This window comes from Alicyclobacillus shizuokensis NBRC 103103, from assembly GCF_001552255.1.
Lineage (GTDB): Bacteria > Bacillota > Bacilli > Alicyclobacillales > Alicyclobacillaceae > Alicyclobacillus_G > Alicyclobacillus_G shizuokensis.
Window position 1 is genome coordinate 1 of the sequence record NZ_BCQV01000019.1, and the last position, 80,873, is coordinate 80,873.

Annotated in this window: 85 protein-coding genes and 1 other annotated feature; of the genes, 80 read left to right on the forward strand and 5 right to left on the reverse strand. The window is 59.6% G+C overall.

The window, feature by feature from the left end:
* The 17 genes from ASH01S_RS18955 to ASH01S_RS08600 form a co-directional block, all read left to right on the forward strand.
* Positions 1-166: transposase (locus tag ASH01S_RS18955; protein WP_174520725.1), on the forward strand; the 166-nt coding region annotated here is incomplete at its 5' end.
* A gap of 414 nt (positions 167-580) precedes the next feature.
* Complete coding sequence (locus ASH01S_RS08525) at positions 581-1,975, forward strand: molybdopterin dinucleotide binding domain-containing protein (RefSeq protein WP_067926503.1); 1,395 nt, start codon at positions 581-583, stop codon at positions 1,973-1,975.
* A gap of 1,271 nt (positions 1,976-3,246) precedes the next feature.
* Positions 3,247-4,539, forward strand: coding sequence for a trigger factor (gene tig, locus ASH01S_RS08530; RefSeq protein WP_067926506.1), 1,293 nt, complete (start codon positions 3,247-3,249; stop codon positions 4,537-4,539).
* A 114-nt stretch (positions 4,540-4,653) separates the two neighbouring features.
* Positions 4,654-5,247 (forward strand): ATP-dependent Clp endopeptidase proteolytic subunit ClpP, encoded by a 594-nt coding sequence (gene clpP, locus ASH01S_RS08535; RefSeq protein WP_067926509.1) that lies wholly within the window; start codon positions 4,654-4,656, stop codon positions 5,245-5,247.
* Between the two features lie 95 nt (positions 5,248-5,342).
* Positions 5,343-6,620, forward strand: a complete 1,278-nt coding sequence (gene clpX / locus ASH01S_RS08540; RefSeq protein WP_067926512.1) for an ATP-dependent protease ATP-binding subunit ClpX — start codon at positions 5,343-5,345, stop codon at positions 6,618-6,620.
* A 180-nt stretch (positions 6,621-6,800) separates the two neighbouring features.
* Positions 6,801-8,489: an ATP-dependent protease LonB gene (gene lonB, locus ASH01S_RS08545; protein ID WP_083516965.1), complete on the forward strand. Its 1,689-nt coding sequence runs from the start codon at positions 6,801-6,803 to the stop codon at positions 8,487-8,489.
* 130 nt (positions 8,490-8,619) lie between these two features.
* The gene (lon, locus tag ASH01S_RS08550) at positions 8,620-11,040 is read left to right on the forward strand and encodes an endopeptidase La (RefSeq protein ID WP_067926515.1); all 2,421 of its coding nucleotides are present in this window, start codon (positions 8,620-8,622) and stop codon (positions 11,038-11,040) included.
* Positions 11,037-11,651, forward strand: a complete 615-nt coding sequence (gene yihA, locus ASH01S_RS08555; RefSeq protein WP_067926518.1) for a ribosome biogenesis GTP-binding protein YihA/YsxC — start codon at positions 11,037-11,039, stop codon at positions 11,649-11,651. The genes lon and yihA overlap by 4 nt, the downstream gene beginning before the upstream one ends.
* Before the next feature lie 79 nt (positions 11,652-11,730).
* Positions 11,731-13,149, forward strand: a complete 1,419-nt coding sequence (gene hemA / locus ASH01S_RS08560; protein ID WP_067926521.1) for a glutamyl-tRNA reductase — start codon at positions 11,731-11,733, stop codon at positions 13,147-13,149.
* Between the two features lie 11 nt (positions 13,150-13,160).
* A complete protein-coding gene (ccsA, locus tag ASH01S_RS08565; RefSeq protein WP_067926524.1) occupies positions 13,161-13,976 on the forward strand; it encodes a cytochrome c biogenesis protein CcsA in 816 nt (271 codons plus the stop codon).
* Between the two features lie 64 nt (positions 13,977-14,040).
* Positions 14,041-14,967 carry a hydroxymethylbilane synthase gene (gene hemC, locus ASH01S_RS08570; protein WP_067926527.1) on the forward strand — a complete coding sequence of 309 codons (927 nt, stop codon included), beginning with the start codon at positions 14,041-14,043 and terminating at the stop codon, positions 14,965-14,967.
* Complete coding sequence (locus ASH01S_RS08575; RefSeq protein WP_067926530.1) at positions 14,960-15,763, forward strand: uroporphyrinogen-III synthase; 804 nt, start codon at positions 14,960-14,962, stop codon at positions 15,761-15,763. Before hemC ends, ASH01S_RS08575 begins: the two co-directional genes overlap by 8 nt.
* Before the next feature lie 69 nt (positions 15,764-15,832).
* Positions 15,833-16,813 carry a porphobilinogen synthase gene (gene hemB / locus ASH01S_RS08580; RefSeq protein WP_067926533.1) on the forward strand — a complete coding sequence of 327 codons (981 nt, stop codon included), beginning with the start codon at positions 15,833-15,835 and terminating at the stop codon, positions 16,811-16,813.
* A gap of 24 nt (positions 16,814-16,837) precedes the next feature.
* A complete protein-coding gene (gene hemL / locus ASH01S_RS08585; RefSeq protein WP_083516968.1) occupies positions 16,838-18,130 on the forward strand; it encodes a glutamate-1-semialdehyde 2,1-aminomutase in 1,293 nt (430 codons plus the stop codon).
* A 171-nt stretch (positions 18,131-18,301) separates the two neighbouring features.
* Entirely contained in the window at positions 18,302-19,765 is a 1,464-nt protein-coding gene (locus tag ASH01S_RS08590) for a LysM peptidoglycan-binding domain-containing protein (protein ID WP_067926536.1), read from the forward strand.
* Between the two features lie 17 nt (positions 19,766-19,782).
* Positions 19,783-20,787, forward strand: coding sequence for a protein kinase family protein (locus tag ASH01S_RS08595; RefSeq protein ID WP_067926539.1), 1,005 nt, complete (start codon positions 19,783-19,785; stop codon positions 20,785-20,787).
* A 32-nt stretch (positions 20,788-20,819) separates the two neighbouring features.
* On the forward strand, positions 20,820-22,211 hold the full coding sequence (locus ASH01S_RS08600) for a protein kinase family protein (RefSeq protein ID WP_067926543.1): 1,392 nt from the start codon (positions 20,820-20,822) through the stop codon (positions 22,209-22,211).
* A gap of 61 nt (positions 22,212-22,272) precedes the next feature.
* On the opposite strand, the gene ASH01S_RS18860 is transcribed toward ASH01S_RS08600, so the two are convergent.
* Positions 22,273-22,437: a hypothetical protein gene (locus tag ASH01S_RS18860; protein WP_169794209.1), complete on the reverse strand. Its 165-nt coding sequence runs from the start codon at positions 22,435-22,437 to the stop codon at positions 22,273-22,275.
* 194 nt (positions 22,438-22,631) lie between these two features.
* On the opposite strand from ASH01S_RS18860, the gene ASH01S_RS08605 reads away from it, so the two are divergent.
* From ASH01S_RS08605 to murC, 4 genes are all read left to right on the forward strand, one after another.
* A complete protein-coding gene (locus tag ASH01S_RS08605) occupies positions 22,632-23,150 on the forward strand; it encodes an MFS transporter (protein WP_067926546.1) in 519 nt (172 codons plus the stop codon).
* A 372-nt stretch (positions 23,151-23,522) separates the two neighbouring features.
* Positions 23,523-26,183: a valine--tRNA ligase gene (locus ASH01S_RS08610; RefSeq protein ID WP_067926549.1), complete on the forward strand. Its 2,661-nt coding sequence runs from the start codon at positions 23,523-23,525 to the stop codon at positions 26,181-26,183.
* Between the two features lie 36 nt (positions 26,184-26,219).
* The gene (locus ASH01S_RS08615) at positions 26,220-27,533 is read left to right on the forward strand and encodes a bifunctional folylpolyglutamate synthase/dihydrofolate synthase (RefSeq protein ID WP_067926552.1); all 1,314 of its coding nucleotides are present in this window, start codon (positions 26,220-26,222) and stop codon (positions 27,531-27,533) included.
* 28 nt (positions 27,534-27,561) lie between these two features.
* Positions 27,562-28,971: a UDP-N-acetylmuramate--L-alanine ligase gene (gene murC, locus ASH01S_RS08620; protein ID WP_157067061.1), complete on the forward strand. Its 1,410-nt coding sequence runs from the start codon at positions 27,562-27,564 to the stop codon at positions 28,969-28,971.
* A 113-nt stretch (positions 28,972-29,084) separates the two neighbouring features.
* Here the strand turns inward: murC and ASH01S_RS08625 are convergent, their stop codons facing one another.
* Positions 29,085-29,267: a hypothetical protein gene (locus tag ASH01S_RS08625; RefSeq protein ID WP_067926558.1), complete on the reverse strand. Its 183-nt coding sequence runs from the start codon at positions 29,265-29,267 to the stop codon at positions 29,085-29,087.
* A 186-nt stretch (positions 29,268-29,453) separates the two neighbouring features.
* On the opposite strand from ASH01S_RS08625, the gene ASH01S_RS08630 reads away from it, so the two are divergent.
* The 27 genes from ASH01S_RS08630 to zapE all read left to right on the forward strand — a co-directional run bounded on the left by ASH01S_RS08630 (position 29,454) and on the right by zapE (position 50,009).
* The gene (locus ASH01S_RS08630) at positions 29,454-30,032 is read left to right on the forward strand and encodes a prepilin peptidase (RefSeq protein ID WP_067926561.1); all 579 of its coding nucleotides are present in this window, start codon (positions 29,454-29,456) and stop codon (positions 30,030-30,032) included.
* On the forward strand, positions 30,023-31,024 hold the full coding sequence (locus ASH01S_RS08635; RefSeq protein ID WP_067926564.1) for a type IV pilus twitching motility protein PilT: 1,002 nt from the start codon (positions 30,023-30,025) through the stop codon (positions 31,022-31,024). Before ASH01S_RS08630 ends, ASH01S_RS08635 begins: the two co-directional genes overlap by 10 nt.
* Positions 31,025-31,235: 211 nt before the next feature.
* Entirely contained in the window at positions 31,236-32,225 is a 990-nt protein-coding gene (locus ASH01S_RS08640) for a resuscitation-promoting factor (protein ID WP_067926566.1), read from the forward strand.
* 218 nt (positions 32,226-32,443) lie between these two features.
* Positions 32,444-33,550 (forward strand): hypothetical protein, encoded by a 1,107-nt coding sequence (locus ASH01S_RS08645; RefSeq protein ID WP_067926569.1) that lies wholly within the window; start codon positions 32,444-32,446, stop codon positions 33,548-33,550.
* Between the two features lie 117 nt (positions 33,551-33,667).
* The gene (locus ASH01S_RS08650; RefSeq protein ID WP_067926572.1) at positions 33,668-33,904 is read left to right on the forward strand and encodes a DUF4321 domain-containing protein; all 237 of its coding nucleotides are present in this window, start codon (positions 33,668-33,670) and stop codon (positions 33,902-33,904) included.
* 184 nt (positions 33,905-34,088) lie between these two features.
* Positions 34,089-34,775 carry a RadC family protein gene (radC, locus tag ASH01S_RS08655; RefSeq protein ID WP_067926574.1) on the forward strand — a complete coding sequence of 229 codons (687 nt, stop codon included), beginning with the start codon at positions 34,089-34,091 and terminating at the stop codon, positions 34,773-34,775.
* A 50-nt stretch (positions 34,776-34,825) separates the two neighbouring features.
* Positions 34,826-35,860 (forward strand): rod shape-determining protein, encoded by a 1,035-nt coding sequence (locus ASH01S_RS08660; RefSeq protein WP_067926577.1) that lies wholly within the window; start codon positions 34,826-34,828, stop codon positions 35,858-35,860.
* Between the two features lie 123 nt (positions 35,861-35,983).
* Positions 35,984-36,826, forward strand: coding sequence for a rod shape-determining protein MreC (gene mreC / locus ASH01S_RS08665; protein WP_245628997.1), 843 nt, complete (start codon positions 35,984-35,986; stop codon positions 36,824-36,826).
* Positions 36,823-37,347, forward strand: a complete 525-nt coding sequence (gene mreD, locus ASH01S_RS08670) for a rod shape-determining protein MreD (protein WP_067926583.1) — start codon at positions 36,823-36,825, stop codon at positions 37,345-37,347. The genes mreC and mreD overlap by 4 nt, the downstream gene beginning before the upstream one ends.
* A gap of 74 nt (positions 37,348-37,421) precedes the next feature.
* Entirely contained in the window at positions 37,422-38,105 is a 684-nt protein-coding gene (locus ASH01S_RS08675) for a septum site-determining protein MinC (protein ID WP_067926585.1), read from the forward strand.
* A gap of 105 nt (positions 38,106-38,210) precedes the next feature.
* Complete coding sequence (gene minD / locus ASH01S_RS08680) at positions 38,211-39,008, forward strand: septum site-determining protein MinD (RefSeq protein ID WP_067926589.1); 798 nt, start codon at positions 38,211-38,213, stop codon at positions 39,006-39,008.
* A gap of 227 nt (positions 39,009-39,235) precedes the next feature.
* Positions 39,236-40,069 (forward strand): murein hydrolase activator EnvC family protein, encoded by an 834-nt coding sequence (locus tag ASH01S_RS08685; RefSeq protein ID WP_067926592.1) that lies wholly within the window; start codon positions 39,236-39,238, stop codon positions 40,067-40,069.
* 11 nt (positions 40,070-40,080) lie between these two features.
* Positions 40,081-40,980: a M50 family metallopeptidase gene (locus tag ASH01S_RS08690; RefSeq protein ID WP_245628998.1), complete on the forward strand. Its 900-nt coding sequence runs from the start codon at positions 40,081-40,083 to the stop codon at positions 40,978-40,980.
* A 163-nt stretch (positions 40,981-41,143) separates the two neighbouring features.
* Positions 41,144-41,216 (forward strand) — a sequence feature (ribosomal protein L21 leader region).
* 10 nt (positions 41,217-41,226) lie between these two features.
* Positions 41,227-41,538 carry a 50S ribosomal protein L21 gene (rplU, locus tag ASH01S_RS08695; protein ID WP_067926599.1) on the forward strand — a complete coding sequence of 104 codons (312 nt, stop codon included), beginning with the start codon at positions 41,227-41,229 and terminating at the stop codon, positions 41,536-41,538.
* Positions 41,539-41,546: 8 nt separating this feature from the next.
* Entirely contained in the window at positions 41,547-41,873 is a 327-nt protein-coding gene (locus ASH01S_RS08700; protein WP_067926602.1) for a ribosomal-processing cysteine protease Prp, read from the forward strand.
* Between the two features lie 5 nt (positions 41,874-41,878).
* On the forward strand, positions 41,879-42,187 hold the full coding sequence (gene rpmA, locus ASH01S_RS08705) for a 50S ribosomal protein L27 (RefSeq protein WP_067926605.1): 309 nt from the start codon (positions 41,879-41,881) through the stop codon (positions 42,185-42,187).
* Positions 42,188-42,279: 92 nt separating this feature from the next.
* Positions 42,280-42,783, forward strand: a complete 504-nt coding sequence (locus ASH01S_RS08710) for a Spo0B domain-containing protein (protein WP_169794210.1) — start codon at positions 42,280-42,282, stop codon at positions 42,781-42,783.
* 54 nt (positions 42,784-42,837) lie between these two features.
* Positions 42,838-44,127 carry a GTPase ObgE gene (gene obgE, locus ASH01S_RS08715; protein WP_067926612.1) on the forward strand — a complete coding sequence of 430 codons (1,290 nt, stop codon included), beginning with the start codon at positions 42,838-42,840 and terminating at the stop codon, positions 44,125-44,127.
* Complete coding sequence (locus tag ASH01S_RS08720) at positions 44,096-44,491, forward strand: Mov34/MPN/PAD-1 family protein (RefSeq protein ID WP_083516973.1); 396 nt, start codon at positions 44,096-44,098, stop codon at positions 44,489-44,491. Before obgE ends, ASH01S_RS08720 begins: the two co-directional genes overlap by 32 nt.
* A 120-nt stretch (positions 44,492-44,611) precedes the next feature.
* The gene (locus ASH01S_RS08725) at positions 44,612-45,637 is read left to right on the forward strand and encodes a GspE/PulE family protein (RefSeq protein WP_067926617.1); all 1,026 of its coding nucleotides are present in this window, start codon (positions 44,612-44,614) and stop codon (positions 45,635-45,637) included.
* Positions 45,624-46,733 carry a type II secretion system F family protein gene (locus ASH01S_RS08730; RefSeq protein ID WP_067926620.1) on the forward strand — a complete coding sequence of 370 codons (1,110 nt, stop codon included), beginning with the start codon at positions 45,624-45,626 and terminating at the stop codon, positions 46,731-46,733. The genes ASH01S_RS08725 and ASH01S_RS08730 overlap by 14 nt, the downstream gene beginning before the upstream one ends.
* Positions 46,734-46,768: 35 nt before the next feature.
* Positions 46,769-47,203 carry a competence type IV pilus major pilin ComGC gene (locus ASH01S_RS08735; protein WP_245629005.1) on the forward strand — a complete coding sequence of 145 codons (435 nt, stop codon included), beginning with the start codon at positions 46,769-46,771 and terminating at the stop codon, positions 47,201-47,203.
* A complete protein-coding gene (locus tag ASH01S_RS08740; protein WP_067926626.1) occupies positions 47,187-47,702 on the forward strand; it encodes a pilus assembly FimT family protein in 516 nt (171 codons plus the stop codon). The genes ASH01S_RS08735 and ASH01S_RS08740 overlap by 17 nt, the downstream gene beginning before the upstream one ends.
* The gene (locus ASH01S_RS08745) at positions 47,699-48,016 is read left to right on the forward strand and encodes a hypothetical protein (RefSeq protein ID WP_067926629.1); all 318 of its coding nucleotides are present in this window, start codon (positions 47,699-47,701) and stop codon (positions 48,014-48,016) included. Before ASH01S_RS08740 ends, ASH01S_RS08745 begins: the two co-directional genes overlap by 4 nt.
* A 13-nt stretch (positions 48,017-48,029) precedes the next feature.
* Positions 48,030-48,446: a hypothetical protein gene (locus ASH01S_RS08750; protein ID WP_157067064.1), complete on the forward strand. Its 417-nt coding sequence runs from the start codon at positions 48,030-48,032 to the stop codon at positions 48,444-48,446.
* Complete coding sequence (locus ASH01S_RS08755) at positions 48,443-48,907, forward strand: hypothetical protein (RefSeq protein WP_157067065.1); 465 nt, start codon at positions 48,443-48,445, stop codon at positions 48,905-48,907. Before ASH01S_RS08750 ends, ASH01S_RS08755 begins: the two co-directional genes overlap by 4 nt.
* 181 nt (positions 48,908-49,088) lie before the next feature.
* Complete coding sequence (gene zapE / locus ASH01S_RS08760; protein WP_067926639.1) at positions 49,089-50,009, forward strand: AFG1/ZapE family ATPase; 921 nt, start codon at positions 49,089-49,091, stop codon at positions 50,007-50,009.
* A gap of 4 nt (positions 50,010-50,013) precedes the next feature.
* Here zapE and ASH01S_RS08765 read toward each other — a convergent pair whose 3' ends face one another.
* The 3 genes from ASH01S_RS08765 to ASH01S_RS08775 form a co-directional block, all read right to left on the reverse strand.
* Complete coding sequence (locus tag ASH01S_RS08765; RefSeq protein ID WP_067926642.1) at positions 50,014-50,994, reverse strand: YqhG family protein; 981 nt, start codon at positions 50,992-50,994, stop codon at positions 50,014-50,016.
* The gene (locus ASH01S_RS08770; RefSeq protein WP_083516974.1) at positions 50,982-52,712 is read right to left on the reverse strand and encodes a DEAD/DEAH box helicase; all 1,731 of its coding nucleotides are present in this window, start codon (positions 52,710-52,712) and stop codon (positions 50,982-50,984) included. The genes ASH01S_RS08765 and ASH01S_RS08770 overlap by 13 nt, the downstream gene beginning before the upstream one ends.
* 116 nt (positions 52,713-52,828) lie before the next feature.
* Entirely contained in the window at positions 52,829-53,422 is a 594-nt protein-coding gene (locus ASH01S_RS08775) for a histidine phosphatase family protein (RefSeq protein ID WP_067926645.1), read from the reverse strand.
* Positions 53,423-53,549: 127 nt separating this feature from the next.
* On the opposite strand from ASH01S_RS08775, the gene ASH01S_RS08780 reads away from it, so the two are divergent.
* From ASH01S_RS08780 to ASH01S_RS19665, 32 genes are all read left to right on the forward strand, one after another.
* Positions 53,550-53,993 carry a type II 3-dehydroquinate dehydratase gene (locus ASH01S_RS08780; RefSeq protein ID WP_067926648.1) on the forward strand — a complete coding sequence of 148 codons (444 nt, stop codon included), beginning with the start codon at positions 53,550-53,552 and terminating at the stop codon, positions 53,991-53,993.
* Positions 53,994-54,017: 24 nt separating this feature from the next.
* Positions 54,018-55,100: a M24 family metallopeptidase gene (locus ASH01S_RS08785; protein ID WP_067926651.1), complete on the forward strand. Its 1,083-nt coding sequence runs from the start codon at positions 54,018-54,020 to the stop codon at positions 55,098-55,100.
* 48 nt (positions 55,101-55,148) lie between these two features.
* A complete protein-coding gene (gene efp, locus ASH01S_RS08790) occupies positions 55,149-55,706 on the forward strand; it encodes an elongation factor P (RefSeq protein ID WP_067926654.1) in 558 nt (185 codons plus the stop codon).
* A 122-nt stretch (positions 55,707-55,828) separates the two neighbouring features.
* Positions 55,829-56,104 (forward strand): YqhV family protein, encoded by a 276-nt coding sequence (locus tag ASH01S_RS08795; RefSeq protein WP_067926657.1) that lies wholly within the window; start codon positions 55,829-55,831, stop codon positions 56,102-56,104.
* Positions 56,105-56,427: 323 nt separating this feature from the next.
* Positions 56,428-57,456, forward strand: a complete 1,029-nt coding sequence (gene spoIIIAA, locus ASH01S_RS08800; RefSeq protein WP_245628999.1) for a stage III sporulation protein AA — start codon at positions 56,428-56,430, stop codon at positions 57,454-57,456.
* Positions 57,453-57,968: a stage III sporulation protein SpoIIIAB gene (gene spoIIIAB / locus ASH01S_RS08805; protein WP_067926660.1), complete on the forward strand. Its 516-nt coding sequence runs from the start codon at positions 57,453-57,455 to the stop codon at positions 57,966-57,968. The genes spoIIIAA and spoIIIAB overlap by 4 nt, the downstream gene beginning before the upstream one ends.
* A 30-nt stretch (positions 57,969-57,998) precedes the next feature.
* Positions 57,999-58,202 carry a stage III sporulation protein AC gene (gene spoIIIAC / locus ASH01S_RS08810; protein WP_026961103.1) on the forward strand — a complete coding sequence of 68 codons (204 nt, stop codon included), beginning with the start codon at positions 57,999-58,001 and terminating at the stop codon, positions 58,200-58,202.
* Positions 58,203-58,598 carry a stage III sporulation protein AD gene (gene spoIIIAD / locus ASH01S_RS08815; RefSeq protein WP_306302859.1) on the forward strand — a complete coding sequence of 132 codons (396 nt, stop codon included), beginning with the start codon at positions 58,203-58,205 and terminating at the stop codon, positions 58,596-58,598. It abuts the gene before it with no gap.
* A gap of 21 nt (positions 58,599-58,619) precedes the next feature.
* Positions 58,620-59,879, forward strand: coding sequence for a stage III sporulation protein AE (spoIIIAE, locus tag ASH01S_RS08820; protein ID WP_245629000.1), 1,260 nt, complete (start codon positions 58,620-58,622; stop codon positions 59,877-59,879).
* A complete protein-coding gene (gene spoIIIAF / locus ASH01S_RS08825) occupies positions 59,876-60,409 on the forward strand; it encodes a stage III sporulation protein AF (protein ID WP_067926663.1) in 534 nt (177 codons plus the stop codon). The genes spoIIIAE and spoIIIAF overlap by 4 nt, the downstream gene beginning before the upstream one ends.
* Positions 60,409-60,975, forward strand: a complete 567-nt coding sequence (locus tag ASH01S_RS08830; protein WP_067926666.1) for a SpoIIIAG-related protein — start codon at positions 60,409-60,411, stop codon at positions 60,973-60,975. The genes spoIIIAF and ASH01S_RS08830 overlap by 1 nt, the downstream gene beginning before the upstream one ends.
* A 19-nt stretch (positions 60,976-60,994) precedes the next feature.
* The gene (locus tag ASH01S_RS08835) at positions 60,995-61,600 is read left to right on the forward strand and encodes a SpoIIIAH-like family protein (RefSeq protein WP_067926668.1); all 606 of its coding nucleotides are present in this window, start codon (positions 60,995-60,997) and stop codon (positions 61,598-61,600) included.
* A 179-nt stretch (positions 61,601-61,779) separates the two neighbouring features.
* Positions 61,780-62,313 (forward strand): acetyl-CoA carboxylase biotin carboxyl carrier protein, encoded by a 534-nt coding sequence (gene accB / locus ASH01S_RS08840; protein WP_067926671.1) that lies wholly within the window; start codon positions 61,780-61,782, stop codon positions 62,311-62,313.
* 12 nt (positions 62,314-62,325) lie between these two features.
* The gene (gene accC, locus ASH01S_RS08845) at positions 62,326-63,669 is read left to right on the forward strand and encodes an acetyl-CoA carboxylase biotin carboxylase subunit (protein WP_067926674.1); all 1,344 of its coding nucleotides are present in this window, start codon (positions 62,326-62,328) and stop codon (positions 63,667-63,669) included.
* An 85-nt stretch (positions 63,670-63,754) separates the two neighbouring features.
* Complete coding sequence (locus ASH01S_RS08850) at positions 63,755-64,174, forward strand: Asp23/Gls24 family envelope stress response protein (RefSeq protein WP_067926675.1); 420 nt, start codon at positions 63,755-63,757, stop codon at positions 64,172-64,174.
* Between the two features lie 51 nt (positions 64,175-64,225).
* Entirely contained in the window at positions 64,226-64,765 is a 540-nt protein-coding gene (gene amaP, locus ASH01S_RS08855) for an alkaline shock response membrane anchor protein AmaP (protein ID WP_083516977.1), read from the forward strand.
* An 11-nt stretch (positions 64,766-64,776) separates the two neighbouring features.
* The gene (locus ASH01S_RS08860) at positions 64,777-65,007 is read left to right on the forward strand and encodes a DUF2273 domain-containing protein (protein ID WP_067926678.1); all 231 of its coding nucleotides are present in this window, start codon (positions 64,777-64,779) and stop codon (positions 65,005-65,007) included.
* A gap of 51 nt (positions 65,008-65,058) precedes the next feature.
* Positions 65,059-65,472 (forward strand): transcription antitermination factor NusB, encoded by a 414-nt coding sequence (nusB, locus tag ASH01S_RS08865; RefSeq protein WP_067926681.1) that lies wholly within the window; start codon positions 65,059-65,061, stop codon positions 65,470-65,472.
* Positions 65,473-65,483: 11 nt separating this feature from the next.
* Complete coding sequence (locus ASH01S_RS08870; protein WP_083516978.1) at positions 65,484-66,506, forward strand: tRNA (adenosine(37)-N6)-threonylcarbamoyltransferase complex transferase subunit TsaD; 1,023 nt, start codon at positions 65,484-65,486, stop codon at positions 66,504-66,506.
* 82 nt (positions 66,507-66,588) lie between these two features.
* Entirely contained in the window at positions 66,589-67,599 is a 1,011-nt protein-coding gene (locus ASH01S_RS08875) for an NAD(P)/FAD-dependent oxidoreductase (protein ID WP_067926684.1), read from the forward strand.
* A gap of 21 nt (positions 67,600-67,620) precedes the next feature.
* A complete protein-coding gene (gene xseA, locus ASH01S_RS08880) occupies positions 67,621-69,060 on the forward strand; it encodes an exodeoxyribonuclease VII large subunit (protein ID WP_067926734.1) in 1,440 nt (479 codons plus the stop codon).
* A complete protein-coding gene (gene xseB / locus ASH01S_RS08885; RefSeq protein WP_067926686.1) occupies positions 68,996-69,268 on the forward strand; it encodes an exodeoxyribonuclease VII small subunit in 273 nt (90 codons plus the stop codon). Before xseA ends, xseB begins: the two co-directional genes overlap by 65 nt.
* A complete protein-coding gene (locus ASH01S_RS08890) occupies positions 69,265-70,179 on the forward strand; it encodes a polyprenyl synthetase family protein (protein ID WP_245629001.1) in 915 nt (304 codons plus the stop codon). Before xseB ends, ASH01S_RS08890 begins: the two co-directional genes overlap by 4 nt.
* Before the next feature lie 796 nt (positions 70,180-70,975).
* The gene (locus ASH01S_RS08895) at positions 70,976-71,545 is read left to right on the forward strand and encodes a CNNM metal transporter family protein (RefSeq protein ID WP_067926689.1); all 570 of its coding nucleotides are present in this window, start codon (positions 70,976-70,978) and stop codon (positions 71,543-71,545) included.
* A gap of 69 nt (positions 71,546-71,614) precedes the next feature.
* On the forward strand, positions 71,615-73,507 hold the full coding sequence (dxs, locus tag ASH01S_RS08900) for a 1-deoxy-D-xylulose-5-phosphate synthase (protein WP_067926692.1): 1,893 nt from the start codon (positions 71,615-71,617) through the stop codon (positions 73,505-73,507).
* A gap of 1 nt (position 73,508) precedes the next feature.
* Positions 73,509-74,384, forward strand: coding sequence for a TlyA family RNA methyltransferase (locus ASH01S_RS08905; protein WP_067926694.1), 876 nt, complete (start codon positions 73,509-73,511; stop codon positions 74,382-74,384).
* 23 nt (positions 74,385-74,407) lie between these two features.
* Entirely contained in the window at positions 74,408-74,923 is a 516-nt protein-coding gene (locus tag ASH01S_RS08910; RefSeq protein WP_067926697.1) for a hypothetical protein, read from the forward strand.
* A gap of 39 nt (positions 74,924-74,962) precedes the next feature.
* Positions 74,963-75,823, forward strand: a complete 861-nt coding sequence (locus ASH01S_RS08915) for an NAD(+)/NADH kinase (RefSeq protein ID WP_067926700.1) — start codon at positions 74,963-74,965, stop codon at positions 75,821-75,823.
* A gap of 36 nt (positions 75,824-75,859) precedes the next feature.
* Entirely contained in the window at positions 75,860-77,560 is a 1,701-nt protein-coding gene (recN, locus tag ASH01S_RS08920; protein ID WP_067926703.1) for a DNA repair protein RecN, read from the forward strand.
* A 97-nt stretch (positions 77,561-77,657) separates the two neighbouring features.
* Complete coding sequence (gene spoIVB, locus ASH01S_RS08925) at positions 77,658-78,995, forward strand: SpoIVB peptidase (protein WP_083516979.1); 1,338 nt, start codon at positions 77,658-77,660, stop codon at positions 78,993-78,995.
* Between the two features lie 89 nt (positions 78,996-79,084).
* Positions 79,085-79,906 carry a sporulation transcription factor Spo0A gene (gene spo0A, locus ASH01S_RS08930; protein ID WP_067926708.1) on the forward strand — a complete coding sequence of 274 codons (822 nt, stop codon included), beginning with the start codon at positions 79,085-79,087 and terminating at the stop codon, positions 79,904-79,906.
* Positions 79,907-80,307: 401 nt separating this feature from the next.
* Complete coding sequence (locus ASH01S_RS19665; RefSeq protein ID WP_373278555.1) at positions 80,308-80,772, forward strand: DinB family protein; 465 nt, start codon at positions 80,308-80,310, stop codon at positions 80,770-80,772.
* Positions 80,773-80,873 lie beyond the last annotated feature (101 nt).

Below are 80,873 nucleotides of genomic sequence, written 5' to 3' on the forward strand. Positions count from 1 at the left end.
GACAGGACCCACTGTAGCCAAGGTGATCCTTTCTGAGATTGGAACGGACATGTCCGTATTTCCTTCGGCATCCCACCTTTCATCGTGGGCTGGACTCAGCCCCGGCAATAACGAGAGTGCTGGTAAAAAAAACGGACGAAAACGACGCAGGGCAACCAAGCGCTAAAATCTGCGCTACTCGAGGCAGCTTGGGCAGCAAGTAAAACTCGAACCTTTCTGGGTTCAAAGTTCTGGTCAGTGGCCGGGCGTAAAGGGAAGAAACGAGCCACTGTCGTGGTTGCGCACAAGATCTTGGTAATTGCGTACCATTTGCTCAGGACGGGTACTCCTTATAACGAACTTGGCCACGACTACCTCGAAAAGCGTAAGCCTGTATCCACCGAGGAGCTAATGATCCGCCGTCTTCAAAAACAGGGATACACGGTAATCAAACTAGAACCAGATTTGGTGTAACATACCAAGCGCAAAAGGTCATTTATGCGTCCTGGGCATCCTATTGCCCAATAACAGGGTCACCCCTGAATTCACTGCCTCAATGGAACCCTATTTTCTCATCAAACACATTAAAGAGATGGCGAGATTGTGGAACGTAGAACCGTCGCATTTGGAGATTGGGCCGGAAAAGGATATCGAACATATGGTGTACCTGATGGAGATAGGCAAACTGGAACTGTTCTGGAACATCCACACCAACCCGCTGGTTTCTCTGCCGAACCGACGGCGCGCTCGCAGAGCCATGGAGCGAGCTTTCGTCGTGGTTCAGGACGCCTTCCTAACGGAGACCACAGAGGTGGCCAACATCGTCTTGCCCACCGCCATGTGGGGAGAGAAGGAAGGCCTAATGGAGAATGCCGACCGAACCATCAACCTGTGTGAAATCGCTGTTCCTTCACCGCCTGGGACCCGAGCTGATTTCTACATCCTGCTCGACTACGCGCGGCGCATGGATTTTCGCGACAAGGACGGCCAGCCGCTCATCCGGTACACGACACCGAGGGGATGCTTTGAGGAATGGAAAGAGGTTTCCTGCGGTCGACCATGCGACATGACCGGCATGACCTACGATTCTATCAAGGCCCGTCGTGGGATCCGCTGGCCCGCCGACGCACAGCGCCCCAACGGCACGGTACGACTGTACGAAGATTGGGTATTTCATACCCGCCCCGACGAAGTGCAGAGTTACGGTAAAGACCCCAACACGGGTCGCTATCGCACCCGCCGAGAGTTCGAACTCCTCGGCGCCAACGGGCGAGCCATCCTGTACGGTTTGGTCTACTACCCGCCGGCGGAATGTCCGACCCCCGAATACCCGTTGTGGCTCACGACCGGCCGCGTAGTCTGGCATTGGCACACGCGAACCAAGACGGCTCGATCACCCTACCTGCATGTCGTTGCACCGCAGGGATACGTCGAGATTCATCCGATGGATGCGGAAGCCCTGTCGATCCTCCCGGGCGAATTCTTGAGAGTCGTATCACCGCGCGGCAGTATTGAGGTACCAGCTCGGATTGTAGACACGATTCGACCGGGTGTGGTATTCGTGCCGTTTCACTTTGGCAGTTGGCAGGAGAATCAGGCAGCCAATGACCTCACAGTTGATTTTGTCGACCGAGTATCGAAACAGCCAACCTTTAAGCAATCCGCCTGCCGGATCGAAAAGATCCGCCGTACCCATGTTTGGAAGCAGGGAGAAAGCCTGGACAGCATCGCACAGAGGTACCGACTCACGGCGGAGCAATTGGCTCAGGCCAATCGCCTGCTGCCGCCGTACAAGTCAGACATCGGTCGAACCCTTGAGATCCTTTCAGTTTCGAATGTCGTCATTCCACCGTATTTACCGTACCGCCGAGTGGACATCTGGCCGCGGTTTCGACAGGCAGATCTTTCCCTCATGGAGACGGATTTCGGACAATGGCCCGCAATTTATCAATCAGATTTTGAGCAAGGATGTGAACAGCTGGAATCGATCCCCTGAGGGAGCAGACAGACAAGCATAGGCAAGCGTCGCTGCGAATGAGGGCCTGATTTCGTATGGTAAACTGCACGTCAATCTGAAAGGGGGATGACGCATGGACGGTTGTTTTGGCGCATTTACACGCTGGGCGGTTGTGTTTCTTATCATCTTTGTACTGTTCATCTTGCTCATTCCGGTAACCGGCGGAGCAGCATGTTAATCAGACAGCCTGCATTTCTCCTGGGGGTGACTTGAAGTGAATTGCCCGCCCATCATATGTCCTCCTCATTACTGTGTCCGTGACCACTACATCCCTCGGATGGTTCCTTACGTCCATCCGATTGTGAACATCAATCGGCATGTCATTGTGAACGTGCCGCAGCACTTTTATCAACCTGTCACAAGGAATGTAGTTGTCGATCCGGGATGTCCGGGAGCACGTTGTTACCGACCTGGATATTCTGGATATTACGGGTAAGGAGTCGCATACCAACACAGGCTCTGCCGCTTGGGCGGAGCCTTCTCGTTAGGCTCTGCACGTGACCGAGCGGGCGCTCCACCACCGACGCAATCCGCTTTTGGTAGTGGCTGCAGCGTGTCTCATGCAGTGATCCTGCATGATTTTTCTCCAACGGCCAGTCCCACCAGCAGATGGGCTCCAGAGCGCGGATGGTGTCCGGATCGAATCGAAAGCGAATATGGCGGGCTGGATTCTCTACCACAATGGAATCAGGCGCCACGTCCTTGGCGACGATGCTCCGCGCCCCGATGACCGCTCCGTTTCCAATCGTGACTCCAAAAGCAATACTTTCCGATGTTTAACCTGGCCTGTTCCTTCCATAAAATTAGCGGATAGCCATAGGTCCCGTCCCCGATGTCAAACTCCGATACTGGAGCAACTGATTCATGAATTGGATTGCCATGGATTGTGGATACCCCTTCAGTTGATGGTGTTGAATCCTGCGGGTGCGGCAGCAAGGCTCAGAGCGTCGGCCCTTGGGCGTATGCTGCCGCTCCGGTATGCTAGAGAGTATGCGCCAGCCGTTGCATGCGTGAGTTGAGAAGGCACGACCATAAGTGGTACGATAAGGCACGACAATGTGTGCGGCTTGTATGTGTATGCGGAACAAGTCATCCGGACCCGGGGTGCTTTGTCGGTTGTCGCTTGTCTAGAACATGGTATAATGAAACGGCTTGTGATTGCCTTCAGGCGTGCGTGCAGCCTGTGGGAGGCAGGGCTGGTAGAATGACCGCGGCTGCTGGTGGCCGAAGGATTTGGGGAGGAACCGTGCATGACAGCGAAATGGGAAAAAACTGAAGCCAATGTCGGCGTGCTGGAGGTCGAAGTCCCCAGCGACCGATTTGCAGAAGCATTGGACTATGCATTCAAACGCGTAGTTAAACGTGTTAACGTTCCAGGTTTTCGCAAGGGCAGGGTCCCACGCAAAGTTTTTGAGATGCGCTTCGGCGTCGAATCCCTTTACCAGGATGCAGTGGAGTATCTCTTGCCGCGCGCCTACGATGAAGCGGTGCAGGAGGCGGGGATTGAGCCGGTAGCACAGCCTGACGTCGATGTCGTACAGGTGGAGTCGGGGAAACCGTTCATCTTCAAGGCGACGGTCACTGTGAAGCCTGAGGTGGTCCTCGGTCCCTATAAGGGAGTCGAGGTGGAGGATAAAACGTTTGAAGTAACGGATGAATTGGTGGAAGAAGAACTCACCAACATCCGCAAGGCCCATGCCGAACTCCAGGTTGTGGAGGACGGGGAGGTCGAGCAGGGGGATCTAGTCAACATTGACTTTCGCGGCACCGTCGATGGGGAACCGTTCGAGGGCGGTGAGGCGGAAAACTATCAGCTCGAGATTGGTTCGGGTGTGTTCATCAAAGGCTTTGAGGAACAGTTGGTCGGTATGAAGCCGACTGAAGAGCGGGACATTACTGTTGCGTTTCCGGAGGATTACCATGTCAAGGCGTTGGCTGGCAAGGAAGCTGTGTTCCACGTCGTGCTCCATGACGTGAAGCGCAAGATCCTGCGAGACTTGGACGAAGAATTCGTTCAAGAAATCAGCGATTTTGAGACGGTAGACGAATTTGTCGCCGATGTTCGCAAGCGTCTGGAGGAGCGCATGCAACAGGATCACCAGCGGTATTTGGAAGATCAAGTGGTCGAGAAGGTAGCTGCCAATGCAACGATTGATATTCCGAGCGTGATGATTGACCACGAGATTGACCATCAATTGGGGCACTTTGCAGAACAGTTGTCCATGCAGCAGATCCCGTTGGACGGCTACCTGGAATTCACAGGACAGACCCGGGATGAACTGCGTGAGCAGTTCCGGGACGCGGCGGAGCAGCGGGTGCGCACGAGCCTTGTCCTGGAGGCGATTGCAGAGCGGGAAGGTCTCGCCGCCACGGATGAAGAAGTGAAGGCAGAGGTCGCGAAGATTGCGGAATCAGCCGGCCTCGAACAGGAGCGTGTGGAGCAGATTTTGTCCCTGCGCGACCCGGGTTTGTCAGGGCTGCGCAGTGATCTCACGACCCGCAAGACGGTTTCTTTCCTGGTTGAGAATAGCGTTCGCAAGTGAATTGATGTACAATGTCGATGACAGCAGGGGAAACAAGGCACGTGTTCGTGCCTTGTTTTCTCAAAGTCGCAGGCCCGGTCACATGGGCAGGGAACGGCGAAGGAGGGCTTGGCGATGAGCTTGACGCCCATTGTCATCGAGCAGACTAGCCGCGGCGAGCGGTCCTATGACATTTACTCGAGGCTGCTTCGGGATCGGATTATCATTCTTGGGACGCCAATTGACGATTATGTGGCCAATTCGATTGTCGCGCAGCTCTTGTTCCTGGCTGCGGACGATCCGGACCGAGACATCCAACTGTACATCAACAGCCCGGGTGGTTCTGTGACAGCCGGATTGGCGATTTACGATACAATGCAGCACATCAAACCGGATGTATCCACCATGTGTGTTGGCTTGGCGGCCAGCATGGGTGCGTTCCTGCTGGCGGCTGGCGCCAAGGGTAAGCGCTACGCGTTGCCCAACAGTGAGGTCATGATTCACCAGCCGCTGGGTGGCGTTCAAGGGCAGGCGTCGGATATCAAGATCCATGCCGATTGGATTTTGAAGACCAAGGAAAAGCTCAACCGGATTTTGGCGCATCACACGGGGCAACCTTTTGAGCAGGTGGAGCAGGATACCGACCGTGATAACTTCCTGTCCGCAGCTGAAGCCAAGGCCTACGGCATCATCGACGAGGTGCTTCCAGGCGCGGGTCTGCAGGTGTGACGGGGCCGGGAAGTTGCCGTTCTTGCATTCGGAAGCGGTCGATCGCGTGACTTGACCCTCCGTTGTCGAACATCTAGCCAGAGGGAGGGATTGTGATGTTCAAGTTCAACGAGGAAAAGGGCCAACTGAAATGCTCTTTCTGCGGTAAGACCCAGGAGCAAGTGCGCAAATTGGTGGCTGGTCCTGGTGTGTATATCTGTGACGAATGCATCGAGCTGTGCAACGAAATCGTCGAGGAGCAGCTTGGCGAAGACGAGGAGTTCGAGCTCAAGGATATCCCGAAGCCGACGGAGATTAAGGAAATCCTGGACCAGTACGTGATTGGTCAGGAGAATGCCAAAAAGTCGCTGTCGGTGGCGGTTTATAATCACTACAAACGGATCAATTCGGGGGCCGCGAAGAGCGACGATGTGGAATTAGCCAAGAGCAACATTCTGCTCATTGGTCCCACTGGCAGCGGGAAGACGCTGCTTGCACAGACACTGGCTCGCATCTTGAACGTACCGTTTGCGATTGCAGACGCAACCACTTTGACCGAAGCGGGCTACGTGGGTGAAGATGTCGAGAACATTCTGCTCAAGCTCATCCAGGCGGCCGACTATGATGTCGAGAAGGCGGAGCGCGGGATCATCTATATCGACGAGATCGATAAGATTGCCCGCAAATCGGAAAATCCGTCTATCACCCGTGATGTGTCGGGCGAAGGCGTTCAGCAGGCCTTGCTGAAAATTCTGGAGGGTACCGTGGCGAGCGTTCCCCCTCAGGGAGGTCGCAAGCACCCACATCAGGAGTTTATTCAAATTGACACGACCAATATTTTGTTCGTCTGCGGCGGCGCCTTTGACGGCATTGAGCCGATTATCAAGCGTCGTTTGGGCCGCAAGGTGATTGGTTTCGGGAACCGTACAGAATCGGTCAACCTGCGATCCGATGAGGATGTGCTATCCAAGGTGCTGCCGGAGGATTTGATGAAGTTTGGGCTTATTCCCGAGTTCACAGGTCGTTTGCCGGTGGTGACCACCTTGACCGCGCTGGATGAACAGGCTCTGAAGCAGATCTTGGTGGAGCCGAAGAACGCTCTGGTCAAGCAGTACCAGAAGCTGCTGGAAATGGACGGCGTGAAGCTCGAATTCGAAGACGAGGCCTTGTCGAGCATTGCCAGGGAAGCCATCAAGCGCGGGACGGGGGCGCGTGGTCTGCGCTCCATCATTGAAGGGATCATGTTGGACGTGATGTACGAGTTGCCGGCGCGGGACGATGTGCAGAGATGTCTCATCACCAAGGAGGCGGCTACTCGGGAGCAAGGCCCTGTGCTCATTGGGAAGGATGGGAAAATTTCCCAAATTGTTCGCACATCCGAGGAAACCGCGTAATGTGATGAACCCCCCTGGGACGCCTTGCGTTCTGGAGGGGCTGTGCGAAACCGCGGCGGTGAAATATAGGATTGGTGCGGTGGCGCCCGACGATGAGTCGGGCGCCATTGCCTTGTTTACGGCAGGATAGGGCCGGGAATACTGGTTGCATCGGTGTTTTTTATAAGGGAGGGGTCATCGATGAGCGCCACCATCCTGGCCGTAATCCAACTCTTCTTTGCTGTGGTGATTGGGTTGTATTTTTGGAACCTGTTGAAGACCCAAAACCACAGCCGGCACGCGATCGAGCGGGAGTCTCGCAAGGAGCTTGACAAGCTCAAGAAGTTGCGGGCTATCTCGTTAACGGAGCCGCTGGCAGAAAAAACCCGTCCTAGTTCACTGGACGACATCGTGGGCCAGGAAGACGGATTGCGAGCTTTGCGGGCAGCCCTATGCGGTCCGAACCCTCAACATGTCTTGATCTACGGCCCGCCTGGGGTGGGCAAGACGGCTGCTGCCCGGGTCATCCTGGAGGAGGCCAAGAAGAATCCTGCGTCGCCGTTTCAAGATGACGCTAAATTTATTGAGCTGGATGCCACGACGGCCCGTTTTGACGAACGGGGGATTGCGGACCCGCTCATCGGATCCGTCCACGATCCTATCTATCAGGGAGCGGGAGCCATGGGGATGGCTGGCATTCCCCAGCCCAAACCGGGTGCTGTCACCAAGGCGCATGGCGGATTGCTGTTCATCGACGAGATCGGAGAACTGCATCCCATTCAAATGAACAAACTGCTCAAGGTACTGGAAGACCGCAAGGTCTTTCTGGAAAGCGCCTACTACAGTTCTCAGGACAGCAACATTCCGCCGCATGTTCACGACATCTTTCAAAATGGTCTGCCGGCGGATTTTCGCTTGGTCGGAGCGACCACCCGGTTGCCGGAGGACATCCCCCCCGCCATTCGCTCTCGCTGCCTTGAGATTTTCTTTCGGCCGCTATCCCGTCCCGAGATCCGCCGCATCGTACGCAGGGCTTGTGACAAGATTAGCTTACCGATGCCCGACGAGGCGGTGGAGGAGGTGGCCAAGTATGCGACCAACGGCCGCGACGCGGTGAATATCGTGCAGACAGCCGGCGGTATCGCGCTGACCGAGGGTCGCCAATCCATTACCTTGGGTGATGTGCAGTGGGTGGTCCAGTTCAGCCAGCTCAATCCACGGCCAGACATCCAGGTTGCGCATCAGCCCCAGATTGGTGTGGTCAACGGACTGGCCGTCGGGGGCCCCGGCGTGGGCGCGCTGCTCGAATTGGAGGCCACGGCGGTGCCCACGGCGCCGGGGGAGGGACGGCTGACCATCACCGGATTGGTGGAAGAAGAAACGTTGGGCGGCCGGGATCGGACAGTCCGGCGGCGCTCGATGGCCCGGGCCTCGGTAGACAACGTGCTGACGGCGCTGCGGCGCCTGACGGGCTTGGATGCGGCCAACTACCACATTCACCTCAACTTCCCCGGTGGCTTGCCGGTGGATGGGCCGAGTGCAGGAGTGGCTATGGCGACGGCCATTTATTCGGCAGTGCGCGGGATTCCGGTATTGAGCAAGCTGGCGATGACGGGTGAGATCTCCATCCGCGGTCTGGTTCGGCCAGTGGGCGGTGTTCCGGTGAAGATTGAAGCGGCGAGGGACGCGGGCGCCGAGATTGTGCTGATACCCAAGGACAACTGGCAGGAATCGTTTCAGCGTCTGGATGGCCTGAAGGTGATTCCGGTAGAGCGATTTGAAGACGTACTGCGGTTGGCACTCGTTGGCGGGGTCGACCTGAGCCTGTCGGCCAAACCGGCGTCGCTGTCTGTCAATCCTGCCGTTCCGTCCGTACAGACTGCTCCCTGAGGGCACGTGGTTAGACTTCTCCCTGTGGATTCAGTAAAATAAATTCCTATCGAATGGGATGGGCACGCCGCGCGCTTGTTGCGCGACTCGCCCACCCTCAAGAAGGCGGTGCAATCGCGGAGGTGGGACGTTGAGCGCATACGGGGATGCACAAGAGCTGCTTCCGTTGTTGCCCCTGCGGGGATTGCTGGTCTATCCGGGAATGGTGCTCCATTTCGATGTCGGAAGGGACAGATCCGTAAAGGCGCTAGAGCGTTCCGCCGCGTCGGACCACCGGATGGTATTGGCTTCTCAGAAGGATGGCCAAATAGACGATCCGTCCGCGGATGATCTCTATCGTACGGGTACCCTGGTGGAAATCAAGCAGTTAATGAAGCTGCCCAACGGGACCATTCGGGTGTTTGTTGCCGGGGTGCAGCGGGTGCGCATCGTCCAGTTTACGCGCGAGGACCCCTGGTTTGAAGTGCGGGTGGATACGCTAGTGGAACCTCCGGTGGATGCGACCACATCGGAGATGCAGGCGTTGATTCGGTCTGTGACCCAGCAGTTTGAACAATACGTCAAGCTGTCGAAAAAGATTGATGAGGATACATTCTCCACGGTCCTCGAGATCGAGGAACCCGGTCGGCTGGCTGACACGGTGGCTTCTCATTTGCCGCTCAAGATCAGGGACAAGCAGGCGCTGTTGGAGACCATTGATGTCAAGCTCCGGCTGGAGAAACTGCTCGGCATCCTGTCTGACGAGCGCGAGGTTCTGGAGCTGGAGCGCGCCATACACCAGCGCGTGCGCAAGCAAATGGAACGCACGCAGAAGGAATATTATCTGCGCGAGCAGATGAAGGCGATTCAAAAGGAACTGGGAGACCAGAACGGACGGACAGCCGAGATTGAAGAACTGCGCGAGAAGCTTCAGCAACGGGCGCTGCCCGAAACCGTGAGACAGCGCGTGGAAAAGGAGATCGACAGGCTGGAGCGCATCCCTGCGGCGGCCGCCGAGGGGACGGTGGCGCGGACCTACATCGATTGGCTGCTGGCGTTGCCGTGGCTGGACACGGCCGAATCGGTCGTCGACTTGCGCAGGGCGGAACGGGTGCTGAACGAACAACACTACGGATTGGAGAAGGTGAAAGACCGGATCCTGGAGTTCCTGGCTGTCCAGAAGCTGACTGATCAACAGCGGGGACCTATCATCTGCCTGTATGGCCCGCCTGGAGTGGGTAAGACGTCCCTCGCTCGGTCCATTGCACAATCGTTGCAGCGCCCGTTTGTGCGTGTATCACTGGGCGGAGTGCGGGACGAGGCGGAGATTCGCGGACACCGCAGGACGTACATCGGCGCCCTGCCGGGGCGCATTCTCCAGGGCATGAAACAGGCTGGTGTACGGAACCCTGTGTTTTTGCTGGACGAGATCGACAAAATGGCGAGCGATTTTCGCGGTGATCCGGCTTCGGCCATGCTGGAGGTGCTGGATCCCGAACAGAACCATTCGTTTTCTGACCATTACATAGAGATTCCGTTTGACCTGTCGGACGTCCTATTCATCACCACCGCCAACGACATTTATCAGGTGCCCGGTCCCTTGCGGGATCGCATGGAGGTCATTCAACTCTCAGGGTACACCGAGTGGGAGAAGCTGCAAATTGCCAGACATCATCTGCTGCCGAAACAGAAACGGAATCACGCCCTGGCCGGGGACCGGCTGCGAGTAGGTGATGCGGTGCTTCAATCGCTGATTCGAGGCTACACACGGGAGGCCGGCGTGCGTCAATTGGACCGGCTGCTTGCCGCCGTTTGCCGCAAGGCTGCACGGGAAATCGCCGGTGGCGGGAAGAAACGAGTGGTGGTGAGCGAGTCCCTGCTACAGACTTATCTGGGACCGCCTGCGTACCGGTTTGGGCGAATTGAGGAGCGGGATGAAATCGGAGTGGTGACCGGTCTGGCCTGGACTGCTGCGGGCGGCGATACCTTGACCGTGGAGGTCTCGGTCGTTCCGGGGCGTGGTCAGCTGGTCTTGACTGGACATTTGGGCGACGTAATGAAGGAGAGCGCTCAAACCGCGCTCACCTATGTTCGCTCTCGCGCCCGAGTTCTGGATATATCCAGTGACTTTCTTGAGCGCGTCGACATTCACATTCACGTTCCGGAGGGCGCCATTCCCAAGGATGGACCTTCGGCCGGCATCACCATGGCCACAGCCATCGCGTCGGCATTGACCAATCGTCCCGTCTCCCGGCTTGTCGCCATGACGGGCGAGGTGACTCTGCGGGGACGCGTGCTGCCGATTGGCGGTCTGAAGGAGAAAGTGCTGGCCGCGCACCGGGCGGGCATTCAGACCGTTCTGTTTCCCAAGGAGAACGAGCGAGACCTGCGCGACATTCCGGATTCAGTGCGCAAGGACCTGACACTGCACATGGTCCGACACATGGACGAGGTTCTGGACGCTGCGCTCATCCCGCCACCCTCGCGAGGCGAGGCTGCGTTTGACCCAGAGCACGCGTTCATTGCGTCCTTGGTTCAGGAATCTTCGGAGGGGGAGCAGACGCACCAATGAAGATCCGCTCGCTCGCTTTCGAATTGAGCGCCGTGCGGCCGGCGCAGTGGCCGGCCGACGGATTGCCCGAGTTTGCGTTTGTCGGCCGCAGCAATGTGGGGAAATCCTCCCTGCTCAATCGGCTGCTGGGCCGGCGCCACTTGGCGCGCGTCTCCAGCAAGCCGGGGAAGACCCAGCAGATCAATTTCTATCGCGTCAATGAAAGATTTCGCTTTGCAGACTTGCCTGGATATGGCTATGCGGCGGTCGGAAAGGGTGAGCGGGCTGCGTTTCAGCGTATGATTCACACGTATCTGCAACAGCGCGATCCGCTCGTCCGCGTGCTGCACTTGGTGGACATCCGCCACCATCCGTCCCGCGATGACCTGGCCATGCACCGCTGGTTGCTGGATCTTGGGGTGCCGGTGCTCATCGTGGCTACCAAGGCGGACAAGGTCAAGCGGTCTGAATGGGTGCAGGCCCCGACGCGAATTCGTCGCGAGCTGGATTCCCCCTGGGACGTGTTGTCTGTTTCCGCTGAGAAGAATATGGGCATCGATGCCCTGTGGGCGATACTGGAAGATGACTTGGGTGTCACGGATCGTCCATCCACGAATTCTTCGGACGAGTGATGCGAGTGATATAATGGAAGGCGAGCAAAGGCAGGCCGTTAGGTCTGTGCCATATTCAAGAGAGATCTGGTGATTGGGAATGCACATCCTCGGCCTTGGTTTGAATCACCGCACAGCCCCGGTCGCACTGCGCGAGCGGGTGAGCATCGGGGACGCCGAGTTGCCTGAGGCGTTGGCTGAGCTGTTGGAGCGAAGTACGCTGCTGGAGAGTGCCATTGTCTCCACTTGCAACCGCACCGAGGTCTACGCGGTGGTCAGCTCGTACAAAGCGGGCGAGGATTTCTTAATAACCTGGTTGGCCCGGCGGGCCGGGCTGGATAAGCCCGACATGTTGCAGCATGTCTATGTGTATCATGGGGCGGAGGCGGTTATCCACCTGATGGAGGTGGCCGCTGGGTTGGATTCGATGGTGCTGGGAGAAACTCAGATTCTCGGGCAGGTGCGGTTCGCCTTTCTTGCGGCGAAAGAGGCTGGCAATACCGGCATGATGCTCAACCGCATGTTTGAAATGGCTCTGCAGCTGGGCAAGCGGGCACAGACAGAGACAAGTGTTGGGCAATTGCCGGTGTCGGTAAGCTACGCGGCGGTGCAGTTGGCCCGCAAGGTGTTTGGCTCCCTGCATGACAAACGCGTATTGGTCATCGGCGCCGGCCAAACGGGAGAACTTACGCTGCAGCACCTGACGGCCCATAGTGCGAAGCGTCTGGTGGTGCTCAATCGCACGATGGAGAAAGCGGAGGAACTGGCGGCGCGTGTCGGCGCGACGGCGGTCCCGTGGAACGACCTCGAGCAAGAGCTGACCCGGGCTGACGTGGTCATCTCCTCCACGGGGGCATCGGAGCCGGTGGTCTCGTTGGATATGGTGCAGCGTGCGAGCGGACACCGACCACGGCCGCTGTTGCTGTTGGATATCGCGGTGCCCCGCGACATCGATGAGCGGGTGCGCGAACTGGATAACGTGTACCTCTATGACATCGACGACCTGCAGGGTGTGGTGACTGCGAATCGGCGGGAACGGGAACGTCAGGCCGACATTGTACGCGGAATGATTGCTGACAGCCTACAGGCGTATTCGCGCTGGCTGTCCGAGCAAGAGGTGGTCCCCGTCATCGCGGCCCTTCGAGCCAAAGGTGAGTCCATTCAGACGAGCGTGATGGAGAGCCTGCGCAACAAGCTTCCCGAGTTGGACGAGCGGGAATGGAAGTTGATTCACAAGCACACGATGAGCATCGTCAATCAGCTCTTGCGCGATCCGATTCGCAACATGAAGGAGTTGTCCGCCTATCCTGGGGGCACGAGGCATATGGAAGTCTTTGCCCGGCTGTTCGGGATTACGGACGAGGACCTGGCGGAGTTTGGGAAGCAGGTCATGCTGGAGACTGATGCGAACAGATCCGCCCGTTTGACCTTCGCTGATTTCGTCCAGCGATGGAGCGAATCGATGGCCAAACCTGGCCGCGCCACGGCCGATTCCCCACTGCACCCCGTGCTCCGCTAGGATGGTCGGCCGTGTCTAGCCTACGGCTTCTGTTCGACGCCTTGACGGTGATCTACGCCCTGAGCCTCATGCTCTTCTTTGTGGACGCGATGCGGCCGCGCCGGCTCGTCAATCGAACGGCGCTGGTTTTGTTGTTTGGGGTGTTTGTGCTTGAGACGGTGTTGCTCTGGCAGCGCCTGTCGCCGTTGAAAAGGGTGCCTGTATACAGTGCCTTTGACTCGTTGCTCCTGCTGTCCTGGCTGATCCTCGTGGTGGCTCTGGTGGTTGACAGTGTCTTTCGTTTCGACTTGATCTTGTTTTTTGCCAATGCTGTCGGCTTCGTGCTGGTAGTCGTGGACCTGTTCGTGTATCCGCGGCCGCTGCCACACCCAACGGGGACGGGGGACGTATTGGTCTTACACATCGTTTTGGCGGTGGCGAGCTATGCCGCCTTTTCCTTTGCGTTCGTGTTTGCCGTCATGTATCTTGTGCAGGAGTGGTGTCTGCGGCAGCGCAAGTGGAATGGTTGGTATTTCCGGCTGGGTTCCCTGGAACACCTGGACCAGTTGACCTTTATCGGCGTTCTTGTGGGGTTTCCGCTGCTGCTGTCGGCGATGGTCCTGGGTGTCGTGTGGGGGGAACTGCGCTTGGGCCGCGTCCCCGTGCAGGACCCCAAAATCATCGCCACCATTGTGCTCTGGTTCATGTACGGGGTGTACCTCCTGCTGCGTGTGCGGCGCGGCTGGGGGGGACGCCGGCTGGCGTGGTATACGGTGGTGTGTTTTTGGGGTGTGCTGGCCAATCTGGTCATTGTGGGCAGTTTCTCCTGGTGGCACAGGTCCCTCTGACAGGCGCCTGGGACGCGGGATCGCCGCGCACCCCATGCCAATTGCTGAGAAAGTGGGTGGGAAGATGCCAACCATTCGTGTCGCATCGCGACGCAGCCAGCTCGCGATGACCCAGACCCGGTGGGTGATGGAACAGCTGCGGGCGGCACACCCGGACATCAACTTTGAGATTGTGCCCGTGGTCACCAAGGGGGATCGGGTGCAGGGAGTCAGCCTCTCACAAATCGGCGGCAAGGGCCTGTTTGTGTCCGAAATTGAGCAGACCCTGTTGGATGGGCGCGCGGATTTCGCGGTGCACAGCCTGAAGGACGTACCGGCCGAGTTGGCTCCTGGTCTGACACTAGCCGCCATGCCTCGGCGTGAAGACCCGTCCGACGCCTGGATATCGCGCACCGGCGTGGGTCTCCATGAGCTGCCCGCAGGCTCGCGCGTCGGCACCTCCAGCCTGCGGCGTGCGGCGCAACTGCAAGAACTGCGGCCAGACCTGTTGATTGAACCTTTGCGTGGCAACATCGATACCCGTCTGCGCCGGTTGCGCGAGGGGGATGTGGATGCCATTGTGCTGGCGGCGGCGGGACTGGTGCGCATGCGGTGGGAGGCGGAGATCACGCTGCGCTTGCCGCCGAACACGTTTATTCCGGCGGTGGGACAAGGGGTGTTGGCTGTGGAGTGCCGTGAAGATGACAGCCCACTCCTCTCACTTCTGCGGTTGATTGCGGATGCGCAGACGGAAGCCGCCGCCACCGCCGAGCGCGCCTTTTTGGCCCGGCTTGGCGGGAGTTGCCAGGTTCCCATCGGCGCCTTTGCTTGTCCCAACGGCGACGGGCGGTGGCGGATGGTGGGGATGGTGGCCGCCGCAAGCGGCACCCCAATCATGCGCGGCACAGCCGTGGACGCCGATCCCCGCCGTCTGGGCATCCGGCTGGCGGAAGAATTGCTGGCGCGCGGTGCTGGCCCCTGGCTCGAAAGCGGGGCGGCCGTGCATGGCTGAGCACCTCCAGCCGCCCGCGTCGCCAGATCCCCATCCGCTCACCGGGGTCTTTGTTTTGGTTACCCGCCCGCGCAACCAGGCCCAACCCGTCATGGAGCTGTTGCAGCGGCTGGGTGCGCGCGCTTGCTCCCAGCCGCTCATCGACATCGAACCGGTGGCCATCGCCGATGTGCAGATGATTGGGGCGGCTGTGGACACGTTTGATGCGGTGGTCTTCACGTCGCAAAACGCTGTTGCGGCCGTCCAGACGGCCGTCGCATCAGGCGGGGTGGAGCCTGCACGGTGGCCCACCGTCTACGCGGTCGGGAGTGCGACGGCCCGTGCGGCTGGCCAGTTGGCAGCGCGCGTGGAGGTGCCGAGCGGGGCGCGCGGCGCTCGCGAAGTGTTTTCTCAGCTTGCCCGCCGCCTGTCGCCGGGCAGCCGAGTCTGGTTTCCGCACGGCAATCTCACTCCTGCGGACGTGTACGATCCGTTGGTGCGGGCGGGGCATACGGTGGTCGACACGGTGTGCTATCGGACCACGACCATCCAAGTGCCGCCGGAAGAATGGCGGGTCTTTACAAATTTGAACGCCTGTCTCGCCGTGTTTTTATACAGCCCCTCTGCGGCGCGCGCCTTTCTGGAGCAGGCTCGCCCACTGCTGCTGGGGCAACGCCTGCTGTTGCTCGCTGTGGGGGAGACGACGGCCCGTGCCTGCGCGGAGTGCGGTCGGCCGGTCGATGCGGTGGCACCACACCCGTCCGATACGGGTATGGTGGAGGCGTTGGTGCAGCTTCGAGCCAAGAGCAGCGGGTAGGGAGGCACGCATGCGAATCCAGTGCTGCGCCCGCGGGTATCGTGGAAATTCGTGAGGAGGGAATCGACAATGGAGACGTTTATTCGTCATCGCCGACTGCGGACGAGTGCAGCCATGCGCCGGTTGGTGCGGGAGTACGAGTGGTCCCCAACGGACTTCATTTATCCTGTCTTTGTCCAGGAAGGATTATCGGGCCGCCATCCGATACCAGCCATGCCCGGCGTGGACCACTTGGGCCTGGAAGAGTTGCGCCGCGAGGCTGTGGAACTCTCGGAGCTGGGCATCCCGGGCCTCATCCTCTTCGGCATTCCGCTCGAAAAGGATGAACTAAGCTCAAGCGCCTACGCGGAGCGCGGAATCGTCCAGGAGGCCATCCGGGTGGTGAAAGCTGAGAACCCGGACCTGTTGGTGATGACCGACGTGTGCCTCTGCCAATACAATCCGGCCGGGCACTGCGGCATCGTGCGGGACGGTGAGATTGTCAACGACGAGAGCCTGCACTACATCGCTCGCACGGCCGTGTCCCATGCCGAGGCAGGGGCGGATGTGGTCGCGCCGTCCGACATGATGGACGGACGCGTGGCGGCCATCCGGCGGGCGCTGGATGACGCGGGGCTGACCCAGGTGGCCATCCTGTCCTACGCGGTCAAGTATGCCTCCGCGTTCTACGGCCCCTTTCGGGAAGCGGCCCACTCGGCGCCTGCCTTCGGGGACCGGCGGACCTACCAAATGGACGCGGCCAATGCGCGGGAAGCGCTGCGCGAGGCGGCGGCGGACATTGACGAAGGGGCCGACATGCTGATGGTGAAGCCGGCACTGTCGTATCTCGATGTCGTGGCCAGGCTGCGGCAGCGGTTTGATTATCCAGTCGCGACCTACAACGTCAGCGGCGAATACAGCATGGTCAAGGCTGCCGCGCACAACGGCTGGATTGACGAGCGCGCCGTCGTGTCCGAGATGTTGACCTCGTTCAAGCGGGCGGGCGCCGATTTCGTGTTGACCTATCATGCGAAGGATGCTGCCCGCTGGTGGCGCGAAGAGCGTGGCTGAGCGCTCGGGAAAGGGGAGAGCAACGTGGCGGGAGTGAAATCACAAGCCGCTTTTGCCGAGGCGAAACGATGGATGCCTGGCGGAGTCAACAGTCCCGTACGGGCGTTCGCTGCCGTCGGCGGAGAGCCGTTCTTTGCGGAGCGCGGCGAGGGCGCGTACCTGTATGATATCGACGGACATCGCTACATCGATTACGTTCTGTCCTGGGGGCCACTGATTCTCGGCCATACGCACCCGGAGGTGGTGCAGGCGGTGGTGGAGGCGGCGGCCAGGGGAACCAGCTTCGGCATTCCCACCGAGCTGGAAACGGAAATGGCCCGGATGGTCCACGAATTGGTGCCGGCCATTGAGGTCGTCCGCATGGTCAACAGCGGCACGGAGGCTACCATGAGCGCCTTGCGCTTGGCGCGCGCGTACACGGGGCGCACCCACATCGTGAAGTTCGAAGGCTGCTATCACGGGCACGCCGACAGCCTCCTGGTCAAGGCCGGATCGGGCGTGGCGACCCTGGGGTTGCCGGATAGCCCCGGTGTCCCCAGGGCGACCGCGGAGGCCACACTCACCCTGCCGTATAATGACTTGGATGCGGCTCGGGATTTGTTCGCCCGTGAAGGCGAGCGGATCGCGGCGATTATCGTGGAAGGCGTGGCCGGAAATATGGGCGGAGTCCCACCCAAGCCGGGCTACCTGGAGGGCCTGCAGAACCTGGTGCATGAGCATGGCGGTCTGTTCATTCTGGATGAGGTTATGACCGGGTTCCGGGTGGCGTTGGGCGGCGCCGCCGCCCGCTTTGACCTGCACCCGGACCTCATTACGTTGGGCAAGGTGATTGGCGGGGGACTGCCGGTCGGTGCCTACGGCGGCAAGCGGGAGATCATGGGGCTTGTGGCTCCGAGCGGTCCGGTGTATCAAGCGGGGACCCTGTCCGGCAATCCGCTGGCGATGGCGGCTGGACTGACCACCTTGCGCTGGCTGCGGCGGGCGGCTGCCGAGGGGCTGTACCAACGATTGGAGGACTACGGCCGGCAGCTGGTCGACGCGTTCCTCGAGGCGGGCCGGGAGCACGGAATTCCGGTATGGGGGCATGCCATTGGGGCGATGTTCGGGCTATTCTTCCACCCCGGTCCTGTCACCAATTTCCAGTCCGCGAAAGCGTCGGATGATGGGCTGTACGCCCGCTTCTTCCACGCCCTGTTGCGAGCGGGAGTGTTGCTGCCTCCCTCTCAACTGGAATCCGGGTTTTTATCGGCCGTGCATGGGAAATCGGAGCTGTCTGCTACTCAAGAGGCTATCCATCAGGCCATGCGCGCTCTATAGTGGAGTGCCATCACGTTCCTGTCTGCCTGCGGTCCAAGGCCAGCGCCTTGACCGTGGGCTTTTTTGGGTTACGCGCGGGCCGAAGCCGAGCCTGGCCACGGCACATAATGGTTTGGGCCCGGGCATACGGTGGTAGAGAACGTATGCCAGTCGCAAGGAGGGAACCGGACCGTGAACGAATCGGACCGTACTCCGGGGATTCACCTCGACATCAATCAAGAGGTGTTTCTCGACGTGGTCCGCGACGGAGACGTGATTGAGGACGCAACCGTCGCCACCGAGGTCACGTCGTTTGAACGCATTGGGGACGCGTACGTGCTGGAAGGAGCCATCGTATTTGCCGGTTACATTCAGCGCGGGGAAGCGGGAGCGGATGAACAGGGACAGGAGATGGACGATATCCTCGGGTTCGGGATGACGGACGGCAGCGTGGAACACGTGCACCACCGGATGCCGTTCACTTTCCGCGTGCCGGTCGACGGCCAGCCGCGCAGCGTGATGAACGTGACCAGTCGCATTGCCAGATGGAAGCTGGAGGTCGTGGGCACCGGCTGGGTACGTGTGGTGGCCGATTTGGCGATCTTCGGCTTGAATGCGGAAGAAGGCTACCACTTTCAGTGCGGAGCGCAAGAAGAAGGAGACGTGTGGTTTGGCCAGGCGCCTCAGTTGGATGCCAGCGAGGATACGGACTGGGTGGATTCGCCCCAGAACCGGCTGCTGGCAGACGAGCCCAGTGAGGTTTCGGACAGTGCTTCGATGAAGTCAGGTCAGAGCGAGGGGGCCCAGCAAGAATTTGAATTGTTACGCGGATCCGCGCAAGGTGACGATTCGGCGGACGCCATCAGCTGGGCCCGCGGCGGCGCGGATGCACAAGCGCCGCAGCCAGAGGGCCAAGGGGAACCTGATTCTCTCCCCGGAGAGTTGAAGCGCTATGATCGGGCCCTTGCCGGCAGCGGTCGGGAGTCACAGTCACCGGTTCATTCCGAAGCGGAACCGGAGCAGGAACATGTGCGCCAACCGTCGCCCGAGCCCGGGGACGCGCGGACACGGCGGGAGGAGGAAGTGAGCGGGGCTGCGGGTTTGCAGGAACCGCCGGTGCGAGAATCAGCCAGCGAAGAGGACACGGCGATTGCCGAGTTTGAATTTGAACACCAGCTTTCGGCCGATGAGATCCGGCGACCCCCCGCCACACTGGCGGAAGCGGGATCGCTGGATACGGTGCGTGATGGCACAGTCGCAGGCTCGCCGGCGGCCGCAGGCTTCGGACCGCAGATTCGCTACGGGGGATGGCCGGACGAGCGGGACCTGCTCGGCGACAGGGATGGGCGCCCAGCCGCTGCGGCGGACTCGGTTTCCTTGGAGTCGGCCCCAGGCGACGGGGCGGCGACGGCGGCCGACGCTGATTGGGAGCGGGCCGAAGACAAACCTGGAGTCGGCCACATGTGGTCGTTCGTCGACTTCAGTGCGCCCGAACGGACGTACACCATGCGCTTTGCGATTGTGCTCGAGGAAGAATCGGTGGATGACCTGGCTGAACGGCTGGGCTGTAGCAAGCAGGAGTTGCTGCGGATCAATCGCCTGTCGTCCGGAACCACCCTGTATGCTGGTCAGACGCTGCTCATCCCCAGCCGCTAAAGGTGGCGAGAGACAGGATGCCAACGGCACGCACACTGGATCCAGAGCTTGCGGCGTGGTGTCTGCACAGTTTCGCCTTCCCCAAGGCGCGCCTGGTGGCGAACACGGTCGAAACAAGCGGACCTTGCTCGGTGGCGGCGGCCGACGGGCGATACCAGTTGTGGACGGCGGCCAAGGAGGTGGCCGGCCTGCGCATGGCGGTGGCCGACTATGCTGCCCGGCATGGGTTTCGCCGCGTACCCCGCCCCCTGTCCAACCTGTACCATGAACGCCTGATTCCGGTGGACGAGCGGACGGTCGCCTACATCACGCTGGACTGGGACGCTCCGGCTCTAGAAGTCACCCCCACCGATGTCCGTGATGCCGCTCAAAATCTCGCCCACCTGCATGCGGCTTTGTCGGGCCTGGGCGAGACGCTGGGACAGCCCGCAGTACTGCGGCAGCGCTACGGCACCTGGGCGTCCCGGTTCCGCCGCGGGGTGGACGCGCTGGCGCGTGTCCGCGTGCAGCTGCTGGCGAGCGATACCGTGACCCGCAAGCGGCTGCGCTCCGATTGGTTGACGCGCTGGACGGACCTGGCTGAACAGGCCCTCGAGCGGCTGCCGCGGATGGGGTACGACGACGTGGCCGAACGGGCCAGGAGGGAGCGGAGCGTGGCCTGGAACGGCTACCGCTTGGCGACCCTGGGGCGGCTTGCGGACGGGCGGATCTTCACGCGGGTCGTGGCTGATCCGGTGGGAGACGACGCGCTGTACGACCTGGCGTGTCTGTGTCGGGACATCGCCGAATCCGGACACGCCGATGGCGTCGAAGACGCCTTGGCTGGCTACCATGCCATACGCCCCCTGTCCCCGGAACAGGCGGGGCTGGTAAGGGCGTTTGCCGTCTATCCGCACCGGGGGATTGCGACCGCTTTGGGGTGGCTGTCCCAGCCGGGCCATGCGGACGATGAGGATCTCTCCTGGCGGCGCACAGCTGAGGCTCACCACAATTGTGCCCTGCGGCTTTTGGCGAACGACTAGGTGATGGGGCATGGCGATGGAGGTGAAATTGGGTGTCTGCTTGGGCGCATCAAGGGCAGGCGGTGTTGAAGGACTTTGGGGCGCCGGCGGACCTGTTGGCCGAGTACCCCTGGCGCGGGCCATTACGGTTACGGGCGGCTCGCGGGGGCGTGAAAATCCGCACGGATTCGGGTTCTTTTTGGCTGCGCCGGGCGCGCGTCGGGCGGGACCAGCTGCAGGCTGCGAGTCTGTGCGCGGAAGCCGTGCACGCGCATGGATGGCGCCCCGTCCCGCGCTTTGTCCGTACGCTGTATGGCGATCCGTACGTTGTCGATGCTTCGGGAGTGTACTATGTGACACCGTGGTTTTCCGGAAGCGTCTGTCATTTCCGGGAGAGCGGCCAGATGCAGCAGGCGGTGCAAACGCTGGCCGGGTGGCAGCGGGCGGCTCTGGGCAGTCTACCGGTCGCCGACGGGCTACCAGGCTCCACCCCGAGCGCCTGGACGGCTCGCCTGCGAGAGGGAATGGACGAGGTGCGGCGGATGGAATCGGCCGCAAACGGTGCGGATCCGACCCCTTTTCAGCGTCTGGTTGCCGGTGTGGCCGATCAACTGAAACGGCGGATTGACGAGGCGGCCGCGCAGTTGCAGCGGATCGAGTTCAGCCGCCTTGAGCAGGCCGCCAAAGCGGCTGGTCACGTGTGCCATGGCCGTTTTCACGGGGACGCGTTGTTAAACGGCGGCACAGTGACCGTTGTCGACTATGAGCGGGTGCACCCAGGGTTGCCGGAAACCGATCTTGCCAGTTGGATGCAGCGCTACCTGCCGCAGCACGATTGGGACGTGGAATGTACCTGCCAGTTGGTTGACAAGTATCTGGGAGCGCGCAATGTGGAGGATGGCGAGCGGTCTGACGCTGTTCGGGTGCTGGCGGCACTGCTCGCGATTCCCATGCAGAGCCTGCAGCTGGTCCGCTGGTACGTCCATGGGGCCCTGGCTTGGGAGGAAGAAGACTACGTGGACGCCCTAGAGGCCAGTCTCGAGCGGGAAGAGGGACGGATGCGCGCCATCAAGGAACTTCTGAGACGGCACGCTCTTGTTCCGACCTCCAGGGAAACAGGGGCAGAGATCGCGATGGCCGCCGCCGCGCCCATGTCGCCCCCGCTGGATCCGGGGGCGACGGTGCACGCCGTGGCATCGGTTGTCGTTCCGGAGAAGGAGGGAACGGCGCCGCCCGCCGGAAGCACCGAAAGTGCGGGCCTCGCCTCCACCGTGGAGTCGGAGCAGGAAGCCACCCTGCAGATTCGCCTCAGCCCGAGTCAGCGTGAGCGGCTCCAACAGATCCAGGAGGAGCGCCGGCGGATGCGCGAATATCCCGACCGGGACCGGGGCATCCGCTTGTGGGGGGACGCGCGGTCGCTGGAAGAGTCGACCAAGCCCAACTGATGCGGGCGATGGGGGACGAGAATGCGCGCACCTACGCGGGTGCGCGTTTATTGTGGATGCGTTAAGGCGGCGAGCTGATGAACATGGCGGCGAAAACGATGAACAGCAACAGGAGGACGAACAAGTCCAACGCACTCGGCCAGAGAATGGCGCGCAGGAACAAGAGAAAGATGGCGATGGCCAGAAGCAGTTTGACGAATCGAGCCAGGGCGTAGAAGAAACCCATGCGGCGCCTCCTCCCGGTGCGGCTTCCCGCCGCATGACTGTCTTTATGTATATGCCGGGAGGGGGTAAAAAGGACCTGTCCAGCCCCGCGGTGGTCAGGCGAACGCAGCTTTGATAAGATAATCAAAGTACACTTGGCCGTCTGTCCATATCCTAAGGGAGCGGCCGCACATCAACGGAGTGGGGGATGTCCGCTTGCCGCAGTTTTGGAATGGCAATGGTGTCTGGCGCGGTTGGCACCTGAAAACGCTGGCCGTCACCGTTCTCAGTCTGGTGGTTCTGCAGCTGATCGCCAAATACGCTGTGCATTATTCATTGCTGTACACCGTAGCGTTGGCCGAAATTATCGCTTGTTATTTCGTCGTCCCGCGGGTCAAGGACCGCCCCGTGGCCAATGCCCTCGCCGCCGTCATGGCTCTGTTCGTCATCAACCTGGTGCTGCAGTTCGAATTGGAATGGTCTGTCCTCGCTCAGGTTGGTTGGCGCGCGACCGCGCTGGAGGACGGATTCGCCTTGTTGATTGGTCTGGTATGGTCCGTTCTCTATTATCGATTGAACGCTTGGTCGGAGAGAAAACGGGCGGAGGCTGAGGAAAAGCGCCGGCGTGAAGTGCCTTCGACCGAGAAGGAGCCTGCACCGCCGCAGCGCGGCCATTCGCCTTACACCCGGCGGCGCCAGATGGAGAAGCGGAAACGAAAACAGCGCCGTCAGTAGCCCTTGACACGGGGCATGAGGGTGTATACAATACGGGGCAAATCCGCCATTGTCGAGCTGTGACGGGAAGGAGTAGGCGTGCCTCCTTCGTACAGAGAGGACGGTCGCAGGCTGGAAGCCGTCTCGAAGCGCATGCTGAAGTCGTCCCTGAGCTGTCTTCGGACCGGCTACACCCCGGTATCGGTGTATGAGGGCTCGCATCTCTCCACGCCTCGCCCGTTGCTGTCGGCATGGAATGAGGTGCGGGAAGTCAGGTGGTACCGCGAAAGCAACCTTTCGTCCTGATGGGCGAAAGGTTTTTCTTATTTCTATTCGATTGTCGATAGGGAAGGTCGCGCTCCAACGCGGCCGTCCCCACTCAGGAGGAGAATCATGACAGAGACGACGCATGAACCTTTGTCGAAAGTGTACAATCCGGCCGATGTCGAGCTGAACATGTATCGGTTTTGGGAGGGCCATGGGTACTTTCAGCCTGTGGGAGATGTCTCGCGCAGCGCTTTTTCCATCGTCATGCCGCCTCCCAATGTGACGGGGCAGTTGCACCTGGGGCACGCTTGGGACCTCACACTGCAGGACGTCATCGTCCGCTTCCGACGGATGCAGGGGTACGACACCGTGTGGGTGCCGGGGACGGATCATGCCGGCATTGCCACCCAGGCCCGTGTGGAGAAGGCGTTGCAAGAGGAAGAGGGGGTTTCCCGGCACGACCTGGGGAGAGACCCATTTGTGCAGCGCGTGTGGGCATGGAAGGAACAGTACGGCAACCGCATCACGAACCAGGTGCGGCGGCTGGGCGCCTCCTGTGACTGGTCCCGCGAGCGCTTCACGATGGACGAGGGCCTATCGACGGCGGTGCGGGAGGTGTTCGTGCGGCTGTATGAGCGGGGGCTGATCTATCGCGGGCAGCGCATCATCAACTGGTGTCCGCGCTGCGCCACCGCCTTGTCGGACATCGAAGTGGAGCACACCGACGTGCCGGGGCACCTGTACTACGTGCGTTATCCGCTCGTCGACGGGGACGGCGGGGTCACCATCGCGACCACGCGACCGGAGACCATGTTTGCCGATGTGGCGGTCGCCGTGCATCCCGACGATGATCGCTACGCGGCCATGGTGGGCAAGCGGCTGGCGCTGCCGTTGGTGGGCCGCGAGATCCCGGTTCTGGCCGACGCCTACGTAGACCCCGAGTATGGAACTGGATGCCTGAAGATCACGCCCGCGCACGATCCGAACGACTTTGAAGTCGGCCAGCGCCACGGCCTGGACGTGCTGCAGTGCATCGGGGCCGACGGCCGCCTGACGGAGCTTGCGGGTCCGTATCAGGGGCTGGATAGGGAGGAGGCGCGGCGTCGGGTGGTGGAGGAGCTCAGGCAGCAGGGGTACCTGGTGCGGGTGGAAGAGATCACGCACGCTGTCGGCCACTGCAGCCGTTGCGATACGGTCGTCGAGCCGTTGCTCTCGATGCAATGGTTTGTCCGCATGCAGCCGTTGGCGGCCCCGGTACTTGCGGCCGTGGCCGACGGTCGCTTGCAGTTTGTCCCGGAGCGGTTTGCAAAGGTGTTTGTTCACTGGCTGGAGAACGTGCGCGACTGGTGCATATCCCGGCAGCTGTGGTGGGGGCACCGCATCCCCGCTTGGTACTGCGACGGCTGCGGGCAGATCAGCGTGGCCCGGGAGACGGTGCAGGCGTGCCCCCACTGCGGTTCCCAGCAGGTCCATCAGGATGAGGACGTTCTCGACACATGGTTTTCCTCGGCGCTGTGGCCGTTCTCAACCCTCGGCTGGCCCGCCGATACGGAGGACTTGCGGCGTTACTACCCGAACAGCGTGCTCGTGACCGGTTATGATATCCTGTTTTTCTGGGTGGCGCGCATGGCCTTCATGGGCGTTGAGTTTACCGGAGAAGTTCCGTTCCATAAGGTGGTTTTGCACGGGCTCATCCGGGATGCGCAAGGCCGTAAGATGTCAAAGAGCCTGGGCAACGGGGTGGACCCGTTGGAGGTCATTGATCAGTACGGGGCCGATGCGCTGCGCTTCACATTGACGACTGGATCGTCGCCTGGAAATGATCAGAGATTCTACGACGAACGGGTTCAAGGCAGCCGCAACTTTATCAATAAGGTGTGGAACGCGGCCCGGTTTGTCTACCTGAACCTGCCCCCGGCGGAGGGTATGCCCGAATGGGATCCGGCTTCCTTGACCATTGCGGATCGGTGGATTTTGACGCGTTTGGCAGAAGTCGTGACCGAAGTGACCGACCACCTGGAGCGTTACGATTTGGGTGAGGCAGGGCGCATTCTGTACGATTTCACATGGGATGAGTTTTGCGATTGGTACATCGAGTTCACGAAGCTCTCCCTGTACGGCCAGGACGAAGCGGCCAAGGCGCAGACGCGGGCGGTGTTGGTGACTGTACTGGACACGCTGCTGAGGCTGCTGCATCCGTTTATCCCCTTCGTGACCGAGCGCATCTGGGAGACTCTGCCGGTGTCGGGGGAGGCCTTGATTCGCGCTCCGTGGCCGGACGCGACGGCGTTTGTTCGCGATGAGGAAGCGGTGCGTCAGATTCGCGTGGTCATGGAAGCCATTCGGGCGGTGCGCAACATTCGGGCGGATTTGAACGTGTCTCCCGGAAAATCGGTGGCGATGTCCATCCGTTGCCAGGATGCGGGGACGGAAGCCTTGTTTCAAAGCGTGGAACCGTATCTTGTGCGTTTTGGCAACCTGAATCGGGTGGAGATTGGTGTGGGCATCGAGTTGCCCGGTCAGGCCATGACAGCGGTGGTCAACGGGGCGGAGATCGCCCTGCCCTTGGCCGATTTGGTGGACTTGGCGATAGAACGGGAGCGGATGCAGCGCGAGCGCGAGCGCCTGCTGGCTGAGGTGCAGAGGGTTGAGCGGAAGTTGGCCAATGCGCAGTTTGTCGCCAAGGCTCCACCTCACGTGGTGGAGGCGGAGCGTGCAAAGGGAGCGGAGTACCGAGCCAAGTTGGCGGCGGTGGAGGAGCGGCTCCGGCGCTTGGCCAGTTCCTGATGGCAAGTGTCTCCCGGACAGCGAGGCGAATACATTATGGCGGAGACCATGACAGACGCACTGGCATGGCTGAGGACATTGGCCCGCTTCGGCATGCGGCCGGGGCTGGAGCGGATGCGACGGGCCCTGGCCGCCCTCGGCCATCCAGAACAGGGATTGAACTTCATTCACGTCGCCGGGACCAACGGCAAAGGGTCGGTGTGTGCGATGGTCTCGTCGATTCTGTCCCAGAGAATCCGAGTCGGGACGTTCACATCGCCGGCCTTTGACGGGTTTCGCGGTCGTTTTCAGGTCAACCTGCAGCCTATCGATTTGTCTGTCTTTGCCGACCTGGCGGCCCAAGTGCGGCGTGTGGCCGAGCGGGATCTGTCCGACGACCCGCCGACTGAGTTTGAGGTTCTGACGCTGATGGCGTTGTTGTATTTTCAAATGGAGCAGGTGCAAAGCGTGGTCTGGGAAACGGGGTTAGGCGGGCGCCTGGATTCGACCAACGTGGTGCTGCCGCAGGTAACCGTCATCACCAACGTGGGCCACGACCACCAGGATGTGCTGGGCCGCACCCTCGGGGCCATCGCGGCGGAGAAGGCGGGCATCATCAAGCCGGGTGTGCCGTTGGTGACCGGTGTCGGCGATGAGGCCTGGCCCGTCATTGTCCGGGTGGCTCGCCGGCAGGCCGCCTCTTGTTTGCGCTCCGGTCTCCACTTTCAGGCAGTGCAGGAGAAGGTTTTCCCGACTGGGCAGCGTATCCACTACCGTGGGGTGTCGAGGGATGTCGACGGTTTGCCGCTTCCTCTGTTTGGCAGGCATCAGGTGGCCAACGCCAGTCTCGCCCTGGCGGCCGTTGAGGTCTGTGAGCAAAAGCAAGTTTGCCCTCGGCTGAGCGATGAAGAGTGGCGACAAGGCCTCGCGGAGACTTCCTGGCCGGGCCGGTTTGAGGTACACTGGCATGGTGAAGTACCCATCGTGCTGGATGGCGCCCATAACCCAGAGGCGGCAGCGTCTCTGTCCGCCGCACTGACCGAGTTCACCAAGACCATAGGCGTATCGGTCGAGGAATGGCTGATGGTCATTGGCATATTGCGCGATAAGGACGCGGCCATGATGATGGGCACGATGCTCCCGCACGCTGGGCAGGTCATCGTTTGCCAGCCGCAAACCGCTCGCGCCATGGATGCCGAGGAATTGGAGCGGCGGATACGGGCGATGCGGCCAGACATTCGCGTGCAGGTGGAGAGGTCGGTCGCCAAGGCTCTCGCCAGCGCGTGGAAGAGTGCGCGCCCCACTTGCTGCTGGGGCTCGTTGTATACGGTGGATGAGGCGAGGAAGGCTATCCAACAGATGCTAGATTGACTTTTTGGATATGAGGACGGTGGGGCCTGTGAACGAAAGGGAGCATGTACACTTTGTCGGCATTGGCGGGTACGGCATGAGCGCGATCGCCGGCGTGATGCTGGACCTGGGCTACCGTGTGTCTGGGTCAGATGTGGCCAGCCAGGAACTGACACAGCGCTTGGCGCAGCGTGGAGCCACGGTATACCACGGTCATCGCGCCAGCCACGTCGAGGGTGCGGACATTGTCGTCTACAGCACCGCGCTGTCTACGGATAACGTCGAGATTCAAGCGGCCCAGGAGCGCAACATTCCCGTCATTCATCGTTCGCAAATGTTGGCCCGTTTGATGCAGGATCGCATTGGCGTGGCCGTAACCGGCGCACATGGTAAGACAACGACCTCTTCGATGATCGCGTATGTGATGGAAAGGTGCGGGCTGGATCCCACCTTTGTCATCGGCGGTGTCGTACGCAATATGGGTGGCAACGCCAAGGCGGGTCGTGGCCGGTTTGTTGTCGCCGAGGCTGACGAAAGTGACGGCTCCTTTTTACATTACCGCCCACATATAGCCGTCATTACCAACATTGAGGCCGATCACTTGGAGCATTATGACGGTCAATTTGACAATCTGCTGCGGGCTTACCAGCAGTTCATCACCCAGGTCGATCCGGACGGCTTATGCGTGATTTCTGCCCATGACGTTCACCTCGCCCGTCTGCGCGGCAAGGCGCATTGCCGCGTGGAGTCGGTTGCTGTTGAACAACAAGGGGAGGCTCTCCCCGCGGCGGATTATGTGGCAAAGGACATTGAATTGTTGGATAGAGGCAGCCGTTGTCAGGTGTACCGCCGTGAGGAGCACCTGGGTCCCTTGGAGTTGTCACTGCCCGGTTTGCATAATGTCATGAATGCATTAGCCGCCATCGCCGTCGCGCGTGCGGCCGGTTTGCCGTTTCCCAATGTGGCTGCCGCATTGGCGGAGTTTCACGGAGCGAAACGACGTTTTCAGGTGATGGCGGAAGCTGGCGGCGTTTTGGTGGTGGACGACTATGCCCATCACCCGACCGAGATCGCAGCGACCATCGCCGCTGCCCAGTCGACAGGTCGGCGGATTGTCGCTGTATTTCAACCGCAGCGTTACACGCGCACTTATTTTCTGTTCGATGCCTTTGCCCGGGCGTTTCGCGGCGCGGATGAAGTGGTGATATGCGACATCTATTCACCGGCTGGGGAGCAGAAGATTGAAGGTGTCACGGCGGAGCGATTGGCCGATGCGATACGCGCCCAGAGCAATCCACATGTGCGCTTTCTCAGAACCAAGGACGAGGTGTTCGACTATTTAAGGGACAGCGTTCGCCCGGGAGACTTGGTGTTGACGATGGGAGCCGGCGACATTTGGCAGGTAGCCTGTCGGCTCGGCGAGGAGCTCACCAACCGTGAAGCCAACGCGATTGTATGAACAGCAATCATGGGATTCATCGGATGTGACCATACCTGCAGCAAGGGAGGTTCCGCGCCATACTCAGCGCGGAACCTCCCTTCGTGTTTAGCATCGTTCGCCCCGGACCTGGTTTACAGCCGCCATCTTGGCTCCGTCTTTCGCCGCTTGGCCCGCGCATGGCTAAACCAATAATAGGCGAGCGCCAGCAGCGCCAAGACAAGAGCAGCCTTCAACAGCAGACCTACGAACACAAGCGCGACGCATAACATTATCATCAGTATGCTCATCCACACCAGAGTGCGCAGAAAGTTCAATGTTGTCCCTCCCAATCGTGAAGCCGCACAGACGGCTCATCTCCAGGAGCCCTTAGCAAAAGTATACCACATCGTTCAAAACGAGGGGTTAAATTCCCAAGATTAGTAAGAAACCTCCGATTGAAAACAGGCGATTCGGCCTCTGTTGACGAAACTGTAGTTAGCATGACTGGTAGGAGGGGCAAGATGCTCGACGCGATTCGATGGCGATACTTGGCTATTGCCGGGGCCTCTGGGGCGACGGCTGAGCTGATGAGTTGGAGCCTGGGAACTCACACCTGGTCGCAATCGCTGCTTTGGTGCACCTTCTGGCTTTTGTTATGGGTGGCCGCCGTCTGGGACCTGTGTTGCATGCGCATTCCGAACTGGCTCACCTTACCTGGCGCGCTAGTGCTGTTCGTGCTGGGTCTAACCTTGGCCAGGCAGGGGCCGGTGAGACCTTTGCTGGGTCTGGCCGTGTGTGCAGGAGGGCTCTCGTTGCTGGCGTGGCTGACCGGAGGGGTGGGTTGGGGGGATGTCAAGCTGGCCCTCTCCATCGGTGCTGTGTTTGGGCCGGTGCTGGGCATGGTCGCCTTGACGCTGGCGTTCTCCACAGCGGCACTGTGCGGGGGACTGTTATGGGGCTTGGGGCGCCTGCGGGCCGGACAACCGTTTCCTTTTGCTCCCTTTCTGCTGGCTGGCTGCGGGTTGTGCTTCAGGTTGGTGCCGCACCTCTTGCCGCTGTATATCCCCTTGGCGAGCCTTGGAGGGACGTTATGGGCCTGAAGGAGTGGATTGAATACGCGCTGGCACGGGGCGCCTCCGATATCCACGTGGGTTCCGGTGTTTCTCCCGCCCTCCGCGTCTCGGGGCGCCTCGAGTTTATCCCCTCAACTCCGGTGCCTGCCCAGGCCATCCTCGGGATGGTGGAGGAGCTTGTGCCAAGCGTGGACAGGCGGGGGTGGGCAAGGGATGATGAGATGGACTTTTCCTGCAGTATGGCCGATTTCGTGCGCATTCGCGGCCACTTGTACCGCACCCATCAAGGCTGGAGTCTGGCTTTGCGGCTGCTGCCGGCTCGTGTCCCCAGTTTGGTCGATTTGCATTTACCGGCCTGGTTTGAGATGCTGGCTAACCAGCCGGGGCTGGTGGTGGTGACAGGACCCACGGGCAGCGGGAAGTCCAGCACACTGGCGGCCTTGGTCCACTGTGTGAATCAGGCGCATCCGTGGCACATCGTAACGATTGAGGACCCGATTGAGTTTGTGCACGATCCGGTGCAGGCGCGCATTGATCAACGCGAGGTGGGCACGCACACGCGCGACTTCACCTCCGGGCTGCGGACCGCTCTGCGGCAAGACCCCGATGTGATATTAATCGGCGAACTGCGCGACGTCTCCACCATGGAGGTTGCCTTGACTGCCGCGGAAACGGGGCACTTGGTATTGACGACGATGCATACCGGCGATGCGGTCCAGACGGTTGAACGCATTCTGGGCAGTTTGGACCAGGGACGGGATATGGTACGTTGGCAACTGGCTTCGGTCCTGCGGGCGGTTGTCGCGCAGCGTCTTTTGCGAGCGCGAGCGGGCGGATTGATTCCTGCCCTGGAGGTGCTCGTCAACACGCCCGCGGTGACCAACCTCATCCGCACGGGACAGACTCATCAGTTGCGGTCGGTCATGCAGACGGGTCGGGTGCACGGCATGCAGACGTTCGCTGCACACATCCAGCAGCTGTTGGATGGTGGTTTGATTGAATCAAGTCCGTCTCTGTGAGTGCATAGGATGAAAAGTGAGCCGCTGCGATGCCCCTCCTGGAGCCGTGTCGGAAAGAGGCTGTGTACAGCGGCAGGGAAGGGGTTTCGTCGAAGCGACTCGAAACGGAAAGGGCTGGATTGCATTCACTCTGGACAGCCGCTATACTAGCCACAGTCTCGGCGTTAGATCTGGCAACCTTTCCTGCGCAGGATTGAGGAGAGGTGATGGAGTGCGTATCCCGAAGTCAAAGGTTCTGTACGTTTCGGCCGCGGTGTTCGCTCTGTTTGGTGGATCGGCCATGACGGCCGACGCGGCTTACAAAACGGTAACCGTTCAGGACAACGGAGAACGCAGGGTTGTACACGGATTTGGATCGGGCTCGGTGAGGTCGTTTTTGAGGCGCCAAGGGGTTACATTCACCCCGGATGACAAGGTCGTTCCTGAGCCGGATAGGCCGGTGACCGATGGCATGGAGGTTACGGTGCAGCGGGCCAAGCTTGTCCATCTTGTAGACGGTGGAGTGCCTCGCGATATGCAGACCACGGCGCTGACCGTAGGTCAGATGCTGCGACGGAGCGGCATTAAGATGGATAAGCAGGACATCGTCAGCAAACCGTTGCATGAACCTCTGAATGAAGGGGAATGGGTGCGGATCTATCGCGTCGAGACTCGTACGTCAACCTCTCGAACATCGATACCGTTTCAGACCGAGCGTCGGATGACAGATCAACTGTACGAGGGCCAGCAGCGAGTGCTGACGCACGGTGTGAAAGGGTTGCAAGAGGTTTTCACAACCCACAAGTTCGTCGATGGGCGTAAGGTCAGCACCAAAGTCACCAAGAAGGTGTTGCGCAAACCTGTTCATGAGATCGTCCTGGTCGGCACCAGGGAGCGCCCAACTGTGTCCCGCTCCGCTTCCCTGTCGTCTCGTGGAGGGGGAGGGGCGCCGCTGTTTGCGCGTAAATTGGTGATGACGGCGACCGCCTATGTGGGTGGAGGCCGGACCGCAAACGGATCTCCGGCAAGGCCCGGAGTGGCTTCGGTAGACCCGGCGGTGATTCCACTTGGAAGTCGTTTATATATCCCCGGTGTCGGGAAGCTGGTGGCGGCCGACACGGGAGGAGCGATACATGGGAATCGGATTGACATCTGTGTATCCACTGAAAGCGAGGCCCGATCCTGGGGGGTTCGGCCGGTCACGGTATATGTGCTTTCCTAGCCGAGGGTTCGCCGCGCCCGGTTGACGGGCATGGTAGCTCTGGGATGGCTCCATATCACGTGCAGATGGGAGTCAGCGGCACTGAGACCGCTGGCTCCCATTCTCTATCATCTGAAGCGGTCCACGTCATACGGTAGTGACGGTTCTCATAGGATGTCCTCAAAAGGGCTAGGACCAGAACCTCCTGGCGGCTCGCCACGAAGGGAGAACCGTGCGACATGGCAATCCATCGCGCCTATTTCGCAGCAGACGGTCAACGTGATCACGGTCGTTCTCAACCGGTCGTGGTTCGTGTCGGTGACAAAGAGTGGGTGATAGGAGATGAGGTGCAGCCGAGGAAAGATCCCTCTGATCGGCCGCGGCAAGGTGAGCGGTCGGGCCGGGGAGCGGCTGCACGGCAGTCATTCGCAAAGGTACCGGACAACCCGGCTGTGCTTCCAAGCAAGGGAAAGCCGCGCATAAGGCAGGCGTGGTTCAGGTGGTTCAGATGGCTGGAGTCGTTTTTAAACCAGTTGGCCGATACGGGGGCGCCGGCTCTGGCGCGCTCCCGCTCGGCCAAGAGCAACCGACGCCGCGCCAGGATGGCTGAAAGTTTTCGAGTCGGTCTGGGGTTTGGGATGGCTCTGGGATGCCTGAGCTTGATTCTGTTCCATCAAATGCGGCCCAACCTGCCTTTGCCTCAGGATCACTCGGTACAGCCTGCGCCCATCCGCGCCACGGTGGTGAAAATGACCGGGATACCCTTACAGGTTCCGGCTGTGCATCTGTCTGTGTTGGAGATCGGTGAATACCGCAGCCACGACGCAGCCGCTGCGGCAAGAGGCAAGTATAGCAAGCGGGGAGTGTCGGCCACCGTGATAGGGACTTCCCCGTATCGCCTCGTGGTGGACGCAGCCGTCCGCAGTGGCAGTCTGCGTGCTCATGAAGCGCGTTTGCACAAACAAGGAATCCCTGCGTCGGTGCACACTGTCGTTGTGCCAGCGCGCTCGGTGCGAACGGCGAGCACGGCGACCACAGCGGATGTACATGCGCTCTCCACTTGGCTGGGAGCAGCTGCGAGCGCGGCTAACGCTTTGGTCGCGGTGTTGTCGGATGGTGCGCCGGAGCGGGACGCGTTGGCAGCCTATCGTGTGTCTCTCAGCTCATGGCCCAAGCCGGACGTGTTGGCGGCGAGCGGGTATGCGGACAACCTGACCAAGGCCGGGAGGGCCTTGCGCGAGGCATTCGACGCTATGAAACGAGACAATGGTCAGGCCGCAATAAGCGACCTTCTCAACTTTTACAGCAGGGTGATTCAGTTGTCCGCGTTCAAGGTGAAGGATTGAGACCTTGTTCTCCGTTTGTTCATGTGTTTCCATCTGTTTTGGGAAGGGATTTGCTACTTCCTGTCGAAATACGTAGACGGCTGTCCGACAGAACTTCACGAGGAAGGAAGGGTTTCGTTGCGCGGATCGTTGGGCATCGTCGTCTACATGCTGCTGGGGGCCATTCTCGGTACGGTGGCGGGGCAACTGCTCGCGCATCAGGTGCCCTGGCTGGCAAGGCAGGCGGTGGTGCGGATGAATCCAAGCGGGGACCTGTCGTTTCTGCGCTTCTCGCTTGACCTGACGTTCCGTGTCAACTGGCTTACCTTGGTCGGCGTGGTGGCTGCATTGGTATTTGGGCGGCGGCGTAAGTAGGATTCGCCGGCCGAGTCACGTCAATTTGTTGAACACTCGCCACATCCACGGACAGTTGGATAGATTTATAATGGAATCGGTTTGGCTTCGCTTTCTGCTTCCCCTATCTTATGTTTGTGTACCGCTTGACCGCCTGCGACCTTGGATAGGTGCAGGGGGCACACGGAGATAGGGGGAGGGGCGTATGACCAAACAGGCGCATTCACTCTTGGAGGACACAGATGCACCGCGCGAGCGTTTGCTGCGGTGTGGCGCTCAGGCCCTGCGCAACGACGAACTCTTGGCTATCATTCTGCAAACGGGATCCAGGTCCATCCCGGTGCAGGAATTGGCGAGACGGGTTATTCAGTCCGTCGGGGGCTTGTACGGGTTGCTGGATTGTGAGGTGCAGGAGCTTGTCTCGATACCGGGGATAGGGACGGCCAAGGCCCTGCAAATCGCAGCCGCGGTCGAGATTGGGCGTCGCATCGTACGCCGGCCCAGTGCCCGTCGCTTGCGCATCCGCAGCGCGGAGGACGCGGCCGAGTATGTTATGGACCGGATGAGGCACCTTAAAAAGGAACACTTTATTACCTTGCACTTGGATACCAAACACTGTGTCATTGCGGAAGAATTGATCTCCATGGGGAGCCTGGATGCTTCCATTGTTCACCCCAGGGAAATCTTCAAATCTGCAGTCAAGCGTAGTGCGTCTGCGATTCTATGTATCCACAACCACCCCAGCGGCGATCCGCAGCCCAGTCCGGAAGACATCGCGGTAACCAGGCGGCTGTGTGAGGCAGGCAGGTTGTTGGGCATCGATGTTCTGGATCACATAGTCGTCGGCGATGGCCGGTTTGCCAGTTTGCGCGCGCAAGGATACTGCGGATGAACGATGGATGAGGAGAATCACAGCCTGTGCGAGAGGAGTTTGGAATCTAGATGTTTGCTGGACGGGACATGGGCGTTGATTTAGGCACCGCGAACACACTGGTATATGTGAAGGGGAAAGGCATCGTCGTACGCGAGCCGTCGGTGGTCGCCATCCGTACGGATACGGGGGCCATTGAGGCCGTGGGTGAGCAAGCTAAGCAGATGATTGGTCGGACACCCGGCAACATCATCGCCGTGCGGCCAATGAAGGATGGGGTTATCGCCGACTTTCAAACCACAGCGACGATGCTCAGGCACTTCATTCGCCAGGCAATGCGCAACAAGTCCTCATGGTCCGGCAAACCGCGGGTGATGATCAGCGTGCCGTCAGGCATCACAGCGGTGGAAAAACGTGCTGTGGAAGAGGCTGCCATGGAGGCGGGGGCGAAAGACGCACAGACCATCGAAGAACCTATGGCCGCCGCTATCGGCGCCGGTCTCCCGGTCGGAGAGCCCACGGGCAGCATGGTAGTGGACATCGGCGGTGGTACCACTGAAGTGGCTATTATCTCATTGGGCGGCATCGTCACCAGCCGTTCCATCCGCGTCGCTGGCGACGAGATGGACGAAGCCATCATTCAATACATCAAAAAAGAATACAACATGATGATTGGGGAGCGCACGGCCGAGGAACTGAAATTGACCATCGGTACCGCGCTGGATATGGGGGAAAAGGAGAGTCTGGAGATCCGCGGCCGGGACTTGGTGACGGGGCTGCCAAAGACGTTTACGATCTCGTCTTCGGAGATCAGCCAAGCCCTGGCGGACACGGTCGGATCGATTGTGGACGCCGTGAAAGTGACGTTGGAAAAGTCGCCGCCAGAGCTGGCTGCGGACATCATGGACCGCGGCATCGTACTGACTGGCGGTGGCGCACTGCTGCGTAATCTCGACAAGTTGCTCTCTGATGAGACGGGGATGCCGGTTATCGTGGCGGAAAATCCGTTGGACTGTGTTGCCGTGGGCACGGGGAAGGCCCTGGACAACTACGATGTCTATCGTCGTCGCAGCCACCCGGGCCGACGCGTGTCGGGCCGGGTTTAAGGGAGAGGCTGCGACGATGGCCTGAATCGACTCACAGTGGGGAGAGGTCCCAGCGCCCGCTTCGTGGCTTTGCGGAAGCGGGCGATACCCTGATCAGAAAGTGGGATGCGGGTGTCCCGTCTATTGACAAACCGTAGGCTGTTTATTCTGCTCGCGGGCTTAATCCTGGTCATTGCCATTGCGGGGCTCACCTTGAGGGAGCGCAATCGCGCCGCGTCGTGGCCCGAGCGAGTCGTGATGGACGTTCAGAACACAGTGGCCGCGTGGCTGTATCGGCCAGTCAGCAATGCCACGGCTTTTCTGTCCGGTATCCACGCGCTACACGAGATGTACGTCGAAAACGCGCAATTGCAGAATGAACTAAAGGATTACGCCTCGCTCAAGGCAAAACTGGCGGACGCCGAGGCGGAGAACCAGCGTCTGTCGGAGATGCTCGGTTTCAAACGGTCCCCTGCGAACCGGTATCATCTGCTCCCCGCTCACGTGATTGGACGCGACCCCTCACAATGGAACGCGGTGATCACCATCGACGTGGGCAGCGCGGACGGTGTGAAGGAAAATATGCCGATCATCGGTCCAGATGGCAGTTTGGTCGGGCGCGTGGATACAACCGCGCGCAAGAGTTCCAAGGTCATCCTGGTCACCGATGCGGAGGTGGGTGGCGGAGTCTCAGCCGAGGTGCAAAACGGCAGCAAGAAGCCTCCCTTCGGGGTGGTGACAGGTTCTACGGGAAGGACAGGCACGCTGCAGCTCGACTTTCTGTCGCCGCTGGCCGATGTGAAGCCGGGGGATACCGTGGTGACTTCTGGATTAAGCACGGTGTATCCGCCGGATATCGTGATTGGCCGGGTGCAGTCCGTGAGCGGTGGCAGGCAAGGACTCACCCAGTCTGCGACGGTCAAGCCCAGCGCAGACCTGCAATACCTGCGCGACGTGTTCGTGGTGGAATCGGGGGACCACGCATGAGAAACGGGATCGCCTTTATTCTGTTGTGGGCGGCCCTTACCCTGCAGGCGACGGTGTTTCAAGTCCCGCCTATTAACGTGGTGCAACCGGACCTGGTGATTGTGGTCATGGTGGTTGTCGCCCTCACTCGAGGGCCAAAAACTGCGTTGATTTTAGGGATTTTGGTTGGCCTATGCCAGGATATCGTGTACGGCACCTTCATCGGCCTCAATGCGTTCACCTATGCCGTCATCGGATACTTTGCTGGCACGGTGTTCGCTCAGTTTTTGCACCGCAATGTGGCCATCACCTTTCTCGTGACCATTTTTTTCACGTTTATCAACGTCTGGATTACATACGGTTTGGAACGGCTGTTTGACGTGACAGGGTACACTGGGCAGGTCGTGCTGCGTCATTCCCTGGCACAGATGATCATTGACGGGGTCACCCTATTGATTCTTTATCCCTGGCTGGTCCGGCTGCTCGTCCCTCGGAAACGGAGACGGTATCCAGAACCCGAGGCAGATGGAGGGAGCGCCTGAGGCATGAGCAGGATTTTTGAACACGATCGCGAATTGACAAGCCGTGTCGGTGAGCAGGGGCAGGGGGGAGTTTCATGGCTACAAACATGACGGAACAGACCAGAATGGGACCCAAGCCGCCAGTTGCAGTCAAGGGCGTACGCGATGGACTCTTGTTCCTATTGAATGACCGATGCTCATTCGACGAATTGCTGCATCACTTGCACGATCTGCTCACAGGGGTAGGGTCCAGTCTGTTTGATGGACCTGAGATTCCCGTCTTTGTGGATTATGGCGAGCGGGCGTTGACGCGGTCGCAGAGCCAGGCGCTGCTGACAGAGTTTTTACAAAAGGAGAACTTTATCCTTCAGGAATTTGGAGCGCATACGGTGGCACGCCGGCTGCTGTTTCGAAATCCGACCGCCGGCGTCAAGCAGTCCATCTACAAGGGGACGGTGCGGTCGGGTCAAAGCTTGTTGTTCGACGGTGACGTGGTGGTCGTGGGGGATGTCCATCCCGGCGGTGAAATCGCCGCCACAGGGGACATTTTTGTGTTCGGCCGGTTACATGGCATTGCGCACGCCGGGGTCGAGGGGGACACTCGGGCTGTGGTAGGGGCGGCGGAGTTCGCCCCTTTGCAGGTACGGATAGCGGATTACATAGGACACGCGCCCCGGGCTGAGGGGAAGCGCCTTCGGACCTTCATGGAACTGGCCTACGTGCATGAGAACGGGATGGCGGTAGGGCGCATGCACTTTCTTCCGTCGTTGCGGCGCTGACATGCTGGTTGAAGGCGATGGAGAAAAGGATCAAGTTGCGTCGAACTGCACCGGCGTTGTGAGCCGTGATGGGGACGCGGAGCGAAGACGTTTGGGGGGACGCGGATGGGCACTGCGATTGTCATCACGTCGGGCAAAGGAGGCGTGGGCAAGACCACGTCTTCAGCGAACATCGGCACCGCGCTGGCTTTGTTGGGGCGCAGTGTCTGCTTGGTCGACGCGGACATTGGCCTGCGTAACCTGGATGTGGTCATGGGATTGGAGAACCGCATTATCTATGACCTGGTGGATGTGGCCTCCGGGGAATGTCGATTGGAGCAAGCGCTGATCAAGGACAAGCGGTTTGACCGGCTGTATTTGCTTCCAGCCTCGCAGACCAAGGACAAGACCGCGCTCTCTGCCGATGCGGTCAAACGGATTGTGAATCAGCTCAAGGAGCAGCATGATTTTGTCATCATCGATTGTCCCGCAGGCATTGAGCACGGCTTCAAGGTCGCGGTGGCAGGAGCGGATGAGGCGATTGTTGTGACAACGCCGGAGAATGCGGCTGTGCGCGACGCCGACCGGGTCATCGGGCTGCTGGAGGCGCAGGGGCTGCGTCAGCCGAAACTGGTGGTGAACCGCATCCGGCCAAACATGGTCAAGGCCGGGGACATGTTGGATATTGACGAGATTGTGCAGGTATTGGCCATCGACCTATTGGGGATTGTGCCGGATGATGAGGCCATCATCCGGACCGCCAATAAGGGCGAGCCGACTGTCGTGCGGCCGGATACAAAGGCGTCCATCGCCTATCGGGATATCGCGCGCCGCATCCTTGGCGACTCGGTCCCACTCATGTCCCTTGAGGACGCACCCGGTTTTTGGGGACGGATCCGGCGCTTGATGGGTGGCCGGTCATAGGGTCCTGGCGACTGCTCACGCATACTCGTCCACACTCCGTCATACGAATGTACTGGCACCGCGGTACCATCCGGTGCGGCAGTCGATGTGGAGAGGGGATAGGGAATATGCTCCGCAGTCGCCAATCGTTGCGGTCGTGGTGGAATCCCAAGCCGGAAGCTTCCCCTGGTGCGGGGCCATCCTCGCTTTCTGGCTCTGAATTTCCTCCCTTGGAAGATAATCCGTGGATGTCGCTGCACGCATCCCGGGACGATCAACTCGCGGATGGCAGGCCCGGTCGCAGGGCGGGTTCGAGCGAGGACGACAAGGCGGTTTATGTGCGCTGGCTGTCCGAGGAGAGTTCTCCCTATGGGTTTGCGGACCAGGACGGAACGCTCAAACAGGTGGACAGCCGGACGTGGCAACGCATAACACCGCGCACTCACAAACGGTTTGTAGCATCGAGCAGCACAGCGCGGAAGACGAGCGGATCGACCCGGCAGAAAAGTGAAACCACCTGGTTGCTGCAGGGGTTCTTGGCGGTAGTCATGATTGGCCTTGGCTGGTACGGCGTTCACGCCAAGTCTGTGCTTGGCCACCAGGTGAAGGCGACCTTTGAACGGGCGTTTGCCGATGACTACAGCAGCCAAGTCACGGCGGCGTTCGACCGGATAGCCGAAAAATATCATCTGAACGTGCCGGTCTTGGGTACCGCGGCGCTGCACTATCACGTGCCCATGCAGGGGCGCGTGACGGTCGACTTTTCCGCCCAACATCCACGGATGGTCATCTCGGGCAAGGCCAATGAAGGGGTATTAGCCGCTGGCTCCGGGACAGTATCACGATTGCTGCATCAGGATTCCAGCGGATACCTTGTCGTTATCGATCACGGTGGTGGGCGGAGCACGCTGTACGACGGCTTGGCGACCGTGACGGTTCACAAGGGGCAGTCGGTTGCCTCTGGACAGCTGATTGGTCGTTTGGGCAAAAACGGCCATCCTACTCTCCAGTTTGCCTTCCAACAAGATGGGAAATTTGTAAATCCGCATGACTACATCGTCTGGTCGAGCGAGGAAGCATGAGGGGGAGCTTGTTGGCTTCCCGGTGGCCCAGCGCATCCACCTGGGGGATCCTGGCGCGCATTCGGGTGCATCCCCTGTTTCTGGCTCTGCTCCTGTTGGCTGTAATCATCGGCTTTTGGAGGAACATGGTGGTCCTTTTCATCCTCGTGATGCTGCACGAGTTGGGACACGCCATGGCGGCCAATTACCTGGGATACGAGGTGGAAGAGATATCGTTGCTCCCCTTTGGCGGGGTGGCGCGGCTGGCCTATGGGCGGCTTGGATTTGTTCCCAGAGACGAGGCCTTGATTGCGATTGCCGGGCCGCTGGTCAATGTCCTGCTGATAGGCGTATCTTATGGCCTGGATGCAGGCGGTCTTTGGTCGGTCGAGTTTACATCTGAGGTCGTACGCTTGAATCTGTGGCTGGTTGTGTTCAACCTGCTACCTGGGTTGCCCTTGGATGGGGGCCGAGTCCTGCGCGCCGCCCGCGCCCGCGAAATCGGATTCGAGCAAGCGACTCAGGAGGTGTACGGTGTGGCTTTCGTGCTCGCGATTGTGCTGGTGATTCTGGGCGGTGTGTCTATGTGGGCGGGCATGCCGCACTTGGGCATGGTCATTTTGGCCGCCTTCCTTCTGATCACGGCATGGAGCGGGATGAGAGACATCCGTGTGGAGACCATTCGTTTCCTGGATGCCAAACGTCGCAGCGAACGGCGGCAGACACTGGAGGTTCGCGCCTTTGCAGCACCGGCACAAGCCACGGTGCGGGACGTCGTGCGGCGATTTTCGCCCGACCATTACCACATGGTGTACGTCCTCGGTGCCAGCGGTCAGGTCGCGACCATCCTTGAGGAGGATGAGCTGCTTGCAGCCGTGTTTGACGGCCGCTGGTTGGACACGCTGGAGATGTGGATGAAGCGCGTGCCATGAATAGGGCATCGTTTAGCGTCACCGGCGTTGGTTTTGTGGTGGGCGACTACCTGTGGGAATGGAAGTGACACATGCCGGAAACCGAACCGAGAAGTCAGGGTCACGGTCGCGGGTGACAGACCAACTTGCCAGTGGCGTGCAAGCATGATATGCTAACATAGATTTGTTACTTCAACCGCATGTTGCAGGCGGACAAATCCCCTGTGGGTGCCTGGACAGCGAGTCTAAGTAAGGAGCGGTTTGGTCATGTACGCGATTGTGGGTACCGGAGGCAAGCAGTACAAGGTTTCCGTGGGGGACGTCGTAACGGTTGAAAAATTGGCGGCCGAGGTCGGTGACTCGGTCACCCTGGACGAGGTTTACCTCGTCAGCGGTGACGGTGGCGTCCAGGTTGGTTCTCCCGTGGTGCCGGGAGCCCGTGTGGTTGCCAAGGTGGAGGGGCATGGCCGCGGTGAGAAAATTGTGGTGTTCAAATATAAACCGAAAAAGAACTATCATAAGAAACAGGGCCATCGTCAGCCGTACACGCGCCTGCGGATAGAGGCCATCGAGGTCTAAGGGGATTCATGATTGTCTGCGATGTGACCGAGGTGAACGGGCGCATTCACCGGTTTCGGTTGCGCGGGCACGCCGGATACGCGGATGTGGGATCGGATATCGTCTGCGCGGCCGTCTCGGCGTTGGTGACAAACGCCATCAACAGTTGCGAGGCGCTGTTGCGTGTGGTGCCGGAGTGTACAGATGATGGGGATGAGTTGTTCTGTCGGCTTCCATCCCATCGCATCTCCGACGAGACTGACTTGTTGTTTCGCAGCATGGTACTCGGTCTTGAGCAGATTTCAGAGCAGTATCCACGTCATGTGCAAGTGCGCATGCATCACGAACAGGGGTGAAGACGATGTTGCAACTAAACCTGCAGCGTTTTGCACACAAGAAGGGTGTGTCGAGCACCCGCAACGGTCGTGACAGCATTTCCAAGCGGCTGGGCGTCAAACGCGGAGACGGCCAATTGGTGACGGCCGGCAGTATCTTGGTTCGTCAGCGGGGAACCAAAATCCACCCGGGTGTCAACGTAGGGATCGGCAAGGATGATACGCTGTTTGCCAAGGTGGAAGGTCGGGTCAAGTTTGAGCGTTGGGGTCGTGATCGCAAGCGCGTGAGCGTGTATCCGGTCGCGGTGGAGGAGCCCGTGGTCAGCGAGGCCTGAAGAGAATCCTCGGGCTTGGCGTCAGTGGCATACAATAGGGAAAAGGGCCTGGCGGTTTCGCCAGGCCTATTTTTCAGGAAGGGTGTTGGCCCGTGAATAGGTGGCCGGACGTGTTTCGGCGGCATCGACATGATGTCTTGAACGGATTGCAGCTGGTTCAAGGGTATCTGCAGCTGGGGAAACCGGATCGGGCGTTGGCCGCTTTGCTCGAGTTGTCGAGCTGGCTGCAGGGGGTATCGCGAGCCCAGTCGGCGGCTGCGGAGAGCGACTGGGAGTTTGTGTTTGCCGTGGCCACCTGTGCCTCCTTGGAACTGGCGGCCTGTGAGCGGCTGTTTCCGATGGATGAGCCGCTGCTGCAAGAACTTTCCAACCTGTGGCGGGCGTTGCAGCAATCATTGGCCTCCTCGTCTTTGCCTCGTTTGCGCGTGCAGGTGTACGGCACGGCTGAGCCGGGGGTCCCGAGTCGCTCCGCAGAGGTGGTGCTGATGGGCGATCCGGACGTGGACAGGTGGTGGCTGGATGTGGCGGATGAACTGGGCAGCGACTTGACGCGGGTGAATATCCGAATCCGTCGCGATGGGTGTCACTCATACTAAATAAGCAAGGATTCTCCATACATAGGGCGCAGACTTGACATGGGGGGAATCGCGATGTTTGTCGACGAGGCGCGCATTTATGTTAAAGGGGGCGATGGAGGCAATGGCATTGTTGCATATCGCCGGGAAAAATACGTGCCGCTTGGGGGCCCGGCCGGCGGCGACGGCGGAAACGGCGGCAATGTCGTGTTGATGGTGGATGAAGGCCTGCGCACCCTGATGGACTTTCGCTATCAACGACATTTCAAGGCGGACAAGGGTGAGAACGGGCGCAACAAAAACCGCCATGGACAGAGTGCCGAGGACTTGGTTGTGAAGGTCCCGCCGGGGACGGTCGTGTATGACGGGGACACGGGGGAGTTCCTCGGAGATCTGGTGCACCACGGCCAGCGCCTGTGCGTCGCTCGCGGTGGGCGGGGAGGCAGGGGCAATACGCGCTTTGCCCATGCTGGCAATTCGGCTCCTGAGATCGCGGAAAAGGGAGAACCGGGACAGGAACGGTGGCTGCGATTGGAGTTGAAGGTTCTGGCCGACGTGGGATTGGTTGGCTATCCGAGCGTCGGCAAGTCCACCCTGCTGTCGGCGGTATCCGCAGCCCGCCCGAAGATCGGCGATTATCCCTTCACCACTCTCACGCCCGAACTGGGCGTCGTGGAGGCGCCCGACGGACGCAGTTTCGTGATGGCGGATTTGCCCGGGTTGATTGAGGGGGCCCACGAAGGCAAAGGCCTGGGGCATGACTTTTTGCGCCACATTGAGCGCACCCGGTTGTTGGTGCATGTCATTGACATGGCAGCCGTGGATGGGCGGGACCCGGTTCAGGACTACCAGGTCATCAATGAGCAACTTTACAAGCATGACGCTCGGTTGGCGAAACGCCCACAGTTGGTGGCCGCCAACAAGATGGATCTGCCGGAGGCTGAAGAACACCTGCAGGCGTTTCGTGAGGCCTATCCGAATCAGGTTGTGTATCCGATTTCCGGGGCTACTCGTTTCGGTTTGGCCGAGTTGTTGACGGCTGTAGCTGACGCGCTGGAGCAGCAAACAGAAGCAGCGGACGCCGCGGCCGTGCATCAGGCGGGAGACACGATGCCGGAAAAGAAGGTTTACCGTTACGAGCCCAAGCACCCGTTCCGCATTTACCGGGACGGATCGGTCTTTGTCGTCGAATCCGAGGAGCTGGAGAAGTTGGTGCGGATGACCAATTTTGGCCAGTATGATGCGGTGAAGAGATTCCAACGCATCCTGAAGCGCCGTGGTGTGGACGATGCTCTTCGCGAACGCGGGGCGACAGAGGGCGATGTGATAAGGATTGCCGACATGGAATTTGATTTTGTCGAGTGAAGCGCCCGAGTGGTGGGGGCCGCCGTTAGCGGCCGAGGCGGCCCAGTGGGCAGACACCTGTTGGCCCGACGAGGCCCTGGGGTGGTTCTGCCGAACGCGCGCGGGGCAGGTGGTCTTTCGCAGCATCAGGGTGGAGGCGACTCCGTATCACTTTTCGATCCGGCCGTCGGATCTGGTGGACTGGGCTTATCACCTGCACGATGCAGGAGAGTGTGTGCTCGCCTCGTTTCACAGTCATCCGATGGGCGGGGATTCGTTCTCCTGCGCCGATCGTCGCTTGGCTCTGTGGGCCCCCTGGCACGTGCTGTTCGTGTCCTCGCCAGGTGGGTGGGTCTTGCGCTTTGCCCGTACGACAAAAACGTAAAAGCGTGTGAAATGCGTACAATCCTATATGTCCGTTTCGTGTTGCAAACAGGCGGCTGCCGCGGCTTCGCGAATTTCTCTAGCATGATGCCCGGTCTGGGCAGGAAATGGAGGGATTCGCATGGAGGAAGCGTCAGCCGTCTTTCTGTGCCAACAGATCTTGGACGGGGCTTTGGAACAAGGGTGCACGGACGTGCATGTGAGCGTGAGCCGTGGCCGGTTGGAGGTGAAATTTCGCCTGGACGGCCTCTTGGTCCCCTACTTGGCCAGCGAATCACCGGTAGGTCCTGCGTTGGTGCGACGGATCAAAGCCTTGGCGAAGATGGACGTTGCCGAGAGTCGTTTGCCCCAGGACGGTGCCTTTCACTGGGAGGGAAAGGGGACCTGTGACGTTCGCGTCTCGACGCTGCCGCTGATCGACGGTGAGTGTGTGGTCTTGCGTCTTTTGGCGGGGACGGATAGATACGACTTTCATCAGCTCGGTATGGATGAGCTTCAGGTACGCCAGTTATCCCACATGCTGAGCGGATCTGGAGGTCTGGTCTTGGTGGCGGGGCCCACAGGTTCCGGCAAGACCACCACCTTGTATGCCATCATGCGCTGGTTGGCGGGACGCGGCTTGCACGTAGTCAGTCTTGAAGACCCCGTGGAACGGCCGATTCCAGAGTTGCATCAGTTTCAAATTCGGGAACAAATCGGATTCACTTTTGCGGGCGCGCTCAAAGCAGTGTTGCGGCAGGATCCGGATGCGATTGTCATCGGCGAAGTGCGCGATGAAGAAACGGCGCGGGTGATGTTGCGGGCGGCGTTGACTGGACACCTGGTGCTCGCTACCACGCACGCAACCGACTTCATCGGAGCGGCCGCACGGCTGTCGGAGTTTGGTCTGGGGCGGCCTTTGATCGCCGATGTGCTCATCGGGGTGGTGGTTCAGACCTGGCTGGAGGAAGCGTGCTATCGCTGCCAGGGTCGGGGCTGCGATGCTTGTCGCAGCGGTGTGTTGCGGCGCGTGCCTCACTTTACGGTGCATCGCATGACCGCGGCGCTGCGCCAGGCGATTGCGTCTGGATCGACCTGGCACGACATACACGCGAACACGCGGGATCCGCGGATATGGGAGGAACCATTGGAACATGCCGGAACTTGAGCAGACCCAGCCGGTGTCAGGTTCATCGAACTCGCCTCGCGTGCGGCGGCTGGGACCGCATTGGCGACGTTGGCATCCTGTCGAGTCCGTAAGCCTCTGCCGTGAGTTGGCGGAACTCTTGGAAGCGGGGCTGCCGCTGCGGGAGGCCATTGCCTGTTTGCAGACCCTGGGCGCGCAGCGAGGACGAGCCTTCGTACTGCATGTGGCCCGCGAGGCGGTGGAACGGGGAGAGTTGCTGAGCGATGCGTGGCGTCCATGGGCTCCGACAGATCTGACCATGATGCTCGAAGTCGGGGCGCAATCCGGGCGATTGGCGGAGTGTCTTCGTCTGTGGAGTGAACAGACGAGAAGACGCCGGGAGTGGCGGGCCGCCATGGTTCGGGCTGCCGCCTACCCCATGTTGTTGATGGTCATGACGCTGGTGCTACAGTTGTTCATTTTGCACATGATCCTGCCGTCGATGACCAACATGTACCAAATGACCGGGGCCACAACCCCAGAGAGCTACCGCCTTGCCAATCAATTCTTGCACGTGATGCCCGTGTGCCTCCTGCTGGCCCTGGCCGGACTCATGGGAACGGTGGGGGGCGTCTGGTGGTTGGACCGTCGGGCGCACAACCCGCTGCACAGGTGGATTCATCAGACGTCTTTGGGGCGGTGGTTTCGTCTGCAGCGGACCGCGATGTTCGCATCCATGACGGCACAGCTTGTGTGCGCCGGAGTGCCGATATTGGACGCCCTTTCGGTTTTGCAGCGGCAAGGCAAACCCCGCTGGTTAGCCGCCGCCTGTAAGACGTTGCGAGTGGAGCTTTTGGCCGGCAACAATTTGGCCTCAGCCTTGACAGGCACCTGGGATCCGATTCTTTCGTCCTTGATGTCCCTGACCGAAACAACCGGAAATCTCTCGTCTGGACTCGAACGGGCGGCCGTTCTTCTCCGTACGCGCTGGGTACGCCAAATGGAAGCGGTCATGCGTGTCTTGGAGCCAGTGCTGGTAAGTGCGAGTGGCGGGCTTGTAGCGGTGACGATGCTGGCCCTGCTGCTGCCGATGTACGACTTGATGGGGGCCATGTCCACCCCGGCACTGATGCACTGAACATATTCCCCAAAAACGAGGTGGTCTCAGAAGTGATGAAGCGGCTCTGCATGGTCGTGTCGCAATGGGGGTCCCCGCGGTTTCGCCAAGACGGACACGTTAGGCAAACAGGCGGCGAAGGCGGGTTCACCTTGTTGGAAATGGTCGTCGCCGTCTCTATTTTGGCTGTGATGACAGCCATCGTGGCCCCGCATGTGTTCGGTATCGGTCAACATGTGCAGTCGGTCGCTCGATCCGAAAATGAGAAGACGATTGAAGCTGCCCTCAATGAATACTACATGATGTACCATCGGTATCCCAGCGGGGATTCCGAGGCGCAGCTGCAGGCGTTGAAAGACGCTCAACTGCTCGACTCGATTCCACAAGACCCGGCAGGCGGGCACTACGTCATTACCATTCAGGCTGACGGGTCTGCGCAAGTGACGTACCAGGAGGACGCGGGGAGCGGATCGAATGGCACAGGGCAGTGACATCTCGATATGGTGTTCTCGGCGGCAGGAGGAGCAGCGGCATCTCGAAGCAGGATTCAGCCTTCTGGAGGTCTGCGCGGCGGTTGCGTTGGTAGGTCTGTCGCTGGCCGTTTCCCTGCTTGGTGTGGCGCCTGTGCTCAGGGCTCAACAGGTTACACAAACCGCGCAGTCGCTGATCTGGGACTTTCGCGAGACGCAGGCACTAAGCCAAGTGAAAGGGCCCTATGCGGTCTTGGACCTGCATAAATATCAACCCCAGTATGACATCCTTGTCGGACCGCAGGTTGTCTCCAGCAAGACGTTCCTGGACGGGGTGGATTATAAGGACGGGTATTTGCAAATGGGCACTGGATGGGTGGCGTTCGACTCGGCCGGGGATGCGCATGTCGCGGGCGTGGTGCGCCTTACAGACGGCGTCACGGAAACGGACGTGCACCTGTACACGGGAGCTGGATGGGTCAGTCTGGGCCCGGACGCGGCCAGTGGAGGCTCATCATGACTCTGCTCGAGGTCTTGCTGGCCGCCCTCTGCTTCCTCTGGGCGGCGGAAGGAGCGGCGGCCGCAGAGAGCCAGGCGTTTGCCGAAATCCAATTGTCGGACCGGGTCCGGGCGGCCGTGGAGGCGGCCGATGCGGTTGCTGAACGATACACGGCCGGGGACACTATGATTCCCTCTTCCTTCCCGGTGAACGGGTACACGTGTCAGGTGGAGGTACGGACCGATGCGGAAGATGCGTCCTGGGTGCGTATTGAAGCAAGTTGTCAAGGGACTGTACAGACTGTCTGGGTGCGTCGAACTGACAGTGATGGGTGAGGAAGGCTTTTCCTTGCTTGAGGTCACGATGGTCATTGGTCTATCGGCTGTGTTGACGACGGTGGGATTGTTTTGGTTGCTCAGTCTGGGTCGACAATGCGGGGCTGGACTGGACGCATTGGCATCGGAAGCCGCTTGGGACAACGCGGCGCGGGTTCTGACCCAGGACGGACACGCCAGTACCCAGATACGTGTGGCGGAGAACGCTCTCAGCCTGGATTTGGTGAGCGGGGACTCCTATACCTACCTGGTCAACGCGGAGGGCCAGTTGGTACGAGTTGGAGAAGGCGGAGGTACCAGTGTGCTCGCTGATGGCTTCGCGTCCCTTGAGTGCGCTCCCGAGCGGTACGGGTTTTCTGTTCAGGTGACGATGCTGGATGGTCAAAATCATATCTTGCATGTGCGCACGATAGGGGATATGATGTCGTGACCGGGCTCGGTCAATCCCGGCGCAGGGTTGGGTTGCTCGGCGCCAGGAAGGGAAGGTGGCCGTCTTTTCTGCGAGGGCCAAGAGATGCCGGCAACGTGCTGTTGGCGTCAGTCGGGTTTGCCACGTTGTCGGTCGGCTGGGTGACCGTGTTGATGATGGCCGCCGCGGCCGAGCTGCATATTCATCGCCAGCAAGCGGATCTGCAGCGGGCGTATTGGTTGGCCAGGGGAGAGATGGAATACGTTCTGTCGGATTTTCTTCGCCACGGTCCGCAGGTGATGAACCAGCAGGTCCCGGTTCCGGACGGTGAGGTTCAAATCCAGGTGATGTATAACGGAACATGGCAGGTGTATGTCAACGCTCATGTGGACGGTGCGCAGGACGTTGTGGCCGCCCAGTACGACGCGCGCCATGGTCGCCTGACCGATTGGCTGGACGAGAGTCCTCCGCCGTCAAGTTGACGAGGGCCGGGGTGCGTCCGGTCAGACGGATTGGCTGTGCAAATGTGGTAAAGCCACGGTGAGGAGGTCCACGGTGGGGAGGTGGTACCTGGCCCTGGATCTGTCGTCTTTGTCCGCCGTGGTGGAACAGATTATACTGAAGCTAGAACGCGTAACGCATTGAACGAGGAAGGACGTCACCATGGAGCATATCAAATCGGTCCTGCCATCCGCTCACATGCCGGACGCCTCAGCTTGGGACGTCACCTACTTTCGACGGGAGATCCCGGAATTGAATACCTGGCAGGTGGACGATGACGCCATATGGCGCCATCGCCATCTCTTGTTGGAATACATCCGACAGCGCGATGTGTGCGCGGGTTGCCGGGGGTTCGAGGTCTGTCCGAAGGAAGGGGACATGCAGGGATTTGTTCAGGTGCTGGAACCGTATGGTGGGCAACTGACCGTACGGGTGCGGCGGTGCCAGCCATTTCGTGAGTACCACCTGCGCCTGCGCCTGCAGCGTTACGTGGTCGAGGCGGGAGGGCTGCCTCAGGATACGTCGTTTCGCTTTGCGAACTTTCCCCGTGAGCAGAAGCAAAAATATCCTCGATTGGTGCGATTTGCTGAACAGTTCGCGGAGACGTATGAGATAGGGAAGCCCAGTCCCGGCGTGTATATATTCGGTCCTCCAGGGGTGGGAAAGACACATCTCATGTTGGCTGTGCTGAATCGGCTGCAGGAGAGAGGTATTCCCTGCCTGTTCGTGCGCTCAGACTCTATTTTTGACAGAATGCGTCAAATCATTGCTGACAATGGGGATTTGGAATCCCTGCTCCATGCCCTCTCGACAGCTCCGGTCTTAGGGATTGATGAATTTGCCCAGGAGCGAGCCAACGAGTTCACGTTGGAAAAGTTATTTCGTATCGTGAACCATCGTTTTCATGCCAAACTTCCTACATGGTTTACCAGCAACTACGCTCCTCCAGACATCTATCGGCGTAACGGGGAGGATTTGCTCGATTCTGTGGGGCCCTTGCGCAGCCGCATCATGCAGATGTCCAAGTTGGCCAAAATGGATGGACCGGATGCGCGGCAGCGGAATTTGCAATCCTTGACCTAAAGTCCTATCGCTTGTGAGACGGCGTGCCAGGCAAATGAATCATCCGTTCTGGCAGGCCCATCAGGGCGGCTTGTTGGTATGCGATGACGATGCGCGGCTCACTGCGTTGGCGCACTTCCTGTCGCTTTCGGTCCCTTTCGGCCTGCACCAAGTTTCGTTCCTCCGCGTCCAAGTCGGGGAGCAGGCTCTCATAGTACAAGTCGATTTGTTCCAGTTCTTGTTGCAGGTTATGCCGAGCTTCTTCCGCCCAAGAGAGGTCGCTGTGCAGTATTTCGTGATGGAGAGTGTTGTCCAGCCGTAACAGTGCATCGGAGACGGAGATGCGAGAGCGCTGCAGCAACTGTTCGGGCTCTGCCGGTTGCATGGGGAGGCGGCGCACAAAATCGTAAAACCCGTCCACAACCTCCCCGTGGTCCAGGCGGATGGCCAGGGAGCGGTAGACCTGTTGGGTAAGGGCAGCTTGAAATGACACCATAATATTGACCATCAGCCATGAGACCATGTGATCGCCGTGTGTGGAGGTATCGTACGCGACACAGGCAAAGCGCCCTCTTTTTGCCAACGAGTCAAATATTTTATCGAGCCGAAAGCTCCCCAGTGTAATCAATTCGCAGACAGGGGGACGAAAGAACATCCGTTCTACTTCCGACATGCCCCGCGCTTCGGCGGTTGTCCATGCTTCCCTACGCAGGCGCTCATTTTCTCGTTGTGCCGCTTGCTCCGAAAACGCCAATCGCAAGACGGTAGGTTCGACCTGATGACCAGTTTGCTCCACCCACAGCCAAAAATAGGGTCTGTCCGTGAGTTCTTTGTCCACATCTATCGGCAGTTCGTATTCCAAGTACGCGTCGCTGCGACGGAGCTCTCGTGCACCGACCGCTTGCAGATACGTGTCGCAAAACTGGAATCGCTCTTTGGGGGTGCGTAGCGGAGGATTGGCCATCGGGCGTGGACTCAGCACCAAACTCGGCTTCAAGCGTGCCACAGGCTGGTGTCCTCCTCCCTTTTCCACTCCTGCAGGACGCGATCACCAAACGCGTTCAAGCGTTCCTGCAGTTGCGTATCTGTATCGCTTGTCATGGCAATGTCCATCACCTGACGGTCGAAGTCCTCACCCAGCCGATGATCCCCGACGATGTAATCCAATTCGCCGATGATCATCTCGAACAACCGTATTTTTTCTTGCAGGAGTTGCACGATGTGCGCCTCAATCGTATTCTCGGTAGCCAGGTTGTGGATGTACACTTCTTCAGTTTGGCCCAAACGGTGAATGCGGCCGATTCGCTGTTCCAGGCGCATTGGGTTCCAAGGCAAATCAAAGTTGATCATGTGGTGGCAAAACTGCAGGTTGATGCCTTCTCCCCCCGACTCCGTGGCCACCAAAACCTGCACTTTCCGGGCGAACAGATCTTTCATCCAGTCCTTCTTGCCGCGCCCGAAACCGCCGCGAAAGGGAACCACCGATATCCCGTGGCGCTTCAGCATATACAAGAGAAAGTCCTGGGTGGCACGGTACTCTGTAAAGACGACGCACTTGTCGTCAATCTCCTTCAACATCTGGAGTACCGTCTCTACTTTCGTATACGTGTGAATAGATTCCGCCATACGCGTCAGCTTTTGCAAGGTCTTCCGCAACGAATCGTCTTTGCTGCGCTTTATCATTCGTTCCATAGTGATCATGGCGGCATAGGGAGAACTGCAGATCTCTCGCTGCAGCGTGATTAAAGGGAGGACCGACGCACGCCCCTCGCTGCGCGCTCGGTACTCGGTGCGCAGAAAGGTCTGTACCGCATCGTACAAGGCACGCTCTGGTGGACTGAGTGTGAGTGGCACCGAGCGCACGTGCCGAGGAGGCAGCGAGGTCGATCCGTCCCGACGCCGATTGCGAATCAGCACGTTCGAGACCTGCTCTCTCAGTGTCTCAGGCCGCTTGGCGGTGCGCCGAGACTCAACAAACGACCGCGCAAACTCTCGACTGTTGCCCAGGTGACCAGGTCTCAACAGCGTGATCAGCGTGTGCAGTTCACGCAGGTCGTTTTGCATGGGGGTTGCGGTCAGCAACAACAAAAATTTGTTCGGAATTTGATTGACGATCTGCCAATTCCTTGTGCGTGGGTTTTTCAGCTTGTGGGCTTCGTCGACGATGACCAGATCCCACGCTTGTCCGAGCACTGCGGTGCGATGGGGCTCACGCTTGGCGGTGTCCAGCGATGCCACGATGATATCATGTTCCGACCAGGTCCATTCATTTCTCTGCGCAAAACACGGAATCCGGAACTTTTCATTCAATTCTCGCGTCCACTGCAAGACCAGGCTGGCAGGAACCAGGATGAGCGCCTTTCGTACGAGTCCCCGCAGCAGGTATTCCTTGAGGATCAGCCCAGCCTCGATGGTTTTGCCCAAACCCACCTCGTCAGCGAGAATGGCCCGGCCGCGCAGGTCGCGCAACACTCTGTGGGCGGTCTCCACCTGGTGAGGCAGGGGTGTGAACCCTTGCAGGTGCTCCAATGCCAGCAGTTGGTCAAAACCTTCGGCCAAACGGGCTCTGACGGCATCGGCTTGCAACTGGAACAAGATCCACTCGGTAGATCGGTTGTCGGTCTCGTGCAGGTGCGACAAAAACTCGGCTAAGTTGTGCTCTAATTGTTCGCGGTCGTCCTGAATTGGAGGCGTGCGCACCGCGACGTTCCATCCTGATTCCATGAGTCTACCTCCATCGCCGACTGAACAGACGGCCGTATGGCTTCAGGTGACTAGTATGAACCAGGATGAAAAAAGGATTGCATTGGGCTCGCATCTCCCACTCCGAGGAGCTAGGCTCAGCGTGGTGACGCTGCACGGGTACCGTGCGCACGCCCCGGGTGCGCCAGGTGTCCCCGCCAATCTGCACAGATGACGCGCCACAGTCCCTCCGTGTAGGCGACCCGACTCACGCTGGTGTTGCCGAGAGCCGGGATGGGGTGGCCAATATAACCGAGCCACAGGCGGATGAACCCGCCGTGGCTGACACACAAAACCCGGCCGTGGTTCACCTCGCTGACAATGCGGTCCATAACGGAGATCAGGCGTCTGTGCATCTGTTCTTCCGTCTCTCTGGAGGGGGCCCCATTCGGATACCGTCTTTGCGCCTCAACACGCAGCAGGCCTTCGGCTTCTCCGAGCCCCCGCTCGCGCAGTTCCGGGCTGGTACGGATGGGCAGCGGTACGTTCTTCGCCAGGATGCGGGCTGTGGTCAGGGCGCGTGTCAGGTCGCTCGAGTACAGGGCTTGAAACGGGATCCCTTGCAGTTGATGGGATAACATTTCGGCCTGTTGCCGGCCGTTGGCGTTCAATGGAATGTCCAACCATCCTTGCACACGCTGTTCCAGGTTCCAATCCGTTTCCCCGTGACGAACCAGCCAAAGTTCCAGCAACTCGGTCGCCTCCCCCTGCAATGGTTCCAGTATAGCAACTTATTATGGTACAATGTAGCCGATTTTGGCCTTGTGCGCCGCCTGGCGCCCGGGAAAGCAGCTTGCCGTGAAAGGCTAGGTGGTCAGAGTGCCCGACACCATATTGCTTGTGCACGGCCCCAATCTCAACCGTCTTGGCCGGCGCCTACCCGAGATATACGGAGAGGAAAGTCTGGAGGACGTGGTCCAGCGCGTGCGCAAGGTGTGCCAACCCTACGGGGTCGAGGTCCTGGACTTTCAATCCAATCATGAAGGAGCTATCATCGATTTTCTCCAGACCCATGGACCCGAAGCGAGGGGGATGATCATCAACCCAGGCGCGCTGGCTCATTACGGGTATGCGCTGCGGGATTGTCTCGAAGATGTGGGCCGTCCATTTATCGAAATACATATCTCCAATGTTCATCAGCGTGAATCCTTCCGCCACCATCTGGTGTTGGCGCCGCTGGCTGCAGGTCAGATTGTCGGGCTGGGCACGATTGGATATGAGTACGCGGCAGCATATCTGTTGCAGTTAACCTCGTCAAAATAAGTTCTCAAAGATGGAGGGTTGGCGATGAACCACCGTCTTGAGGCGCTGAGGGCACAGCTTCGGACACAGGGACTGGATGCCGCGTTTATCGCCGAACCGAGCAATCGGCGGTACTTGAGCGGGTTCACGGGCACCTCTGGCTATGTTCTGGCTGGATTGTCTGAGCAGTGGTTTCTGACGGATTTTCGCTACGTGGAGCAGGCCAAGTCCCAATGCCCGGACTTTCATGTGGTCAATTACGGCCCGTCGTTGGTCTCGGCGCTGGCCGACCTGCTGCAGACAGCGGGCGTAAAGTCGTTGGCATTTGAACAAGATTATCTAACGTATGGAGAGGTACAACGCTATCGGGAGTTGGAAGAGCGCGTTCCGGGCCTGTCCTTGGTTCCCGTCTCCGATTTGGTCGAATCGCTCAGGATGGTAAAGGACGCAGAGGAAATCAAGCGGGTTGAGCAGGCAGTCGCTGTAGCCGATGCGGCCTTTGAATATATTCTTGGCGTCATTCAGCCGGGCGTGACTGAAAAGGAAGTAGCTCTGGAGTTGGAGCTGTTCATGCGCCGGCAGGGGGCGTCGGGACCATCCTTTGAGACGATTGTGGCCTCCGGTTGGCGATCCGCGCTTCCACACGGAGTGGCCAGTGACAAGGTCATCGAGGATGGCGAATTTGTCACCTTAGACTTCGGCGCCGTAGTGGATGGCTATTGTTCGGACATCACCCGCACGGTGGTGGTGGGTCAACCCACCGATCGGCAGCGAGAGGTTTACGAACACGTGCGACAGGCCAACGAATTGGCGCTGGCCCAGGCCCGTCCGGGTCTCACGGGACGCGATTTGGACGCTGTGGCGCGCGATTACCTGGCTTCGCACGGGCTGGGTGAAGCGTTTGGACACAGTCTCGGCCATGGGGTGGGGCTGGCGATTCACGAGTTGCCGCGCTTGTCCAAGCAGAGCGATGACCGTCTGGCCCGCGGGATGATTGTCACCATTGAACCAGGTGTTTATTTGCCGGGATGGGGCGGAGTGCGCATCGAGGACGACATCGTCTTGACAGACGATGGCTGTCGTGTGCTGACGCACGCGGGCAAAGACCTGATGACAGTCGGCAAATAGACCGTGACCATGTGCTAGGTATCGAATGAGACAGAGGAGGCCGCGAGATTGATCTCAAGCAATGACTTTCGGACTGGAACGACGATTGAGGTGGATGGGAACATCTACCGTGTGATTGAGTTCATGCACGTCAAGCCTGGCAAGGGCGCGGCGTTTGTGCGTACCAAATTGAAGAACGTGAAGACGGGGGCGGTCAAGGAGCAGACGTTCCGCGCCGGGGAAAAGGTGCCCCGCGCCCGCATTGAAACCCGAGAGATGCAGTATTTGTACAACGACGGTGATCAGTACACGTTCATGGATACGGAAACCTATGAACAGATTCAGATTCACAAGTCCCAGTTGGAATACGAATTAAACTTTCTGAAGGAAAACATGAACTGCTACGTGGTCCTGCACGAAGGCCAGACCATCGGTATCGATTTGCCCAACACCGTTGAGTTAGAAGTATCCCGGACAGAACCGGGCATCAAAGGGGACACAGCACAGGGCGGCAGCAAACCGGCGACCTTGGAGACGGGGTATACGCTCAGCGTCCCGTTGTTTATCAACGAGGGAGACCGCATCATCGTCGATACCCGCAGCGGAGAGTACGTGTCCCGCGCGTAGTTGCATGATCCCCTGCAGCGGAATTGTACGGGGCCGCGCCAGGTGCAAGACTTGGCGCGGCCCTTGCTGTTAAGGACTATTCTCTGGGTTGTCCGCATATCCAAAGGTAGGGGGAGATGCGGATGTGGCATGTCGTGGATCGGGTTGTATATGCCATGGCCGGACTGCGCGTGATGTCGGGCCTGCTTGAGTTAACGGCGGCCATCCTTATGCTCTACGCCGGCACAGCAGCCAAGGCGCTGCAAATCAACGGCGCGCTGGCTCTGGTGGGGCCGTTCATTCTTGTTTCGGTCACCACCCTTGGCGTGGCCGGGCTTGCAGAACACCTGGCATGGGGGCGCGTGCTCTGGATCGTGATCGGGGTGGCCTGTATTTTGTACGGCGCCCGCTCCGGGTAACACGCGTGTAGCACCGTTTTGGGGGCGTGTGCATGCGGGCACCCTGCGGTCAGGCGTTGCGCTTGCGAAACAGGTTGAACACAAAGAACATGAGCAGCACGAATATGATCAAGAACACGACAATCCAGCGAATGAGGATAGAGACATCCATGCGCGGCCTTCCCCCCTCTGCTTCGTTTCCCTTTCCCGCTTTGACACTCCCTTTATCAGATGCACCAGCGTGTTGCAGTGTGACGACTCCCGGTGCGCCGTGGCTTCGCCCTCGGTGGCATAAGGGCGTTTGCCCGTCCATATACATGGACTAACCGAGGAGGTGGACGACCGTGGACGTGCACAAGCAGCGTGCACCGAGCACCGGACACCGCAGCTGGGAGGCGGTGGTTCGGGTATGTCCGCCGGACATTTTGGCGTACCTCGAAAAATTGGCCGAATCGGAGCGCAATCGGATCGAAGAACTCCGCTTCCGCCTGGGTCAGCCGTTGCAGGTGTGCGGCGATGGTCTCAACGCCTTCCTGGCCCCGGATGGGCAGTTGACCGCTCTGCCTGGCGAAGGTGTGCGGGTTGAGCCCGAGCACCTTGCTCGGGTTGTGCAGGTTGTGACTCAGTCGTCGTTATACGCTGTGGAGGATGAGCTTCGGCGAGGGTTTGTGACAATGGCTGGAGGCCACCGAGTGGGCGTGGCGGGCCGCACCGTCCTCTACGAATCGGGTACGGTCCGATCCGTTCGCAACATCACCTCCGTCAACGTTCGAATCGCCAAGGAGAGGGTTGGTTGCGCAGACAGCGTCTGGTCCGCCTTGGTGGACAGCGAGGCGCGACGTCCGCACAGTACCCTGGTCATCTCGCCGCCGCAGTGCGGCAAGACGACCCTGCTGCGCGACTTGGCGCGGTGCTTCAGCGAAGGGGATGGGCGATCGATGGCGGGCGTGAAGGTGACCGTGGTCGACGAGCGTTCCGAAATCGCCGGCTGCGTGGACGGCATACCGCAATTCTCCCTGGGACCGCGCACGGATATCCTGGACGCTTGTCCCAAGGCGGAAGGGATGCTGATGGCGATTCGCAGCCTCTCCCCGGAGTTGGTGGTGACCGACGAGATTGGCCGGGCTCAGGACACAGACGCCATCCTCGAGGCAACCCATGCGGGGGTAGCCGTCTTGGCCAGCGCCCACGCCCGCAGCCTAGAGGAGTGGTGCGAGCGACCGTACATGCGGGACCTGTATGCCATGCGCGCGTTCCAGAGGTTTGTGGTGCTCAGCCGGCGGCGCGGCCCGGGCACGGTGGAGGCGATACTCGACGAGAATGGACGCCAGCTCCCGGTGACACCTTCGGTGGGACGGAGACCGCGTGGATGATCCGCGAGATCGGCGCGGCTTTGGTCTTTGTCGCCTGTGCCGGAATGGGCTTTCGCATCGCCCGGGACTTTCGGGATCGCCCGCGTCACCTGCGCTCCCTGACGCACGCGATATTGCTCCTGCAGGCGGAGATTGAATACAGTGTCACGCCCCTTCCGCGGGCCCTTGCGCGCGTGGCTGAACGCGCCGGGCCGCCGGCCGACGCCCTTTTGGAGCGCACATGCGCCGCTCTCCAGCAGGCAGACGTGAGCGTGGAGGCCGCGTTTGCTGCGGGGATTGAATCCTGTCGCAACCGCATGGCCTTGACGAAGCAGGATTGGTCGGTCCTGCGCGAATTCGGCGCCACGTTGGGGACCTCCGACCGAGCGCACCAGAGCCAACAGTTCGCCGTGGTGCTGGCGCATCTGAACCGGCTGGAGCAGGAAGCGCGGGACAGCCAGCGGAGAAACGAGAGGCTCTGGCAGTATCTCGGGGTGCTTTTCGGCCTGCTCATTGTCATCCTGCTGTACTGAGGGAAACGTCTGTTGTGGGGAGGAGCCTTCATGACCCCTGAAATTCGCGCGGTGTTTCAAATTTTTGGCATCGGTTTCCTGGTGGCCATCCTGCACACGATCCTCAAGCAAAGCGGGAAGGAAGAGTTCGCCCACTGGACGACCTTGCTCGGATTCGTCGCCGTGTTCGTGATTGTCATCGGATATGTGGATCGACTGTACGATGAAATCCAGCGTGTGTTTCTCAGTCAGTAGGTGACCACCTTGCATATTCTGCAGCTTGTGGGGATTGGGCTGGTGGCGACCGTATTGGTGAGCGTGTTGCGCCCACAGGTTCCGCAGTTTGCCATGCTTGTGGGCATCCTCGCCGGAAGCGTCATGCTGCTGGTCGTCGTGCGCAACCTGGACGCGGTCGTGGTGGTGCTGACGGACCTGGCGCGCGAGGCCAATGTGGACAGGGGCGTGCTCGCGACCGTGCTCAAGATTATCGGCATCGCCTACATTGTGGAATTCGCGGCCCAAGTCGCGCGCGACGCGCAGGAAGGCGCACTGGCCAACAAGATTGAATTGGCCGGCAAGGTAGGAATTGTGGTCTTGGCGATCCCGATTGTCACCGATGTTGTGGAGTCGCTGGTGCACCTGCTGCCGTAGGCGGGACAAGGGGGATTGAACGTGGGGACTCGCCGCTTCGCCCAGGTGGTGCTCGTATGGGCCGCGATGGTGCTGTTCCTGGGGCTCGCGATCTCGGTGAAGCCATTGGTTGCTCACGCAGACGCAGCGGCGGAAGGGAGCGCGCCGGCGCAGGCGGTGACGTCCGAGCCTTCTTCTTCAGCGCGCCAGATGCTGCAACGAGCCGCACAGGAGCAGCTGGATGACCTGCCGACCGAATCCATCACAAGGTTTTGGACACAGCTCGAACAGGAATACGGGGGATACCTGCCGGAGGCATCGGGCACCGGGTTGATTCGGTCCATCCTGGACAATGGCGGGGTCAATTTTCGGGGTTTCACATCCGGCTTGCTGCATTACTTTTTCCACGAGGTATTGGGGAACCTGCGGATTCTCGGCTCCATCCTCATCCTGGCGGTGTTGGCGGCGGTGCTGGAGTCCATGCAGACTGCCTTTGAACGCCAGGCGGTGAGCCAGGTGGCGTACGCGATGATTTTCCTTGTGCTGATGATCCTGGCCATCGGGTCGTTCACGCAGGCGATGGGCTACGCCGAGCACGCGATTCATACCATGACGGATTTCATGCTGGCAACGGTTCCGTTGGCGGTGACCCTCCTGGCGGCGTCGGGGGCACCGGCGTCGGCGGCATTTTTTCATCCCGTCCTCTTGTTTGCCGTGCATCTGATTAGCAATTTGGTGTTTCTGCTGGTGTTTCCCTTGATTTTTTTTGCGGCTGTGTTGGACATCGCCAGCGCCTTGTCGCCGCGCTATCGACTGACTCGTCTGGCGGGACTGTTGCGCACGGTGGGTGTGGGAGGACTCGGGCTGTCCTTGACGGTGTTTCTCGGCATTGCCAGTGTCCAGGGACTGGGGCGGGGAATTGCGGACGGTGTGGCTCTGCGTACGGCCAAGTTTGCGGTCGGAACCTTTGTTCCGGTCATCGGCAAGGCGCTGTCCGATGCGGCGGAGACGGTGGTGAGTGCTTCGTTGCTGGTGAAAAACGCCGTGGGTATCGCCGGTCTGGTCATCTTGGCCTGTATCGCCGTGTTCCCTGCCTTGAAGATTCTGGCTTTGGCGTTCATCTACAACGGCAGCGCAGCCCTCATGCAACCGCTGGGCGACAATCCGATGATCCAGTGCCTGGGTGCTCTTTCCAAGAGCCTGATTCTCGTATTTGCCAGCGTGGTGGCGGTGGCCCTGATGTTTTTCATGTTCATCTGTATCCTCTTGGCGGCCGCGAATGTGGCGGTGGTGATGGCATGAACGCGTTGGGCGCATGGTTGAAGCAGATTGTGCTCGTTGTGATGCTGGCCATTCTGGCTGATATGCTGCTGCCGACTCGGGCCATGCAAAAGTACGTGCGGATGGTGATGGGTCTGGCCATTATCGCTGTCATCCTGGGGCCGCTCACGCCCATGGCCAGACGAGACTGGGCGGCTCATCTGGCCGACTGGGCCCTCCGGCAGGTCAGCAGCGCGGCGGCCTCGGAGACGGTCTCGTCCTCGAACGAGGTGGATACGAACCGCCTGCAACAGACCTTGGCGAAGCAGCAGGACCAAGTGGCGAACCAAAATCTTGCCCAGGAGCTGAAACAAGGGTTGGCCGATGACTTAGGGGTGCAGGCAGATAAGGTGGTGGTGTCGGGAGCGTCCACAGCCAATGAGCCACGGGCGCTGGTGACCGTATCTTCCGAGTACTCCGGGCGCGCTTCGGAAATCCGTCAGTTTGTCGCGCGGACGCTGGGCGTATCAGAGGCCCATGTGCAGGTTGTGACCGGCGGGAGGGGAAGATAGTGGACTGGAAGCGATTGTTGGAAAACAAGTGGCTGCTGATCCTCGGTATCGTTGGGGCGGTCTGTCTGCTGTTGGGCTCCTTGTGGCCCGCTTCGATAGCCACGGTGGCCACCATCGGCAAAGGTCAAACTCCAAACACGACAGCCTCCAACAGCAAGACCTCTGCAACCGCTGGATCAGGCAGCGTGGAGGCGCTGGATCATCAATTGGCACAAATGCTGCAGAAGATTGAAGGCATTCATGGGGTTTCGGTGATGGTCACGTTTGCGTCCAACGGGAGCGTGGAGGTGGCCAACAATGTTCGACGTACGACGACAAGCCAAGGCGGCAGCAAGGGTTCTCAATCGACGACCACGGACACGGAAGTTTTTTCTCAGCGCAACAGCGACGGCAGTGAATCGCCGTATGTGATCAGCCGCCAAGCGCCGGCGGTGCGGGGTGTGTTGGTCACGGTGAACGCGGACGATTTCGATGTGGCGAAGGCAGAAATTATTGACGCAATCACGAATGTGTTGGACGTGCCCGCATATAAAATTAGCGTGGAGCCTCAAAAGCCGAGTTCCTAGAATCGGGGAGGAATGTACAGTGGTGAAACGGCAGACTGTCTGGCTTTCGACGATGATGGTGTTGTCGCTGATGCTGATAGGCTACTACACCATGAACGGATCGCAGAATCAATCGGGTACGAATCAGGAGGACACTATCACTACCACAGCGGGCGACAATGAGAAAGATACAGGCAAGGACACGGGAAAATCCGATTCGAACCACAGCTCCAGCGACAACACAGACGGCGGGCAGACGGCCGCAACCGGCAGCGAAGACTGGTTTATCAGTCAGCAGACACAGGTGCAGCAAAACCTCGCGAAACTGGAGGACACCTACAAAAATATTATCACCAACGCGAAATCTCCCGATTCGCAGGTAGCCCAGGCGCAAGACGCGATACAGGTCTTGGAGAATGTACGGGGAGGCATCGAAAACGCCCACGATGCGATTGTCAACGACGGATTCAAAGATTGTGTCATCTATCCTGTCTTTGACAAGCACGGCGACCTGACCAAGGTCAATGTGTACGTAAAGACGGATAAGCTGTCTGCGGATGAGGCTGTCAAGGTCATGAACATTGTCCATCAGCAGCTGAACTTGGACCTGATGGATGTGTCTGTGCAGGTGCCGAAAGCCAACTGATTCCCTGGCCGCAAGGGCTGAAAACCGCTGTCCAACCAGAGCCTCTCCCTGCCCCGTTCGTGAGGAGCGGGGCGGACGTCTGTTTGTCCCGAATGCGGTGGCACATGCGCCCTCCGGAAACCGTGTGATATACTAGTGCGAGTAATTTGTGGACACGTCCTTTAGGGAGTGAACGTCGCTTGTTGAAGTTCGGAGAGATTCGGGAACTGATCCGGTTGTTCGACGAAACCAGCGTGGTCGAATTGAACCTGGAGGTTGAGGATGTCAGGATACGTCTGAAAAAAGCAGAAGCCATCGTCCATAACGCCCCAGCCGCGGGGCTCACACCTGCCGTCGCTGCTGCCGCGGCGCCGGTCAGCCCAGTCAACCCGGCAGCGTCGGCAGCCGTATCCGCGGCTCCCGCAGCGAATACCCCTGCTGCCGCGCCGCCACCGGATACCGCAGCGGGAGACGCGGCCGCTGAGGAGGCGGGTATGCACATTGTCGTCTCGCCGATGGTCGGCACCTTTTACCGTGCACCGTCGCCAGACGCCGCACCGTTTGTGGAGCGCGGGTCCCAGGTGGATGAAAAGACCGTAGTCTGCATCGTCGAGGCCATGAAGCTGATGAACGAGATTGAAGCTGAGGTTAAGGGTGAAGTTGTCGACGTCTTGGCGGAAAACGGCCAACTTGTCGAGTATGGACAACCGCTGTTTCGGATCAAAGTGTCGTGAGGAGAGCAAACGATGTTTAAACGGGTGCTCATCGCCAATCGTGGCGAGATTGCTGTTCGTGTGATCAGGGCTTGTCGAGAGTTGGGTATCGAGACGGTCGCTGTGTATTCCGAGGCGGACGCCGACGCGCTGCATGTGCAGTTGGCCGACGAGGCGTACTGTATCGGCCCCACCGCCAGTGCCCAGAGCTACTTACATATTCCCAGCATCATGTCGGTGGCCACCCTGCGCGGGGTGGACGCGATTCATCCCGGTTACGGGTTTTTGTCCGAGAACAGCGACTTTGCGCAGGCCTGCGAGGACTGCGGGATTACTTTTATCGGTCCCAGTAGCCACGCCATTGAAACGATGGGAGATAAGGCGGTTGCCAACGCGACCATGAAAGCAGCCGGTGTGCCGACAGTACCGGGCAGCGAGGGTTTGATTGAAAGTGTGGAGGAAGCCCTTTCGACGGCCGCGGAAATCGGCTACCCGGTCGTCATCAAAGCCACAGCCGGCGGCGGGGGCAAAGGCATTCGCGTGGTATGGGACGAAGCGAGCCTGCCCCAGGCGGTTGTCACGGCCCAGCGCGAGGCGCAGACGTCGTTTGGCAATCCGGGTGTATACCTGGAGAAGTACGTCGAGCGGGTGCGCCACGTGGAGATTCAGATTCTGGCGGATCGTCACGGCAACGTGATTCACCTGGGCGAACGCGATTGTTCCGTGCAGCGCCGGATGCAAAAACTGGTGGAAGAGTCTCCGTGCCCGGTGTTGAGCGAGGAAACACGCCAAAAAATGGGGGCCACCGCCGTTGCGGCGGCGCGGGCGGTCAATTACGTCGGGGCTGGGACGGTCGAGTTCATCTATGCGCCGGACGGGGCATTTTATTTCATGGAGATGAATACGCGTATTCAGGTGGAGCATCCGGTGACGGAATGGGTGACCGGGGTGGATCTGGTGCGCGAACAAATCCTCGCGGCCGCAGGCGAGCCGCTGTCGATTCGACAGGATCAGGTACGGCTCAACGGGCACGCCATCGAATGCCGCATCAATGCGGAGGACCCTTATCGGCAGTTTCTTCCCTCGCCCGGGCGGATCACAGAATACCTGGCCCCGGGTGGCATGGGGGTGCGGGTGGACAGCGCCGTCTATCCGGGGTATACGGTGTCTCCGCATTATGACTCGATGATTGCGAAATTGATTGTTTGGGCACCGACGCGCGCGCAGGCCATCGACCGGATGGTGCGGGCCTTGACGGAGTATCGCATTGAGGGCGTGAAAACCACTATCCCCTTTCACCTAAGCTTGATGGCGAATGAGAAATTTCGTCGGGGGGACGTGAGTACAAGGTTCCTGGAAGAGAACACGCTGCTGTGAACGTTGGCTGCGATTGGACACAGTTGGACGCGCCCGTGGGCTCTGATATACTGCCACTAGAGTGGGATGGGAGGGATGTCTTGCCATGCAAGACATGGAGTTTCAATCCACCGAGTACGGCAAGATCCAGATAGCCGATGAGGTCATTCAGGTGATTGCCGGTCTGGCGGCCACAGAGGTGGAGGGTGTCCTCGATATGACCGGCAGCCTGGCCGGTGGCATCACGGAATCCTTGCTCGGTCGCAGGAATCTGTCCAAAGGAGTGCGCGTTCAGTTTGCGGACGATGATCGCAGCTGCTCCATCGACCTGTCTGTGGTGTTGGAGTTTGGCGTCAACATCCCTGAAACCGGTGCGACCATCCAGGAGCATGTGAAGCAAACGGTGGAAGGCATGACCGGCCTGGATGTCGCGGAGGTCAATGTGAACGTCGCAGCGGTGGTGCTGCCGGGCGACAAGGAACGGGTGCGTGAGTTGCCGGAACCGGAGAAACGCAACCGCGCATAGGTGTGCCATGGCGGCCGTTGGGCCGCGCGGCGCCTGCCGAGGAGGGTTCTTGTGAGCGTACTGGACAGAATTCTACTGGTCGTCTTTTCTCTGGCGGCGCTGTGTGCTGCTGTCGTATTGATTGCATTCGGCGCCGGGGTGAGCCCTGACTGGCAAAATGCGGTCTACCTGACGCTGACGACGTATCCAGGGAATATCTATACGGTGGTGCTGAGCATCGTATTCGCGCTCATCGCCATCCGTTTCCTGTTCTATCGGCTTGCCAGACATGAACCCGAATACGTGGTCATTCCCGGTCCCAGTGGGCAAATCCGGATCTCCTTCGACACGATTCGACAGCTGGCCAATCGGACGGGGCGGGAGATTCGCGGCGTGCAGGAGTTTGATTCGCGCGTGCGGCATGGGCAAAACGGGATTTTGCTGGCAGTTCGTGTCCGGGCCTTGCCGGACATGGACCTGGCGGCCATGGGCAGTGACATTCAAACGGCTGTAAAAGATTATGTGGAACGTAATTCCGGGGTCCTGGTCGAACGCATCACGGTCAATATTACGGAGTTGGCGTCAAGTCCGCAGAAGGTCCAGAGAGCGTAGGTGGAATGGCCATGGACTGGATACGGGGAGCCCTGGTCTGGCTGCTCAGCCAAAAGCGCAGATGGCACGGATTGATGGCAGGATGCCTCCTATGGGTCCTGTGGATGCTGTTTGGATTTTGGGCCGTGCTTGGCTTGGTCATCTTGGCCGCGGCTGGCTATATGGCGGGCCGGGTGATGGAGGAACGCCAATCCTGGAAAGAGATTGTGGACAAGCTGTTGTCGGAGCGCTACGGAGAATGAAGCACGCGAAAGCATGGCGTTCGCGTCAAGCTGGAGAACGGGGGAGCGACGGTGAGACGACGGGAGCTGCGCCGCCTGGCCCTGCAGGCGTTGTTTGAACTGGATATGGGGGAACCGGAGGTGGAGTCCGCTCTTGCCCACGTCCTAGAGGAGGTTGAGAACGCGTCGGAGACGGACGTCGCGTACCTGCGGCGCCTCGTCAGCGGGACGCGCGGGCGATTGGCCGATATCGACGCCATACTGGCCTCTCATGTCCAGAATTGGCGATTGGACCGGATGGCCAAGGTTGATTTGAATATTCTGCGTTTGGCCGTTTATGAGCTCCTGGAGGAACAGGATGTCGATGCGGCAACGATTGTCGACGAGGCCGTGGAGTTGGCCAAGCATTTCAGTACGGACGAATCCGGACGCTTTGTCAACGGTGTATTGGCCAGGTGTCTGCCTTCCCTGCGGGCAAAGGCATAGGAGGGCTGGCCATGCAGTGGGTGTTGGGCATTGACACGAGCAACTACACCACGTCGCTGGCGGCTGTGGAGTGGACAGAGGGCCGGCGAGTGGTGCAGGCACGGAGCATCTTGCCGGTTCCACACGGGGAGAGGGGGCTTCGTCAATCCGAAGCGCTCTTTTTTCATGTACAGCGGCTGCCCGGATTGTTCGACCAACTGTACGCACAGCTGGTGACGCATGATGCGCACGTTGTCTGGCGCGGGATTGGGGTGAGTGTGCGGCCGAGACCGTCGTGTCGTTCTTACATGCCGGTCTTTTCGGCGGGATGGAGCCTGGCATCCTCGCTTGCCCGGACCCTAGGTGTTCCGGTGCTGCCGGTGTCCCATCAGGAGAATCATTTGTCGGCGGCTGAGTTTGCACTCCTGCGCATGGCCTCGGTCGAGACGGCGGGGCAGGAATCCTTGTTCCCGCTTGGGGCGCCGTTCATCGGCATTCATCTCTCGGGCGGCACGTCGGACGTCGTGTTGGCGCAAAGCACGCGCTTTGGCTATCGGATCGACCCGGTGGGGGAAGGCATGGACTTGCATGCGGGGCAATTTGTCGACCGGGTGGGCGTCGCCATCGGGCTCCCGTTTCCGGCCGGACCGCACCTGGAACGTTTGGCGGAGCAGGCGGATGAGGCCCTCGCCTTGCCCTCGCGGGTGGTACAGGGAAAGATGAGCTTTTCCGGGCCGTGTTCCGCAGCCTTACGTGCCCTCGCCGACGGAGCAGCCCCGGCCTCCGTTGCGAAAGGGGTTCAAGTGTGCATTGCCAACTCGGTGGTGAAGGCCGTCATGTATGCGTACGCTCGGTGTCCCGATGCGGCGGGCGTGCTGATTGCCGGCGGCGTGGCGGGCAACCGGGCCATTCAAGGGCGCGTTTTGCATCGGCTGCGGATTCAGGCGCCGCGGTTGGCCATACGCTTCGCTCCGCCGGAATACGCACGTGACAACGCAGTGGGCTGCGCCCATCTGGCTCGTCGCTTTCTGTCCGGGACACGTCCAGACTCCTAGATGCAGGCCCGTCCAGAGTGCGGTATAATGGCCGAGACCATAATTTCGATGATTTCTGACGCGGGGGGCGGGTGTCTTTACCATGGCTGACATTTTGAAGGTGCCTATGGACAATGAAATCTATGATATCACCATTATCGGGGGAGGCCCAACGGGTCTATTTGCCGCGTTTTACTGCGGTATGCGCGATCTATCCTGCAAAATTATCGACAGCTTGCCGCAGTTGGGTGGCCAGCTGGCCATGTTATACCCGGAAAAATATATTTATGATGTGGCTGGGTTCCCCAGAGTTTTGGCCCGAGACTTGGTAGAACAGTTGAAAGAGCAGGCGGCGCAGTATCATCCGGCCATATGCTTGAACCAGCAGGTGCAAACCTTGAACAAGCGCGAGGACGGCGTGTTTGAGTTGGGGACCAGCGAGCAGGTTCACCTGGCACGCGCGGTGATTATCTGCGGCGGCATCGGCTCCTTTACGCCGCGGCCGCTGCCGGCGGCAAGCGCGCAGCAGTTCGATGGGCGCGGCGTCTACTACTACATTGATCAGCTGGAGCGCTTCCGGGGCCAGCGTGTGCTCGTAGTCGGCGGCGGAGACACGGCGTTGGACTACGCTCTGATGCTGGAACGTTTGGCCAAGAGCGTGACCTTGATCCATCGTCGAGACAGGTTCCGTGCGCACGAGGACAGCGTGAAACAACTGTATGCCTCCGGTGTGCAAGTGAAGACGTTCACAGAACTTATCGACGTGGACGGAGATGACCAGGTGCGAGGGGCGACGTTGATTCACAACCAGACAAAAGAGACCGAGCGCATCGAGCTGGACGCCATCGTCAGCGGACTGGGTTTTTCCGCGTCACTCGGTCCCATCAAGGATTGGGGCCTGACCATCGAAAAGAACGACATTGTCGTAAACACCCGCATGGAAACCAACATTCCGGGCGTGTACGCGGCCGGAGACATTGTCACCTATCCAGGCAAATTGAAGCTGATTGCGACCGGGTTTGGCGAAGCCCCGACGGCCGTCAACAACGCGAAGACGTATCTCGATCCGGACGCGCGGCTGTTTCCCGGTCACAGCAGCGAGCGAAAGGCGTAGACGGCGATGGCAGGGCTGGCGATGGAAAGGGATGCTGTACCCAACGAGGGTGTGCTGAGTGTTTCCGATTTGACCGCCATCATCAAGGAGCGGCTGACTGGGGACGTCCGCCTGCGCCTGTGCGCGGTCACCGGAGAACTGTCGAATTTCAAACACCACACCAGCGGACACCTGTATTTCACGCTGAAGGACGACAGGAGCCGCATTCGGGCGGTGATGTTTTCCCGCTGGGCCCGCTCTCTTTCTTTCGTTCCCAAGGATGGCATGCGCGTCATTGCCCGCGGCAGCGTGGGTGTGTTTGAGCGTGACGGACAGTACCAACTGTACGTTGAAGACATGCAGCCCGATGGGATTGGCGCTTTGTACATAGCCTTCACCCAGCTTCGGGATCGGTTAGCGGCGGAAGGGTTGTTTGCCGCCGAGCGGAAACGTCCGCTGCCCCCGTACCCGCGCCGGATTGGAGTGGTCACATCACCGACCGGCGCCGTCCTGCGGGACATTTGTTCGACGCTGCGCAGGCGCTATCCTCTGGCCCAAGTCCTGCTGGCCCCCGCCCGCGTCCAGGGCGAAGGGGCCGCAGCAACGGTGGTGGATGCTCTGCGCCGGCTGGAACGTTTTCACACCCAGTGCAGCCCCATCGACGTTATCATCGTGGCCCGGGGAGGCGGGTCGTTGGAAGAATTGTGGCCCTTCAATGAGGAGATGGTCGCGCGTGCGGTGGCCGCGTGCCCGGTCCCGGTGATCTCCGCCGTTGGCCATGAGACCGATTATACGATCTGCGACTTCGCGGCCGATGTCCGCGCGGCCACCCCTACGGCGGCCGCTGAGCTGGCCGCTCCGCATATCGGTGAAATGCGTGTCACACTGCAGCGCCTTGACCAGTCAGCGCGACAGGGATTGCTGGCTTGCGTGGAGCGGTCCAGACGTCGATTGGAGACGGCGGCAGCCCACACAGCCTTGCAGCACCCAGACAAGGAGTTGGCTCGGCGGCGGCAGCTGGTCGATTATCTGGAAGGGGAAGTCATGCGCCAGGTTCATCGTCCATTGACGCTTGCTGACCGGAGGTTGGGCGGACTTCAGGTGCGCCTGCACATGGTTCAACTCACCGGTCGACTCGGCCGCGAGCGGGCGCGCCTGGAGGCGGTTCGTGAACGGGTGCAGAGCTTGCAGCAACGGCGGATACAAAACCTGACCAGCATGTTGGACACGCGTATCGCTCAGTTGACCGCACTCAACCCGTTGTCCGTCTTGCAACGCGGGTACACATTGGTCTATCGGGGGGAGGATGAACTGGTCACGTCCGCGGTTTCCGCCAAGCCCGGTGATCATCTGAACATCCGCTTCGCTGATGGATCCGTTCCGGTACGGGTGCTCAGAGAGGAGGAGGCAAGTTCGCATGGAATCACTCGAACCCGTTCAAGGGAATCAGGACGAGCCGAACAAGTCCGACTTGACCTTTGAACAAGCGATTGAACGTCTTGAAGAGATCGTTCGCCTGTTGGAGAACGGGGCTCTTTCCCTATCTGAGTCGATTGAAAGGTACAAAGAGGCGATGCAACTGGTCCATTCCTGCCGGCGACAACTGGATCAAGCCGAGTTGGAAATTGAACGGTTGCTGGAGGATGGACAGACCGTGGGTCATTCCCTTGAGGGAGACGTGGAAGCATGACGGGCAGGGCTGAGGGAATCGAAACCTACATCGAACATTGGGCTGAGCGCGTGAACGAATACCTGGCCTCCGTTTTCACTGGCGACGATCTGCGGCCAAGGGGCCTGTTTGAGGCCATGAACTACAGTCTGCTGGCGGGCGGAAAGCGGCTGCGCCCCATTCTCTGCTTGGCGACCACCGAGACGTTGGGAACCGCTCCGGAGTCCGCGCTCCCTGTCGCTGCCGCCGTGGAAATGATTCATTCCTATTCTCTCATTCACGATGATTTGCCCACGTTGGACAACGATGACTTGCGGCGCGGGCGGCCGACCAACCACAAAGTATTCGGTGAGGCCATGGCTCTGCTGGCGGGAGACGCTCTTCTGACCTACGCTTTCGAGCAACTGTCTCGTCCCCAGTTAGCCAAGACATTTTCAGCTGACAGCCTCGTCCGGATGATCTATACATTGGCACACGCAGCCGGCTGCTTCGGCATGGTGGGCGGACAAGTTGCTGACGTCCAAGGCGAGGGGCAAGCAGGCAGTGAGGATGAGCTGCGGTTCATCCACATACATAAGACAGCGAAGTTGATTGAAGCTGCGGTTCTTCTGGGTGCTCACGTGGCCGGTGCGGACGCTGATTCGATATCCTCCTTGGGCCGGTTTGGCCTGCATCTGGGGTTGGCCTACCAGATGGTCGATGACCTGTTGGACGTCACGGAGACAACGGAACACTTGGGAAAGACTGCCGGCAAGGATGAAGCGGAAGGCAAACTGACCTATCCGCGGTTATTCGGCGTGGATGCGACTCGGGAACGCATTGAGGTCGAACTGCGAAAAGCGCGTGCAGCTCTCGCTGATGTTCAGTCACGCGGTATCGATACCCACCGATTGCATGACTTGGCCAACTACATGATTCGCCGCTCCAACTGAGGTCAGTGGGCGTCTGCCAGTCCGCGGCTGTGCGCGGACGTGCATAACGAGTCGCGAGCCACCTACTTTTCGGTCCTGAGCCGGTGTCGGCCGCAGTCGTTTTTTGCGTCCCATTTACGCATTAGAGGCGGTCGCGCGCGTATGCTATAATAGTGGCTGTCAACGGGTGGCGCAGTATTCTAGTCAACCGTCCGTTTCTGAAGGCGGGGCTAAAAATCCGCCAAAGGGCACATCGATGAAGTTCCTGGTGTTGGCTTGGGGCGCCCAGCCCTGGGCTGGTGCTGGGAGTTAAGAAAGATGGGCAGTCCGCAATGGCATGCGGAGTCTGACCCAGCTTTCGCGGAGGCCCAAGTACGTGGCCTGCCATGTCGCGGGGTTACGGCTTGGGGTATGAACCTGCATGCGGAGCTCATCTGTGTGCAGCGTAGCCTGCCTTGAGTGGTGCTGAAGGATTGCGGGGAGCAGGCAGTCTCGTCTTGGCCGAGACGAGGTTGCCGGTGCCGCATGAAATCTGTGCTGCAAAAGAGGCTAGGAAACGGCAGCGGTTGTTGCGGAAAACGCCTAGACTGTTCGCCAAAAGCGGGGCTTTCTGAGGATTATAGTGTGGACTCAGTGGTAATCTAGTCTGACAGTCGGCGACGCTGTCAAGGAGCGGGTAAAGGGAAACCGCCTCGGCGGCGACGCGGGGTTCCGTTCCTGGGAAAACCTACTGGACCTAAGCCACAGCGTTTACTCAGAAAGTTGCCACCCGGCTGCCTTATTGGGCAGTCGCAAGACGGAGGTATCCTGTTACATAATGAAAAAGAGTTCGTTGCGCGGCGCGTTGCCGTTTATCTTGACGATTGCCGCGCTGTCGTTTCCTATCAGTGGCGTCTTTGATACGTCCACTATTTTTTTAAACGAGGCGCCATGGTACATTGGGGCCATCGTGGTTCTGCTGATTGTCTTTATTGGCGCCCTCTTTGACATGCTTGGCGTGGCCGCTGCGGCGGCCCGCGAGACCCCTTTTCACGCGATGGCATCTAAGCGCGTGTTTGGAGCTCGGCGCGCCATCCAAATTGTTCGGAATGCCGAGAAAGTTTCCAGTGTGTGCAGTGATGTCATCGGCGACATCGCCGGGGTTTTGAGCGGCGCCGGGGCGCTGGCTGTGGCCACACAGTTGAAAAATGCCTTTGGCTGGTCCGGTTGGTTGGATGAAGCGTCGGTTATCGTCCTGACAGCGCTCACCACGGCGCTCACGGTGGGGGCCAAGGCGTGCGGCAAAACCATCGCAATTTCTTCTCCGACACCCATTATTCTCTTTGCCGCCAGAGCCGCAGATACGCTTTTGTTCTTTCGTGGGGGTTCGGCTGGTCGCAAACGGTAGCTTCCATGGCCTATCCGTTGCCCAGTGCAGGTCATGGGAATATGCGCTATTATGGAAGCATGAAATGGGGTGTTCGTCACGCTGTTAGATCAAATTCATGAACCATCTGACCTGAAGCGTTTGACGGAGACGGAGTTGGTCGAATTAGCCGGGGAGATTCGTCAATTTCTCGTCGAGTCGGTTGCCCGTACGGGTGGTCACTTCGGGGCTAATCTCGGCGTGGTCGAACTTACATTGGCTCTGCACAAGGTGTACGACAGCCCGCGGGACAAACTGATTTGGGATGTGGGCCATCAGGCCTACGTTCACAAGCTGCTGACAGGACGCCGGGACCGTTTTCCTACCCTGCGGCAGCACGGCGGGCTTGCGGGCTTTCCGCGCCGCGACGAGAGCCCACACGACGCGTTTGGAGCAGGCCATGCCAGTACGTCCATTTCGGCGGGAGTGGGCATGGCGGTTGCCCGGGACCTAAATCGGGAACGGTACAAAGTGGTTTGCGTCATCGGCGATGGGGCCTTGACGGGCGGTATGGCCATGGAGGCGTTGAACCATGCAGGCCATTTGGGTCTGGACCTGACCGTCATCTTGAATGACAACGAGATGTCCATTGCGGAAAACGTGGGAGCTGTGTCGCGCTACCTCACACGTTTGCGGACGGATCCCACGTATTCGCGGGCCAAGATGGAGATTGAGCAGACCCTGCGCAAACTCCCGGCCATTGGGGGGCGATTGACCAAGGGATTGGAGCGGCTGAAAGACAGCTTGCGGCAATTCGTCGTTCCGGGTCAGTTTTTTGAGGGGTTTGGTTTTAAGTATTTAGGCCCTATTGACGGTCACGATCTACCGGAACTCATCCGTGTTTTGCGCGATGCGAAGCATCTCCATGGTCCCGTGTTGATTCATGTTATTACAAAAAAGGGAAAGGGCTACGCCAGTGCCGAGGCGGCTCCTGACAAGTTCCATGCGTGGCCTAGCAAGTCGAAGGCGCAGGGACCGCCGAGTTACTCGTCGGTGTTTGCCCAGACGTTAATCGAGCTGGCCCGCAGGGACCCACGGATTGTCGCGGTCACTGCCGCCATGCCGGATGGTACGGGATTGAACAAGTTTGCCGAGGTGTTCCCGCAACGGACTTTTGACGTGGGCATCGCGGAACAGCATGCGACCACCTTCTGCGCTGGTCTGGCAGCCGCCGGCAAGCGTCCGGTGTTTGCGGTATATTCGACCTTTTTGCAGCGGGCATACGACCAGTTCATCCATGATGTGTGCATTCAAAAGCTGCCCGTCGTGTTTGCGATTGACCGCGCCGGTCTGGTGGGGCCAGACGGCGAAACCCACCAGGGGGCGTTTGACCTGGCGTATCTGAGAACGGTGCCGAACGTGACGGTTATGATGCCGAAGGACGAAAATGAGCTCCGACACATGCTGTATACGGCTCTGACCGTGGAGGGGCCGGTTGCCGTTCGCTACCCGCGGGCGGACGGTTCCGGCGTGCCATTGGACGACAAGTTGACGGTTTTACCCATCGGTCAGGCTGAGGTGCTGACCCACGGAACGGACCTGGCGATTTTGGCGCTGGGGCCAATGGTGGACGTGGCCAAACAGGTCTCCGACCACTTGTTGGTGCAAGGGGTGGCGGCCACGGTGGTGAACTTGCGGTTTGTCAAACCCCTGGATGTGAAGCTGCTATTGCAGTTAGCGGATCAACAGATGCCGCTGATGATCATAGAAGAAGCTTCACTGGCCGGTGGTGTGGGTTCTGCTGTCTTGGAGTGCCTTGCGGATCATGGTCGGCAAGTGCCGGTGTTGCGAAGGGGATTGCCCGACCGGTTTATTGAACACGGCTCTCGCTCCGAGTTGTTGGCCGAACTGGGCTTGACGGTGGATTCATTGGTGAGCGACGCTTTGGCGTTGCTGCAGGATGTGCGGCAGAACCAGGCCAGTTCATCGCGCGCGTGGAGTTGATATGGCCAAAGTTCGGGTTGATGTGTTGGCCACTGCGATGGGACTGTTTCCCAGCCGGGAGGCAGCGCGGCGCGCCATCATGGCCGGCCTGGTCACCTGCAACGGGCGCCGAGTGGACAAGCCCGGGACCATGGTCCCTGATGATGCCGTGATTGAGGCCCTGCGGTCGGAACACCCGTACGTCGGTCGCGGCGGATTGAAGCTGGAACGCGCTCTGCGCCAGTTTGGCCTGCGGTTGGACGGCAAAATTGTGGTCGATATCGGGGCGTCCACGGGCGGTTTTACAGATTGCGCGCTCCAACACGGTGCCCAACTGGTCTACGCGGTCGATGTGGGGTATGGGCAGCTGGCGTGGCGCCTGCGCAATGACGAGCGGGTTCGGGTGATGGAGCGGACGAATTTTCGCCACGTGGACCCTGGGGCGTTCGACCCAAGGCCCGAGGTGGCGGTGATGGACGTATCATTTATCTCCACGCGTCTCTTGCTGCCCAAATTGACCACAGTCCTGCCAATGGGTGGGGAGGTCATTAGCCTCGTGAAGCCACAGTTTGAGGCGGGCCGTGACAAGGTGGGCAAAGGGGGGATTGTGCGCGATCCGTGCACCCACCTGGAGGTCTTAAGCGGTTTGGTGAATTGGGTGTACGAACACGGCATGTCGTGCCACGGGCTCGACTACTCACCCATTACCGGTGGTGACGGTAACTTGGAGTATCTTGCCTGGTGGCGTGTCGGCACGGGCGCTGCTGGCTCGGTTTCCCGACGGCAGTGGTTATCGAAAGCCCAAGATATAGTCCGACAGGCTTGGTCGGACCTGCGCGGCCAACAGGTTGACCTCTCGGGATGCGGCCCAAGCGATGGGTCACCGTTGGGCGGATAACCGCGGGTGAGAGGAGGGCCTCCATGGGGTGGCAGGCGGCTATCGCTATCGTTATTGGAGCCGCCTTTGTGCTGCTGGTGCTTCGGTCCATGCTGTCGCAGTGGCGGTCCTCGGAACAAACGACGCCTTTGCGGGGAAAACTGAGTGCGGCCAAGCAGTGGCTGGAGGACAACGGATACCAGATTACGCATGTGAAAGCCCGCTGCGAATGGGTGGGGTACTACGATTCCCGGGAGTTCCGCAAAACTTTGACGGCCGACTTCATCGTGCGCAAAGGAGCGCGTTCCTTTGCAGTAAAGGTCGTCAATGCTCGGGAATCGGGCATGAGCGGAACCCGCATGCGCGAGCAGTGGTACCCGTTGTATGCCGCTTTTCAGGTGGACGGCATCCTGCACCTGGATGTCGATCAGGAGCACGCGCACACCGTGGATTTCGAAGTGAAAGCGCCGCGTTACGTGGTGACCCGCAAGGTGATCAACCGTTGCTTATGGCTGCTATCGGGGGTTCTTCTCGGGCTCATCTGGTCCCATATGCAATGACTATGACACATGTAGGGCGTGACGAGGAGGGTGCCAGCGGTGAGGACGGTGGCAGTCGTGGCCAACCCGCACAAGCCTCGGGCCATGGACGTGCAGGCGGCTTTGGCCGTTCGGCTTGAGGCGAGCGGTTTAGGGGTATATTCAACGACAACAGCGATGGAACAGGGTTGGTCCGATGCCGTGCGGTCGCAGGTCGCCAGCGCAGAACTGGTATGTGTGCTCGGCGGAGACGGCACCTTGCTCGGGGTCGTACGGGAACTGGCCGGACACACGGTGCCGTTGCTCGGGATCAACATGGGGCGGCTGGGATTTCTAACGGAGGCGGAGCCAGCCGATCTCGACGATATCGTTCACCGGCTGGTGCACCGGGAATATGACTTGGAGCGACGGTTGATGCTGGAAGCCCGTGTCCATCGCGCAGGTGAGTGTATGGGCCGACTGGTCGCCCTCAATGAGGTGGGCGTCGCAAAAGCCGCCTTTGGTCGGATGGTGACCGTCGACACGTACGTGGATGGCGTGTTTTTGGAGTCGTACAGTGGGGATGGTGTCATCATTGCAACCCCGACCGGATCTACTGGGTATTCCTTGTCGTGCGGCGGACCCATCGTCTGTCCGCACCTGTCGGTGATTCTGGTGACACCCATTTGCCCACACACCCTGTCCACGCGTCCCTGCATCGTCGACGACACACAAGAAATCCGTCTGGTGGCGCACGCCGCCCATGAGGACCTCGTTCTGACCGTCGACGGGCAAGTCAATGTGCGGCTACAGCCTGGGGACGCGGTGACTGTGCGGCGAGCGTCGACCGATGCGGTACTCGTAAAGTTGCGGGATAGGGAGTTCTTCTCGGTGTTGAGGACGAAATTGCACGGAGGGGAAGACGGGCCGGCGCGCTCGTGACGGTCCTACGCGGCACGACTGGGGGAAGGTGCGGCTATGCTGTTGGAACTGTCCGTCCAACGGATTGCTCTGATCGAGTCGTTACATATCCATATCCGTTCGGGGCTCACCGTGTTCACAGGAGAAACAGGAGCCGGTAAGTCGATTCTTCTGGACAGCATCGGCTTGTTACTGGGCAATCGTGCCAGCTCCGACTGGATTCGCAGCGGGTGCGACGATGCGGTCGTCGAGGCTCTCTTCGAAGTCGACAGTGAAGACGTTCGGCGTATGCTGTCGGAATGGGGGTTTACGGACGCGCTGGAGGAGCCGATTCTGCTATCGCGAACGATTCACAGGTCCGGCCGCAGCGTATGCCGGATAAACGGGCGCCTGGTCACGGTACAGATGCTGCGCGAACTGGGCATGAGGCTGGTACAGCAGCACGGACAGCACGAGCACCAGGGGCTGGTGCGCAGCGAAGAGCAGTTGCGTGTCTTGGACCTGTACGGAGGGCATGAGCGGGCCCTGGAGGAGATGCAGAGCGCATACCAGGCGTGGCGTGAGGCGGATGCCAAGTACCGTGAAGCGCGGATGGATGAACAGGAACGGGCGCGCCGTCTGGATATGTTGTCGTTTCAGATACAAGAGATAGAAGGTGCTCGCCTTCGTCCCGGCGAGGAAGAGGAACTGCGCGAGCGCCGGGCGCGTTTGCAGAATTTGGACAAGATCTATCGGGCGGTGCAGCAGTCCTTGGATTTGCTGGATGGATCATCCGGAGCAGTCGCCGCGCTCACGGAATCCCGGGAAGAGATCGCTGCGGCTGTGGAATTCGCAGCGGAGTTGCGGGAAACCGTAGACCTGTTGGAAACAGCCCAGGTACATGCGGAGGAGGCCGCCCATTTTCTGTCGCGGTTTGTGCATCAGTTGGAAGCCGATCCGCAAGAGCTGGAACAGACGGAGGCGAGATTGGCCGAGATTCGCGCCCTGGAACGGAAGTACGGGACTACGGAGGCTGAAGTCCTGCAGTACTACGAGGAAATCCTCGCTGAGCACCAGCGGCTTCTCGCCCACGATGAACAACTGGCAAAATTGGCAGCCGCGTGCGAACGCCGCCGTCATGAGATGGAAGAAGCGGCCGAAAAGCTGCATCGGTGTCGACTTGAGACCGCCGCCAGGCTGAGCGACGAAATTGAGCATGTGCTGCGTTCTCTGGATATGGAGCACGCCCGTTTTGCCATTGACGTGCGCCTGCGGACGACCGGAGACGGCGATATGGCGTACAGCGAAGCCGGGGCGGACCAGGTGGTGTTCTTGTTTTCCGCCAACAAAGGCGAAGAACTACGGCCCTTGGCCAGAGTGGCGTCCGGCGGGGAACTCTCGCGCACGATGCTGGCCGTCAAGTCGGTATTGGCCGAGGTGGACGGGTTGGATACGTTGATCTTCGACGAGATCGACACAGGCGTCAGCGGCTCGGCGGTCCACAAGTTGGCTACTGTGTTGCGCCGCTTGGGCCATGGCAGGCAGGTGCTGTGTGTAACACACTCACCCCAGATTGCGGCGGCCGCGGTTGACCACTACGTCATCCGCAAGCAGGAGCGTGAGACGGATACCATCAGCTTAGTGGAACGCCTCGACGAAGACGGTCGGATTCGCGAGGTCGCTCGGTTAATCGGATCGGATTTGGCCGATGCCACAGCTTTCACACACGCGCGGGCCTTGGTGGAGGGCTTTGCCCATGCATCCGCAGAGGGCGCCTGACGTGGTAGGTTTTTTGCATCATTAAAGCGTTCCCCTCGGGGCACCTTACAATCACGAAGCAGACCGTGGGAGGTGCCGGTTCAAGGGGGCGTAGACGATGCAATCCAGATGCAGGAGTCGCGTGTGGTGGCGTATCGGTCTTGCGATTTCCGTGGTCTCCATGTGCTTGTCTCCACCCGTTCGACAGTTGGCTAATTCCCCGCCGGAAGTACGCTTGCCCGCGGGAGGGCGCGCCGATGTATCGGTCGGCTGGAAAGCCTTCTGTGTCCATACCTCGGATGCCCGCGTGGTGGAAACAGATACCCACTCTCGCGCACACGCATCCGCACTTTCTCTCATTGGCAAACACCCAGGCCAAGCCTATGTTTCCACCAAAGTACTGGGCGTCATTCCATGGAAGGCGGTTCGGGTGCAGGTGCTTCCTGCGTCGTCCGTCTACGTCGGTGGGCAATCGGTGGGCATCCGCATGAACTCCCATGGGGTCATGGTCATCGGGTACCAGCGGGTTGGAGGCCAGGATTCACCAGCTGCGCGGGCGCACGTGCAGATTGGAGATGTCATCGAGCGTGTGAACGGTGTTCCTTTGACGAACGCAGACGACCTTCAACGCTTATTGGCTCGTTTTTCCAGATATCATGCCTTGACACTCACCATTCGTCGCCATGGGCGCCTGCAAACCCTTCATGTGCAAACGGCTTCTGACCCGTCAGGAAGAGGACGTCTGGGATTGTTCGTTCGCGACCGCACCTCAGGGGTTGGCACGTTGACATTTTACGATCCGTCCGATCAGCGATTTGGTGCCTTGGGGCATGTAATCACGGATGTGGATACCGGTCAGCCGATAGACGGGGATGGTTCGGTATACGAGGCTGAGGTCATCGGCCTGGTCAAGGGGACCGCTGGTCACCCGGGCGAGAAGCGTGGGCGCTTTGTGGCTCCTTCCGTGTCCATGGGCCGGATCGACAAAAACACGGCTTTTGGTGTGTTTGGGAGCATGAAATCACCCCCGCCTCATTTGTACTTGCGCCATCGCGTCCCTGTAGCCCTGCCGGAGCAGGTTCATGACGGTCCGGCTGAGCTTTTGACAGTGGTTTCGGGCGAAAGAGTGGAAGCCTTCCAGGTCGAGATTGAAAACATACAGAGCCAAGACGAGCCAAAGACCAAAAGTATGGTGATTCATGTTACAGATCCCCGCCTGTTGAAGCTGACCGGAGGCATCGTTCAGGGTATGAGCGGCAGTCCAATTTTGCAGGATGGCCGTCTGGTCGGGGCTGTGACACATGTTTTTGTATCCGATCCGTCCCGCGGATACGGGGTATACGCCCGCTGGATGATGCGGGAGTGTGAAGCCGATACAGATGCTGGCGCGGACAAAGTCCGGACGGCTTGGGCACGGAATGGCCATGTCGAATCATGTCGAATACGGATTGATTGACGCGAAAACTATTCAGAAAGCTTGGGCAGGACATCCGCTCAGGGTGTCGAATAACAAAAACCGACAGTCAAGCGGGGAGGAATTGCCCAGTGGCAGGTTTTCGCGTATTGATTGCAGATGATAATCGCGACTTTGCTGAGCTTCTCCATGAGTACATCTCGAGTCAGGACGACATGAGTGTCTGTGGGCTCGCTTACAATGGCAACGATGTGGTGAAAATGGTGCGCGAGCAACGTCCCGACGTCCTGATTCTGGATATTATCATGCCCATGCTCGATGGCCTGGGGGCATTGGAACGATTGGTCGAAAGTGAAGAAACGATGCCGAAGGTGATCATGCTGACAGCCTTCGGCCAAGAATCTGTGACAAGGCGGGCAGCCGAATTGGGGGTCTCTTATTTTGTGTTGAAACCGTTCGACATGCCTGTCCTGGTGGAACGTATTCGTCAGGTTTGCACATCCAATACTGTGGCGGCCACGGCATCGGTTCACGCCTTGGCGCCTGTGAACACCGCGGAGCCGGCCGCTTCCGACAATCAGGCCGATGCCATTTCTCGGCATGCCCTGGATGCGGCTATCACCCAGATCATCCACGAAATCGGGGTGCCCGCGCACATCAAGGGCTATCACTATTTGCGAGAAGCGATTGCGATTGTGTTTCGAGATGTGGAGATATTAGGATCCATCACCAAGGTGCTGTATCCTCAAATCGCTGAGCGCTACAAGACCACACCGTCTCGTGTGGAACGGGCCATTCGCCATTCGATTGAAGTGGCGTGGGGACGCGGGAACATGGAAGCCATCCGCAACGTGTTTGGGTACACGGTGAGTGCGGCTCGCACGAAACCCACCAATAGCGAATTCATTGCCATGATTGCGGACAAGCTGCGGATTGAATATAAGGTGGGGTAAGGCTTCGGTGGAATCCACCGCTGGAGGCCGCAGCTGCTGGAGCTTGTACTTTGGCACGTCCGATTGCAACATCTTGCCAACTGTCTTCCGGGTATCTTACATTGTCAGCTGAACTCGCAAATGGACCACAGAACGAGGGGACTGCCCCTAAGTGCCTTTGGCACTGTTGGGGCAGTTTCCACATCGTACGGAATTATCGATAATCGAAGCCGAACAAACGTCGCCGCTAGCTGGAACATTCACCCCTCCAATACCAGCTGCATCATTGTTCAAGGAATGATGCGCTATGATGATTTACAAACAGAGAGCAGGCCAAAGAAGCACATCGCTAGCCATGATTACTGAAGTTTGCGAATCAGGAGGATGATTCCGCTTTGGAGAGAGCTTCAAGCATTCAAAGGATGCTATTGAAAGCACTTCATGGGCGAGATGCTCACGTGAGTCCGCAGGAGGTATTCGAAGGGATTGATTGGACCGTAGTTGGGCAGATTCCTCCTGGATGCCCGCATTCAATTTGGCAGATAGTACATCATCTCATATACTGGCAAGACTTCTGTCTGGAGCTGTTGAAGGGTCACAATCCACCTGCGCCTGCACACGCATCCGACACATGGATTGCTCCAATGAATCCAGCGAGTGCGGCAGAGTGGAAGGATACCGTAAACGTTTTTCTGGCAGGCATGCGAAAGCTGGCTGATGCCATCGACAGCGATCTTGACGAGGAAGTGGCTGCACTTTCCGGAACCTCTCGGGTTGAAATCCTTGGCAGTGTGATGGCTCACAACAGCTATCATCTGGGCCAGGTTGTGCTCCTGAGGCGAATGTTGGGAACTTGGCCACCAGCTTCGGGTGGTGATACATGGTAACATACATGCATCGGAATATTGCAATTGCCTATTGTGTGAGAATCTCGCTAGAAAGCTGTTTGATGGATTCGAAAGTATCACATGAGTATCACATGAGTAGG

What these genes read in the sequence shown, in the direction of transcription:
- ASH01S_RS08675 (WP_067926585.1), top strand. Translation starts at nt 37,422, where the DNA reads ATGGCTACAAACATGACGGAACAGACCAGAATGGGACCCAAGCCGCCA.
- ASH01S_RS08785 (WP_067926651.1), top strand. Translation starts at nt 54,018, where the DNA reads ATGAACCACCGTCTTGAGGCGCTGAGGGCACAGCTTCGGACACAGGGA.
- hemB (WP_067926533.1), top strand. Translation starts at nt 15,833, where the DNA reads ATGGAGACGTTTATTCGTCATCGCCGACTGCGGACGAGTGCAGCCATG.
- hemA (WP_067926521.1), top strand. Translation starts at nt 11,731, where the DNA reads ATGCACATCCTCGGCCTTGGTTTGAATCACCGCACAGCCCCGGTCGCA.
- ASH01S_RS08860 (WP_067926678.1), top strand. Translation starts at nt 64,777, where the DNA reads ATGGACTGGATACGGGGAGCCCTGGTCTGGCTGCTCAGCCAAAAGCGC.
- ASH01S_RS08645 (WP_067926569.1), top strand. Translation starts at nt 32,444, where the DNA reads ATGGCAATCCATCGCGCCTATTTCGCAGCAGACGGTCAACGTGATCAC.
- obgE (WP_067926612.1), top strand. Translation starts at nt 42,838, where the DNA reads ATGTTTGTCGACGAGGCGCGCATTTATGTTAAAGGGGGCGATGGAGGC.
- spoIVB (WP_083516979.1), top strand. Translation starts at nt 77,658, where the DNA reads ATGCAATCCAGATGCAGGAGTCGCGTGTGGTGGCGTATCGGTCTTGCG.
- ASH01S_RS08730 (WP_067926620.1), top strand. Translation starts at nt 45,624, where the DNA reads ATGCCGGAACTTGAGCAGACCCAGCCGGTGTCAGGTTCATCGAACTCG.
- rplU (WP_067926599.1), top strand. Translation starts at nt 41,227, where the DNA reads ATGTACGCGATTGTGGGTACCGGAGGCAAGCAGTACAAGGTTTCCGTG.
- minD (WP_067926589.1), top strand. Translation starts at nt 38,211, where the DNA reads ATGGGCACTGCGATTGTCATCACGTCGGGCAAAGGAGGCGTGGGCAAG.
- ASH01S_RS19665 (WP_373278555.1), top strand. Translation starts at nt 80,308, where the DNA reads ATGCTATTGAAAGCACTTCATGGGCGAGATGCTCACGTGAGTCCGCAG.
- recN (WP_067926703.1), top strand. Translation starts at nt 75,860, where the DNA reads ATGCTGTTGGAACTGTCCGTCCAACGGATTGCTCTGATCGAGTCGTTA.
- ASH01S_RS08615 (WP_067926552.1), top strand. Translation starts at nt 26,220, where the DNA reads ATGGCGGAGACCATGACAGACGCACTGGCATGGCTGAGGACATTGGCC.
- yihA (WP_067926518.1), top strand. Translation starts at nt 11,037, where the DNA reads ATGAAGATCCGCTCGCTCGCTTTCGAATTGAGCGCCGTGCGGCCGGCG.
- rpmA (WP_067926605.1), top strand. Translation starts at nt 41,879, where the DNA reads ATGTTGCAACTAAACCTGCAGCGTTTTGCACACAAGAAGGGTGTGTCG.
- spoIIIAB (WP_067926660.1), top strand. Translation starts at nt 57,453, where the DNA reads ATGATCCGCGAGATCGGCGCGGCTTTGGTCTTTGTCGCCTGTGCCGGA.
- ASH01S_RS08575 (WP_067926530.1), top strand. Translation starts at nt 14,960, where the DNA reads ATGGCTGAGCACCTCCAGCCGCCCGCGTCGCCAGATCCCCATCCGCTC.
- lonB (WP_083516965.1), top strand. Translation starts at nt 6,801, where the DNA reads ATGAGCGCCACCATCCTGGCCGTAATCCAACTCTTCTTTGCTGTGGTG.
- ASH01S_RS08895 (WP_067926689.1), top strand. Translation starts at nt 70,976, where the DNA reads ATGAAAAAGAGTTCGTTGCGCGGCGCGTTGCCGTTTATCTTGACGATT.
- ASH01S_RS08660 (WP_067926577.1), top strand. Translation starts at nt 34,826, where the DNA reads ATGTTTGCTGGACGGGACATGGGCGTTGATTTAGGCACCGCGAACACA.
- ASH01S_RS08850 (WP_067926675.1), top strand. Translation starts at nt 63,755, where the DNA reads ATGCAAGACATGGAGTTTCAATCCACCGAGTACGGCAAGATCCAGATA.
- spoIIIAC (WP_026961103.1), top strand. Translation starts at nt 57,999, where the DNA reads ATGACCCCTGAAATTCGCGCGGTGTTTCAAATTTTTGGCATCGGTTTC.
- ASH01S_RS08630 (WP_067926561.1), top strand. Translation starts at nt 29,454, where the DNA reads ATGCTCGACGCGATTCGATGGCGATACTTGGCTATTGCCGGGGCCTCT.
- ASH01S_RS08685 (WP_067926592.1), top strand. Translation starts at nt 39,236, where the DNA reads ATGTCGCTGCACGCATCCCGGGACGATCAACTCGCGGATGGCAGGCCC.
- ASH01S_RS08905 (WP_067926694.1), top strand. Translation starts at nt 73,509, where the DNA reads ATGGCCAAAGTTCGGGTTGATGTGTTGGCCACTGCGATGGGACTGTTT.
- ASH01S_RS08735 (WP_245629005.1), top strand. Translation starts at nt 46,769, where the DNA reads ATGAAGCGGCTCTGCATGGTCGTGTCGCAATGGGGGTCCCCGCGGTTT.
- zapE (WP_067926639.1), top strand. Translation starts at nt 49,089, where the DNA reads ATGGAGCATATCAAATCGGTCCTGCCATCCGCTCACATGCCGGACGCC.
- ASH01S_RS08870 (WP_083516978.1), top strand. Translation starts at nt 65,484, where the DNA reads ATGCAGTGGGTGTTGGGCATTGACACGAGCAACTACACCACGTCGCTG.
- ASH01S_RS08700 (WP_067926602.1), top strand. Translation starts at nt 41,547, where the DNA reads ATGATTGTCTGCGATGTGACCGAGGTGAACGGGCGCATTCACCGGTTT.
- ASH01S_RS08610 (WP_067926549.1), top strand. Translation starts at nt 23,523, where the DNA reads ATGACAGAGACGACGCATGAACCTTTGTCGAAAGTGTACAATCCGGCC.
- ASH01S_RS08745 (WP_067926629.1), top strand. Translation starts at nt 47,699, where the DNA reads ATGACTCTGCTCGAGGTCTTGCTGGCCGCCCTCTGCTTCCTCTGGGCG.
- tig (WP_067926506.1), top strand. Translation starts at nt 3,247, where the DNA reads ATGACAGCGAAATGGGAAAAAACTGAAGCCAATGTCGGCGTGCTGGAG.
- clpX (WP_067926512.1), top strand. Translation starts at nt 5,343, where the DNA reads ATGTTCAAGTTCAACGAGGAAAAGGGCCAACTGAAATGCTCTTTCTGC.
- ASH01S_RS08795 (WP_067926657.1), top strand. Translation starts at nt 55,829, where the DNA reads ATGTGGCATGTCGTGGATCGGGTTGTATATGCCATGGCCGGACTGCGC.
- spoIIIAF (WP_067926663.1), top strand. Translation starts at nt 59,876, where the DNA reads ATGAACGCGTTGGGCGCATGGTTGAAGCAGATTGTGCTCGTTGTGATG.
- clpP (WP_067926509.1), top strand. Translation starts at nt 4,654, where the DNA reads ATGAGCTTGACGCCCATTGTCATCGAGCAGACTAGCCGCGGCGAGCGG.
- radC (WP_067926574.1), top strand. Translation starts at nt 34,089, where the DNA reads ATGACCAAACAGGCGCATTCACTCTTGGAGGACACAGATGCACCGCGC.
- ASH01S_RS08725 (WP_067926617.1), top strand. Translation starts at nt 44,612, where the DNA reads ATGGAGGAAGCGTCAGCCGTCTTTCTGTGCCAACAGATCTTGGACGGG.
- ASH01S_RS08740 (WP_067926626.1), top strand. Translation starts at nt 47,187, where the DNA reads ATGGCACAGGGCAGTGACATCTCGATATGGTGTTCTCGGCGGCAGGAG.
- ASH01S_RS08595 (WP_067926539.1), top strand. Translation starts at nt 19,783, where the DNA reads ATGCCAACGGCACGCACACTGGATCCAGAGCTTGCGGCGTGGTGTCTG.
- ASH01S_RS08890 (WP_245629001.1), top strand. Translation starts at nt 69,265, where the DNA reads ATGACGGGCAGGGCTGAGGGAATCGAAACCTACATCGAACATTGGGCT.
- ASH01S_RS08635 (WP_067926564.1), top strand. Translation starts at nt 30,023, where the DNA reads ATGGGCCTGAAGGAGTGGATTGAATACGCGCTGGCACGGGGCGCCTCC.
- xseB (WP_067926686.1), top strand. Translation starts at nt 68,996, where the DNA reads ATGGAATCACTCGAACCCGTTCAAGGGAATCAGGACGAGCCGAACAAG.
- hemC (WP_067926527.1), top strand. Translation starts at nt 14,041, where the DNA reads ATGCCAACCATTCGTGTCGCATCGCGACGCAGCCAGCTCGCGATGACC.
- mreD (WP_067926583.1), top strand. Translation starts at nt 36,823, where the DNA reads ATGAGAAACGGGATCGCCTTTATTCTGTTGTGGGCGGCCCTTACCCTG.
- ASH01S_RS18860 (WP_169794209.1), bottom strand. Translation starts at nt 22,437, where the DNA reads ATGGGTTTCTTCTACGCCCTGGCTCGATTCGTCAAACTGCTTCTGGCC.
- ASH01S_RS08770 (WP_083516974.1), bottom strand. Translation starts at nt 52,712, where the DNA reads ATGGAATCAGGATGGAACGTCGCGGTGCGCACGCCTCCAATTCAGGAC.
- ASH01S_RS08875 (WP_067926684.1), top strand. Translation starts at nt 66,589, where the DNA reads ATGGCTGACATTTTGAAGGTGCCTATGGACAATGAAATCTATGATATC.
- ASH01S_RS08910 (WP_067926697.1), top strand. Translation starts at nt 74,408, where the DNA reads ATGGGGTGGCAGGCGGCTATCGCTATCGTTATTGGAGCCGCCTTTGTG.
- xseA (WP_067926734.1), top strand. Translation starts at nt 67,621, where the DNA reads ATGGAAAGGGATGCTGTACCCAACGAGGGTGTGCTGAGTGTTTCCGAT.
- accC (WP_067926674.1), top strand. Translation starts at nt 62,326, where the DNA reads ATGTTTAAACGGGTGCTCATCGCCAATCGTGGCGAGATTGCTGTTCGT.